Here is a 113224-nt window from a genome sequence, read left to right as displayed (position 1 = left end):
CCCCCGCGCTGACGCCGGCGAAGGCATTGCCCTGGGAGCTCGGGCTCTGCTCGCGGAGCTGGAAGCCGGAGGCCTGGGCCTGGGGAGCGAAGGCGCCGGCGGCGATGAGGGTCAAGGCCGTGAGGGTGAGGCGTGAACGGTGGGTCATGGGCGCATGGCTCCTAATCCCGGGTGGGGGTGGGTGGCTGTTGGCAGCCGATTCCGAAGGTGGAAGATGGACCACAATACCAAATCGATGCAGACCTGCAATCACTCCCGAGAGCCTACCCTAAGGAAGGATTGCGACCTATAGGTCACCATCCATGAGCGGAATGAGACACCCCGACAGGCTCTTCCCCCCGGCCAGTTCCCGCACCAGCGCGGAGCCGATGACCGGCGTGGCGCCCATCGTCCGCACCGCCGCCATGCTGGCGGCATCAGCGAGCCCGAACCCCACGGCCAGGGGCCGGCTCGAGAGGTTCCGAAGGTGGCTGACCCGCTCGCGTACCGGAGCAAGGTCCGTGCCCTGCCCCGCGCCCGTGACACCCAGGCGGGCCACCACGTAGGCGAAGCGCTGCGCGAAGGGCGCGGCCGGTCCGGGATCCGGGCGCTCCGCCAGCACCTGCCGGGCCCGGTCCAGCGTGGTGGTGGGCGCCAGCAGCGGCACCATGGGATAGCCTGCGGCGCGCAGATCGGCCTCGAAGGCCGGCTCCTCTCCGAAGGGCAGGTCCACCACCAGCAGGGCTTTCACCGGTGTGGGGGCCAACAAGGTCTTCAGCCGTTCCGTGCCGATCTGGAGCAGCGGGTTCAGGTAGGTGAACAGGATGAGATCCGGGCTGTCCGTGAGGCCGGCCAAGGCCTCCAGCACACGAACCGGCGTGGCCCCGCGTCCGATGGCGCGATGCGCGGCCGCCTGGAGCACGGGGCCGTCGGCGATGGGATCGGAATGGGGCAGACCCAGTTCCAGGGCTTCGATGCCGAGGGATCTGGCCTCGGAGAGCTGGGCCGGGAGAACCTCGAGGTTGGGATCGCCTGCCATCAGGAACGGGAGGAGGGGGTTCATGTCAGATCTCCAGGCGCGACTGGTAGGTGGACAGGTCCTTGTCGCCGCGGCCACTGAGGCCCAGCAGGACCGTGGCGACGCCTTCAGCGGCGAGGGCGGGAAGCGCGGCCAGGGCATGGCTGCTCTCCAGGGCGGGCAGGATGCCCTCGCGTTCGCAGAGCAGGCGGGCGCCGGCGAGGGCCTCCTCGTCGGAGGCACGGCGCACCTCCACCCGCCCATCCCTCGCGAGGGCGGCCAGCTCGGGGCCCAGGGCCGGATAGTCCAGCCCGGCGCTGATGCTGGCGGTCTCGGCCGTGTGGCCGTGTTCGTCCTGGAGCAGCAGTGTCTTGCAGCCGTGAAGCACGCCCATGCGCCCGCCATCCAGACGGGCTGCGTGCTCGCCCAGGGCCCGGCCGTGGCCGCCGGCCTCCACCGCGAGGCGGCGCAGGCCATCCCCCAGGAAGGGCACCAGCAGGCCCAGGCCGTTGCTTCCGCCGCCGGCGCAGGCGATCACCGCCTCGGGGAGGGCCCCGGCCTGCTCCAGCGCCTGGGCCCGGGCTTCCTCCCCGATGACCGTCTGGAAGGTCCGCACCAGCGTGGGGAAGGGATGGGGTCCCAAGGCCGATCCCAGGATGTAGTGGGCCTGGTCGCACCGGCCCGCCCAGGCCCTGAGGGCCTCGTTCACGGCCTCCTTGAGGGTGCCCTGCCCCGCCTCCACAGGCACGACCTTCGTGCCGAAGAGCCGCATGCGGGCCACATTCGGGGCTTGGCGGGCCATGTCGGTGACGCCCATGTACACCGTGCAGGCCAGGCCCAGCCGCGCGCAGGCCGCGGCCGTGGCCACACCGTGCTGGCCCGCGCCGGTCTCCGCGATGATCTCCGCCTTGCCCATGCGCCGGGCCAGCAGGGCCTGGGCCAGGGCGTTGTTGATCTTGTGGGCGCCGGTGTGGGTGAGGTCCTCCCGCTTGAGGTAGAGGGCCTTGAATCCCAGCTCCGCAGCGAGACGGGGAGCGGCCGTGAGCGGCGTAGGACGGCCCACGAAGTGGCGCAGCTCGGCCTTCAGCTCCGCCTGGAACGCCGGGTCGGCGAGGGCCGAACGGAAGGCCGCCTCCAGGTCCAGCAGAGGCTGCATGAGCGTCTCCGGGGCGTAGCAGCCCCCGAGGGACTCGGCGCCGAAGCGCGTGGGAAGCGTGAATGCATCAGCCATGGGTTCCCTTTCCTGCCCGTGATTCCTGCCTCACAGCCGCCACGAAGGCGGCCACTTTCGCTGGATCCTTCCGTCCGGGTCCGATTTCGAGCCGGCTTGCCGCGTCGAAGCCCCGCAGCCCGAGGCGGGCACTGGGCGGAAGCGCGGCGGCCCGGTCCGCCAGGTTGAGGCCATCCATCCCCCCCGCCAGCAGGTAGGGACCCGGCGGTGGGAAGGCCATGGCATGGCTCTGTCCCGAGCCTCCCACCATACCCGTCTGGACGGCGCTGGGCTCCCACAGGTAGAGATCCGCGGTGATCGGAGCCTGACCCGCCTCATCGGCCCAGGGCAGCAGGACGACGAGACCGGCCTCGCGCAGCAGGGCGACGCCCCGCTCCCGCTCCGACACCGGCAGGTAGGGCTGGACCCTCCGGAAACCGCGGCGGCGGGCCATCTCGAGCACGGACTCCGCATGATCCGCGACCATCACGAGGACGGCCCGCTCCAGAAACGGCCGGGCCACGGACAGGTCCGCACAATGGCGAAGGCTGGGTGGGTGGCACACGAAGCCCAGCAGATCCGCGCCCTCCCCCGCGGCGAAGGCCGCATCCTCGGCCCGGACGAGCCCGCAGACCTTGGCCAGCAGGCTCATCGGGCCTCCTGGCGCAGGTCCGCGAAGACGCGGTCCAGGAACCCCTTGGGATCCGGGCTGCGCATGAGCGCCTCGCCGATGAGCACGGCGTCGAAGCCGGCCCGCAGGGAGGCCTGGGCATCCTCAGGCGTGGCAAGACCCGATTCACGGACCAGCACCGCTTCAGGGAAGGCCATCCGAAGGGGGGCGGCGGTGGGCTCGCCCAGGGTGAAGGTGGAGAGATCCCGGGCGTTGATGCCCACCATGCGGGCCCCGGCCTCCTGGGCAAAGGGCACCTCCGTGAGGTCGTGGAGCTCCACGAGGGGCTCCAGCCCACGTCGGCGAGCGGCTTCCAGGAAGGCGGCCGTGTGACCCTTCAGCACCCGGACGATAAGCAGCACCGCCTCCGCGCCGCAGGCTTCGGCCTCCGCGAGCTGGGCTTCGGAGATGACAAAGCCCTTGTAAAGCCGAGGCAGGCCGAAGGCCTCCGCGGCAGCCAGGTGGGCGGCCGCCCCGCGGAAGTAGGTCGGTTCCGCCAGGATGGAATAGGCTGTCGCGCCGCCTTCCCGGTAGGCCTGGAGCTGGGCCTGGAGCGGCGTGCCGGCGGCGAAGGGGCCGAGGGAGGGTGAAGCCTGCTTGTACTCGGCGATGACGGCGCCGCCCCGGGCCGCGGCGTCCCGGCGCAGGGCCGATTCGAAGGGTCCAGGACCGTCCAGGGTGGCGCGGAGGGCAGCCACCACGGGCCCGGCCGAGGCCAGGCGAGCCAGTTCCGACAGCAGCACCCGCTGGAGGTGCGAGCTCTTCGGCAGGCCGGTGCCGCGCACCAGGGAAGCTGGTTCCGGCAGGGCGCTCACGGGTTCACCCCGGCCGCGGGAAAGGGCGGGACGAAGCCGCTGTCGAGGGCACTTCGCATCTCGCGGAAGCTGGCATCCACGCCCTCAAGAGAACCGCCGCGGTGCAGGGCCAGCCCCAGGGCCGCCTGGAGGGCCACGGCGTCCGCCACGGCGGGCCGGAAGTCTGGGTGCCGAGCTCCAGCGAAGATCCCCCGGGCCACGGTCAGGGCTTCGGCCCGGTCCGCCACGCGCAGGGCGTGCCGGACCGGCTGGACGATGCCCAGCTCCCGCGGCACCAGCACATGGGGCGCCTGCACCCGGCCGTCGGCGACCGCCAGGATCGTCGTGGGGCCTTCGATGGAGGCTTCGTCGAGGCCCTTCCCTTCCGCGTCCTTGCCGTGGATCACGAAGGCCCGCCGTAGCGTCGGCCGCCGGGCCAGGGCGCCGGCCATGGGCGCCAGAAGGTCCTCCCGGGCCACACCCAGCAGCTGCAATGGCGGGTTCGCCGGATTGATGAGCGGGCCCAGCAGATTGAAGATCGTGGGGATGCCCAGGCGACGGCGGATCTCCCGCAGGCGGCCCATGAGCGGGTGGTAGGCTGGGGCGAAGAGGAAGGCGAATCGGTGGGTCTGCAGGTCCTGGGAAAGGTCGGCGCTGGCGCGGGCCAGGTCGTATCCCAGGGCCTCCATCAGGTCGGCGCTGCCGCAGACACCGGTGGCGGCACGGTTCCCGTGCTTCACCACGGGTACGCCGAGGGCCGGGAGGAACAGTGCCGTGAGGGTGCTGAGGTTGGCGGTGGAGGCCCCATCGCCGCCCGTGCCCACCACGTCGATGGCGCTGTCGGGTACCGGAGGGAAGGGCACCGCCACCTCGGCAAGGGCCTCCGCGAACGCCGCGAGCTCGTGGGCTTCGGGCACCCGCTGGGCCAGCAGGGCCAGGCAGGCTCCCACCAGCAGGGCGTCCGTGTCCTGGTCGATGAAGATGCGCATGAGCTCCGAGGCTGTCGTTTCAGGCAAGGGGCGGATGGGATTGTGGGTGGTGAGAAGGGTCATCGGGATTCCTTAGGGGGCGTTAGGGGAAAGCCAGCGCGGTTCTGGGTTTCCCCTTAGGGCCCCTTATGTCGCCCAGCCGATCGGAACGAATCGATGGCCTGCGAAGGCGACGTCGCCATTCGGAGGAAGTTGGCGAGCATGGCCGGACCGTCCGGCGTGAGGATGCTCTCGGGATGGAACTGCACACCCCAGCGGGGCAGCTCCCGGTGGGCCATGGCCATGATCTCCCCGCCGGGGCTGCGGCCCGTGACGCGCCAGCAACCGGGAAGCGTGGCGGAGTCGGCGATCAGGCTGTGGTACCGGCCCACGGGGAGGCCATGGGGCAGACCCTGGAAGAGGCCCGTCCCGTCATGTTCCAGGGGCGTGGCCTCGCCGTGGAGGGGTTCCTGGGCGCGGATGACCTTCCCCCCGCTGGCCGCCGCCAGGGCCTGGTGGCCCAGGCAAACGCCGAGCATGGGAATGTCCCAATCCGAGCCCGCCAGGGCCATGTGGGCCGGGCTTTCGGTGGGGTGGCCGGGCCCCGGCGACAGCACCACGGCCTCGGGCCGGAGGGCCCTGGCCTCGCCGAGGGTGATGGCGTCGTGGCGGACGACCTTCACCGGGGCGCCCAGCGTCTCGAAGGCCTGCACCAGGTTGTAGGTGAAGGAATCCAGGGCATCAATGAGGAGGATCATCGGGAGGCTCCGGGCAGCTGGACGCCGAGGGCCTGGGCGATGGCGCCCAGCTTGTGCAGGGTCTCGAAGTATTCGGATTCGGGCTTGGAGGCCCGCACCACGCCGGCGCCGGCCTGGATGTGGGCGACGCCGTCCGCATAGACTGCCGTTCGCAGGATGAGGGCCGTGTCCAGGGCGCCATCCGTCCCCAGGCGCAACAGCACGCCGCCGTAGGGCCCGCGCATCTCCCCTTCCAGTTCCGCGATGCGCTGGCAGGCGCGCAGCTTGGGGGCGCCGCTCACGGTGCCTGCCGGGAAGGCCGCCGCCAGTACGTCCAGGGCATCCACGCCCTCCCGGAGCTTGGCCTTCACAGTGGTGGTGAGGTGCAGCACGTGGCTGGTGCGCTGGAGGGCGAGGGGCTTCTCCACCCGGACACCACCGGGAACAGCCACGCGGCCCAGGTCGTTGCGGGCCAGATCCACCAGCATCTGGTGCTCGGCCAGTTCCTTGGGGTCGCGCTTCAGGGCCTCGAACCGCGCCGCATCCTCCTCCGCGCTCTCGCCGCGGGGCACGGTGCCGGCGATGGGGAGGGTCTCGGCCTCGCCGTCCTGCACCCGCACCAGCATCTCCGGCGAAGCGCCCACCAGGGAGAAGTCCCCCCACTCCAGCAGGAAGCCATAAGGGCTCGGATTCAGTCGGCGGAGACGGCGGTAGGCTTCCAGGGGCTGCGGCGGATTCTCGATGCGGAATCGCTGGCTCGGTACGAGCTGGTAGACGTCGCCGTCCAGGATCCGCTCCTGGGCGGCGCGGACCATGCCTTCGTAGGTCTCACGGGCCACCTGGGCGGCGGCCCGCGGAGCCGGCGCGGAGGAACCCGGATCGCGGACGCCCGCCAGGAGCTGCTCCCGGAGGTCGCGGAGGCGGCGGAACCCGGCCTCCGGGTCCGCGTCCAGCGTCTGGAGTTCCGCCACCTGGTGCAGGTGGTCGAAGACGAGGGCCGTGTCGAAGCGGCGCACCCAGAGACCCGGAAGGCCGAGGCTGTCCCGGGCGGGCTGGGGCAGTGACCATTCCATGGCCCCCACGGCCTCGAAGCCGAGGTAGCCCGCGCAGCCCACGCCGATGGGAAGGGGCACCTTGAACGCTGGCAGCTCCGCGGCGGGATCATGGAGGGCGCCGGCGGGCGGCGGCCCCGCCAGGGCCCGCAGAGATTCGATCCAGCCCCGGGCCGGGGGGGGCAGGCGGCATTCGGCGGAACCCTCCAACAGCACGAAGCTGTGGCGCCCCACCCGCTCGCCCTGATCGCAGGATTCCAGCAGCAGGCTGGCGCCCGCCGGGCGCAGGGCCAGGTAGGCGGCGAGGGGCGTAAGCAGATCCGCAGGAAGCGAGTGTCGGATCAGGTGCATGGGAAGGCCTTGAGAAAACCACGGACCGGCTTTGCCGGGTGGGGTGTGGGGGCCCGGGGGTGTGCGCGAAGCGCGGAACCACCGGAGAACATCAAAGAAAAAGCCCGACCGGATGGTCGGGCTCGGAAGGTCCGGGTTGGCGTGGGCCGCTAGGCCTCGCACAGGGAGCCGTCCGAGCCCGCACGCCACCACCAGGCCCCGTGAAGGGAGCCCTGGCGAAGGGACAGGGAGGACAGCGTCATGGAACCGATGTAACCCCATCCACGCGGGCCCTGTCAAGTGTGGTTTGATGAAGGATTGATTGCGGACGGCCATGACCGAGGATCGCCCCACCACCATCCACACCGAGGATTCGCTTGCGCCCAGGGATCCCTGGCGCTTCCTCCGCCCCGCCCTGCGCGGCGGCTTCAGCAGCTGGGGCTGGGGCCTCATGATCGGGTGGCTGCTGGTGCTCCTGGGACCCGTACTGGGCTGGGCCGGCCACCTGCGCCGGGCCGCGGGCTGGAGCGCCCTGCCCAGCCACTGGGGTGAGCGCATCAGCGCCCGGGACGTCTGGGAGCTGTGGGAGAACGGCGGGCTTCAGCATCGCCTGGCGAATTCCCCGACGGTGCACCTCTTCGGCCTGGGCCTCTTGATCGTCCTGTGGTGCGGCTGGCGCATGCAGGCGGAGCGGGCGGGCTTGAAGGCCCGGCTGGGCTCCTGGCTGCTGGGCGCCCTGGACACGGTCCTCATCGGATTTCTTCCGATAGGGCTCCTCGCCTGGCTCGGGGACATCGTCCTGACCTGGCTCGGAGGCCTCGGAATCGACGGTCTGGGCTGGACCGCCTTCTTCGGCCGGCCCCTGCTCTGGATGGCGGCGGTGGCGGCCCTGAACCTCCAGTGGTGGTTCTGCCGCCTAGGGCGCGCGGCCGGCCCGACCCGCGGCTACCGCGCCCACCTGAGCGACTGTTTCGTTCGGTTGTGGACGCACCCTGTCCAGTGGAGCCTTCTCTCCCTTGGCGGCGCGGCCCTGAGGTCGCTGCTGCCCTTTCTGGTGCTGGTCCTGGCTTGGCGGATGGGAGGCGGGACCCCATTCCGCGTCGGCCTGTTCCTCGCCCTGCAGCTGGCTGTCACCCTGCTCAACGGCTGGCTGATGGGCTGGCTGTTGCGCGCCACCGCCCTGTTCTGGGCCCATGATGCCGCCGTTCGCACCGCCCGCGCCGCCCTGAAGGACCTGTCCCGTGAAGCCATCGCCAGCTAGCGCCCTGGTCGCCCTCCTGCTTGCCGCTCCCCTGGCGGCCCAATCGCCGGGCGCCAAGGCCGAAGTCATCCCCGTCACCGAAGCAATTCCGGATGACCCCGAAATCCAGAAAGTCATCGCGCCTCTGGCGGAGGAAATCCGGGCCAGCTTCGGCCAGCCGCTGGTGCAGGCGCCCCAGGGCGTGTTCCGCGGGAGGCGGGGCGAGGAGAACCTGCTGGGCTACTGGGTCTCCGACGTCATGCGCCAGGCGGCCCAGCCCCTGGTCGGCGCCCCGGTGCGCTTCGCCATCACCAATGCGGGCGGGCTGCGGGCCAACCTGCGCCCGGGACAGCTGAAGGTGGGTGACATCTTCGAGCTGATGCCCTTCGAAAACGAGCTGATCGTCATTGAGCTCACCGGCGCCGAGGTCATCCAGGTGGTGAAGGAGGGACTGCTCCGCCGCGGCGGCGAGCCCTGCTCCGGCGTGAAGGTGAAGGTCGAGGGCACGCCCCAACAGGCGACACTCATCGTCACCTGGGAAGACGGAACTCCCATCGACCCCGCCACCGTGGTGAAGGTCGCGACCACGGACTACCTCTACGGAGGCGGCGACTCCATCCCCACCCTGAAGAAGGGGCGGAAGCCGTTCACCACGGGCGTCACCCTGCGGCAGATGCTCCTGGACCAGTGCGCCGCCCTGGGCAAGGCGGGGAAGGACCTGCTGCCGCCCGCGCCAGGGCGCTACATCGTGCCAGTGCCGATCCTGGAAGCCATCCGCGACAAGACATTCAAGCTCTAGGAATGCCCATGGACCGCCGCCATTTCCTCGCCTCCCTCGGTGCCGCCGCCGTGGCTTCCCAGGTGCCTCTGAAGGCCGCGGAGGCCCCGGCCGCGGGCCGCATCACCCTGCTGCACACCAACGACACCCACTCGCGCATCGAGCCTTTCGGCCCTGGCAACGGGGCCATCAGCGGCAAGGGCGGCATGGCCCGGCGGGCCACCCTCGTGAAGCAGCTCCGGAGCCAGCTGGGACCCGTGCTGCTGCTGGATGCCGGCGACACCTTCCAGGGGACGCCCTACTTCAACCGCTACAAGGGCCGGCTCGACTACCAGCTCATGCGGATGATCGGGTACGACGCCACCACCCTGGGCAACCACGACTTCGACAACGGCGTGGAGATGCTGGTGGAGGCCATGGCGTCCATGGAAAAGCTTCAGCACCGAAACCCGCCCTTCGCCTTCCTGAACTGCAACTTCGATTGCCAGGGCGCGCCGGAACTGGCCAGGCGGATCCGCCCGTACATGGTCCGGGAGTTCCCGGGCATGAAGGTGGGCATCACGGGCGTGGGCGTGGCCTTCGCGGGCCTCGTGGCCCCGAAGAACCACGAAGGCATCATCTGGAAGGACCCCTTCGAGAGCCTGAAACCCGTGGTGAAGCGGCTCCGGGAGGTCGAGAAAGTGGACCTGGTGGTCGTCCTCTCCCACCTGGGCTACGACGTGAAGGACGCCGCCCACGATGACCTGCGGATGCCCGGCCGAGTGGCGGGCATCGATGCCATCATCGGCGGCCACAGCCACACCTTCCTGGACGCGCCGGTGAAGGTGAAGCAGGCCCAGGGGGAAACCCTCGTGTTCCAGGTCGGATTCGGGGGCGTGAACCTCGGCCGCATGGACTTCACCCTGGCGCGCGGCGAGGTCAGGGCAGCCTCCGGAGCTGCCATGCCGGTGGTGGGCTGAGGGGCTTGCCCAGGACCGGAGTGACGGAAGTCCCAAATCCCCGTCCCCACAGGGAAACCCGCTTGATGGCGGGCTTTCGCCGTGGGAGCCTGCCTTGAATGCCCTGTGCCGGAACAGCGGGGGTCCAGGCCCCGGCGCTGCCGTAAACGCCCATAAGGAGAGCCCATGACCACGCAGAAGATCATCTGGACGGAGATCGACGAGGCGCCCGCGCTGGCGACCTATTCCCTGCTGCCGATCATCCAGGCTTTCACCAAGGGCACCGGGATCTCCGTCGAGACCTCTGACATCTCCCTGGCGGGCCGAATCCTCGCCAACTTCCCCGAGAACCTGACCCCGGCCCAGCGCGTCCCCGACAACCTCGCCGCCCTCGGCGCCCTGGCCCTGAAGCCCGAAGCCAACATCATCAAGCTCCCCAACATCAGCGCCTCCATCCCGCAGCTCAAGGCCGCCATCAAGGAGCTCCAGTCCCAGGGCTTCAACGTGCCGGACTACCCGGAGCAGCCCACCGAGGAAGTGGAGAAGGCCATCCAGGCCCGCTATGCCAAGGTGCTGGGCAGCGCCGTGAACCCCGTGCTCCGCGAGGGCAACTCCGACCGCCGGGCTCCGCTGTCCGTGAAGAACTACGCGAAGAAGCACCCGCACAAGATGGCCGCCTGGGCCCCGGATTCCAAGGCCCGCGTGGCCCACATGACCGCCGGCGACTTCTTCGGTAGCGAGACCTCCACCACCCTCGGCAAGGCCACGACCGCCCGCATCGAGTTTGTGGGCGCGGATGGCGCCGTCAAGGTCCTCAAGGACAAGCTGCCCCTCCAGGCCGGCGAGGTTCTCGACGCGTCAGTGATGAGCGTCAAGGCCCTCCGCGCCTTCTACGCCGAGCAGATCGACGCGGCCAAGCGCGACGGCCTCCTGCTCTCCCTGCACCTCAAGGCCACCATGATGAAGATCTCTGATCCCGTCATGTTCGGCCACGCCGTATCCGTCTTCTACCAGCCGGTCTTCGAGAAGCACAACGCCACCCTGCGCGAGCTCGGAGTGAACACTGCCAACGGTCTGGGTGATGTCTACGCCAAGATCCAGGCCCTGCCGGAGGCCCGCCGCGCGGAGATCGAGGCGGACATCCAGGCGGTCTACGCCACCCACCCGGCCCTGGCCATGGTGGACTCAGACAAGGGCATCACGAACCTGCACGTGCCCAACGACGTCATCGTGGACGCCTCCATGCCCGTGGTGGTGCGGGATGCCGGCAAGATGTGGGGCGCCGACGGCAAGCTCCATGACACCCTGGCCATGATCCCGGACCGCTGCTACGCCACGATGTACAAGACCATCATCGAGGATTGCCAGAAGCACGGCGCCTTCGATCCCGCCACCATCGGCAGCGTGCCCAACGTGGGCCTCATGGCGCAGAAGGCCGAGGAGTACGGCTCCCACGACAAGACCTTCTTCGCCCCGGCCGCCGGGACCATCCGCATCGTGGACGAGTCCGGCGCCACCCTGCTCTCCCAGAAGGTGGAGGAGGGCGACATCTTCCGCGGCTGCCAGGCCAAGGACGCTCCCATCCAGGACTGGGTCAAGCTGGCCGTCACCCGCGCCCGCCTCACGGGCGCCCCCGCCATCTTCTGGCTGGACAAGGCCCGCGCCCACGACGCGCAGATGATCACCAAGGTGGAGACCTACCTCAAGAACCACGACACGAAGGGCCTGGACATCCGCATCCTGTCCCCGGTGGAGGCCATGAAGGTGTCCTGCGAGCGCATCCGCAAGGGCCTTGACACCATCTCCGTCACCGGCAATGTGCTGCGTGATTACCTCACGGACCTGTTCCCCATCATCGAGCTGGGCACCAGCGCCAAGATGCTCTCCATCGTGCCCCTGCTGGGCGGCGGCGGCCTCTTCGAGACTGGCGCGGGCGGTTCCGCGCCCAAGCACGTGCAGCAGTTCCAGAAGGAGGGCTACCTCCGCTGGGATTCCCTGGGCGAGTTCTCGGCCTTCTGCGCCTCCCTGGAGCACGTGGCCAACGCCTTCCAGAACGCCAAGGCCGGCGTGCTGGCGGAGACACTGGATGTGGCCATCGCCAAGTTCCTCGACAACGACAAGTCCCCCGCCCGCAAGGTGGGCCAGATCGACAACCGCGGCAGCCACTTCTACCTGGCCCTCTACTGGGCGCAGGCCCTGGCTGCCCAGACCAAGGACGCGGAGCTCCAGGTCCGCTTCGCCAAGGTGGCCCAGCAGCTCGCCGGCAGCGAAGCCAAGATCAACGAGGAACTGATCGCGGCCCAGGGCAAGCCCGTGGACATGGGCGGCTACTACCACCCGGACCACGCCAAGACCGGCGCCGCCATGCGTCCCAGCGCCACGCTGAACGCCATCATCGACGCCATGGCCTGATCCAGGCCGGAACTATCGAATGCACCTCGCGGGTGCCGGGATGCACGGTGTCCCGGCACCCGGTGGCTTTTCAACCAAAACTCAGGTGTGGGGCGAACCTGACCGTCAAGCGGGGTATGACGTGTTCGCCCATCCCTGATCTAGCCCAGCACCCTCCCTATCGAAGGCTCGCCATGCCTGGTTTCGCGCCTGGCGTCGCGTGTGGAGCGGCCACCGGCGCTCCAGATGGATCCGCCGCCGCCTGAACTCGACTGGCTCTGAGGCTGGCAGGGCATGCATGGCCCATTCCTGCGGCCGCCCCGGAAGAAATTTGCCGGGCATTGATCCTCCTGGGCAATTACCGCACTCAGTAGAAATTTCCCATGAATATTCACGATTTATTTATGCAACCCTAACGGAAATGCCTCGGGTCTGAGGTGAGGGAGCCATGGGGCATCCTCGCTCACGTCCGCCCCTCCAAACACCTCCAGGAGCCACTTATGCACACGCTCTCCCGTATCTTCGCGGGCGCCCTTCTTCTGGCCGCGCCGGTCGCCTTCGCACAGTCCGCTACCGCCACGGCGTCCAGCGTCCCCGCCTCGGCCCGCATCTATGTGCCCATCACCGTGAGCCTCACCAATGGTGGCCTGAACTTCGGCGACATCTTCGCGAGCACAGCGGGCGGCGACGTGACGCTGGACCCCCAGAACAACACCCGCACGACCACCGATCCGGCCCTTGGCACCACCGGCTCTGTCAGCGCGGCGACCTTCAAGGTGACCGGGAAGCGCAACGCCACCTACGCCATCACCCTCCCGGCCGACGGCAGCGTGACGCTGACCGGCGCTGGCGCCGCCATGCCCGTGAGCAGGTTCACCGCCTCGGTCGAGAACGCCGCCGCCACCGGCACGGCCACGGGCCTGCTCCCCAATGCGGCGAATGCCTCGCAGACCTTCGCGGTGGGCGGCACTCTGACCCTGGGCGCCAACCAGACCGATGGCGACTACGCCGGCACCTTCAATGTCACGGTCGCCTATAACTGAGGCCCGCTGATCCGCTGGTCCACCCAGGGCGTACCCGCGCCCTGGGTTTTCTCCGTACTCGAGGTCCCATGCTTCGTCTCTGTTCCCGGGCCATCTCCGGCCTCCTCCTCGGCCTGCTCTCGCTCGGCCTTTCGGCCCAGGCGCCGCCGCCTCCCGCCGAAGGAGGCATCGGCGACCTCCTGGTGGCCCCGACCCGGGTGGTGTTCGAGGAGCGCAAGCGGAGCGCCGAGCTGAACCTCTCGAACATCGGGCAGACCCGAGCCACCTTCCGGATCTCCCTGGTGCGCATGGAGATGGACGAGACGGGCGGCATCAAGGAGCTGCCGTTCGACCCGGGCACCGAGAACCTCCGGTCGCTGTTCCGCTTCTCCCCCCGGCAGGTGACGCTGGATCCCCGGGAATCCCAGACCGTGCGGATCCAGGTGCGCAAGCCGGCCCAGCTGCCCGAGGGAGAATACCGCCTGCACATGACCTTCCGCGCGGTGCCTCCAGAAGCGCCCGCGCCCCAGGCCGCGGCGGAGGTGCCCAAAGGAATCGCCATCAAGCTCACGCCCGTCTATGGAATCGCGATCCCCCTCATCGTGCGGCATGGCAAGACATCCGCCAGCGTCTCCATCACCGCGCCCACTTTTGACCCCAAGAGCGGCGTGTTGCGCTTCCGCTTGAATCGCGACGGCAACCAGTCGGTCTACGGCGACCTCAAGGCCACGCTTCTCCCGGCCACCGGAGCCCCGGAAGTCCTGGCAGAGGCCTCGGGCCTGGCCGTCTACACCCCGAATTCCGGCCGGACCGTGGCCCTGCCCATCCGCGGCCGGTCCATCCCCCCCGGCAGCCGGATCCGCATCACCTACTCCCAGCCCATTCTGGATGGCGGCCGTCTGTTCGCGGAAACCGTCATGACGACTCCCTGAATGGGCCGCTTCGCCGTCCGCAAGGCCCTCCTGGGCCCGGCCCTCGTGGGGGTGGCGGCGATGCTGCATGCCGGAGGCTTGGCTCCCGCAGAGGCCACCGCCCTGCCAGGGATGCTTGTGAACCGCTCCGAGGAGGAGGTCTTCCTTTTCGCCCTGCGCCTCGACCAGGCGACGGTCAGCAGCACCTTCCCGGGATTCCCCGTGAAGGACGGCGTGCTGGTGCCTCTGGGGGAGCTGTGCCGCCTGCTGGACCTGGCCATCGAGGTCGACCCCAACCGCGGACGGGCCACGGGCTTCTTCATCGACGAGAAGCGCCGCTTCAATCTCGACGTCGCGGCAGGAACGGTGATGGTGGCGGGCCGCGTCCTTCCGCTCGACCGGTCCTTGATGGAACTCCACTCCGATGACATTTACCTGGACACGCGCCTCCTCGCCACCTGGCTGCCCCTGGATTTCCAGGTTGTCCTCCGCAGCTCGTCCATCACCGTGTCGCCAAGGGAGCCACTCCCCATTCAGGAGCGCTGGAAGCGGGAGCGCATGGTCGGCCGGCTCCGTCCCTCGGAAGGCCCGAAGGTCTTCCCGCGAGCACCAGATCCCTATCGCATCCTCGAAGTGCCCATGGTGGACGAGACCCTGCGCCTGACCGTCCAGACATCGCCCGACGCGGATCGCCACGTCCGGGCCCAGAGCACCACGTTCGCCGCGGGGGACTTCCTCGGGCTGTCTTCGAACCTCTACGCGATTCTCGATACCGAGAACGGCCTCTCGGAGTTCCGGATGGCCATGGGCCGCCGCGATCCCCATGCGGGCCTGCTCGGCCCGCTCAGGGCGACGGAGTTCGCCTTCGGGGAGGTGCTCGATCCGGGCCTGAACCTGCTCACCCTGCCCATGGCCGGCACGGGAGCCCTGCTCACCAATTACCCGCTCCAGCGGGAGAACGCCTTCGACCGCCATTCCTTCCAGGGGAACCTGTCGCCAGGCTGGCAGGTGGAGCTCTACCGAAACCAGGCGCTCCTGGGCTTCCAGGCCTCCCGCCCTGATGGCCGCTATGAATTCCTGAACGTGCCGCTCTACTTCGGTTGGAACGATTTCCGCCTGGTGTTCTATGGCCCCCAGGGCCAGCGCCGCGAAGAGGTGGTGCGCTTCGATGTGAGCGAGAACCAGACCCCGGTAGGCGAGTTCCAGTACCGGCTGGTGGGCGTGGATCCCCGCCAGGCTGGAAAGCGGGGCCAGGTCGAAGGACGCTACGGGATCTCCCGGCAGTTCACGGCCGGGTTCTCCCTGTCCAGCCTGGACCTGGACGGGCGCCATCACGCCTACCGTGGGATCGATCTATCGGGATTCTGGAAGCCGCTTTCAGCGACCTTCAGCGCCGTCAGCGACCAGCTTGGAGGCAGCGTCGCCCAGCTGGGCCTCCGAAGCCGCCTGGGCTCCACCAGCCTCACGGTCAAGCATGCGGAGCTCCAGGATGGATTCTCCAGCGAAGTGTTCCGGCCCATCTACGGACCGATCCGGAGCCGCAGCGGCCTGGAGACATCCTCCCTGCTGCCCAGCCTGGAGCGCAGCCTCGTCACGCTGGACCTCGGTGCCTCCCGGGACCGGCTCGTGGCGGGCGGCAGCATCGATCGCCTCTACAACCGTGTCTCCACCTCCTTCCAGGGGTACTTCCTCTCCAACGAGATCTCCCTCACCCGGGGCCTGGACACAGCAATGCCCTTCCCCGCCATCACCATCGGAGACTTTCTCGCCAGTAAGTTCTTCCGGACCTTCTCGCTGCGGGCGCAGGCGAACTATCAATTGAGCGGCGGCGCCCGGCGCCTGAACGCCCTGTCCACCTTCCTGGAAACGCCCGTCTTCATCCCCTTCAACCTCCGGGCCGGGCTCACGCACTCGGTGGCCTCCCACGACACCCTGGTGCAGCTTGGGGCCTACAAGACCCAGGGCGCCTATGCCCTCAGCGTGGAATTGGGCTACTCCACCCGCAGCCGCCTGTCCCTGGACCTCACCTTCCGCGTGGGCCTGGCCAGGGAGCCCCGGAACGGCCGGATCCATACGCAGGCGCAGAGCATCGCCGGGCATGGCGCTGTCTCCGCCCGCGCCTTCCTGGATGCCAACGGGAACGGCGTGATGGATGGCGACGAGAAGCCCCTCCAGGGCGTCGGCTTCCTGGCCAACGGCGCCTCGCAGCCAGGCACCACGGATGCGAAGGGCGTGGCCTTCCTCACCAATCTCTCCGGCGATCTCGACGCCAACCTGTCCGCCAACTCCACCACCCTCGAGGACCCGTTCATGCGGCCCCAGGGCCCGGGCCTTCGCGTCACCCCGCGCCAGGGTCACGTGGCACAGCTCGAAGTTCCCGTGGTGCTGTTCGGCGAGATCACGGGAACGGCCTACCTGAAGCGTGATGGCGCCTCCGGGGAGCTTCCCGGCCTGCTCCTGGAGCTCGCCGACAACCAGGGCAAACCCATCAAGACCACCCGGACAGCCTTCGACGGTTTCTACACCCTGTCCGATCTTCCGCCCGGCACCTACCAGCTCCGGGCGCCTGACGCCGAGATCCAGCGACTCGGGCTCTCGAAACTGCCGCCCATCCCCGTGATCGTGACCTCCGAGGGCACGGTCGTGGATGGCCTCGATCTCCTGTTCACCCCAGACCGCTCCAACACGCCCCTTCCGGGGCAGGACGGCCGGAAAGAAGATCAACCATGAGCTTCTCCGCCCTCTCAGCGCTCTCCCGACGGTTCTTCCTGGCGGCCCTGGCACTCGCGGCACTCCCCGCCCACAGCCAGGCCTGGGTGCCGGTCATCAACAAGTACTCGGACATCTCGCTGGGCGATGTCATCCCCAGCGTTTTCGGGGGGACGGTGGTGCTCGCCTCGCCATCCGGAGCCCGGAGCGCCTCGGGCGGCGCCGCCCTGGGGTCCTCCGCTGGCGTCAGCCTGGGCAGCTTCACCTTGTCCGGCAAGGTGGGCGACAGCTGGTTCGCCTCGGCGGGCAGCCCCGTTCCCTTCCCCCTCGTGGGACCAGGCGGCGCGACAGTGGTCGTCACGGCCGTGGATTGCCAACCCGCCACCAGCGGCACCTTCCCTTCCACGGGCACCACCGGCTACTACTACCTGGGCGCCACGGTCTCAGTCGGTTCGAGCGCCACCACGCCGGCGGGAACGTACACCGGCAGCTACACCCTGAATGTGATGGACCCCTTCAAGGGAGCCATCACTTCCATGGCCTTCTCGGTGCAGATCCAGGTCGCGCCGGTCATCAGCCTCACGGAGCTCACAGGGCTGCGGTTCGGGGCGGTCTTCACCAGCCCGGCCCCAGGAACGGTGGTGCTCAGTCCCGCCGGCACGCTCAGCACGACGGGCGGCGTGGGCCTGGGGTCGCAGCTGCCGGTCGGACCCGCCACCTTCTCCGTGACCGGTGCCGCCAACGCCACCTACGCCATCACCCTTCCGGGCAGCGTCGTCCTCAGCTCTCCGGATGGGACCCTCACGGTGACGGCCTTCACGAGTTCTCCGGGACCGACGGGCCGCCTGGACCTCGCCGGGCGGCAGACACTGAGCGTGGGCGGCACGCTGAACGTTCCCGCCAATCAGCCCGACGGCGACTACGCCGGAACCTTCAGCGTGACCGTAGCCTACAACTGATCTAGAGCGATCCGGCCTGGATGGGCGCCCCGAAGGCGTCCCGGATCATCAGGACGCCCCCCGCATGACGAATCTCACGGGCGAGGAACCGCTGCCGGCCGTCGACCACACTCCTGGACGCGAGGATCTCGAGAGGGGTTCCCGCTTGGAATAGCCCTGAGGTGTTCCACGCACCGGTGTCCACCCGCAGGACTCCAGCCGCCATCCGGATCCGGATCGACCGGCCCTCCCAGCCTTCGACCGCACCCTGGATGGTCACTTCCGTCGAAAGGTCATAATCCGCCGCTTCACGGGGGCGGATCCGGACGGTGCAGGTGGCGCTGCTCGTGCTCTGGGCCATGACCACGGCTTCCGAGCCACCGGCCAGGACCAGGAGGAGCCCCAGGCGGCAGGTCGATCGGAAGGTTCCAAGGCGGCCCATCGGGCACTCCTCGCAGGTGGTCAACCCTCTTTTCGACCCTGGGGAAGGCCGCGATAACACCCCTGATTAAAAAAGAATGGGTCAATCGGGGCCGGCAGCCCGGGACCAATCTCTGCTTAAGTGTTGTTATTAAGCCTATTAATATATATTTGAGGCCACGACAGGCTATCCCCGCCTTCCGTTGCCGACCCGGCCATCAGGTGGCCCGAAGGCAGTACCGGAGGAAGGATTCAGGCGACCAGCGGCCGTTTCTGTTCGCGGTCACGCAGGGTCAGAACAGCCCCACCACGCGGCCTGTCTCCGGATCGATGTCCACATCGTAGAAGCCGGGCCTCGTGGGGAGGCCTGGCATGGTGGCCATCTTGCCCAGCAACGGATACAGGAACCCGGCCCCGGCGCTGAGGCGGACATCCCTCACCGGGATGCGGAAGCCCGTGGGGACCCCCTTCAAGGCCGGGTCGTGGCTCAGGCTCAGGTGCGTCTTGGCCATGCAGATGGGCAGGCGGTCGTAGCCGAGCCGCGTGTAGGCCTCGATCTTCGCCTCAGCCTCCGACGCATAGTCCACGCCGTCGGCGCCGTAGATCTCCGTGGCGATGGTTTCGATCTTCTGCTTGATGGGCTCGTCCACGCCGTAGAGGAAACGGAACTCCGAGGGCCGCTCGCAGACGCGCATGACCGCCCGCCCCAGATCCAGAGCCCCTTCCCCGCCGAGGGCCCAGTTCCGGCAGACCACTGCGTCTTCCGCGCCGCTCTCCAGCGAGGCCCGGCGCACCAGGTCCAGCTCCGCGGGGCTGTCCGTGGCGAAACTGTTCACCGCCACCACCACCGGCACACCGAACTTCCGGGCGATGCGGATGTGGTGCAGCAGGTTCGGCAGGCCCTGGCGGAGCAGATCGAGATTCTCATCCACGTAGACCGGATCCAGCGGTTTCCCCGCCACCACCTTGGGTCCGCCGCCATGCATCTTCAGGGCGCGCACGGTGGCCACCAGCACCACGGCATCCGGCTTCAGACCCGAGACCCGGCACTTGATGTCGAAGAATTTCTCCATGCCCATGTCGGCGCCGAAACCCGACTCGGTGACCACGTAGTCCGCCAGCTTGAGGGCGATCTGGTCGGCAAGGATGGAGCTGTTGCCGTGGGCGATGTTGGCGAAGGGGCCCGCGTGCACGAACACGGGCGTGCCCTCCAGCGTCTGCATGAGGTTCGGCTTCAGCGCATCCTTCATGAGCACGGTCATGGCGCCGGCCACGCCCAGATCCTCGGCGGTCACCGCGCGCCCCTGGCGATCAAGGCCCACCACCATGCTTCCCAGCCTGCGCCGCATGTCCTGGAGGCCCGTGGTGAGGGCCAGGACGGCCATGATCTCGCTGGCCACGGAGATGTCGAAGCCCGTCTCGCGGGCGAAGCCCTGCTCCTCCTCGCCCCGCCCCACGGTGACGCCCCGCAGGAACCGGTCGCTGGTGTCCAGGATGCGGCGCCAGGTGATGGCGGCGGGATCCAGATCCAGCCGGCAGATGCGGCGGCGCTCCTCTGGCGTGAAATCGTCGGGATTTCCTTTGGTGATGCCCAGCCTCGCGCACCGCAACTGGAGCGACCGCGGGAACTTTCTTCCGGATTTCCCTTTCGGGAAAATCCGCTCGAACAGCTGCTCGTCCGAAGCGCTGCTCTCATGCAGGATGCGGGCGTCGATGGCCGCGGCGCACAGGTTGTGGGCAGCGGTGATGGCGTGGATGTCGCCGGTGAGATGGAGGTTGAAGTCCTCCATGGGAATCACCTGGCTGTAGCCGCCACCGGCGGCTCCGCCCTTGATGCCGAAGGTGGGACCCTGGCTGGGCTGGCGGATGCAGGTCACCACGCGCTGGCCCAAGAGCGCCCCCAGGGCCTGGCTGAGTCCCACCGTGACCGTGGTCTTGCCTTCCCCCAACGGGGTCGGGGTGATGGCGGTGACGTCGATGTACTTGCCGTCCGGACGGCCCTGCAGACGGTCCAGCACCTCCAGCCGCACCTTGGCCTTGGTGGGGCCGTAGAGCTCCAGCTCGTCTGCCTCTAGGCCCAGCTCCGCGGCCACCTGGCTGATGGGCTTGAGAGTCGCGGCCTGGGCAATGTCCAGATCCGAGGGCACAGGGGTTCTGCGCTGCAGGACCGTGGGCGTGAAGGGCCGCGTGACGGTGGTCATGCCGTCTCCTCGAAAAGATCCACCCCAACTATAAGTAAAAAACGACTGAATGGTCGCAATTGATCCGCCTGTGTTGATTCACGTCACAGCCACCCGCATGCTGGATCCATGCGTCGTCTGACCGGGGTCGCCACCCACCGCTTCAGGGAGAAGGCTTCGGTCTTCCTCACCGAGCTGCACCCCGCATTGGATGCTGAAGACCGGGCCATCGTGCTGGCCTCGCTTCGCAAGCGGGACTTCGACGCCACGCACCACTGCAGCGCCTGGCGGGAAGGCGTCCCGGTCGCGGCTTTCGGCGCCGATGATGACGGCGAGCCCTCCGGCACGGCCGGGAAACCCATGCTGGTGGTGCTGGAGGGCGCCGAGGCCACCGACCTCATCGCGGTCTGCATCCGATGGTACGGGGGAACCAAGCTCGGCACTGGCGGTCTGGTGAGGGCCTATACGGAGGGTGTCCAGGGCGCCCTGGCCGAAGCCGCAGCCCAGGGCCTCTGGGAGGAGGTCCGGATCCTCCGCGAAGGGGAGATCCTTGTCCCCGCGGCTCAGGCCCATCTGCCGTTCGCCTTGCTGGGAGGCTTTCCCGCCGCTGCCGTGACCGGGCAGACCTTCGAGGGAGACGCAGCCATCATCCGCTTCGAGTGCCCGCCTGACCTCTGTCCGGCCCTCGACCATGCATGGCGGGAGCGCAGCCGGGGCGGGACGATCACCTGGGCTTGACCACTCGCCGATCTCCACCCGCCGTTCGCCGATCCCGGCCCCGTTTCCTGTCAAGACGCCCGTAGCTTGGTCATGCGGAAGGAGGCGCCCCATGATCCAGCTGGGATGGTTCATCGACAGCCCCTGGTGGTGGCTGGCCCTGTGGCTGCCCACGGTCGCCTTCAGCTTCTCCGCGGGTTCTGGCCGAAAGGAGCGCCACCCATGAACGTCCAGGAACGCCCCCCCGTCTTTTCCGTCAAGTTGGTCCTCGGTCTGGTGGTCATCGTGGCCGGCCTGATTCTCCTGGTGGACAGTCTCCATTGGTACGACGCCTGGCACCTGCTGGCCTGGTGGCCGCTGGCGGTGGCCGCCGTGGGCCTCGCCCGTCTGGTCCAGGACGGCCCCCTCAGCCTCCGCGGCCACATCTGGCTGGGCTTCGCCGTCGCGGGCTTTATCTCACAGTTCGGCCCCTGGGGGCTCCTGGATCGCTGGTGGCCGGTTTTCCTGGTGTGGGGCGGCCTCATCGTCACGCTCCGCGCCCTGTTTCCCCAGTGGAGCCCGCCGCCCCGCAGCAGGCGCCGTCGGCCATCGCCATCCGAGCCTGATTCCTGTGATCCTGATTCCGGATCCACGCAGGTGAACCCATGAACGCCGCCGACGACACCCGGACTCCGAGTCCGTTCAGCCCCAAGCTGGTGCTGGGCGTCGCCATCATCGTGGCGGGCCTCGTCCTCACCCTGGACAACCTGGGCCTGATCCAGGCCCACACGCTCTTCAAGCTGTGGCCGCTGGTGCTGGTGGCCATGGGCATCGCCAAGATCCGCCAGGACCGGCAGGGCAGCAGCACGGGTGGATGGTTCCTCGTCCTGGGCGGTGCCTTCCTGCTGCTCTTCACCTTCGGCCACGGCCACTTGGCGGATGCGCTTGGCCCCATGCTGGTGGTGGCCCTCGGCATCCTCATCGTCACCAAGGCCCTCAAGCAGAGCCGGGGCATCCCACCCGAGCTGGCCCGCTCCGACGACTTCCTCCAGGGCACGGCCATCTTCGGCGGCTTCAAGCGGCGCGTGGTCACCCAGGCCTTCAAGGGTGGCGAGCTGACAGCCATCTTCGGTGGCTATGAGGTGGATCTCCGCCAGGCTGCCATCGAGAACGGCCAGGCCCGCATCGACGTCTTCGTGCTCTTCGGCGGGGGGGAGATCCGTGTGCCGGACGGCTGGGAGGTGGTCCATCGCGCCACAGCCATCGCCGGCGCCCTCAACGACGGCACTCATCACGGGCCCGCCCCCGTGGAAGGCCGCCCCCGGCTGGTGATCACGGGGTTGATTCTCTTCGGCGGCACCGAGGTCAAGAGCTGATGCATCCCCTCCTGGCCAACCGGGCGCGTCTGGGGGCCTACCTCCTGGGGTGGGCCCCCATCGCCCTGCTGCTGATGGGGATCGCCCGCACCCAGAACTGGAGCTGGGCGGAAGGCGCCGCCCTGGCCCTGCCCCTCTGTCTGATCGCGGCCTTCCTCTTCCTGTCCGCCTGGTTTCTCTGCCGGGCGCTCCCGCTCGGCCAGCGGGTGGAGACGCTGGGCTCCCACGGAGCAGCCTGGGGCCTGGCAGCCGTGCTCATGGGCAGCATCTGGGCGGGGCTGGCCTGGCTGCTGGCCCGGATCCTGGCCTGGATCCCCGGCCTTGGCGCCCTGCCCCGCCACGTGGACATCGCCCTGCCTGTGCTCACGGGCGTGGGCATCCTGCTCTACCTGGCCTCCGTGGCCCTCAGCTACCTCATGCTGGCCCAGGAGCGCGCCCTGGAAGCTGAACGGAAGGGTGCCGAGCTCCAGATCCTGGCCCAGGAGTCGGAGCTGAAGGCCTTGCGGGCCCAGCTCAATCCCCACTTCCTGTTCAACAGCCTGAATTCACTGTCGGCGTTGACCGCCGTGGATCCCGCCCGGGCGCGGGAGATGTGCGTGCTGCTTTCGGATTTCCTCCGCCGCAGCCTGGGCCTGGGCGAGCGCCGCCAGGTCGTCCTGCGGGAGGAGCTCGAGTTGGCGCGGGCCTACCTGGCCATTGAGCAGATCCGTTTCGGCAACCGCCTGAAGCTCGACTGGCGCATCGATCCCGCCGCGGAACCGGCCCTCCTGCCCACCCTGCTGCTGCAGCCGCTGGTGGAGAACGCCATCAAGCACGGCATCGCGGCCCTGCCGGAGGGCGGCACCCTGGCCGTGGCTGCGGAGGTGGTGGAAGGACACGTCCTGCTGAAGGTGGATAACCCGCTGGATGCCGACGCTCCGGTCCCCCAGGGTCTGGGGCTCGGGCTGCGCCAGGTCCGCCAACGCCTGCTGGGCCGCTTCGGGAACCGGGCCCGTTTCGAAGCCACGGCCCAGGACGGCCTCCACCGCGTCACGCTGGTCTTCCCTTTGGAGATGGAGCCATGAAAGCCCTGATCATCGACGACGAGGATCTCGCGCGTTCCGTCGTGCGCGAGCACCTGGCCGCCCACCCCGATGTGGAGGTGGTGGGTGAATGCGCCAACGGCTTCGAGGCCCTGAAGGCCGCCGCCGAGCACCACCCGGACCTCGTCTTCCTGGACATCCAGATGCCCAAGCTGGACGGCTTCGAGGTGCTGGAACTCCTGGAGGCGGAAGGGAAGCGCCCCGCCGTGGTCTTCGTCACCGCCTACGATCAGCACGCCATGCGCGCCTTCGAATCCCATGCGGTGGACTACCTGCTGAAGCCCTTCTCAAAGGAGCGCTTCGACGCGGCCCTGGCCAAAGCCCGGGTTCTGCAGGCGACCCAGCCTGCGGCTCCGGCCCCGTCCGCGACGGATCTCGCCTCGGCGGCGCGCCAGGGAAGGCCCCTGGAGCGCATCGTGGTGAAGGACGGCCCGAAGGTGACGGTGGTCCACCTGGACCGCCTGGACTGGATCCAGGCCCAGGACGACTACGTGCTCCTCCGCACCGAGGGCCGGAGCCTGCTCAAGCAGCAGACCCTGGCCAGCCTCGAATCCCAGCTCGATCCGAATCGCTTCATCCGCATCCACCGCAGCTACATCCTGAACCTCGACCGCCTCGTGCGGATCGAGCAGGACAGCAAGGAGCACCGGGACGCCATCCTCCGCGACGGCACCACCCTCCCCATCAGCCGCGCCGGCTACCAGCGGCTGCGAACCCTGTGGGAAGGAGCCTGAAAGCGACAGGCCCTCACACCGCTCCGTGCAGGCGGCAGGGATGGTGATGGCAATGCCCGCAGCGCCCCTCGCAGGGCAGCCCCGGCGCCAGATCCTCCTCACGGTCGATCACGCCCTTCACGCTGGGCTTGGGAGCGGGCAAAGGCACAATGCACTTGGCCACGCGGATGGTCGCCGCAGCCGCCTTCCCGGGCCTGGGGGCCGGGGACTTCTTGCGGGAAGGGGCGGCGGGAGTCATGGAAGGCTCAAGCTTCAGGGCGCTTGAAGCTCTTCGCGACCTTCTGCATGAGCAGAGGGTCACCCTCGATCTGGATCTTGCCGGTCATGAAAGCCTCCTGGGCGTTCAGCGTTCCGGTGCTCATGGCAATGAAGTCGTCGGCCTTGGCTTTCAGGAGCGTATCACAGGGTTTCATCAGCCGGGGGAACACCATGCAGGCCCCATTCCGGATGAAAAGCGTGTAGCCCAGGTCATCAATCTGATAACCCACGGCCGCTTCAAGATCTCCGGCTTTTTCGGCGTTGAAACGCTCAGGCATGGATTCCAGGAGCGCCTCCGCCGGGTTCACGGCCGCCTCGAAGTGGGCCGTGTAGGACGCCACCTGGCTCACGTCCCCCTTCACCGTGATGGCGCCGCCCAGAAGGGCCGCCACCAGGTTCAGCTTGCCGACGTTGAGGGCCGCGAAGTCCGCGTCGGAGATGCCCAGGGCCGCGCCGCCCTCCACCTCTCCCGGCCGCACGGAGAGCCCTTCCGGGCTGAAGTCCAGGCGGTAGGGCACGCCGTCCACCTTCACTTCCATGGTGCCGGTGGCGCCGCCCTTGTAGCGCTTGCGGAGCGTGGCCAGGGCCTTGCCGCCGGGCGTGTCCGGGAAGGTGATCTCCGGCTCCTGCGACCAGGCCTTCCAGGCCTTGCGAAGGATGGCCATGTCACCGGAGAACCGGAGCTGGCCGCCCAGCAGGGCCGGCCCGGGGTCCGAGATGCCGCAGACCAGGGCGCGCACGGCCGCGTCGTCGCCGGCCACTTCGGCGCCATCACCCCAGGTGTCGCCGCCCACGGTCACCTTCATCCCGGCCCCGGCCAGCGCGAGCCGCGCGGGCACCAGGTCCTTCAGGGGCTTCACCGGACCGCTCTCCTTCTGGGGCTTCTTGAAGAACTTCGGGAATTTCTGGAGCAGGCCCAGGTCGCCGGTACCCTTGAGCTTGCCGGTCATGAAGGCTTGCATGGGATCGAGCTTGCCTTCGTTCAGCGCGATCCAGTCCTCGGCGCCGATCACCACCACGGAGGTGGCATCCGGCTTCGCCTCGCGGGCCAGGGAGAACACACCGTTGTCGATGCGGCAGGTGTAGTCGCCACCGCCCTCGCCCGTCACCTGGTAGTAGACGGAGACTGTGAGTCCCTGTGCCTTCTCAGGCAGGAAGAGTTCAGGCATGAGCGTAAAGATGCCATCCACCGTCAAAGCCATTTGATCACCTCGGAATGTGGGATCGAGCATGGCCGGGGGCTTGAACTTCATGCAACGGTTACCAGAGGTCAAGCTCCGCCATGCCTTTATCCCGATGCAAAAGGGGCCGGATGGCCCCCTTTGCGTCCTGGCGAAAAACCTCACCTCAGACGGAATGGCATGGTGAGCTTGAAGCGGGCAGCGACGGGCCTGCCCTTCACCCTGGCGGGTTCGAATTCCCAGGTCCTGGCATAGCCCACGGCGCAGGCATGCAGCTCGGGCGGCCCCGAGATGGCTTTGGCGCCCTGCACCTTGCCCTGGGCATCGATGGTAACGACCACCACGACGGTGCCCTGAATGCGCTGGGCCTTGGCTTCGGGCGGATAGGCAGGCGCATCGGGCTGATGCTTGACCTTGATCCTCTTCCAGTCCATCTCCACGGGATCCGAGGCCGCGAGTGCGGACTTCGGGGCGTTGGTGGCGGACAGCGTGGTGAGGCCGAGGACCGCCGCCAGCAGGAGGGCGGGGATGAGCGCGGCCATGGGTGAGGCCGCGGGGTGGGTGGGATGGGGGCGCAGCAGACGCTGGATTCGGAGCATGAGATGACCTCCACTGGCCGCGGGGGCCAGATCGGGAATCAGGTTCGATCGGGATCGGAGTTCCTCCAGCCCGACGAGGGCGGAGGCGTAGAGGATCGGATCGCCGCAGGCGCGCACGGCCGCATCATCGCAACAGTGCTCGCGCTCCTGGCGGATGCGCCGGGAGAGCCACCAGACGGCGGGGTGGTAGAACAGCACAGCCTCCGCGAGGGTCTGGGCCAGGTTCGCGAGAAAGTCCCCGCGGCGGACGTGGGCCAGTTCGTGGGCCAGCAAGGCATCCAGCGCCTCTGGAGGGAGGGACAGGAAGGCCGCGGCGGGGACCAGCACCACGGGTTTCAGCCAGCCCAGCACCACGAGCGAATCCACCCGGTCGGACAACCCGAGGCGGACTGGGACCCGCACGCGCGCGCTGACCCTCAGAGCCTCGAATCGCCTCGGCCATCCGGCGGGCGGCGGCTGGAGGCTGCTAAGGCAGGGCCCGTAGAGCCAAGCCATGGCATGCCCCATCCGCACGAGCCGGAGGCTGAATCCCAGGACCCATGCCAGGAACAGCCAGGGAATCCAGGGAGCGAGCGTGGCATGCAGCCGGGCCATCCATCCTCCGAGGCCGCCTCCCTCGCCCATGGGGGCGATCAAGACAGGATCGGCGGTGGACAGAGGGTCGCCACCGGCCGAGATCCACACCAGGGTTCCCGCGAAGGCGAGGACCAGCAGGCCGAGGGTGACGAACGCGATGGCGTACCGGAGTTCAGCGGAACGGCGCCGCGCCAGCCGGAGCGCCACCGCCGCCAGCAGGGCCAGCAGCGCGCCGTGCCATAGGCTGTGGAGCAAGGCCCAGCCCACGGCCTGTAGCCAAGGGAAGGAGGATAGGTCGATCATCGGACCCTCCCTTTGGCGTCATTCAACAGCTTGCGGATGTCCTCCAGCTCCTCGGCCGAGGCGGGCTCGGCTTCGAGGGCCTGGAGGACGAGTTCCCGGCGGCTGCCCGCGAAGGCCTTCTGCAGAAGCTCCTTCAACAAGCAGCGCTGGGTTTCAGCTTCCCCCTGGAGGGCCTGGTAGGTGTGGGAACGCGCGCGTTCGTCCCGGGCCACCAGGCCCTTCTCCACCATGATCTGCATGAGCTTCAGCACGGTGGTGTAGCCCATGTCCCGGTCCTTCGAGAGCTCGGTGTGCACGTCCCGAACCGTCGAGGTTCCCCGCGACCACAGGACCCTGAGGATGGCGAGCTCGCCATCGGAAGGGCGGATGGGCGTGGTGGACATGGGGCCTCCAGGAGATCTGGAGACAACATACGAATCGATTCGTAAGATGTCAACGAATCGATTCGTACTATTTTGGGGAGGTTCTACCGGAGAGTCGGCACCAGGAGCTTCACGCCCTTCCGGGTGGTTTCGATGTCGAGGGGCAATGCCTTCCCCGGAACCGAGTCCTCATTCCACTGCAGCAGGTATCTGGTTCCGAACATCTGAATGCCCTGCCCGAAGCGGGCTTCCACCCCATTGCCCAGGGGGAAGGCATAGCCCCCCGTGGCTGGTGCGACGGACCCCACGTGCCCCATGACATTCTGGCCCGCGCCCGCGACGGAATAGACCGTCACCCCAGTGGCCGCTGCCTTGGCCTTCAGCGACGCCTGCAGGAGGGTCATGTCCCTCGTGGCGAGGGTCGCGGATTCCGCGGGTCCGCCTGCGTCTCCCCGCTCGCGTCGGAAGGACTGGGTCATGGCCCGCTTCACCATGGGGTGGGTCATGTCATCCATCTCGCAGCGCGAGAATACGACCAGATGCTTTTGGCCCGGCACCGCCGCCACAAGGTCGAGGATCGACTCGAGGGCCTTGGATTCCCTGCCGATGGTCGCCAGCATGCCGGTCACGAAGGACGGGTTGTTGAGGTTGAGCCGATCGAGGACGTTGACCCCACGCTGGTCCGTCGTTCCGCGGGCCCATCCCGGCGCTCCGCCCCGGAACCGGGCCAGCACCGCGTTCAGGGTATCCTGGCCGGCATCACCATCCGACACGTCCGCGAAGTCCGTCTTGAACCCCGCCCCCTGGAGGGTTTCCTTCGGGGTACCGATCAGACTTTCAGGCAGGAGGTCCGGAACCTTGGCCATCGCCTCGGCCCAGCTGGCCCGGTTGACCGAGAAGCCCGGCATGAGGGATTCCAGCGAGTCCTTGCCCCGGGCTACGATCAGGACGCGGTCACCGAGCGGGACCTTCGTCAGGAAATCCGCCGCAGCCAGGAAGGCCGTGGTCCGGTGCCCCGTATCCCGGATGGGCTCGAACACGAGGATCCAGGACTGGGGAGCCTCCGCTGTCTGGGCCGGTGTTTTCAGCTGAACGATGGGCCTGGCCTTGCCATCCACCCGCACCTTGAAATCCTCGGCCTTGAGATCGGCCACCACGCCCCCACGCTCGTCGAGAGCCAGCACCCAGGCCTGCGTCCTGGCCGGGACAGGCTGACCTGCGACCAGAGCCGCCCCTAGGGTCAATCCGAGGTACCAACGGTGGAACATTTGAGGCTCCTGATTTGGGGATGAATGGATCTTCATTAGATCACGGCGGTGCAGGCCGCAATCAAACTGGAGATGCGTCCCATCCCCAAGAATCTTTTGGTCGTGATGGCGGCACAGACCACAATCGTTCCATGCGGATCGCGGCCGTGGACGTTGGGTCGAACTCCATCCATCTGGTGGTGGTGGAGGCGGACCCCATGGGCGGGCAGCAGATCCTGGCCCGGGAGAAGGCCATGGTGCGGCTGGCCCGGGGCGAAGCGACCTCCGGCGAGATCGGGGCCGAGGCCTTCCAGGCGGGCCTCGACGCCCTGGCCCAGATGGCAAGAATCATCCGCGGCTTCGAGTGCGAGACCGTCATGGCTTGCGGCACGGCGGCCCTGCGGGACGCGAAGAACGCCCAGGCCTTCCTCATGGAGGCGGAGAAGCTGGGCATCTCCATCCAGGTGATCTCCGGCGAGGAGGAGGCCCGGCTCATCCACCAGGCGGTCTCCCATGCCATCCCCTTCCCCCTGGAGCCCGTGGCCCTGGTGGACATCGGCGGAGGCAGCACGGAGCTGACCTGGGTGCAGGCGGGGCGCGTGGCGGCCAGCATCTCCCTGCCCTGGGGCCTCCAGCGGCTGGCGGATGCCGCCCGGACCTCGGACCCTCCGTCCGCCCACGACCTCAAGCAGCTCCGGAAGATGATCCGCCGCATCCTGAAGAAGGCCCGCAAGGACCTGCCCACCGAGCTGCCCGAGCCCACGCTCCTTCTCGGCACCTCCGGCACGCTGGAGGACCTCGCCCGGGGCTCGGACGACGGCCTGGGCTTCACGGCGGAGCAGCTCCGCGCCTACGCCCTGAAGCTCTGGCGGGCGGACGCGCAGCAGCGCATCGACCGCCTGGGCGTGGATCCCAAGCGGGCCGAGGTGCTGCACGTGGGCGCCATCTGGGCCCTGTCCCTGATGGAGTGGCTGGGCACGCCGCCCCTGCGCCACCTCGCGGTGGGCCTGCGGGAGGGCATGATCTGGGAGGCCCTCCAGCATGGCGGCGCGGCCATCCCTCCCCTGTCGGACCGCCGCCGGGCTTCCATCGAACAGCTGGCGGCGCGGCTGGACCCCGATCCCGGCCACAGCCGCCAGGTGGCCCGGCTGGCGGACCAGCTCTTCCTGGCACTCCAACCGCAATTCGAGCTGGGCGACACCGAACGCCAGTGGCTCGCCTTCGCGGCGCGCCTCCACGACATCGGCTTCTCCCTCTCCGAGAAGAACCACCACAAGCACGGCGAATACCTGGTGCGGAACGCCACCCTTCCCGGCTTCTGGCCCGAAGAGATCGACCTCATGGCCCAGGTGGTGCGCTTCCACCGGGGCAAGCCGCCCCACCATGCCAAGCACGAGGCCTTCCGCGCCCTGCCGCCCTGGCGCCGCCAGGTCGTGCGCAAGCTGGCGGCCCTCCTACGAGGGGCCGACGCCCTTGACCGCCGCCGCCGGCAGGCAGTGCGGGATCTTTCCGTGGTCATCGACGACGAGTCGCTGAAGGTGCGGTTGGACGCCATCGGTGACGCGGATCCCGAGATGGAGGCCTTCCGGGAGAAATCCGCTCTCCTGGCCACCTTGCTGGACCGCAGGATCGAAGTCACCGTAGGCTGATTCCTCCATGACCCTCGACGAGCTGATCAACGACTGGAACGGACCGCTGGCGGGAGGCCGCGTTCCGGTCCTGCTGGACGAGACCCTGCGCGACGGGCTCCAGAGCCCCTCGGTGCGGGATCCCGACATCGCCGCCAAGCGCGACCTCATCCATCGCCTGGCCCGCCTGGGCGTGGACGCGGTGGACCTGGGCATGCCCGGCGCCGGCCCCAAGGCCCTGGCGGCGGTGCGGGCCCTCATGGTGGAGATCCGCGACCACCGCCTTCCCCTCCGCCCGCAGGTGGCGGTACGGACCATGGAAGCGGACCTGGCCCAGGTCGCCGAGATCCAGCAGCGCGTCGGCACCGCGCTGGAGGCCGGTGCCTTCCTGGGCTCCAGCCCCATCCGCATGGACGTGGAAGGTTGGGACCTGGCCTTCCTTGTGGACATGGCACGGAAGGCCGCCGCTTTCTGCCGCCGCCATGAGGTGCCCCTGATGATGGTGACGGAGGACAGCACCCGGGCTCGGCCGGACGTCCTGAAGGCCATCTACGGGGCCGCTCTGGAAGAAGGCGCCCAGTCCATCTGCCTGTCGGACACCTGCGGCCATGCCACGCCCGATGGCGCCCGGCGCCTGGTGCGCTTCATCAAGGACGAAGTCGTCAAGGACCGCTCCGTGCGCATCGACTGGCACGGCCATAACGACCGGGGCCTGGGCGTCGCCAACGCCATCGCCGCATTCGAGGCCGGTTCGGACCGCCTGCACGGCACGATCCTGGGCATCGGCGAACGCTGCGGCAACGTGGCCCTGGACCAGCTCATGATCAACCTCCACCTCATGGGCTTCCCCAAGGGGGACCTCTCGGACCTGCCAGCCCTGGCGGAGCGCGTGGCGGAGCTGTGCGACGTGGAGATCCCGGCCAACTATCCCGTGCTGGGCCGCGATGCCTTCCGCACGGGCACGGGCGTGCACGCGGCGGCCATCGTGAAGGCACTCCACCGTGGCGACGTGGAGCTGGCGGACACGGTCTATTCCGGCGTCCCTGCCGCCCTGGTGGGCCGCCGCCAGGAGATCGAGATCGGCCCCATGGCCGGCCACAGCAACGTGGTCTACTGGCTGGAGCTCAACGGCTACGACCCCAGCCCCGACCGGGTGGAGCGCATCCTCCAGGCCGCCAAGAACAGCCCGCGGATCCTCAGTGAAGGGGAGATCCGGGCGGTGCTGTAGAAGCCCTCCTTCCGACGATGAGCCGGGCCCGGGGCTGGGTCGTGAGGTAGGCCCAAAGCCACTCGAAGAAGACGAACACGCGGCTGCGGAAATCCACGAGCAGCATGAGGTGGATGAAGAGCCAGGCCAGCCACGCCGGGTAGCCCGTGAAGCTCAGGCCGCCCACACGGGCGACGGCGCGGCCGCGGCCCAGGGTCGCCATGCTGCCCTTGTCCCGGTAGCGGAAGGGCCGCCGGGGCTGGCCCGCCAGGGTGGCCAGCAGGTTGGCTGCGGCCCATTCCCCTTGCTGGATGGCCACGGGCGCCACGCCGGGCAGCGGGCCCCCGGTGCCGTGGGTGAAGGCCGCCAGGTCGCCCACCGCGAAGACCTCGGGATGGCCCGGGAGGCTCAAGTCCGGCTCCACGATCACCCGCCCGAGACGATCCACGGGAACACCGAGGCCCGCGCCCAGGGGCACCGCCGACACGCCCGCGGCCCACAGTACGGTCCGCGTGGGGATGCGCTCCCCGCCCAGCTGGACGGCCCGCTCATCGATGCCCGTTATGGGCTGGCCCAGGCGCACCTCCACGCCGATGCGCTCCAGGCTCTCCACGGCCTTCTCGGACAGCCCGGAACCCAGATTGGCCAGGATGGCCGGTCCCGCCTCCACCAGGATGACCCGGGCGCGATCCGTGCGGATGCGCCGGAACTCCCGCGGCAGGGTCAGCCGGGCCATCTCCTTCAGCGTGCCGGCCAGCTCCACGCCCGTGGGGCCGCCCCCGACGACGACGAAGGTCAGCCACTCGCGGCGGAGATCCGGGTCCTCCTCCTGCTCCGCCTGCTCGAAGCTGAGCAGGAAGCGCCGGCGGATCTCCAGGGCGTCCTCCAGGGTCTTGAGACCAGGGGCCAGGCTCGCCCAGGCATCCCGTCCGAAGTACGAGCTGCGGGACCCCGCCGCGAGGATGAGGAAGTCATAGGACAGGCCCCTCCCGTCCGCCAGGAGGACCCGGCGGGCGTACAGGTCCACGGAAACGACCTCCCCGAGCACCACCTCGGCGTTGTCCTGCTCGCGGAGGATGTGGCGGATGGGGGCGGCGATGTCCGCCGGCGAGAGGGTGGCCGAGGCCACCTGGTAGAGGAGGGGCTGGAACAGGTGGTGGTTCTGGCGGTCCACCAGCACGACGTGCACCGGGGCTTCAGCGAGGGCCCGGGCGGCCCGCAGCCCCCCGAACCCACCGCCGACGATGAGGACCGTGGGCCGGTCGAATCCCTGATCCGCCACCGGCCTTCAATCCCGCATGTGCGTCACGAGGACGTAGGAGGACTCGATTCCCGTGAGGGCGTGGGGCTGGTCCTTGTCGAAGACCACCCGGTCGCCAGGGGCCATGGGAATCCAGGTATCGCCCTTGAGCACCTCGATCCGCCCGGTCAGAAGTTGGGCGGTGGCGACGTAGGGGGCCTTGTGGGGGGCGATCTTCACCCCGCCGGGCAGGGCCACGAGCACGACTTTGACGCCGTGCTCCACGTCGATGAGCGGCAGGGTGGCCCGCTGCGATTCGGGCATGGGCAGGGCTTCCTGGAGGTCCGTGATGGGCATGGGGATCCTTTCGCCGCGGCCAGTTCAGGCCGCATCTTTCGGTTCGGGAGAGAACACCAGCCGCAGGGTGGCGTAGGCGATGGGCAACGCGCCCGCGAGCAGGAAGACCGTGTCGGCCACGATGCGGATCCATTCCAACGTGTGGAAGGCACCGCCCATGAGGTAGTCCAGGCGGCGGGCGTGCCAGTAGCCATGGGAGAGCACATCCCAGAGCTGGATGACGCCGCCGGGGAACAGGTCCAGGAGCAGCATCAGGCCCAGTCCGACGTTGAGCCCCCAGAAGCCGAAGCGGATCGCCGGTTCCACGCGCTCCCAGGCCCGGTCGCCTTTCAGCTCCCGCAGGCAGAACACGAGCACGGCCAGGGCCAGCATCCCGAAGACGCCGAACATGGCGGCGTGGCCGTGGTTGGCCGTGAGGGTGGTGCCGATCTCGAAGTAGGACACGATGGGCAGGTTGATGAGGAAGCCGAAGACGCCCGCACCCACGAAGTTCCATACGCCCACGGCGATGAGGAACTTGATGGCCCAGCGCTGTCGCGCCGCCAGGGGCTTGCCGCAGTCCTCACAGTTCTTGTCCTGCAGGCGGATGAAGTCCCAGGCATCGAGCGTCAGCAGCGTGAGCGGCACCACTTCCAGGGCCGAGAAGCTGGCCGCCAGGCCCATGTTCAGGGTCCCCTGCCCCGTGAAGTACCAGTGGTGGCCAATGCCCATGATGCCGCCGGCCAGGTAGAGGATGGCGTCGAGGTACACCAGTCGGGTGGCGGACTTCGCCGTGACGAGGCCCAGCTGGTAGAACATCACCGCCACCAGCACCGTGGCGAAGAGCTCGAAGAAGCCTTCCACCCAGAGGTGGATGATCCAGAAGCGCCAGTTGTCGATGACGGCGAAGTTGGTGCGGGGCCCGTAGAACAGGGCTGGAACATAGAAGAGCGGGATGGCGATGGCCGCGTAGAGGAAGAGGGTGGGCAGCTCCCCCTGCTCGCCGCCCTTCATGGCCGGGCGCAGCGCCCGGAACATGAGGAAGAGCCAGAAGATGAGCCCCACGGCCAGCAGCAGCTGCCAGAAGCGGCCCAGGTCGAGGTATTCGCTTCCCTGATGGCCGAGCCAGAACCACAGGCCGCCCAGGTAGCCGTTGATCCCCGCGAACTCGCCGAACAAGCTGCCGAAGACCACGAGGGCCAGGGCGCCCAGAAGCAGGAGGGCGCCGGCCTTCTGGCCTTTGGGCTCGGCCCCTCCCACGAGCGGCGCCAGGAAGAGGCCGCCGCCCACCCAGGCCGTGGCGATCCAGAAGATGGCCAGCTGCAGGTGCCAGGTCCGCGCCAGGTTGTAGGGCAGGATGCGAGCCAGGTCGAAGCCGTAGAAGCCCCCCGGTTCGACGCGGTAGTGCGCCAGAACCCCTCCCAGGGCCGCCTGGCCCAGGAACAGCAGGGCCACCACGGCGAAGAAGAGGCCCACGGCCTTCTGGCTGGGCGTGAGGGTCCAGGCGTGGAGCCGGCCCTCCTTCGCGTGCTTCCAGCCCGCCTCGCCGCCCCAGCCCAGGTAATCGAACTTCCCGAAGATGAAGAGAATGAGGCCCAGGCCGCCCAGCAGGGCGATGAGGCTCATGGCGCTCCACAGGTAGGTCGAGGCCGTGGGCGTGTTGCCCACCAGCGGCTCGTAGGGCCAGTTGTTGGTGTAGGAGTAGTCCTTACCGGGACGCGGCGCCACCGTGGCCCAGGTGGCCCAGGCGAAGTAGGCCGTCAGGTTCCGCAGCTCCCCCTCGTCCTGAATGAACTTCGCAGGCAGGCCCACCGCAGGCTTGTCACCGGAGAAGTAGGCCTTCCATTCGGCCGTCTGGGTCCGATATGCCGTGGTCTCGGCCTCGGTGAAGCGGAGGGTGTCGCTGCCCGGGTCGTAGCGGTTCTGCTTGGTCTGGGAGGCCAGCAGACCACTGACTTCCAGGGCCTGGGCCGGGTCCAGGTCCCTGAAGGCCTTGCCGTACCTGGCCTGGGCGAGAACGTCCCGCCCGATCTCCGCCTGCCGATGCAGATACTCAGCCGTGTAGTCAGGGCCCAGGTAGGCGCCGTGGCCCCAGAGGGTGCCGTGCTCCATGAGGCCGTATTTCAGGAAGACCTCCTGGCCGTCCTTGATGTCCTCGCCCGTGAAGAGGACATGGCCCGCTCCGTCCACGACGCGCGCTGGAATCGGGGGCGCGCCGGCGTAGGTCTTGGCCGTGACCCAGATCAGTAGGCTGAAGCCGAAGATCATCACGAGGATGACGGCCTGGCGCCAGCGGGGGGAGAGGGGTGTGGAATCCTGGTGGGAACCGCTCATGGCGCGCATCTCCTTGGTGGATTCGGAAAAACCCATCAAACAGTGCGCTTGAACGACACAATGCTCAAGAAGAATTCGGACACGGGGGTTCGAAACCAGGCGCCTGCCTTCTTTCCAGGCTTTTTCACCTGATGGACCGCCCTACCCCAGCCCCGTGACCTCGCCCGCGCTGAGGCGCCGGATGCCCTCCGCCGTAGCCACCTTCAGACGGCCGTCCGACTCCCAGCCCAGGCACGTGCCCTGCCCGTCCTCCCAACGGATGGGGATGCCGGCTTCGGGCCAGCGGAAAGGTGGTTGAGAGTCCTGCGCTAAATCCATCCATGATTTGGCGATATTAACTGCCAATTCATGGACTGGCCGAAGCTCCAGACCCAGGTCGCGCAGGCAGGCGGGGGGGAAGGCCCGACCGGGAATCTCTGGAGCGGCGGTCAGGTTCACACCCAGGCCAAGAATCAGCCGGCCGCCGATCTGCTCGCCAAGGATGCCACCCACCTTCACCAGACGACCCGCTTTCCAGGCCACGAGATCGTTGGGCCACTTCAGGCCCAGGAGACTGCCCTCGGGATCCAGCACCTGCGCAGCAGCGGCCATCGCACGCTGGAGCACCAGGCCCGGCGCCACCCCCGCGGAGGCGGGCAGCGCCACCGACAGCCAGAGCCCGGCTCCCGCGGGGCTTTCCCAGCGGTTGCCCTGGCGACCCCGGCCTTCAGTCTGAAGGTCCGCCAGCACCGCGCAAAAACCCAGATGCGGGTGCCGCCGCAGAAAGGCCTGGGTGGAATCCACCGAGGCCAGGCGGATCAGGGGCAGGTCCACGCTACTTCCGGCTGCCCTGGTTGCGGAGCCAGAGGATGCGCAGGCCGTCCAGGGTGAGGTCAGGCGCCTCCAGGCGGATGTGCCGGGTATGGGGCCCGATCACCTTCGCCAGCCCGCCCGTGGACACCACCTTGGCCTCCGGGCACTCGGCCAGCAGGCGGTCCAGGATGCCATCCACCATGCCCACGTAGCCGTAGAAGATGCCGGCCTGCATGGCCTGGACGGTGTTGCGGCCCACCAGCCGATCGGGCTCGGCCACCTCCACCCTGGGCAGGCGGCTGGCCCGCTGGAAGAGCGCGTCGGCGCTGATCTTCAGGCCCGGGCAGATGAGGCCGCCCAGGTACTCCCGCTTGGCGTTCACCACATCGAAGGTGGTGGCCGTGCCGAAGTCCACGACGATGACCGGCGCCCCATAGGCCTCGATGGCCGCCACCGCGTTCACCAGCCGGTCGGCGCCCAGTTCCGCGGGGTTGTCGATGAGGACCTTCACGCCGGTCTTCACCCCCGGCTCCACGTAGAAAGCGTCCACCCCGAAGTAGACCGAGGACAGGCTCATGAGGATGGGGTGCAGGGGCGGCACCACGCAGGAGATGGCCACATGCTTGATCTGGCGGGCCTCGATGCCCTGGTGGCGCATGAGGGCCAGGGCCGAGACGCCGTACTCGTCCACGGTGCGCTCACGGCTGGTGGCCAGGCGCCAGGAGCAGACCAGCGGGGAGTCGGGTCCCTTTGACAGATCGTAGATCCCCAGCACCACGTTGGTGTTACCCACATCGACGGCCAACAGAAGACTCATGCGCGCTCCGAACCATCTAGGATCGCCGGAGCCGCCCGCCCCCGCCAGCCCCTTGTGATGCCAATCCTCCGCGCCTCCATTACCCTGGGGGGTCTGCCCGGAGTCCACCATGCCCCGCACCCTGATCGAGCCGTTCCGCATCAAGTCCGTGGAACCCATCCGCATGACCTCGCCCCAGGAGCGGCTGGAGCTCCTGGAGGCCGCCAAGCTGAACGTGTTCAAGCTGCGGGCCGAGGACGTGCTGCTGGATTGGCTGACGGATTCCGGGACCGGCGCCATGAGCTCCGCCCAGTGGGGGGCCATCATGGTGGGCGATGAGAGCTACGCCGGTGCCCGCAGCTTCTTCCGGCTCGAGGCCGTGCTCCAAGACATCACGGGCATGACCCACTTCGTCCCCACCCATCAGGGACGTGCCGCGGAGAAGGTGCTCTTCACGGCCGTGTGCAAGAAGGGCGACCTGGTGCCCAACAACTGCCACTTCGACACCACCCGGGCCAACCTCGAGTACAACGGCGTCGAGGCGGTGGATCTGGTGATCCCCGAGGGCCTCCAGCCGAGCCGCATCCACCCCTTCAAGGGCAACATCGACCTGGAGCGCGTGGAGGAGGCGCTGAAGAAGGACGGCCACCGCATCCCCTTCGGCATGATCACCGTCACCAACAACACCGGCGGCGGCCAGCCGGTGTCCATGGCGAACCTACGGGCCTACGCCGCCCTCCTGAAGAAGTACGGCAAGCCCCTCATCATGGACGTCTGCCGGTTCGCCGAGAACGCCATGTTCATCAAGCTCCGTGAGGACGGCTACCAGAACACCCCCATCAAGGCCATCTGCCAGGAGATGTTCAGCTACGCCGACGGCTGCACCATGAGCGCCAAGAAGGACGGCATGGTGAACATCGGCGGCTTCATCATGCTGCGCAGCGACGAGTGGCTGGATCCCGTGCGGAACATGCTCATCCTCACGGAGGGCTTCCCCACCTACGGCGGCCTGGCCGGCCGCGACCTGGAGGCCCTGGCCGTGGGCCTGGAGGAGGGCATGGAGGAGTCCTACCTGCGCTACCGCCTGCGCACGGCGGAATACCTGGGCGAGAAGCTGGAGGCGGCCGGCGTGGGCTTCGTGAAGCCCACGGGCGGCCATGCCGTCTACATCGACGCCAAGACCGTGCTGCCGGACATGCCCGTGCAGCACTACCCGGCCTGGGCCCTCTGCAATGCCCTCTACCTGGAAGGCGGCATCCGCGGCGTGGAGATCGGCTCCGTCATGTTCGGCAAACACCTGGACGACGGCACCGAGACCTACCACAGCATGGAGCTGGTCCGCCTGGCCTTCCCGCGCCGCATGTACACCCAGAGCCACTTCGACTTCGCCGCGGAGGTCATCGCCGAGGTCAAGGCCAAGGCCAAGGAGATCCGGGGCGTGAAGATCGTCAAGCAGAGCAAGTACCTGCGGCACTTCACGGCGGAGATGGCCTGGGCCTAGGATTCCAGGAGTCTTCCGCGCAGTCGCGGGGATTCTTCGCTAGCATGGGCGGAACTCACCCATTCTGGAGCGCCCGTGACCTCTGAGGTGGAAGCCCTCTTCACCCGCCAGCGCGCCGCCCGCTGGCGGGTGGCGGCCACGTCCGCCGACCAGCGGAAGGCGAAGCTCAAGGCCTTGCTGGATGCCCTCATGGCCCACCGGGCCGAGGCCCAGGCGGCCCTGGCGGCGGACTTCCGAAAAGCGCCGGAGGAGGTGGACCTCACGGAGCTCTACCCCGTCATCTCCGAGATTCGGGATGCTCTGCGCCATCTGCCGCGCTGGATGAAGCCCCACCGGGTGCCCACCCCCATCGGCCTCCTCGGCAGTGTGGGCTGCATCGTCCACGAACCACGGGGCGTGGTCCTCATCATCAGCCCCTGGAACTACCCCATCTACCTGACGCTCGGGCCCCTGGTATCCGCCCTCGCGGCGGGCAACTGCGCCGTACTCAAGCCTTCGGAATTCACCCCTCACACCAATGCCTTCCTCCGGAAGCTGCTGGCTGGTCTCTTCCCGGAGGAGGAAGTGGCCCTGGTGGAGGGCGAGGCCGAGGCGGCCCAGGCCCTCCTGGCCCTGCCCTTCGACCACATCTTCTTCACAGGCAGCCCCGCCGTTGGGAAATCGGTCATGAAGGCGGCCGCCGAGCACCTGGCCTCCGTGACCCTGGAACTGGGCGGCAAGTCCCCCGTGCTGGTGGACGCGGACGCCAACCTGCGCGAAGCCGCCCGCAAGGTCGCCTGGGGCAAGGGACTCAATGCGGGTCAGACCTGCGTGGCGCCGGACTACGTGCTGGTCCACGCACGGGTGCATGACGCCTTCGTGAACGAGCTGAAGGGCGCCTTCGAGGCCTTCTACGGCGCCACGCCCGAAGCCCGCAGGGCCAGCCCGGATCTGGCCCGGATCATCAACGACCGGCATTTCACGAGGATTCATGCCCTTCTGAGCGGGGCCGAAGCCCAGGTCGCCTTCGGCGGCGAGACGGACGCCGCCACGCGCTACATCGGCCCGACGGTGCTCACGGACGTTCCCCCCACCGCGCCCATCATGCAAGAGGAGATCTTCGGGCCCCTGCTGCCCGTGCTGAAGGTGGAGGACATGGATGAGGCCGTGGCCTTCGTGAACGCCCGGCCCAAGCCCCTGGCCCTCTATGTGTTCAGCGGCAGTGGCCGGACTGCCAGGGCCCTCGTGGCACGCACCACGGCCGGGGGCGGTTGCATCAACGACGCGGTGCTGCACTTCGTCCACACGGGCCTCCCCACGGGCGGCGTGAACACCTCGGGCTTCGGCAAGGCCCACGGCCGCCACGGCTTCGAGGCCTTCTCCAACGCCCGGGGCATCCTGCGCCAGCCCACCCGCCTCTCGGCCATCCAGCTCATGTACCCGCCCTACACCGGTTTCGTACGGCGTATGATCGACTTGACGCTGAAGCACTTCTGACCTGACTCGGGCGCCATTCTTTCCGCGAGGCCCTCGAGGGCCTCTTGAGACGTTTCATGCAACTAAGCCACCTCCTCCAGTCGCGGGCCAAGCGCAGGAACCTCAGGGTCCTGGCGCACGGCCGCCGGATCGTCTTCCTCATGCTCCCCCTGGGCGCCTTCACCGGGTGGGTGATGGGCCTGGCCGCAGCCGCCTACCTCGCCCTCTTCGATTGGTTCAGGGAGAGCCTGACCCGGAACCATCTCGTTCTCCTGCTTCCCTTGATCGGCCTGCCCCTCGCCACCACGATCCTGGCCCTGGGCGGGGTCGGCGAGGTGACCTTGGCCGAAGACATCGAGATCTCCCACAAGGACCCCTACCGGGCCTTCCCTTTCCGGACCTCGTTCATCAAGGTGCTGGCCTGCTTCGCCACCATCTTCCTCGGGGGAAGCGCGGGCCTGGAAGGGCCGGGAAAGTGGTTCGGCGCCGCCATCGGGCTCCAGTGCCACCGGCTGGTCCGATCCCTGTCCCGCCGGCTCCAGTTCTTCCGCAGGCTCCTGATGGACGCGCACACCATGGTGGCATGCGGCGCGGCGGGAGCCCTGGCCTCAGTCTTCCGGGCGCCGCTGAGCGCGGCCCTGTTCGCGGCCGAGCATGATGGCACCCTCCGTTCGCTCAACCTGGTGCCCACCCTGGTGGCCTCCGCCGCCGGCTACCTGGTCTTCGCCGCGATGATGGGGCACCAGCCCCTGCTCACCCTCACCCGGCCCTACACCCTGGCCTGGCACGAGATCTGGATGGCCCTTCCGCTTGGCTTGGCCTGCGGCCTGGGCTCCAGTTTCTTCAGCGCCGCCCAGGCCACCTTCCGCCGGCGGCTCGCCTGGATCCCCCTTCCCCTGCGGGGACTGGCGGGTGGGGTGGGACTGGTGGTGCTCATGCTGCCGGGGCACCTCCTGCTGCCCGGCATTCCCGTGGCGCGGGGCGGAGGCGTGGAGCTTGTGAACCACCTCCTGGCGACCCCGCCCGACCTGCGCATGGCCCTCATCTTCCTGGGCGTGAAGATCCTGGCCACCGCCCTGACGCTCGGGTCAGGCGGCATCGGGGGCACCTGGCTGCCGGCCGTGGCCATGGGTGCCTGTCTCGGCTCTGCCTTCGACGCCTGGTTCCTGCCGGGCTATCCCGGGCTGCTCACGATGCTCGGAGCCACGGCCTTCGCAGGGGCCTTCAACGAGACGATGCTGGTCCCAGTCGTGTTCCTGGCGGAGACCACGGCCCAGGCCGCCCTGGTGGTGCCTGCCCTCGTGGCCACCGCCGTGGCCTTCCTGGTGGCCCGTGAATGGGACTGAAGTCGTCACCCCTTCATAGCCGCGGTGCCCGTTCCACTAGTGCCGTCCCACGAACTCGTCCATGCTGCGGTTCACGCCGAAGAAGCCGAGCACGGCGTCGAAGAGGAAGGGCGGGAGCACGCGAATGACCGGCACGGTCATCACGAAGCGGGGCATGATCAGACGCGAGCGGTTCCCTTCAATGGCGCCGAGGATGCGCCGCACCACGTAGTCGGGCCTGAGGATGGGAAGCAGCCATGCGAAACGGGTCTTCACGCCTTCGAACATGCCGGTGTCGATGAAGAAGGGGCACACCACCGTCGTGCGCACAGGACTCCCCAGGCGCCTCAGTTCCATGCGCAGGGATTCGTCAAAACCCACGGCGGCGAACTTCGAGGCGGAGTAGTCCACCAGGCGCGAGGTCCCCGCCAGTCCGGCGGCGGAGGCCACCGTGACGATGTGCCCTTTCCCCGCCGCCATCATGTCCGGCAGGAAGGCCCGCACAGTCCAGAAGTTCGCCAGGACGTTCACCTGGAAGGTACGCTCGATGGCCTCGTCGCTGCACTCCAGGAGCGTCTTCCCGGACACGATGCCCGCGTTGTTGATGAGGATGTCCACCCCGCCGCGGTGCTGGCGGACCTCCGCGCAGGCGGCCTGGACGGCCGCGCGTTCGGAGAGGTCCACCACGTAACCCTTGGCCTCCCAGCCCTTGGCCAGGATCGCCTCGCAGAGCGCATCCAGGCCCTTGGCATCCCGGTCCAGCAGGCTCACGCGGGCGCCGCGAGCGGCCACTCCCAGGGCCATGAGCCGGCCCAGGCCGCTGGCCGCACCGGTGATGAGGACGTGGGCGCCGCGAAACTGAGTCATCGAAAGCCTCGGGATGGGTGGCCCCATCCTATCAGCCGGGATCAGAGAATGAAGGTTCCCTCCAGGACCTTCACGGCTCGGCCGCCGATGGCCACCCGGTCGCCCCGAAGCTCGCAGATCAGTTCCCCGCCCCGCGGTGAGACCTGCAAGGCCCGCAGCCTTGAGCGTCCCAATCGCCTGGCCCAGAAGGGGACCAGCGTGCTATGGGCGCTCCCGGTGACAGGATCCTCAGGAACGCCAACCCGTGGCCCGAAGAACCGCGAAACGAAATCCGCCGCGTCGCCGGGGGCCGTGGCCACCACCGCGAAGTCGTCCATGCGCGCCACCGCCGCCATGTCGGGGCTCAGGTTCTTCACGGCGGCTTCATCCTCGAGAACGGCCACCAGATCTCGCGCCTTCCAGACTTCCCCCACGGCTGCGCCGAGGGCTTCCTCCAGACCCGGCGGCGGCGCCACGGCCACCGGCGGGCGGCTGGGAAAGTCCAGCACCAGCAGATCTCCTTGGCGATCCACCGCCAAGGGGCCGCTGCGGGATTGGAAGGTGATCTGGACCAGGTCTGGATTCTGCTCGAACAGCACGTGGGCTGAGGCCAGGGTGGCATGACCGCAGAGATCCACCTCGCAGGCGGGTGTGAACCAGCGGATGCGCCAGCCCTCCGGTTCCCGCACCACGAAAGCGGTCTCCGCCAGGTTGTTCTCTGCGGCGATGGCCTGCAGGATCGCCTCGGGAAGCCAACCGTCCAGCAGCATCACTGCCGCTGGGTTTCCCGCGAAGGCGTGGTCTGTGAAGGCATCGATCTGGTAGATGGGAAGCCGCATGCCATCTGGATACCACGGATCCGCAGGATCAGCGCTGGGCTTCCTCCAGGGCGGTCTGCGCGCCTTCCCAGTCGCTCATGGCATAGGCCAGGTCCGCTTCCAGCGTCTTCTGGGCATCCAGCTTGGCACTGAAGGCCTGCCAGTCGGCGGGGTCCATGGCGGCCATCTCTTTCTGGAGGCCCGCCAGCTTCACTTCCAGCTCCGCCACCCTGGCCTCGGCCTCGGTCACGTGCTTCTCGAAGCGCTTGATGGCCCGCTGCTTGTCCTTGTCGATGGGTTTGGGAGTCTGAGCCTGCGGCTTGACCGGGCTCTGCGGGTTCGTACCCGAGCCAGGCTTCGCCTGAGGCGAAGCCGGTTTTCGGGCAGGCTCGGGGTCGGGACTTCCGCTCCCTCCGCCGGACGCGCCGCGCCCCGTGCGCCGCTCCCGCTCGCCCTTCGGGGTCTCGGAGTCGGAGCCTCCGTCCGCACTCAGATCCAGGTCCACCCAGGCCTGGTGCTCTTCATAGCCGCCTTCGCGGAACTCGGCCCGCCCTTCGTGGATGCGCAGCAGCGAATCGGCCACGCGGCCCAGCAGGTAGCGGTCATGGGTCACCACGATGGCCGCGCCGGTGAAGCTCAGGATGGTGTCCTCCATGGCCTCCATGCTGGGGATGTCCATGTGGTTGGTGGGCTCGTCCAGCAGCAGCAGGTTCACGCCCTGGCGGATGAGCGTGGCGATGCTGAGCCGGGCACGCTCGCCGCCGGAGAGGGCCGTCACGGGCTTGTCCACGTCATCGCCGCGGAACTGGAACTTGGCCAGGAAGCCGAGCACATCCTGCTTCAGGGCCTGGGGGTTCACGGCGTGGATCTGCTGGAACACGGTGTTGCGCGGGTCCAGGTTCTTGTGGTGCTGGTCGAAGTAGCCCAGCTTCACCTGGCTGCCCAGGCGGGCCCGGCCGGTGATGAAGGGGATCTCCTCAGAGATGGCCTTCAGCAGCGTGGACTTGCCGGTGCCGTTGAGGCCCACGATGCCCATCTTCTGGCCACGCTTGATCTGGAGCTGCTCCAGCGGCGCGTAGAGGGCCTTGCCGTTCCAGCCCACGCTGGCGTTCTCCAGCACCAGGGCCACGTCGCCGCTGCGCTGGGTCTCGGGGAAGCTGAACTTCACCTTCCGCCGGTCCCGCAGGGGTTTCTGGATGCGTTCCAGCTTGGCGAGGTGGGTGCGGCGGCCCCGGGCCTGCTTGGTGTTCTGGCCCGCGATGTTGCGGCGGATGTACTCTTCCTGGTTCTTGATGTAGGCCTGCTGCTGCTCATAGTGGCGCTCCAGCAGCTCGAGCTCCTGCTCCTTCTTCTCCATGAACTCGGAGTAGTTGCCGTCGTAGGACCGGGAACGGCCCAGTTCCAGCTCCAGGATCTCGGTGGCGATCTTGTCCAGGAAGTAGCGATCGTGGCTGATGACGGCCACCGTGGCGTCCGTGTCCTGGATGAACGACTCAAGCCAGCGCAGGCTGGGCAGGTCCAGGTGGTTCGTGGGCTCGTCCAACAGCAGCAGGTCCTGCCCCTGGAGGATGGCCTTGGCAAGCATGACGCGGCTCTTCTGCCCGCCGGACAGCGTCTCCACGGGACGCTCAAAGTCCGCGGAACCGAAGCCCAGTGCCTGGAGGATGCTCTCGGCGCGGGCGCGGATGGTGAAGCCGTCGAGGTGTTCGAAGGCTTCCGTCACCTTCTGGTAGCGGGCCATCACCTCATCGAGGTCGGAACCCGCTTCGCCCATGCGGTGCTCCAGCTCGCGCATCTCGTGCTGCAGCTTCTCCACGTCGCCAAAGGCCGCCAGCGCCTCCTCCAGCACGCTGCCCCGGGTCTCCGGGACCAGGTCCTGGGCGTAGTGGCCCATGCGGATGCCGCGCTCCTTCGTGGGTTTCACCACCGTGCCGCTGTCGGCTTCCAGCTGGCCCAGCAGGAGCTTGAAGACAGTGCTCTTGCCCGCGCCGTTGCGGCCGATGACGCCCCAGCACTCGCCCTCCTGGATGGCCCAGGTCACATCCTTCAGCACCTCCTGGGGGCCGAAGCGGAGATCGACATGGTTGAGGGAAGCGAGCATGGGGTTTCAGCTTTCGGCTATCAGCCACAGCTATCGGTGGAAGGGTCGCTGACAGCTGATAGCAGAAGGCTGACAGCAAGAAGGCCACCTTTCGGTGGCCTTCGTTTGGTGGAGCCAATCGGGATCGAACCGACGACCTCTTGCATGCCATGCAAGCGCTCTCCCAGCTGAGCTATGGCCCCAATGGGGAAGACCCAGTATCACACTCCTTTGCGGCTTCCGCAAGCACAGATCATCGGGGTGACAGGCGGAGCTTCTGGCCCGTCTTGACACGGTCGCCCTTCATCCGGTTCCAGGCCTTGAGATCCTTGGGATCCAGACCGTACTTCCGGCCGATGGCAGCGAGCGTCTCGCCGCGATGGACGACGTGGATGCGGGGCGTGGCTTCCGTCTTTCCAGAGGCGCCGACCCCCTTGGCGCCAGGCAGCAGCACGCTGTCCCCGGGGTGCAGAGCCTTCACGGCTTCCGGGTTGAGTCGCATGAGCTCGCCCAGTGAGATCTTCCGGGCCCGGGCGATCTTGGCGAGGGTGTCGCCTGGCTTGGCTCGGTAGGTGGTACCGGTGGATGTCGGCTCGGGGGGTGTGGCGTCGGTCCGATCGGCCTTGGCTACGGATCCGGGCTCGCCCGCGGATGCCGGAGGAGGAGCCTCGGGCCGAGCGGGAACTTGAGCAACTGCGGAGGCGGTGCCGCGGCCTCCTTCGACGGCCGGAGCCAGAGCGCCATCCGGAGGAGGGGCGGATACCAGGGGAACGACCGGGAGGGGATCCAGGGGCCGATCGCCCAGCAGCTTCACGCGTTCGATCCTGGGCGCGAGGTCCCGCGCATCCGGAAGCAGGCTGGGCGCCGGAGGAATCAGCAAGCGTTTCCCAGGCTTGAACTGCCGGGCGGTGATGTCATTGGCATCGAGCAGGTCATCGGGTGTCAGCCTGAACCGTTTTGCGACCTTCACGAGGGTATCGCCCCGCCGGACCGTGTAGTGCTGGAAATTCAGCCGCCGCCCGGCCGGCATGCGGGCAAGCTGCCGAATGGACTCCAGCGCCTTGCCCGGGGGCACGCGGAGGGTGTAGCTGCCTGGAGGCGTGGAGCCCCTCAGCAGCTCAGGGTTCAGGGCCTTCAGGGTGGAGGCGTCCGTCCCGGCGCACCTGGCCAGCACCGCGAGACTGGTCTGGTTGGGGACGGGAACCGTCTCGTAGACATACGGCGCAAGCGGAGCGATGTTGAGGCCGTACCGGGCTGGGTTTCGCCCCACCAGGATCGCCGCGCAGAGCTCCGGCACGTAGTTCTTGGTCTCGGTGCGCAGCCAGCGGGAGCGGGCCAGGTCCCAGAAGTTTCGCGTGCCCACGTTCTGGATGGCGCGCTCCAGGGTCAGGGGGCCGGCGTTGTAGCCGGAGGCCGCCAGATACCAATCCCCGGAAATCTCGTAGAGGCGCTTCAGGTATCGGGCCGCGGCCCGGGCGGACTTGACCGGATCGCGCCGTTCTTCGATCCAGGCATTGGCGGTCAGCCCGTAGATCCGCCCGGTGGAGCGGATGAACTGCCACATGCCCACGGCCTTGGCCCGGCTCTTGGCTTCGTTGCGGAAGCCCGATTCGATGACCGCGAGGTAGGCCAGGTCCGAAGGAACGCCCTCCTCGGCGAAGACTTGCCGGATCATGGGCATGTACACCGAGGCGCGACCCAGGGCGTTCTCCATGAAGCCGCGCTTGGTGGTGGTGAAGACGCTCACCCAGGTGAGCACTTTGTCGTTCAGGTCGATGGGGAAGTCATAGGTCGCCCCCTGTTCGGCCGCGCGCACCTTCTCCAGCTCACTCTTGAGCTCCTCGCCGCTGATGGAGATCACCTCCTCGGCGGCCTTGAGCCCGGGTTCTGCCTCTCCCGGCGCCTCGGGCTCTTCAGCACCCAACTGGTCCTGCACTTCCTTCAGGCGCTGGATCAGCTCCAGCACCTCCGGCCTGCGGAGCAGCTCGGGAGACCAATCGGCCATGAGGACGTCGGCCTCATCCGAGCGGGTTCCGGCCGTGTCTTCATCGTCCGCCTCCAGAGCCTTCTCGGCGGCCTCGACCAGGGAGCGCAACCGCGCGATCCGCGTCGCATCGGATTCGGGCGCCCGGGCGGGAGCGACCACCACCTGGGGCACTCCCGGAGGCTGGGCGGACGGCAACGGTCCCGGGACCGGCACCGTCCCCCAGAGCAGGGCTGTCAGAAGCGGAAACGGCATGAGCCTAGTGGCTTTCCGCGCTCACCAGGGCTTCGTAGGCGGCGGCATCCAGCAGGTCGGCGGACAGGGCGCCGGCCAGCTTGATCTTGACCATCCAGCCCTTGCCGTAGGGATCCTCGTTCACGGCTTCCGGATGGTCGGCCAGGGCCGCGTTCACTTCGACGACTTCGCCAGCGGAGGGCATGTTCAGCTCGGACACCGTCTTCACGGACTCCACCGTGCCGAACTCCTCGCCAGCTCCGAAGGAGGCGCCGGCCTCCGGCAGGTCCACGAACACCACGTCGCCCAAGGCGTCCTGCGCGTAATGGGTGATACCCACCAGCGCGGTGCCGTCGCCCGCGGGCTTCACCCACTCGTGGTCCTTGGTGTACTTCAGATCGGCAGGGAACATGAATCCTCCAGGTTGGTCTATGGGAACTGATAGCTGAGAGCTGATGGCCGAGTGCTACTTCTGGCGCTTGTAGAACGGCGTGGGGATGATCTCCGCATCCACCGCCCTGCTGCGGATCTCGATCTGGATCCGCCCGCCGACCTTGGCCAGCTCGGTGGGGACGTAGGCCAGACCCAGGTTGAAGCCGCAAGTGGGCGAGGGCGCGGCGCTGGTGACGAAGCCGATCTGCTTGCCAGCCTGAACCACGGGCATGTGGTCGCGGGCAATGTCGCGCTTCTCCAGGGTCTTGAAGCCCACCAGCTTCCTGGGCGCGGGAGCCGCCTTCGCCGCCAGCAGGGCCTCGCGGCCGATGAACCCGCCCTTGTCCATCTTCACGATCCAGCCGAGCCCCGCCTCCAGGGCGTGGATGCTGTCATCGATTTCATGCCCGTAGAGGGCCATCTTGCACTCGAGGCGCAGGGTATTCCTGCAACCCAGACCCGCGGGAACGAGTCCAGCAGGCTTTCCGGCCGCCAGCACGGCATTCCAGAGCTTCTCCGTGTCCTCGGCGGCACAGTAGAGCTCGAAGCCGTCCTCGCCGGTATAGCCCGTGCGGCTGATGAGACACTTGATCCCCGCCACCTCGCCATGGGTGAAGAAGTAGTAGCCGATGGGCTCGAGCTGGGTCTTCGTGAGGGGCTGGAGGATGCCCACCGCCAGCGGGCCCTGGAGGGCGATCTGGCCCGTGGCCGGGCTCTCGTTCACCACCGTGCAGTCGAACGCCGCGGCGTGCTTCTGGACCCAGGCGAAGTCCTTGTCGATGTTGCCGGCGTTCACCACAAGGAGGAATTCCTGCTCGCCCTCGCGGTAGACCAGCAGGTCGTCCACGAAGGTGCCGTTCTCATAGAGGAAGGCGGTGTAGTGCACCTGGCCCAAGGCCAGCTTGGAGACGGCGTTCGGGGTGAGGTGCTCCACCAGGGCCAGGGCTCCGGGGCCCTTCACGCGGAACTCCCCCATGTGGCTCACGTCGAAGAGGCCCGCCTTGGTCCTGACCGCTTCATGTTCCGCGATGATTCCCGTCGGATACTGCACGGGCATGTCCCATCCGCCGAAGTCCACCATCTTGGCGTTCAGGGCGCGGTGGGCGGCGTTCAGAGGCGTCTTCATCAGCTCGGACACAGATACGGACATGGGGAACTCCGGTTGGGAAGCCCCAGTCTATCGCCGGGGAACCCAGGGCAGAAGGCCCGGTAATTCCCATCCCAGCCTCCACAGACCGCTCTCCTCCTGCCTTGTGATCAGGCGCACAGCCAGCGGCAGGACCAGCACGCCGGTATCCGCCGCGCGATCAAGTTCCTCGGCATAGGTTGCATCGATCTCGCGGGCCGCGTCGAACCGGTCCACGTCCGTGCGGTGCACGAACAGGGCGATGGCGGCGCGGTGACCTTGGTGGACCATGGCCTGGAGTTCACGCAGGTGCTTGGTTCCACGTTCGGTCACAGCGTCGGGGAAGAGGGCCCAGGGGCCGTCCTTCAAGGTGGCGTTCTTCACCTCGATGAAGACCTGGCGGCCTTCTCCATCCTCGGCCAGCACATCGATGCGGCTGTTCTCAGCGCCGTATCTCACCTCCGTGCGCACCCCCTGCAATCCAGGCAGCCCAGGCAGCGCATCCCGCCGGGCGGCCTCGGCCACCACCCGGTTCGGCATGCCGGTCTCCACGCCCACCCAGCCGCCGGCCCGCTCCACCGCCAGCCAGGTGAACTTCAACTTGCGATTGGGGTTTGAGGAGGGTTCCAGCAGCACCCGATCCCCGGCCTCCCAGCATGTCTTCATGGAACCCGTGTTGGTGGTATGGACGGTGACAATGGAACCATCCCCCAGCCTCACGTCCGCCAGGAACCGCTTGTAGCGCGTGATCAGCGTTCCCGGCACCAGCCCGGCCTTCTCGACCAGGATCATGGCCACTGGGCCAGGATGCGTTCCACGGCTTCCGACAGGTCCGCGGCCACTAGGTCTGCCATGGACCCATCCACCTCGACCCCATAGCCCGTGCGGACCAGGGCCACCCGACACCCCGCGCGGCGGCCGGCCTCCAGGTCGATGGCCTTGTCTCCGACCATCCAGGACCCGGCCAGATCGAGATCATGCTCTTCCGCCGCTTTCAGCAGCATGCCCGGGTTCGGCTTGCGGTCCGGGTGGTCCGCCACGGCATACTCACCCTGCCCCTTCTCGTGGTGGGGGGCGGCGTACACCGCGTCGATCCAGGCGTTCTCCAGGGCAAGCAGCGTCCCCATGCGGCTCATGACGGCGGCGAAATCCTGCCATCCGTACTTCCCCCGCCCGATCCCGCTCTGGTTCGTGACCACCACCACCGGGATGCCCTTGGCATTGAGACGGGCCACGGCCGCTGCAGAGCCCGGAATCATCGCCAGGCGGTCCGGTTCGCTGAGGTAATCCACCTCCTCGTTGAGGGTGCCGTCACGATCCAGGAACACTGCTGCCTTCACGGAGCCTCCTCCCGGTTCAAACAGGGACTGGAGCAGGATGCCAGAGATGGCACACTGTTGGGCCGCTCCGAGGTTCCCACCATGATCGACAAGCGCATCAGTACCGCCCTGGAAGCCGTGAAGGACATCCCCGACGGGGCCCACCTCGCCGTAGGCGGCTTCGGCCTCTGCGGCATCCCAGAGCATCTCATCGCCGCCCTGGCCCAGACCGGCGTCAAGCGCCTGACCTGCTATTCCAACAATGCCGGCGTGGATGATTTCGGCCTGGGCATCCTCCTCCAGAACCGCCAGATCCACAAGATGGTCAGCAGCTATGTGGGCGAGAACGCCGAATTCGCCCGCCAGTTCCTCAGCGGCGAGCTGGAGGTGGAGCTGGTGCCCCAGGGCACCCTGGCGGAGCGCATGCGGGCCGGCGGCGCCGGCATTCCGGCCTTCTTCACGCCCACGGGCGCCGGCACGAAGGTGGCGGAGGGGAAGGAAACCCGGCAGTTCCATGGGCGCGAATGCGTGCTGGAACAGGGCATCTTCGCCGATTTCGCCCTGGTGAAAGCCTGGAAGGCGGACCGCCTGGGCAACCTCGTCTACCGGAAGACCGCCCGCAACTTCAACCCGATGGCCGCCACCTGCGGCAAGGTCTGCATCGCGGAGGTGGAGGAGATCGTCGAGGTGGGTGAGCTGGATCCCGATGCCATCCACACCCCCGGCATCTTCGTCCACCGGCTCGTGCTGGGAACAGCCTACGAGAAGCGGATCGAGAAGGTGGTGACGCGCGTCAGTCCATCCGGAGGCTGAGCCGGACGATGGTTCCATGAGGGGCGGCCATGAGCTCGACGGCACCCCCGTAGGCGGTCATGAGCTGGGCACAGGACGGCAAGCCAGCCCCGGGGCGTCGCCCCGGCTCCGGGGCCGGAGCCTCGGGCCGCAGCCCTGACAAGGGTTCGAACGCCCGCTCCAGGAGTTCCGGAGCGATGGGACCACCGTCGTCCTCCAATTCAAGGCGGAAGTGCCGTTTTCCTCCCCAGGAGCGCAGCTGGATCCGTCTCGTGGCGCCTCCCAGCGCATGGGCCACGAGGTGCCCCAGCACGTCCGAGAAATCGGTGGAAACCCCGAAGATCAGGTCCCTGGGGGCCTGGAGGTTGAGGTCCATCGGGAATTCCGGAGGGAGCGTCCCGTCCACGTGCAAAATCTCCAGTTCCTGATGGATCAGGTCGTGCAGGTGGATCCACTCCGGGGCGCTGGCTTCGACCTGACCCGTCCGGCGGAGCAGGACCCGGACCAGGTCGTCCACCTGGGCGATGGCGCGGCGGATCGATTCCATGGAACGCTGGCAGGCCTCCCGCTCGTCGGGAGGCGGGATGTCGGCCCGCTCCATGTGGACGGACAAGACGTGGCTCTCCTCCTTCAGGGTCCGAACCGGCATCTGGAGGCGCTGGGCCATCTGGAGGAAGAGGGCGCCGAGGGCGGTCTTCCGATCCTGGGCCACCAAGGCGCGCTGGGCGTTCTTGAGCTCCGCATAGGTGGACTCGAGCCCCTCGTAGCTGGTGCTGAGGGCCCGACTGGTCTCGTCCAGGTGGCTGATGAGTTCGGCGTTCTCCACCGTGACCTGGAGGCTGCCGGCATAGAGGGCGGCCAGCTCCATCTCGAAGGCCTGGAAAGCCGCGCCGGAGCGATCCGCCGCGAGGAACCCCCAGAGCCGGTCCTCGCCGGAGCGGCTGCGAAGGGGCAGCAGCAGCGCCTGGGCCCTCGGGTCCCACAACCCCAGATCGATCCCCTGCTCCCAGGCCGCTGTCTGGCGGAGCTCCGTGTTCATGAGGACCAGGCCGGCCGGAAGCGCCTCGACTCCGGTGGCCAGAGGCTGCTCCCTCGGCAGCACGGGCGTCTCCACCATCCCACCGGAACCCCAGGTCCAGCCTTGGAAATAGGCCCCGCTCGAGTGGAGATGGTAGGTGGTCAGGTGCTCAAGGCTCAGTTCTTCCCGCATCTGCCCCAAGATCCTCGAGCGGATCTCGCCCACGTCCCTGAGGGGAATGGTCTCCCTGCCGAGGGCCAGCAGCCTGGAGAGGTGGTGGCTGCGCTTCTCCAGCACGGCCTGCACTTCCAAGAGCTTCCGGTTGCCCTCCTGCGCCTCCCGAAGCTGGGCCTCCAGATGCTCGACCACCTGGTGGGTGAACTGCCGGAGGGCCGCGCCTTCCCGCCCCTGCTCGAGGCGATCACGCTGTCCGCCGAGGTAGGCCTCGACCTGACCCACGAACAGGAACGGATCGATGGGCTTGGAGATGAATCCATCGCAGCCGGTCACCAGCGCGGTCTCCCGGTCGCTGCGCATGGTCTTGGCCGTGAGGGCGACAATCAGGACGCCGTTCATGGACGGGTTCTGGCGCAGCTTGGTGGCCACCTCGAACCCTGAAAGGCCGGGAAGGTTGATGTCCAGCAGGATCAGGGCCGGCTTGAGCTGCACGGCCATCTCGTACCCCTTCAGGCCGTCGTCCGCCCAGTGCGGCTCGAACCCCGCCTGGGAAAGCAGACGGTGGACCAGCCGCCAGTTCATGGCGTTGTCTTCGATGCAGAGGATCTTTCGGGGGTCGCCGCTCATGCCGCCACCCCGGAAACCAGGGGCAGCTCCACCTCGAAGACGCTGCCCTCGCCCTTGCGGCTGGAGGCCCGGATGCGGCCGTTCATGAGGTCCATGAACCGCTGGCTGATGGCCAGCCCGAGGCCCGTGCCGCCGAAGCGCCGCGAGATGCTCCCATCCACCTGCTGGAACGGCTTGAACAGGCGGCCCAGGTCCTCTTCCGTCATGCCGATGCCTGTGTCCTCGATGCGGACGAGGAACCGGCCTCCAACGGCCTCCGCCGTGATCCGCACGGATCCGCTTTCCGTGAACTTGATTGCGTTGCCCACGAGATTCGTGAAGACCTGCCGGAGGCGGTCCCGGTCCCCCATGACGCGGAAGGAGCCCTCAGGGCGCTGATACTCCAGGATGATGGGGCGATCCTGGACCAGGCCTGCCGCCATGGCTTTCACTTCGTCCAGCAATGCCACGGGATCCACCTCCTCGAGGTCCAGGGCCATCTTGCCTGCTTCGATCTTGGAGAGGTCGAGAATCGAGTCGATCAGACCCAGAAGGGACCGCCCGTTCTGGTAGATGATCTGAAGATCCTCTTTTACCTCCTCCCCCAGCCTTCCGCCGGGATCCTGCATGAGCATGCCCGAGAATCCGATGATGGAGTTCAGGGGGGTCCGCAGTTCGTGGCTCACGTTCGCCAGGAATTCGTCCTTCAGGCGGTCCACCTCCTTCAGCTTCTGGTAGCTGGTGAGCAGGCTGTCATTGAGATCCCGCAGCTCCCGGGTCTTCTCCTGGACCTTCTCCTCCAGGGTGCTGGCCCAGGCCTTGAGCTCCATCCGGCTCTGCTCCAGCCCGCGGGTGCGCTCCTGGACGAGCTGCTCGAGGTTGGCGCGGATCTCCTCCAGTTCCCAGATGGTTTCCATGAGCTGGCGGGTGCGCTCCTGGACGCGGTATTCCAGCAGGCGGTTCTGGCGCTCGATCTCGTCCCGGGAAACGCGCAGCTTGTCGGTCATCACCTCGAAGGATTGGCTCAGGTCCTGGATCTCGTCTCGCGTGGAGACCTTCACGGAGACCGTCTCCAGGTGGCCCTGGGCCACTTTCTGGGCGGCCTCGGTCAACTGGATCACCGGCCGGAGGTAGCGGTTCGACAGGAAGATCGCCGCTCCAATGCCCACCACCAGGGTCACCAGACCCACGGCCAGACTCGCGCGGATGTTCTCCCGGACGGCCCGCTGGATCCCCTCGGTGGTGAAACCGAGCACGAGGGTGCCCACCTGGTCGGCCCGCGGCTCCTCGTAGAAGACCGGCGCCACGGCCACTAGCATGTTGCTTTCCCGGCGGGTGTACGTGTGGGAGATCCCATCCCGCAGCACCTGGCCCGTGGCCCACTCGGGGGTGGTCGGCGTGCTGTCCAGGGCTTCCCCGTCGTAGCCGTAGACAGCGCTGAACCGGAAGGAGGGGATGTTCTGGACGCCCTGGAGCACCTTGGCGATGTCCCGGGTGTTCCCCTTGCTCACCGCCGGGCCCAGGGCATAGCTGGCCGTCTCGGCCACCTGGCGGGCGCTCAGTTCAGCCTGGGCGCGGATCTGCTGTTCCACCCACCGCGGGTAGTAGAGCAGGTTGAAGGCGATGAACGAGAGGACCAGGATGCTGATGACAGCGCTCAGCTTGGTCTTGATGGACAGGCGGTACATGCAGGGGCCCGGGGAAGCGGCTTCCAGCCTAACAGTAGCGCTACAACTTGAAGAGGTTCACCTCTCGGTTGAGCATGTGGACCTGGACCCCCAGCTGTTCCACGGCTCCGCTGGAGTCCTCGATGGCCCGTTCGCTCTCCAGGGCCTTACCCAGTACCCGGTTCATGGTCTCCTTCAGGGACAGCACGTGGTTCTCCTGGCGAGCCAGGATCTCGTGGAGGCTGCTGGCCAGGGTCCTGACCTGCTCCGTGGCCTTCGCGATTTCATCGCTCCCCGCGCTCTGCTCCCGGGTCGAGTCCCGCACCACGCTGGTCGCCTGCTGGACGTTCATGGCCAGGGACAGGATGTGGTTGCTGGTCTGCTGCTGCTCGTCCATGACCGAGCGGATCGTCTCCACCTGGTGGTGGATGTTCCGGTTGGCCTCGTGGATCATGCTCGCCTGGCCGCCCTGCTGGAGGGTCTCGCTGAGGATGCTCTCCACGACCCGGTCCATGCCTCCGACGGATTCGAGGATGGCCCGGAGGGCCTCTTCGCTCTGGACCACGGATTCCGCCCCGTCCCGGACGGCGTCGATCCCCAGTTCCACCTGCTGGTAGGCCTTCCGGATCTCCGCCTGCAGGGTGCCGATGATCTGCTGGATCTCCTGGGTGGAACGTCCGGTCTGCTCGGCGAGTTCCTTGATCTCGTCGGCCACCACGGAGAACCCCTTGGCCTGTCCCTCCCCTGCCACGCCGCTCTGGGACGCGATGATGGCTGCGTTCAGGGCCAGCAGGTTGGTCTGCTGGGCGTGGCTTCCGATGTAGTCCAGGATCTTCGCGATGTCCGTTCCCTGCTGCAGCAGGGTGCGCGTGGTGCTCTGGAAGTCCTGGACGACCCGGTCGATCACCTGGATCTTGTCCCGGTTCCTCGCCACCAGCTCCATGCCCCGGGCCACGGTGTGGATCACATTCTTGGCGTAGCGCCGGGCGATCTTCACGTTGTCGTCGATGGCAGAGGCGCTCTGCTCCAGGTTCTCCGCGAACTCGCGTGTGTGCTCGGCGTGGCCGGCGAGGTGGTCGACGTTCTTGCCCACGTTCTTGATGGAGATGTCGAAGTCGCGGATGGCGGAGGTGATCCCCTCGACCACGAGCAGCAGCTCATCCATGCTCCGGTTGATCTGCTGCACGCTGGCGGCCATCTGGACGATGGTCGAGTTGGTGTTCTCGGAGGCTAGGCTCAGCTCCATGGAGCTGGCGCTGATGCTGATGGAGGTGTCCGTCAGCTCGTTGATCTCCTCATGGAACGACTCGATGAGCTCGCGCTGGCCATGGCTGGACTGGCGGACCCCGTCCGCGGACTCCCGGATCGCGCTGGAAGCCCTCGCCAGGTCGCGACTGGCCGAACGGATCTGGACCACCATGCCCCGCAGGCTCCCCACCATGCGGCCAAAGCCTTCGGCCAGGGTGGCCACCTCGTCATCGCTGTAGACGGCCTCGAGGGTATCGATGCGCCCCTCCCCCACCCGCTTGGCGTTGCGGCTGAGCAGCAGCAGCGGCTGCTGAACATCCCGGAGGATCAGCTGGATGAAGTAGATCAGGAAGATCCCGGCCAGGAGCAGGATGGCCAGGCTGGGCCGGAACGCCTTCCAGATAGCGTCCGCGTATTCGGCCTCGGGGATCACCGCCCGGAGCTTCGAACCGTCCGGGAGGGGCTGGATCACGACGATGTCTCCGCCTCCTCCCGGTTGGAGGCGGGAACCGAGCAGGTTCCCACCCTTGCTCGCAGGGAGCTGGAGCGAAATGCCGCCGCCGGTACCCAGCCTCAGCGTGCCCATGAAGGCATCCAGGTCTTCCGGTGTGGTGTTCATCTCCTGCACGAAGGCCACGGAATCCTCGAGGTTGGCCAACTCGTTCCTGGCATAGCTCGTGACTTTGGTTCGGATGGAGGACTGGAGCGTGAGCCCCGACACCAGGAGGGAGAGCATGAGCACGCCCCCGGTCATGGCCAGGATGCCGAAGCCGAACTTCGCCCGCAGGCTGGTGGCGAAACGCGCATCCGATGCAGTGAACCCGGGCTGCCCGGCCATGAGCCGGTAGATCTTCATCAGGTTCTGCTTGGTCAGGAAGTACTGGCTGATGGCAGCCAGCGCCACCACAACCAGGGAAATGGCCGCCATGACCGAGCTCACCAGGATGCTCTGGCCCAGGCGCAGCTTCACCCATATGTAGGTCCCGGCGCTCAGGCAGGCCCCAAGGTAGAGGAAGAGCAGCGAAGAAGTCTGGGGGAACCGGGTCAGGGAGCGGTAGAGGTCCGCCCTGAGAATTCCCCCCGCCAGGAGGCCGTCCAGGCGGTGGATCTGAAGCATCGAGGCCCCCACCGCCAGCGCCAGCAGGCCCGCCATGGAAGCCAGCCCCGGGAGGGTCAGCCGGAATTCCGGAGGCGCCGTGAGCACGAACAGCAGGAACCCCACCAGAAAGGCCGAAAGCCAGACCAGCCCCGTGCTCCGCTTCAGTCGGGTGAGCACCATGGCCAGGACGGACGCATCCACCTTGGCGGGAACCTCAGCCTTGAAATCAAGCTGGGGTCCAGAAATGGAATCGGGCTGCACCATACTCGCGTGTTTCGGCCAGAGCCCAGCCGTCCTGTAATTCCAGCCGGATGCCCCGCTCCGTCTCGAACACGAGGACACCTCCCTCCGCCATCCAGGGCCTCAGCCGGGCCGCCATCCGGCCCCAGAGAGCCTCAGCCTGGTCGTAGGGAGGATCCAGGAACACCACCGCCTGGTCGCAGAAGGCATCCCCGGGCAGTCGGCGGAAATCCACGCGCATCGTCTTGATTTCGGTCGCGTTGGCATTCTTCAGCAGGCAGGACCACCCGGGTTCGGTGGCCTCCACGCACGTGACTGGCCCGTACCCCCGGGAATACGCCTCGAGCCCCACCGCGCCGGTACCCGCGCACAGGTCGAGGAAAGGGCCCGAAGGCCATCGCTGGAGAATGGAGAAAAGCGCCTCGCGGGCCCGGTCGGAGGTCGGCCTGACCCGGAGATCGCCGGCCGGGGGGGCCGTCAGGCGCCGCCCTTTCAGGCTTCCGGCGATGATCCGCATGGTGCCGGAAGCTCAGTAGGCCCAGCGCAGGAGCGTGGAGCCCCATGTGAAGCCCGCGCCGAAGGCGGACAGAACCACCAGGTCGCCCTTGGCCATGCGCTTCGCCTCCACGGCCTGATGAAGGGCGGTGGGGATGGTGGCCGTGGTGGTGTTGGCGTAGCGGTCGATGTTCACCATCATGCGGGAAGGGTCGAGCTCGAGCCGCTTGGCGGCGGCATCCATGATGCGGATGTTGGCCTGATGGGGCACGAACAGCTTCAAATCGCTGCCGCGGAAGCCGTTGCGGTCAAGGAGCAGCTTGCTGTTGTCGGCCATCTCGCGCACGGCGTTCTTGAACACTTCGCTGCCGGCCTGGTGGATGTAGTGCTCCTTGGCCGCCACCGTCTCCGCGGTGGCGGGCTTCAGCGAACCACCCGCAGGCATGAACAGGAAGCAGCCGCCGGAACCGTCCACCTTGTGCTCGAAGTCGAGGATGCCGAGGCCATCGTCCACCCGCTCCACGATCACGGCGCCGGCACCATCCCCGAACAGAACGGCGGTGGCGCGGTCTTCCTTGTTGATGATGGTGGACATGATGTCCACGCCCACCACGGCCACCCGGCGCACGCCGCCGGCGGCCACCAGACTGGAAGCCGTGGTCAGGGCATAGAGGAATCCCGAGCAGGCGGCATTCAGGTCGAACCCGAAGGCGTTGGTGGCGCCCACCATGTCCTGAATGCGGCAGGCCGTGGCCGGGAACAGGGTGTCGGGGGTCACGGTGGTGACCAGGATCAGGTCCAGCTCCGAAGCCTTGATGCCACGGCTGTCCAGCGCCATCTGAAGGGCCGGGGCGCCCAGCTGGGAGGCGCCGGTGCCGGGTTCAACCCAGCGACGCTCGCGGATGCCGGTGCGGGTGCGGATCCACTCGTCGTTGGTCTCCATGATCTTGGAGAGATCGTCGTTGGTGACCACGTTTGGGGGAAAACATTGCCCAGTTGCGGTGATTCCGACGGGGGCGGCAAGGCGACGGTTCAAGGGAGCCTCCGGGCACGAAACCCCCATCATCGCATGGACGCCCCAGGCAGTCAGCGGGCCTTGCGGAGGCGGTGCAGGAGCGCCAGGAGCCGATCGGGATCCAGCACCGGCAGCTCCTGGTCCTCCAGCCGACACAGTCCGGCCAGGATGGGCCTCCAGGCATCCTCGGCGGGGGAGTCGTTCAGGCCCCCCTCCGGGGCCTCCACGGTGCCCGCCACCCCCTCCAGGGGCAGACCCAGCCGGGGCCGGAGAACCGCCAGCACCGTGGGGGGTGCCGCGTGGTCCGGGTCTCCTCCGACCACGCCCCAATCCAACACCGGGAGGAATTCCCCGTGATGGAGCACCACGCCCTGAATGCCCGGGGGACCGCTGGGAATGGGCGCCACCGGGGCGCCCGGGACCACCTCCCGGAGTTCGGACAAGGGCAGGAGGAAAGCCCGCCCGGCGGCCCTGGCGTGGAGGAGGAGGCGTGAATCAGACATCGGCCACCCGCTTCATGAGGGAATCCATGGCCAGGCCCATGACCGCCTCCGGATCCAGCACCCAGAGGACACCGTCCTCCTGGAGGCTCCCACCCATGATTCCCGGGGTATGGGCCAGTTCGGGCAGGCTCCGGAGCAGGAGCTCGACGCGGCCGGCGACCTCGTCCACCCCCAACGCGAGGTCCAGCCCTGCCTCGGCGGCCGCACCCTGCTGGCGAAGCACCACGAAGAACTGCTGGCCGGCCGGCTCGGGCAATCCCAGGCAGGCCTGGAGCGATTCCATGGGCAGGTCCCGGCCCAGGACCTCGATGCGCCCGCCCCCATGAACGGGAGCGAGGCTCGACTGGACCCGGAGCACATGGTTCAGCGGCACCCCAAAGGTCTGCTGGCCACAGCGGACCTTCAGACAGGCGATCACGGCCCTGGACAGGGGCAGGCTCAGCCGGACCAGGCTGCCCAGGCGGGGTTCGCTGGAGATCTGGATGTCGCCGCCCATCCCTTCCACCTCGGCCCGCACGACGTCCATGCCCACACCCCGGCCGGAGATCTGCGAGGCCCGCTCCTTGGTGGAGAAACCTGGCTCCAGGGCCAGCCGATGGAGGTCTTCGGCAGAGTGGACCTGACCCTCCTTGAGCAGCCCCATGGCGATGCCGCGCGCCTCGATGCGCGCCAGGTCGAAGCCGCGCCCGTCGTCCCGGAGGTCGAAACGGAGATTCTGGCCCCGCTGGGAGGCCGAGATCCTCAGGGAACCGGTTTCGGCCTTGCCCTGGGCCACCCGTTCCGCGGGGCTTTCGAGCCCGTGGTCGAGGGCGTTCCTCACGAGATGCAGGAACGGCTCGGCGAGCCGCCCGAGCAGGCTGCGCTCAAGCTCCAGATCCCCACCCTGGAAGGAGAGCCGGACCGGCTTGCCCATGTCCCGGCTGAGGGCTTTCACCATGGGCTCGATCCTCTGGAACAGGCTCTCGACCTTCACCATGCGCATCTGCAGAAGGGCCTTCTGGACCTCCAGCAGGCCAGCCTCGATCTCCCCCATCATGGCCATGGGCCGGGCCAGGCCGGGATCCTGGACCTCTCGGAGGGCCAGGCTCGCCGAGTCCCGCACTTGCGCGACGGCCATGAGCCTGGCCTCCAGGGCATCTACCCGCTGGGCCGGCAACCTCAGCACCTCGGCATCCTGGGGGAAGGCCGCCGGGAGGTTGGAGGCCGCCTGCGCCGGTTCCGGCGAAACCAGGGGACCGGGATCCGCCTTCAAGCTGGCCGGCACCCGGTCCGGATCCGCCAGCGCCATGACTTCCAGGTTCTCTTCCGGAAGGGTGCCAAGACCCTCGGCCTCCAGGGCCGGCGTGGCCACCAGCAGCAGGAAAAACAGGCCGTCGCGATCGTCGTGCATCTCGAGCGGCAGCGTGGAAATCAGCTCGCCCTGGGCGCCTGCCGCCTCGCTGATGCTCCTGAGGCGTTCATCGAAGGTCGCCAGGTCGAGCCGCACGCTGACACCTTGGATGGGCATGCCCGCCAGGAGCACCGCCGTGACCCGCGTCCGTTCGTACTCAGACAGGGCCTTCAGGAGGTCAGGTGGGAGATCCAGGAGCCCGGTGAGGTCCAGGACCGCGCCTTCGGACGGCCTGGCCAGCGCTTCCAGCTCGCCGAGCTGGCGCCGGATGGCGTGAAGGTAGTCCTCAGGCTCCGGCCGCCCCCGCCGGAGCTCGGCCAATCCGGACTCCAGGGCCTGGATGCCAGCCTCGAGCGTTTCGATCAGCGAATCCGTGGACCGGAGCCGCCCCTGGCGCATCAGGTCGAAGATGTCCTCCATGCGGTGGGCAGCCTGGCTGAACCGGGGGAAGCCAAGCATCCCCGCCATGCCCTTCAGCGTATGGGTGGTGCGGAACAGGGCGTTGACGGAGGCTTGCACCACGTGCGGCGGCTGGGGCGACTTCAGCGAGGCCAGCCTCTGCCGGGCCTGCACGAACAGGTCTTCGCATTCAGCCCAGACATCGTCAAAGGAGGGATCCATGGAACTCCCGATGAAGTGGCATCGGCAGGAGCGTCCGGGGACTGGAGTCCGGGGGGGTCAGCCCTCAGGCCTCATCCCGTCTAAACTGCTCCCATGCGCACCCTCGCCGTCCTCCCCTCCCGATTCCAGGCCTCCCGCTTCCCGGGCAAGCCCCTGGCCCTCATCGCCGGGAAACCCATGATCCAGTGGGTCTTCGAGGCGGCCAAGCGGGCCCAGGGCGTGGACCGGGTGGTGGTGGCCACGGACGATGGCCGCATCGCCGACACCGTGAAGGGCTTCGGCGGCGAAGCCGTGATGACGGACCCCGCCCTGCCCTCCGGCACGGACCGCACGGCGGCGGCCCTCGCGGCCCTGGGGGAATCCTTCGACTGCGTGCTGAACATCCAGGGCGATGAACCGGCCATGCACCCCGACACGGTGGCTGCCGTGGTGGGCCTCATGCGCGACCAGCCGGACCTGCCAATGGGCACGGCCGCCTGCCCCTTCGCGCATGCCGACGAGCTCTTCAATCCCAACGCCGTGAAGGTGGTGGTGGACGACCACCGGCGGGCCCTCTACTTCAGCCGCAGCCCCATCCCCTACCTGCGCAACTCCTCGGTCTTCGAACCGGATTTCCGGCCATGGATGAAGCCGGAGCAGCTGGCCCACTTCAAGCGTCATCTGGGGCTCTACGCCTATCGGCCGGATACCCTCAAAGCCTTCACCCGGCTGGCGCCTCACCCCCTGGAGCAGCTGGAGATGCTGGAACAGCTCCGCGCCCTGGCCGCGGGTATCCCCATCGGTGTGGCGGACACCCCCTTCCTGAGCCTGGGCGTGGACGTGCCCGCGGACGTGCCTGCCGCCGAAGCCCTGCTGCGGGAGCGGGGGCTGGCCCGCTAGGCGCCGCCAGTCCAGGCGCTCTAGGCGCCAGCCGATCCAGGCGCGCTAGACTCGAAGGACGGCTGAAGCCTGTTCCTTGCCAGGAGAATCTTGTGAGCCACCACAAAGTCGTCGTCATCGGCACCGGCCCCGCGGGCTATACCGCGGCCCTGTATGCCTCCCGGGCCAACCTGGCGCCCCTGGTGTTCGAAGGCGCCCAGCCCGGCGGCCAGCTCACCATCACCACGGAAGTGGAGAACTTCCCCGGCTTCCGCCAGGGCGTCGCCGGCCCGGCCCTCATGGACGAGATGCGCGAGCAGGTGCTCCGCTTCGGCACCGTCATCAAGTCCGAGACCGTCCTCAAGGCTGACCTCCAGGCCCGCCCCTTCAAGCTCACCACTGACAAGGGCGAGTACACCGCGGACGCCGTGATCATCGCCACGGGTGCCTCGGCCAAGTGGCTGGGCATCAGCAAGGATGAGCAGCTCTCCCGCACGGGCGGCGGCGTGAGCGCCTGCGCCACCTGCGACGGCTTCTTCTTCCGCGGCAAGGAGATCGCCGTGGTGGGCGGCGGCGACACCGCCATCGAGGAGGCCACCTTCCTCACGAAGTTCGCCACCAAGGTCCACCTCATCCACCGCCGGGACAAACTCCGCGCCTCCAAGGCCATGCAGGATCGGGCCCTCAAGAACGAGAAGATCCAGCCCGTCTGGAACAAGGTGGTGCTCGACGTGCTGACCGCCACCCACGAGACGCCCATGGGCGAAAAGGTGGAGAAGATCCGCGCTCTCAAGCTCAAGGACACCGTGGACGGCTCCGAGTCCGAGCTGCCTGTCGAGGGGCTCTTCGTGGCCATCGGCCACCAGCCCAACACGGGCCTGTTCAAGGGCCAGCTTCCCATGGACGAGACCGGCTACCTCCAGGTGGAGAAGGGCTCCACGCGCACGGCCATTTCCGGCGTCTTCGCCTGCGGCGACGTGCAGGACCATGTGTACCGGCAGGCCATCACCGCCGCGGGCAGCGGCTGCATGGCCGCCATCGACGCCGAGCGCTGGCTGGTCGATCAGGGCCTTGCCGAGTGATGGCCGCCTGGTGAATGAGCAGCACCTCGAACCCCTGAAGCCGCATCCGGAGGGCCGGGCCCTCCGGGCGGAGGTGGATTTGGGCCGGATCGCGCGCAATCTGGGCCGCGTCCGCACCCTTGTGGGCGGACGGCAGATCTGGGGCGTGGTGAAAGCCAACGCCTACGGGCACGGGGCCGTGCCCGTGGGCCGGGCCCTGGAGTCCGCCGGAGCCTACGGGCTCGCCGTCTCCAGCCTCGAAGAAGGCCTCGAGCTGCGGCGGGGAGGCATCACCTGTCCGATCCTCGTCCTGGGAGGCCTCCGCCCCGAGGCCCTGCCGGCCGCCAGCGCGGAGAACCTCACCATCGCGGTGGTGGGGCCGGAGCATCTGGAGGACTATGCCCGCCTCCTGCCCCAGCACCCCGTGCGGCTCCACTTGAAGCTGGACACAGGCATGGGACGCTTCGGCCTCCTGCCCTCGGAACTGGGGGACTGCCTTCCGGCCCTGCGCCGCCTCTCCCCATGGATCGAAGGCGCCATGGGCCACTTCGCCACGGCGGACGATCCGGATCCTGGTTTCGCCCACCGTCAGCGGCGGGTCTTCGATGCCTGCATGGCGCAGCTGGCGGACGGAGGCGTCCATCCGGCCCAGCGCCACCATGGGAACAGCGACGCCTGCCTGCGGGGCCTGCTGGACCAGGACACCCACGTGCGACCCGGCTTGGCCTTGTACGGCCTGGCCATGGTCGCCGAAGGCCGTGCGCTCGGCCTGGAGCCGGCCCTGGAGCTGGTGGCCGAGGTGGCCCGGGTGAAGGCCATGCCCGCGGGCACGACGGTGGGCTATGGCCGCACCTTCGTCGCGCCCCATCCCTTGCAGATCGCCACCTTGGCCTGCGGCTATGCGGACGGCTACCGACGCGACCTGGGGAACCGGGCCGTCGTCGGCTTCCGTGGCCAGACCTTTCCCGTGGTGGGCCGGATTTCTATGGACTACCTCACGGTGGCCCTGCCTTTGGACGTGCCCGTGGCGCCGGGGGAGCCGATGACCCTGTACAGCGGGGACCCCGCGGCGGCGCACAGCCTCGAGCGTCTGGCCCAGCTCCTCGGCACCATCCCCTACGAACTGAGCTGCGCGCTCCACCGCAGGATCACCCGCCGTTTCCTTCCGTAGGAATGGCTCTCAACGCCTGAAGCTGAAGAGGTCCCCCAGCCCGCGGAGGGTGAGGGTCAGGTCGATGCGATCCTCCCGCCCGCCGGACACGAGGTTGGTGTTCAGGGCCACGTGGGTGTACTTCAGCACGTAGGCCACGCAGGGCTCCACGTAGGCCAGAGCCACCTGGCTGGAGGCGAAGGCGCTCATGTGGAAGTCGTAGTTGGCGCTGAATTCCAGGCGGAGCCGGTCGTCCCAGAAACGCTGGACGCCGCCCGCCTGCAGCCCCTTCTGGCGCACCAGGAACCGGTTGATGCCCGTGGAGAAGTAGGCCAGGTTGAACCGGCTTCCGTCCTTGACCTTGAAGTCCATGCTCAGAGCATTGTCCGAGCCGCCGGCGCCCAGGTCCGAGGAACGGCGGAGGCTGATCCGCAAGCGCTCGTCGGGTTCCACGTCCAGGTCCGTGTCCACGCTGGACCAGCCCTTCTTGTAGCGGCCGTCGCTGAGGATGATGGGCGACGCATGGTAGCGGGTGGCGATGCGGAGTCGCGCCAGATCCGCGAACCCGGTGCCAGGCCCCGGGCGGCCGAAGATGTGCTGCTTGAGGCCCACTTCGAAGCTCCGTTCGCCCGAAGCGCTTTCATTCACGCCCGGGAAAGCGTCCACCGAGTCGAACCGGGGCAGCCTGCCCGCCTCGCCGTACAGGCTCGTCTGCGTCCAGCCGAAATAGGGCTCGGCGACATGCTTGAGTTCGCCCTTGTATCCGAGGAGCGAGACATCCTTGAAGGTCCGCCCCACCTGCGGTCCTGACAGCCGCAGATGTCCCGAGCCCAGGAACCGCGTCGCCGCCGCACCATCCACCTGGAAGGGGCTGGTGGCGGGGTTCACCACGGTGTCGGTGGCCCCGCCCTCCGGATCGAACACGGAAGAGCCCAGGCTGGCGCTGTAGTGGGTCGCGCGGCCCATGGCCTCGAAGTCCGCGCGGAAGGGTCCCCACTGCCCCAGGCGGCCGTGGATGCGGGCATTCGCATCCTGGCGGTCCCAGGCGTAGGTATCCGCGGGGGCCGTGGCGCTGCCTTCGATGCGGTAGGCGAACCGGCCCACCCGGACGCCGCCATCGAGGTACAGGGGGCCGACCAGGGAGACGGGAAAGAAGCGGAATTCCGCCTGGGGCAGCGTCTGCCGGCGGAGAGAGGCCGGAAAATCCGGACTGTAGAAGGGATCCCCCTGGTCCTTCGTGTAGAAGAAGCTGCGCTGCTCAGCGGCCGAGAGGTTGAGGTTTCCGAAGGTGTAGGTGCGCCCCAGGTAGATCGCCGAGTCGAAGCTGGTGGCGCCGAGGTAGCCGATGCCCTTCCCGAAATCCGCATCGACGAGATTGTCCGAAGCCTGGTTGACGTCCGCCGTGAGCTGCCAGCCATCCTCACGCTGCCACACCTCCTTCAGCGAGTAGCGGTAGCGGCGCTCGTCGAGGCTCTTCTGGTGGATGGTCTGGCCGGAGAAGCTGCCCTGGTGGGTCAGGTCCGGCCGCCAGCGTGCTTCCCCACCCCAGAGGACGCCCTCCTTGGTGAAGTACTCCGGCGACAAGGTGGCATCCACCGAGTCGCCCATGACCTGGTAATAGGAAAGCCCCAGGGTGGTGCCGAAGGCGCTGGACATCCCGATCTTCGGGGGGAGCAGGCCCGAGGTCCGCTCCGCCTGTGCCGGATACAGGGCATAGGGCACGTAGTAGATCGGGACGGCACCCAGGAGCACCCGGGCGTTCCACATGCTGGCGAAGCCATCCAGGTCGACCTTCAGGGAGGAGAGGCGGGCCTTCCAGCCGGGCTTCTCCTCCGGGCAAGGGCTCAGTTCCACGGCATCGAAGGCCCAGGTGCGCAGCGTGGTGAAGGCCACGTGGCTGGAGCGCAGGGTCCAGCTCGGAGGCAGGTCCATCTGCAGCGCCCAGGCTTGGCCGGATCGCCGCTCCCAGTCCATCTCCAGGCGCTCCCCCCGGAGCCGCAGGCCCGGTCCCTCCAGTCGGATGTGTCCCTCCGCCACCAGGCGGCCGTCCGGGATGTGGTACCGGATGCGGTCCGCCAGCAGCAGCAACCCCTCGGACTGGATGGCACCCTGCTCCAGCGTCCAGACATCGGCCTCCTCGAAGACCCCTTCCCCTCGGTAATCGAAGGGCACCCTGGCCAGACCCGGCCCCCGGTCCACGCGGAAGGGGCGGAGGGGCAGCAACTCAGCGGGCGTGGGCGCGTCCAGCGGAAGGGGCTGCGGAAGATCAGGCAGGCCCTGGGCCGCCAGCAGGGCCTGCACGGCACCCAGCATCAGGCCTCGGGTCCTCCCGGGGATGGCCATGGGCGATCAGTGATGGTGCGGCAGCAGCCGCGAGCTGACGAGGAAGATGCCCACCCCGGCCAGGAGCGCCACCGTGCTGCGGAAGCCGGAGACTTTCTGCACTTCCGGCAGGAGGTCGGAGCTGGACACGTAGAGCGCCAATCCAGCCGTGAGCCCCAGCACCGGCCCCGTGGGAAGGCCCAGCATGGACTGCCCCGCCGCTCCCACCAGGGCCGCCAGGGCCAGGGTCGCCGCGGCCAGGATGGCGCCCCGGTTCCCGAAGCCCCGCACCAGGAAGATCGACGCGATGGTGCCGCCCTCGGGAATGCGGTGGAAGAGGATGCCCAGCACCACCAGGGGACCGAGGTTGCTGTGGGTGGCCAGGGCCGCGGCGATGGCCACACCATCCATGAGGCTGTGCAGGGAGAGCCCCACCAGGGCGAGGACGCCGCTCAGGGGCGTCCCATCCTTGTGGGTCTCCTCTCCGTAATGGAAGTGGAGCGTGATGCCGTGCTCCATGATGTGGACCAGCAGGTAGCCGGCCAGAACCCAGAAGGCATTGCCCTCGCCGCCCTTGGCCTCCATGCATTCCGGGATGATGCGGACCACGGTGACGGAGAGCAGGTAGCCCGCCGCCACGCCCGAGAGCAGGCGCATGAACTGCGCCCGTCCCTGGAGGAACCGCACCACGCCCCAGCCGCCCAGAAGGGTGGCCAGGGACGCGAGAGGGGCCAGCCAGTAGATCGACATGGACGACTACTCGGCCTTGGGTTTCTTGGCGCGCGTGGCTTTGGCCTTGGCGGCGACGGGAGCTTCCTCAGCCTTGGCGGGAGCCTCCTCGGCCTTGACCCCAGCCTTGGCCGCAGCCTTGGGGGGGGTCTTGGCAGCGGTCTTGGCCGGTGCCTTGGCCTTCGGCCCGGCCTTCTTCTTGGCCGGAGCTTCCGCCACGGGTTCAGCGGCCTGGATCGCCTCGGGGGCAGGCGTCACCGTCGTCACGGGTTCCGGCAGGGCGGTCACCTTGGCCCGGGGCGTGCGCTTGGGCTTGGCCGGGGCCGCCTCGGGCTCGTGGGCCGCAGGCGCGGCGCCACCAATCTTCGGCCTCGGGCTGGGAGTCAGGAGGCTGGCCACGAGGTCCGCCGTGGCTTTCGGCGGCTCGGGCTGGGCCTCAAACGAAGGCTCCGGGCGGGAGGTCGGCTCGATGGAATCAGCGGCCAGAACCCCCGCCGCCTCGCCATTCCGCTCGGCGCCGCCCTTCCGGCGACGGCGGCGACGCTTGCGCTTGGCACCCTCACCCTTGGAGTCGCCCGTTTCGGCGTCAGTCCCCTCTTCGTCTTCATCGTCCTCGGGCTTGGCGCTCTCGAAGAGGGCGCGCAACCGCTCCCGCTCATCCAGGGCCGCCCGCTGAAGGTCCCGCCGGTCGTACTTGAAGGCTTCCTTCTTGGGCTCCTTGGCGGGCTCGCCCGGAGTGCCCAGGGCCTTCTCGAAGGAGATCGGGCTGTCGCCGCCCAGGACCACGGTCTCGTCCTCTGGAGCGCCCTTTTCACGGTGCGGTTTGGGCGCGGCTTTCTCGACGGGGGTTTCTTCCGCCCGCTCGATCTCGGCAGCCATCTCGCCGTAGGACATGGACCAATCCGCCTGGATGAGGATCCTGGCGTCGCTCTGCTCCTCCATCTGGGCCAGGTCCCGGCGCTTCTGGTTCTGAACCGCCGCGGCGATGGCCGGGGCCAGCTTCACGCGGATCTCGCCGATGCCGCCCTTGGCCAGGATGCCCTGCAGGCGACGCACCACGGACAGCACCAGGGCTTCCAGGGTCTTCACCTTGCCGGTGCCGGCGCAGGTGGGGCAGGCCTCGTGGTTCACATGCTGGAGGCTGGGCCGGATGCGCTGGCGGGTCATGACGAGCACGCCGAAGCGGTTGATCTTCCCCACCTCCATGCGGGCCTTGTCGGCCTTGAGGCAGTCCACCAGGCGGTCCTGCACGGCGCGGATGTGGGAATCGCGTTTCATGTCGATGAAATCGATGGCGACCAGGCCGGCCAGGTCGCGCAGGCGCAGCTGCCGAGCCACCTCCTCGGCGGCTTCCATGTTGGTCTTGAACGCCATGTCCTCCACGCCGTCGCCGGAGGTCTTGCCGCTGTTCACGTCGATGGCCACCATGGCTTCGGTCTGATCCAGGGCCAGGGCGCCGCCGCTGGGCAGGGGCACCTTGCGGCCGTAGATGCGGTCGATCTGCTCTTCCAGCTGGAAGCGAGAGAAGAGTGGCTTCTTGCCCGTGTAGTGCTTCAGCACGTCCAGGTGCTGGGGCATGGTGCGCTTGAAGAAGGACTGGGCCGCATGGAACGTGTCCAGATCGTCGATCTGGACTTCCTCCACATCGGCGCTGAAGGTGTCGCGCAGGGTGCGGGTGACGACGTCATCCTCCTGCCAGACCAGGCCAGGGCCGTGGCGGTGCTTGTAGCGGTTCAGCACTTCCTTGTAGGTGTCCAGCAGGTACTCCAGATCGCGCTGGAAGTCCTCCTTCGTGACGCCCAGGCTGGCGGTGCGGACGATCACGCCGATGTCCTCAGGGATCTCGAGGGTGTCAACCAGCTGCTTGAAGTGCCGGCGTTCCTCCGTGCCCTCGATCTTGCGGCTGATGCCGTTGACGGGGTTCCCGGGCGTGATCACCAGGTACCGGCCGGCGAGGCTGATCTGGCCGGTCATCATGGCGCCCTTGGTGCCCAGCTCCTCGCGGACGGCCTGGACGAGGATCTCCTGGTCCCGCTGGAGAATCTCCTGGATCCGCCCCCGGCGGCCCTCGCTCAGGTCCCGGGGCAGCTCCCCGAGGGGCAGGAAGCCGTTCTTCTGGCCGCCGAAGTGCACGAACGCGGCCTGGAGGCTGGTGTCCACCCGGACGACCTTGGCCTTGTAGAGGTTGCCTTTGATCTTCTCGTTGTGGAGGAACTCGACGTCGTAGTCGAACAGCACGCCGTCGATCAGGCTGGCCACCCGGATCTCTTCCGGATCGGTGGCGTTGATCATCATGATTTTCTTGGGGTTCAAGGATTCTCCTGTGGGTTCCCAGGCTACGGCTGGCGCATGGCAAGCGCGGCGGCCTTCCTTGGGGCTGGATATCGGGATGGGAGGTCGGGAAACCGAAGGGGGCCCTGCCCTGGCTTCGGCCACCCGGAATGGAAAAAAGGGATGGTCGTGATCCCCGGGGGCAAAGGGCGTGGCCTCGATCTGCCCGCTGGATCTTCAATCATTAAATCCACTTATTCCCTCGGGGGCAAGCCTGGAACCCCCGGGGGGAGGCCAAGGGCGGCCCGGCGGAAGTTACAGGGATGTCACACCCATGATCACAGGCCTTTACCCATGCCCCTCAGAGTCGAGGTCATTGAAGGAGGCAACGATGAAGATCCGATTCATGGCCCGGGCCATCCTGGCTGGCCTGCTGGTGACCGGGGCCGCCCAGGCCCAGACCGTGACCGTCATGGGTTCCACCGCCCTGGGCCCGATCGTCAAGAAAGCGGCCGAGGACTACATGAAGTCCCATCCCGGTGTCCAGATCGCTGTGAGCGGCGGCGGCTCCATGACCGGCCTGAACCAGGTGACCAGCGGCGGCTGCCAGATCGGCATCTCCGACGTGTTCGCCACTCCCGACCAGGAGAAGGCCGGCATCAAGAACCACAACATCGTGGTCCAGCCCTTCACCCTGGTGGCCCACCCGGGCGTCGGCGTGAAGAACCTTTCCGCCCAGCAGGCCGAGCAGATCTTCACCGGCAAGATCGGCAACTGGCAGGAAGTCGGCGGGCAGAACCGGAAGATCGTCCGAGTGATCCGCCCCGAGTCCTCCGGCACCCGAGCCGTCCAGAAGAAGACCATCCTGCACGACCAGGAGTTCGCCAAGGACGTGCTGATCCAGGACTCCACCGGCGCCGTCGTCACGGCCGTGGCCACCACGCCTGGGGCGATCTCCTTCGTGGAGCTGGAGCACCTCGAGAAGAACAAGAACCGGATCGCCGGCATCGCCTACAACGGCGTGGCCTGCTCCAACGAGGCCGTGAAATCCGGCAAGTATCCCGTCTTCTCCTTCGGCCACGCCTACACGAACCCCGCCAAGCTGGGTGATCCCAAGGTGAAGCAGGCCGTGGAGGACTTCCTGGCCTACATCCTGAGCCCCTCGTTCCAGCAGAACGTGATCAAGGCCGGCTACCTGCCGGTGGATTACGTGAAGTCCCTCAAGACCAAGCTTTGAGATCCATCGGGACCACCCTTGCCCACCCGGCGGCCCTGCCGCCGGGTGGTTTGCGGAAAGGCGAGCCCATGCCCCAGGCACCTGAAGTCTCCATCGCGGCCGCCTCCGAAGGCGGCTATCCCATGCTTGAGGATGGGCTCAGCCCGGCCGGTGCCGTCGCACCCGCCTTCAAGCACAGCCGGCTCCAGCGGCTGGCGGACCGCTGGGCCCACCTCGGCTTCCTGGTCTGCAGCCTCCTGGTGGTGGGCCTCATCGGAGGCATCCTCTACTTCCTGGCCACCCGCGGGCTGGCCGCCTTTCTGCCCATGGCCGGCAACACCGGGAGGACCCTGAGCTTCTCCGAGGTCTTCCTGTCCGCGGACTGGGCCCCCTCCTCGGATCGCTTCGGCATCCTGCCCTTCATCGCGGGCTCCCTGGGCGTCACCGGGCTGGCCCTTCTCATCGCCGCCCCGGCCGGCGTCCTCACGGGCGTGTTCATCGCCAAGATGGCCCCGGCCTGGATGCGCAACCTCATGCGCCAGGTCATGGATCTGCTCGTGGGCATCCCGTCGGTGGTCTACGGCATCTTCGGGCTCACTGTGGTGCTGCCCCTGGTGAGCCGCACCTGGCTCGAGGAGGCCCCGGCCTCGGGCTTCGCCGTGTCCGCCCTGATCCTGGCGGTCATGATCGTGCCCACCATCGTCAGCCTGTCCACGGACGCCTTCGAGTCCCTGCCCGCCGCCCTGGACGAAGGCGCCCAGGCCTTGGGCTCCAGCCGCTGGCAGGCCATCTGGCGCGTCCTCATCCCCGCGGCCCGCCCCCGCCTGCTCACCGCCATGGTGCTGGGTCTGGGCCGGGCCATCGGCGAGGCCATGGCCGTGCAGATGGTCATCGGCAACAACCCCCAGTGGGTGGCCCTCATGCGGGAATCCACGGACCGGGCTCCGTTCCTCCGCGCCCTCTTCACGCCGGCGGCGACCCTCACCACCGAGCTGGTGCAGGAGCTCCCCAACACGGCGGCCGGCTCCACCTGGAACAACGTCCTCTTCGCCATGGGTCTGCTGCTCTACCTGCTGACCATGGTCCTGATCCTGGCCACTCGTCGCCTGGGCCGCGGGAAGGAGGCCTGATGAACGCCGCCATCCCCGTCTTCCGCCGCTCCCGGACCTCCAAGGTCGTGGACCGCCTCATGCGCGGTGTCCTCTGGGCCATCGCGCTGACGTTCGTAGCCGTGCTGATCCTCTTCGTGGGGGCCATCCTCAAGCAGGGCTGGCCGGTCCTGAACCTGGGCTTCCTCACGAAGATGCCTGAGACCCTCGACGCCGGTGGCGGCATCAAGCCGCAGATCTTCAACTCGATCTACCTGGTGGTGCTCTCCCTGGGCATTTCCCTGCCCGTGGGCCTGGGCGCCGGCATCTACATGGCGGCTTATGCGGGCCAGGGCCGGGCCCTGCGCTTCCTCCGGCTCTGCATCGAGACCCTCGCGGCCACCCCCTCCATCGTGCTGGCCCTCTTCGGCATGATCGTCTTCGTGCAGGCCATGGGCTGGAGCTTCTCCATCCGCTCCGGCGCCCTCACGCTGGCCCTCCTGAACATCCCCGTCATCACCCGCGTCACCGAGGTGAGCCTCCTGGCCGTGCCTCGGGAGCTGAAGGAAGCCAGCTACGGCCTGGGAGCCACCAAGCTCCAGACCATCCTCAAGGTGGCCCTGCCCTACGCCGCCACCGGCATCCTCACGGGCCTGGTGCTCACGGCGGGCCGGGCCTTCGGCGAGAGCGCCATCCTGGTCTTCACCGCGGGCACCAACGCCAGCGCCCAGTTCCCGGACTTCCGCCTCACGGTGCCCGGTGAGACCCTCTCCGTGCACCTCTGGTACGTCACCTCGGACGGCACCCTGCCCGACGCCCGGGAAATCGCGGCGGGCACCGCGGCCGTGATGATCCTGGTCCTCCTCACCCTGAACCTGCTGGTCCGCCTGGTGGACCGCGCCATCCGACGGCGGACACGCTGATGCTCACCCCCACCCTCCCGGAAACCAAGCCCATCAAGCTGTCCGTCCGCGACATGGCCTTCAGCTATGGCCCGAAGAAGATCCTGGATGGCCTCTCCATGGACATCCATGCCGAGCGTGTGACGGCCATCATCGGCCCGAGCGGGTGCGGCAAGAGCACTTTCCTCAAGTGCTTCAACCGCATCCACGAGGTCGCTGCAGACGTCGATGTCGGGGGCGACATCCAGATCGACGGGGTGGACATCTACCGGGGCGGCATCGACGTGGTGGACCTCCGGCGCCGCGTGGGCATGGTCTTCCAGAAGCCGAACCCCTTCCCCAAGTCCATCTACGAGAACGTCGCGTTCGGACCACGCCTCTTCGGAGTCAAGGATCGTGCGACCCTGGACGGCATCGTGGAGGACGCGCTGCGCAAGGCCGCTCTCTGGGATGAGGTGAAGGACCGGCTCAAGGACAGCGCCAGCGGCATGAGCGGCGGCCAGCAGCAGCGGCTCTGCATCGCCAGGGCCCTGGCGGTGAATCCTGAAGTGCTCCTGATGGACGAGCCCTGCTCGGCGCTGGACCCCATCGCCACCTCGAAGATCGAGGACCTCATTGGCGAACTGAAAGAGAGCCTCACCATCGTCATCGTCACCCACAACATGCAGCAGGCCGCCCGGGTCAGCGACTACACGGCGTTCTTCTGGCTGGGCAAGCTGGTGGAGATGGACCTGACGGAGCGCATCTTCACCACGCCGAGGGTTCAAATGACGGAAGACTACATCACGGGGAGGTTCGGCTGATGCGGCAGTTCGACACGGAACTGAAGGAACTCCGGGAAGGCATCATGGCCATGGCCGGGGTGGCGGAGGAGATGCTCGAGCTCACCATCCAGGCCTTGGCGGAGCCGTCCCAGGCCAAGGCCGACCAGGTGAACCACCTGGACCGCCGCATGGACGAGTGGGAGCTGAAGCTTGATCAGCAGTGCATCGATCTCCTGGCCCTCCGGAACCCCGCGGCCTCGGACCTGCGCCGCATCGCCTCGAGCCTGAAGATCATCCCCGAGCTGGAGCGCATCGGCGATCACTGCTGCAACATCGCCCGCCGCGTGGGCATGGTCCATCCGCCCATCCTGGCCGGGAATGATCTGGAGCGCCTGGGCACGGAGACCCGGAGCATGGTCCGTCGGGCCGTGGACGCATTCGTGAGCAACGACGCCGCTCTGGCCCATGCCGTCATCCTGAGCGACGACAGTGTGGACGCCCTCTACGGAAAGCTCTATCGCGACTTGCTGCGCAGCATGCTGGCGGATCCCCTCTGCATCGAACGGGCCAGCCACCTGATCCTCGTCATCAAGAACTGGGAGCGCATCGCGGACCAGGCCACCAACATCGCGGAGGAAGTGCTCTTCATCCTCGAGGGCCGCAGCGCCAAGCACACCTATCTCCGCGGCGATTCCGTAGAATAGGGGGGAAGGATCCCATGCCCCACATCCTCCTCCTGGAAGACGACACCGAGATCCGTCTCGGCCTGGAACAGCATCTGCGCCGCGAAGGCTTCAGCCTGACCAGTGTGGGCACCGGCCGGGAGGCCCTCCAGGCGCTCGGCGCCTCCGGATCCCGCCTGGACGCGGCCCTCCTCGACCTGAGCCTGCCCGACATGGACGGGCTCGATGTGCTCCGGGCCATTCGGGCCCACCACGCGCACCGGAGCCTTCCCGTCCTCCTCGTGACGGCGCGGAGCGAGGAGATCGACCGGGTCCTCGGCCTGGAGCTGGGTGCGGACGACTACATTTCCAAGCCCTTCTCCACCCGGGAACTGGCGGCCAGGCTCCGGGCCATCCTCCGCCGGTCCACACCAGCGGAACCGTCCGAACGCCCCCGCCAGCTCACCTTCGGCCCCATCACGGTGGATCTGGACATGCACACCACAAGGGTGGACGGCCAGCTCGTAGACCTTACGCGCCGCGAGTTCGAGCTCCTGGTGTACTTCCTCGGCAATCCCCGCCGGGTCCTCACTCGCGAGAAGATCCTGCAGCAGGTCTGGGGCCTGGAATACCTCGGCGAGAGCCGCACCATCGACGCCCACGTCCGCCGGGTTCGGGCCAAGATCGGCCCCGTGGCGGCGGAGCAGATCGAAACGGTGGTGGGGGTCGGCTACCGCCTGGGCGGGCCCAGCGAGGCTTGAGGGCACCTGGAAAGATGTGACGGCGGCCCAGCCGGGATCCGGCCCGGTACGCTAGGCCCGGTCGCGCTCTCCGGGCTGGGGCGGCAGGATCACCCGGAAGGTGGCCCCTTCCCCCGGTCGGCTCTCGAGGGCCACCTCGCCGCCCATCAGGCGACAGAGGTGCTTCACGATGGCCAGCCCCAGGCCCGTCCCGGGCTTGGCCTTCGCGGCCTGGGCCCGGTAGAACCGCTCAAAGATGCGCCCCTGCTCCGCCTCCGGAACGCCCGGTCCCTCGTCGCTCACCTCCCAGACCTGCCCCTGGGCCGAGAGGCGGACGCCGAGCCGCACACGGCTTCCAGGCGGGCTGAACTTGATGGCGTTCGAAAGAAGGTTCTCTAGCACCTGGCTCAGGCGGAGGGGGTCTGCCATGAGGGTGGCCCCATCCGGGGCCTCGACGTCCACCTCCAGCTGGACAGAGGCTTCCGCCAGCCGGGCCTGCTGATCCTTCACCACCGTGGCGATGAAGGCGGCGAGGTCAAGCCGGACCGGCTCCAGATGCATGGCCCCGCTTTCGATGCGGCTCAGTTCCGACAGATCCCCCAGCAGCATGGCCAGCCGATCCACAGACCGGAGGATGGAACGCGTCCCACCTAGTGCAGCCTCGGGCAGGTCCTCCTCCTGCAGGTTTTCCGCCGCGATCCGGATGGCCGTCACCGGCGTCTTCAGCTCGTGGCTGACGTTGGAGATGAACTTCTGCCGGGTGGTCTCCAGGGCCTCCTGGCTGGTCACGTCGTCGACGGTCAGCAGCACGCCGGAGATGCTGCCCACCGGCGCGAAGGGGATGGCCCGCACCCGGAGCGTGCGGCCCGCCCGCGCCAGCCGCCATTCAGAAGGGACGCCCTGGTAGGCCCGCTGCACCGCAGGAGGGCTGTCGGGATCCCGGAATACCTCGGCCACGGCCATCCCCTTGTCCAGGGGCGCCCCCAAGCCCAGGTGCCGCTGGGCCGCCGGGTTGAACTGCTCCAGGCCGCCCGTGGGTCCGAAGAGCAGCACGCCCTCCTCGAGCCGGGCCATGATGCCTGGGAGCAGGCGATCTTCGCGGGCCGCGCGCTCCCGCAGGTCCAGATTCTCCTGCTCCAGCGCCGACCATGCCTGGGGAAGATCCTCGATGGCGCTGGGTCGCGACCCGCCCAGGAGGCGCCCCAGGGGTTCCGCCACCAGGCGCACCTGCCAGCGGGCCATCAGGATGACCACCAGGACCACCGTGGCCACGAGTCCCAGGATCCAGGGCACGGACACCCCTTTCTGGACCGTCATGCCCAGTCCCAGGCCCAGGAACAGCACGGCGCCCAGGCAAACGAGGGCGCGCTCCAGGAAAGCCCTCACGCCGGGCCCCGCCTCGCGATGTGAGCTGCGTTCCGCCATGCCTTCTGACCATACACTGTCTACGAGGTCACAACCCACCGGCCAGCGGCCAATTTACGCTCCGTTTACACTCCCGGAACCGGTACAGTGGAGGGCGGATCTGTGGGAGTGGTCATGTCCTTGAATGCCGTGATGCGCTGGCTCAAGCCTCGGGAGATGGTTTTCTTCGATCTCCTGGAATCCGCTTCTAGCAACGTCTACCAGGCAGCGCAACTCTTCGACCGTGAGATCCGCAGCGGCGACCCGGACCGGTTCGCGGAGCTGCGCCGGCAGATGAAGGACCTGGAGCATGCCGGCGACGACATCACCCACGAGATCATCGACCGCCTGAACCACACCTTCGTCACGCCCATCGACCGGGAGGACATCCTGGCCCTGGCGCATTCCATCGATGACGTGATCGACCGCATCCATTCGGTCTGCGAGCGCCTGATCCTCTACCGCATCAGCCACGTGATGCCCGCCGTCACGGAGATCAGCTCCATCATCGTGGAGGGTGCCGGCGAGATCCTCCACCTCACCCGGTCCTTGCGCAACATGTCCAACCAGAAGGAGATCGGGGACCGCATCCGCCGGGTCCACGCTCTGGAGAACAGGGCCGATTCCATCTACCACGCGGGCCTGGCACAGATCTTCCAGGATCCCAAGGATCCCATCGAGCTCGTGAAGTGGAAGGAAATGCTCGAAAAGATCGAGGACGCCACCGACAAGATCGAGCTGGTGGCCAAGGTCATCGGCTCCACCGTGATGAAGAACGCCTGAGGCTTCGATGATCGAAGCGTTCCTCATCCCGTCCCTGGCGGCCCTGATTCTTCTGTCCTGGGGCATCGACTACATCAACGGATTCCACGACACGGCCAACTCCATCGCTACCGTGGTGAGCACCGGCGTGCTTCCCGCCAAGTACGCCCTGATCATGTCAGCGACCTTGAACTTCGCGGGGGCCCTGGCCGGGACCTCCGTGGCCACAACCATCGCCAAGGGCATCGCCGACAGCCAGCACGTGGTCCCGGCGGTCATCGCCGCGGCTCTCATGGCCGCCATCACGTGGGATCTGCTCACCTGGTGGTTCGGCATCCCGTCCAGCACGAGCCATACCCTGCTTGGCAGCCTGGCCGGGGCCGTCGTGGCCCACGCGGGATTCGGGGCCCTCCACACCCAGAAGCTCGAGGAGATCGGCGCTTTCATCATCATCTCCCCAGCGATGGGATTCATCGTGGGCATGCTGCTCATCCTGGTCATCCTGTGGATCGTGCGCCATTTCTCTGGCCACAAAGTGAATATCGTCTTCCGCAAAATGCAGCTGGTGAGCGCCGCGGCGATGTCTTTCACCCACGGCCAGAATGATGCCCAGAAGGCCATGGGCGTCATCTGCCTCGCGCTCATCGCCTACAAGTTCCACCTCCCGGTGGACGCCAAGGCCAAAGTGATCATCCCCCTCTGGGTGAAGATCGGCAGCGCCAGCTTTATGGCCCTGGGCACCGCCTCCGGTGGCTGGAAGATCATCAAGACCATGGGCTCGAAGATCGTGAAGCTGCGCCCCATCCACGGCTTCGCCGCCGAAACCGCGGCTGCGGCTGTGCTTTTCACCACGGCCCACTTCGGCATTCCAGTCAGCACCACCCACAGCATCACGGGCGCCATCATGGGCGTCGGCACCTCCATGAACGCCAGCGCGGTTCGCTGGGGCGTGGCTGGCAACATCGTCGTGGCCTGGGTGCTCACCATCCCCATCAGCGCCCTGCTCGCAGCGGGCTTCCTCAAGCTGGTGGTGCCGTTCTTCTGATCCGCAGGAATGTCGCGGCAAAATCGCCGCGCCTTCGCAGGCCCGTCATGACTGCCTCCGATCCTGGTGCAAACACCAGGGAGGCCCGCCATGACCATCGCGACCCTCAGTCCTCATCCTGAAGGCGCCCGCTACACCGTCCGGCCACTCGGCAGCGCCGACTTCGCCCACCTCCAGCGCCTCGAGTCCGAGATCTGGGCCGGGGACGGGGCAGGCCAGCTGTGCCCCCACTACCTGCGCCTCTGCACCGAGCTCTACGGCGATTGGTGCTTCCTGGCCATGGATGGCGACCGGCCCGTGGGCTACGTCCTCAATTTCGTGAAGGGAACGACGGTCTACTGCGCCACGCTGGCCGTGCATCCCGACTTCCAGAAGGGCCGGGTGAACTACCTGCTCATCCGTGCCATGGTGGCCAAGCTGCTCCAGGAGAACGTGGAGGAGTGCCGGTTCCTGGTGGAGCCTGGCAACGATGACGCCCGCAGCGTGCACCACGCCCTGGGCGCCCGCGTGGTGGCGGAAGTCCGCGATTACTACGGCCCCGGCGACACCCGGCTCTGGTCCGCCATCACCCGGGATGACCTGGAGCGCGTGCGGGCCCGCTACACCCGCCTGAAGCTGGTGAGCTAGTGAGCTGGGCCGGCGTCCTCTGGCCGACCTTCGCCCTGCTGCCCCGGCTGGCGGCCGGGGCGGAGCCGCAGCCCGGCCTGCATCGCTGGGCGCGTCGGCTCCTCCCGGCCTTGGGCGTGGACCTCGAAGTGGCGGGATATCCCAGGAGAGACATCCCCCTCTGGGTGGCCAACCACCTCAGCTGGGTGGATCCCGTGGCCCTCATGAGCCTCCGCCCCATGGGCACCATCGCCAAGGGCGAGGTCACCGGTTACCCCGTCATCGGCCACTGGGCGCGAAAATCCGGCATCCACTTCGTGGATCGCGACGACGCCACCAGCCGGGCGGCGGCTCTGGCACGCTTCGCCGCCTCGCTGCGGGAAGGCCGGGACATGCTGCTCTTCCCGGAGGGCACCACGACCCGAGGCGAACGTCTGGCGCCGTTCTACGAGGGCGGCCTTCGGGCGGCATTTGAACTGGGCCTGCCGGCCCAGCCCTTCCGCCTCAGCAGCCCGGCTCCCCACTACCCGTGGACCGGCGAGGAGACCCTGCTGCCGCACCTCCGTACCCTCTTCACCACGCGCACGCCCCTCACCGTGGTGGCGGAGCCACCCCTTCATCCGGCCGGGTTCAAGGACCCGGATCAGTGGATCGACGCCTTCCGCACCGCCCTCGAACCCCGGAGCTGCCATGTCCACTGATGTCCTCATGCAGGGCCTCCGCACGGGGCTCACGCCCTTCCTGGGCCTGCCCCTCGTCCTCGACCCGCGGCCGGCCACAGGTGTGGTGCTGGGAGTTCCCTGCGACGCCGGCGTGATCAACCGGCCGGGCGCCCGCCTCGGGCCCTGGGCCCTGCGGGCGGCCTCCATGGGCCTCGGGACCCATCCCATGCCCGACCATCTCCGCGAGGGCCGGCCAGTTCTGGGCCCCGGCGCCGCCCACGGGTGGCTGGATGGCGGCAACATCCCCACCCTGCCCTTCTCTCTGGCCGAAGCCATCGAGACGGTCCAGGCCACCGTGGGCGCCTGGGCCATGACCGGCTGCCGCACACTGATGCTCGGCGGCGATCACAGCCTCACGCTCGGAGCCCTGCGGGCCCTGGCCCTCCAGCACGGTCCCCTGGGCCTCCTGCACCTGGATGCCCACCCGGACGCTGGCGAGGGCGCGGCCTGGGGCACGGATCTCCATCACGGCACCTGGGTTCGGCAGGCCCTCGAGGAAGGTCTGCTCGATCCAGGACGGGTGGTGCAGGGAGGCCTGCGCGCGCCCCGGTTCGACGACGGCGAGCTGGGCTATCTCCAGGCCGCCGGGGTGCGGATGTGGACGCCCGCGGACCTGCGGGACCCACGCCTAGCCTCGCGCCTGGCTGCCGATATCGCCGCCGTGGGCCGGGGCCCCGCCTACCTGAGCCTGGACCTGGACGTCCTTGATCCTGTCCTCGTGCCCGCGGTGGCGGAGCCGGTCCCTGGCGGCCTCAGCTTCGATGAGATCGTGCGTCTCATCCAGGCCAGCCGCCTGTGGAGCAATCCCTGGGTGGGTGCGGACCTCATGGAACTGGCTCCCATGCTGGATGGCGCCGACACCAGCGCCAGGATCGGCGCCCACCTCGCCCTCCACCTCCTTGCCTGAGGTCCCCATGAGCGCCCTCGACGCCTTCCGCACCTGTCATGGCGAACCCGGCTGGGATGACATCGTCATCGGCCACGACTTCGGGCTCCTCGAGGCCGCCGAGATCCAGGCCTGGGTGGCGGGTGAAGACCCGGCGGCCAGGCGGCTGCGCCTGCTGTGGGGCGAGGCCCTCCGGACCTTCGAGGCCCACCTCTGGGCGGCCTGCGCCGAGGCCGTGGGCAGGACGCCGCGACCGGGGAGCACGGGCTGGTCCCGCGCCCAGGATCGCTGGCGGGAGGCCCTCCTGCGCGAAGCCCTGGCGGGAGAATGCACCGCCGCGCAGCTGGCGGCCAAGGTGGAACGCATCTACGAACAGGTGGGCTGCCCCGAGGACATGCTGCTCATGCTGCGCCCGTCCCAGCCCTGGTCCGGCACTCCCGCTACGGTAGATCCCCAAGCAGTGCAACATTTCCTAAATAAGACTAGTCCCTCCTCATCCAATCGGACGAAGCCTGGATGCTAAGGTTGTGGCACCCTGTGGGCTCCCCGGAGTCCCGATGCCCCTGTCCGACCCCAGGCTGGACCAACTCCTGACCGGCGGCGCACCGAACCTGGAGCAGCTGCTGCGGTGGCTGCTGGAAGCTTCACCGGTGAGCTCGGTGGACGGGGAGCCCCGGCGCACGACGCGGCTGCGGCGGCTCCACGGGGGCCTGGTCTTCCGGGGGCTCACGCGCCAGCTTTCCGACGCATGGAATCACGCATCGGCCATCCGCCTCCTCGCCGAGACCGGCCTGCCGGACCGTACCACCCTGATGGGCGAGGGCTTCCTGCGGATGGTGGACCGGGTCATCCCCCGTCTCGATCCCGAGGGCGACCTCTACGCGCTGCTCGACCGCCTGGACTTGGATGAGGAGGATGCCGCCTGGGTGGAAGGCCTGCCGGCCGATCTCAAAATCCTGTGGGCTCCGCTGCTGACGCCCCCGCCGGACATCTGGGCCCATGCGGCCCGCCTGCTGGCCCACCGGGCAGCCGCCGTGGGGCTCTCCCGCGACCTCCTGGCCCTGGACCCCGAGGGCAGCGACGCCGATTCACCCTTCTTCCGCCTCACGAGAGTGGTCCACGATGCCGGGGAGCACCCCGGCGATCCCGCCGCCCGGGCCGCCTGGGAGGCCTGCTGGACGGCCTGCGTCGCCACCCTGGTCGAGGCCCACGCCCGACTCGACGAGCGTGGCGTCTCCACGGACCTGGTGTTCCGGCTAGAACTGCTGGAGGCCCAGCTGACGCGGATCGGCCAGATCCTCGATTTCGCGGCGGGCCGAGGGGATGGCGCGGCTTTCGCGGCCGAACTGGTGCGGGGCAGCGCCGCGCAGCATGGGCTGTTGTCCCTCCTGCGCACCACCGTCAAGCGCCTGGCCCGCAAGGTCGTGGAGCACACGGGCGAGACTGGTGAGCACTACATCGCCCGGGACCGGTCCGAGTGGTGGGCCATGGGTCGGTCGGCGGCGGGTGGCGGCCTTCTCACGGCGGGCACGGCTCTGTTCAAGGTCGGCCTTTCCGCCCTGGCCATGGCGCCCCTGCTCTCCGGCCTCACCCTGACCGCCAACTACGCGGTGAGCTTCTGCGCCATGCAGCTCCTGGGTTTCAGCCTGGCGTCGAAGCAGCCGGCCATGACGGCCTCGGCCCTGGCACGGGCCCTGGAGATCGATGATGGCCAGACGAGGGAGATCGAGCTGGTGGCGTCCATCACCCGCACCCAGGTCGTCGCCACCCTGGGCAACGTGTTGATCACCATGCCTGTGGCGGTGGGGCTCGTGGCGGCGTGGGTCTGGCTGACGAGCCACTCGCCCCTGAACCAGGAATCAGCCCTCCACAGCCTGCGGGGCACCCACCCCTTCCACGGCTGGACCCTGGTCTTCGCGGCCCTCACGGGCGTGCTGCTCTGGCTCTCCAGCCTCGCGGCCGGGTGGACCGCCAACTGGAGCGCCTACCGCTGCCTGCCCGAGGCCCTGGCCCAGAATCACCGCATCCGCTCCTGGCTGGGGCCTGAGAAGGCCGACGCCCTGGGCCGCTTCATCCAGAAGCACCTGGCGGGTTTCGCGGGCTACACGGCGCTCGGTGCTCTGCTGGTCTTCGTGCCCATGGCCTTCGCCTTCGCCGGGATCCATGTCGAGGTCCGTCACGTCACGCTGCAGGCGGCCTCGCTGGCCCTGGGCTCCGCCACGTTGTGGTTCCATGGATCCCTGGCCTGGACGGATGTCCTCTGGAGCCTGCTGGGCATCGGCCTCATCGGGGTGATGAACTTCGCCGTGTCCTTCGCCCTCGCGCTGTGGACGGCCTTGCGCGCCCGCGATCTCAGCGGCCGGGCGAGCCGTCGCCTCTGGTGGGACATCCTCAGGGCCTTCAACCGGAATCCGGGACGATTTCTCCTCCCGCCGCGCCGGGATGCTACCCTCGACAGCCGCCTCCCCGGAGATTCCCATGCGTAGCGTCCTTCTCCCCATCCTGCTGCTCGCTTCCACCGCCCTCCCCTCCGCCGCCCAGGACAAGCCCGCCCCCGTGCGACTGACGCCCTTGCGCGTGAGTCCCGCATGCACCGTGTCCCAGGACATCGGCATCAGCCGGATCGAGGTGGCCTTCGCCCGCCCCGCCGTGAAGGGCCGGCAGATCTGGGGTGGCCTGGTTCCCTACGGCCAGGTGTGGCGGGCCGGCGCCAACAGCGCCACCACGATCACCCTCAGCCACGCGGCGCAGGTGGCCGGGAAGGCCGTCCCTGCAGGCACCTACGGGTTCTTCGCCATCCCCGGCGCGAAGGCCTGGACGCTCATCCTCAACAAGAAGGCCAAGCAGTGGGGCGCCTACGACTACAAGGCCGAGGAGGACCTCCTGCGCTGGGAGGCTACCCCCCAGGCCGGCCCCTTCCTCGAGTACCTGGACTACCGGGTGATTCCCACGGGTACCGGCAGCGCCACGGTGGAGCTTGGCTGGGAGAACCTCCGCGTGAGCTTCCCCGTGGTGTTCGACACCAAGGCCATCTACTGGGCCCACCTGGAGGACACGCTGAAGAAGGCGCCGGACACGGACTGGGTACCCTGGTACCAGGCCGCGGCCTACTGCCAGGCCCAGGGCATCGAGCCCCAGAAGGCCCAGGCCTGGATCGAGAAGAGCCTCAAGGCCGGCGACAGCTTCTGGAACCACGAGACGGCCGCCCGGATCTACAAAGACGCCAAGCGCATGCCCGACGCCCTCGCCCAGCTCCAGAAGGCCATCGACCTCTCGAAGGGCAAGGCCCCGAAGGAATACACCGAGAACCTGGAGAAGGAACTGGCGGTCTGGAAGGGCGGGAACTAGGGTTCAGACCCCCTTCTTGTCCGCCCCCCAGATGACTTTGTGCAGCTGCATCTGGACCCGTACGGGAAGGCCGTCGGCGACAACCTGCTCGGCGAGCCAGGCGGGGTCGAGGCTGCCCCAGACGGGGCTGAAGAGCACCTCCAGGCGATCCCACACCTTGCGCTCGGCGCACCAGGCCCGGGCCCATTCGTAGTCTGCCTGATCGCAGAGCACGAACTTCAGCTCGTCCTGCTCCGCCACCATGTGGTCGAGATTCGTTTCCAGCCAGCGGTGAACCTCCCCGCTGCCTGGGGTCTTGCGATCCACGATCTTGATGACCTCCCGGGGCACCGGCGCCAGATCGTGGCTGCCAGCCGTCTCCAGCGCCACCTCGTAACCCAGGTCCAGCAGGGCCCGCAGCAGGTCGGGGGCGTGGGGATGGGCCATCGGCTCTCCACCCGTGAGCTCCACGAACGGGGCGCTGGGGCCCTTCCGCGGGGGGCCGAGGCGCTGCCGGGTCTCGGTGAGGAGCTCTTCCAGACTTCGCATGGTCCCGTCGTAGAAGGCGTACTCCGTGTCGCAGTACGAGCAGCGCAGGGGGCAGCCCGTGAGGCGGATGAACAGGCAGGGGCGTCCGATGCGGGCGCCTTCCCCCTGGATGCTGTGGAACACCTCGTTGACCTTGAACTTCATGACCACCCGACCTGCATCATTGTCCTCCGTTCCCGCCCTGCGGGCGGTTACGGGGCGCCCATGACTACCCCCGGATCGGACGCGCCACTGGCGCGTCCTCCCGCTCACGCTTCGCGCTCGCGGACGGGGCCCCGTCCTTCCCCCTGGATGCTGTGGAACACCTCGTTGACCTTGAACTTCATCGATCCACCCAGCGCCGCCCCCCGTCCAGGGTGAGGATGTCTCCCGTGAGGAAGGGGCTGTCGGCGGCGTAGCGCACCGCTCGGGCGAGATCCGCAGGGTCGCCCAGGCGCTTCAGCAAGGTGCGGTCCGCCAGGAACGCCTCATCGCTGCCTTCCGCGGGCAGGATCGCTCCCAGGGCGTGGCCCACCACGCGCACCTTGGGCGCCAGGAGCTGGGCGAGCCCGGGCACCAGGGCCGCGAGCCCGGCCTTGGCGGCGCTGTAGGGCAGGCGCTTCAGCCAGGGGTGGTGGATGGACGTGTCCAGGAGGACCTGGATGCAGGCGCCCTCGCAAAGGTGTGGGGCCAGGGCCTGGGCGCAGAGGAAAGGGAAGCTGAGGTTCATGCGCCAGGTGGCGTCGAGCCGCTGGGATGTCCAGGTTCCAATCGGCTGCTCAGGGAAGGTCCCGGCCAGCAGCACGGCACCTGAAATCAGTCCGCCAGCCGCCTTCACGGACTGGAGATCTGCCATCATTCTGGAGCTCACCTCCGGGTTCTCGGCATTCCATACAAGCGTCTGGATCGCCGCCCTCTTCGAAAGGTCCTCCACCCACGTTTCCCCATCCCAGGGTTCCGAACTGGTCAGCACCAGATCATGGTCCCCGGCCAGATTCTCCGCCAGGGCCCGCCCCAGGCGCCGCCGTCCTCCCACCAGCACCCAGCAGGGCCTGCCGTTTCGCGAGATCCGCTCCATCGGGGCATTCTTCCACAAAGGTCCCATGAACCCCTACCTCAAACGCATCCGCTGGCGCCTGCTGTGGATCAGCTTCGCCTGCCTCGTGCTCGCTCTGGGGTCGTTCGGCCTGAACCAGTGGGTGTACGCCCCCTCGGACGACCAGTGTTCCTGGGTGGTGGAGAACGGCAAGATCGTCATCCGCGAGATCCTCCCGGACGGGGTGGCGGAGGAGGCCGGACTGCTCGAGGGCGATGAGCTCCTGAAGATCCAGGGGCGCGCCTTCGAGCCCACGCTGGAGGGGACCCTCAAGGCGCAGCGGTTCATCAACGCCAAATCCCAGGGCACCATCCTGATCTACACCGTGAAGCGACAGGGACGGGCGATCCTGCTTCCCATCCGGCTGGTGAAGCCCCTGGATCTGGAGCAGGTGGCCCTGCTGCTGAACGGCATCCTGGCCTGGGCCATCTCCCTCCTGGTGGTTCTGTCCGCACCCGAAAGAAAGACAGCCCGCCACTTCTTCTACCTGGCGGCCACGGCCCTGCTGATGTCGGGCGCCACCGTGGGGCTTAACGCGCCGGAGGCCCTGCGCATCGCCGTGGGCATCATGGCGTCCATCACGGCGGCCGTGCTCCCCCCACTTTGGGTCCACTTCTTCCTGCGCTTCCCGCATCCCTTCCACCTGCGCAAGAACCGGCGATTCCTCCAGGCTCTCTACGGAACCTTCGCTCTGGTGGCTCTGGTGCAGTTCCTCGTGCGCCTCTGGGTGGTTCTCAGCGATGGCAAGCTCCACACGCCCGCTGGCACGCCTCCGGAAGGGCTCCTCAAATCCCTCCTGGCTGGCTTCGGCTACCTGCCCATCCCCCTCTACCTCTTGGCAGCGCTGGCGGGCCTGGCCTTCTTTCTCGTCGGTACCTTCCGGACCCATGAGCGGCTGCGCCGGGCCTTGCTGCCTTCCCTTATCGTGGCGGCGGCGCTCTGCCTGGATCTCCTGGCCTGGACCGTGCTCCGGGCGCGGTATGGCAACAGCCTCCTCTTCCGTCGCCAGGTCTTCATTTTCATGCTGCCGGTGCCGCTGTTGCCGCTGAGCTTCGCCTTCGCCATCTTCCGGCACGGCCTCTTCGAAGTGCGGAAGGTGCTGCTGCGGTGGGTGAGCTACATGGCCATCCTGGCGCTCACGGTGGCGCTGTACCTGGGCGGGCTCGCATGGGCCTTCTCCCATCTCTCCTCCATCCCGCCGGGTTGGGCCGGCGCCCTCATCGGCCTTCTGGCCCTGCCCCTGGGCTGGGCCCTGCGCCGCCTGCTGAAAGGCATCCGCCGCCGCTTCCGGCGGGACTTCGCCAGCACCCGCGAGATCGCCCTCAGCGCCGTGCGCGAGCCTCGGAAACGCTTCAGCGAGGAAGCCCTGCTGAAGTCCCTGCGGAAGGCCCTCGACGAGGCCTTCCGGCCCCAGTTCCTCGAGGTGCTGCCCATCGAGTCGCGGCAGATCCTCCTGCCGGCCGCCGAGTCCATGGATCGGGAGGATCGGCGCAGACACTTCCCGCCTCAGCCCCTCCGGATCCCGCCTGGGCTCCTGCGCCTGGCCCGGGAGAACCGCGAGCTGGTGCTGGGACTGGGAAGCGAGGAGGCCGACTGGATCCGCGAGCAGGGCGAGGGCCTCCGGGCCCATGTGGATGCCCTGGAAGCTCAGCTTCTGCTGCTGATCCTGGCTGGAGACCACCCGCACAGCGCCGTGCTGCTGGGTGGCAAGTACTCGGAGCTGAACTATGGCCGCGAGGATCGCGAGCTGCTGCGCGAGGCGGCCCTGACGGCCGGCCAAGTGCTTGAGACGGCCGTGATGCACCAGCGCCTGTTGGCCCAGGAGCGCCTGAGCCAGGAGCTGGAGACCGCCAGGCGGATCCAAGAGGGCCTCATCACCTCCCAGGTGCCGCCCATCCCTGGGTTCCAGGTGGCCCTCCGCCTGGAACCTGCGCTGGAGACCGGTGGAGACCTACTGTTCGTGAAGCGGAGACCCAGCGGCAGGTGGCTGGCGGCGGTGGGCGATGTCTGCGGCAAGGGTCTCGCGGCGGCCCTGTACATGGCCCAGGCGACCGCCCTGCTCGAACAGGCGGCCCAGCGGGAGGACCAGGGGCTGGAGGAGATGCTCCGCGCCATGGACCACACCCTCCGCCAGCTGCTGGGCCAGAGGGGCTTCCTCACCCTCGTGCTGCTGGAGTGGGACCAGCAGGGGAACTACCGGCTGGCCCGGGCCGGCCATCCGGGCGCCCTCCTGCTCCAGGGGGTCGTGGAGGACTGTTCGACCGAAATGACGCCCCAGGGCCGTGGCCTCGGCCTCCGCCCGGCGGCGCCGGGGAACTGGGAAGTGGTCGAAGGCGTCCTTCCCCCCAAGGGCTGGGTGGTGCTCTACAGCGACGGCCTGTCCGAGGCGATGAACCGGGAAGGCGAGCTCTACGGCGTGGCCCGCCTCTGCGGCCAGCTCCGCCGCCTTTGGGGCACGGGCAGCCCCCGGGCGGCCTGCGAGGCCATCTTCCGGGATGTAGCGTCATTCGATACTCAGAACCGGGACGACCGGACTCTGTTTATCCTGGGAAGGGAGCATTCATGACCCGCCGCCCACTCCAATGGACCATCCCCACCCTCCTGGTGCTCCAGCTGCTCATGCTCTGGCTGCAGGGCGCCCAGCTCCACCGCCAGAACCAGGTGATGCAGGGCCTGCGGGAGGACATCCAGGCCCTCACCGAATCCCTGGATTCTAGCCAGGGCCCGGTTTCCGACAGCGACGAGGGCGATGTGGTGCCGGCCAGCACCGGACCCAAGGTCCAGCCCCAGAGGCATGTCGCGGTGCTGGGCATCCAGGAGGAACAGGAGGCTGTGGCCAAGGAGCTCCAGGCCTCCCGTGAATCCGGCCAGAAGGCCGTGAAGGACGCCCGCGAGGCGCAGTCCAAGATCTCCATCGAAGAGAACGCCAGGAAGGCCGAGGAGGCCAGAAAGGTCCAGGCCGCCACCAGCTCGTGGATGAACTGGGCCTGGGGCGCCATGGGCCTGGTCGCAGCGGCCCTCGTGGCCCGCGCGGTGATTCGCCGGAGGGGCTGATGTCCCTGCTCGAATACCTCCGCCTGGATCCGGAGTGCCGGAACCTGGCCGAAGGGGCCATCCACGCCGTGGCGCCGGCCCTGGAAGACCCCGATCCCGCCTCGGTGGTGATGCAGCTCAACGAATGGGCCTTCACCCTCGCAGGGCGCATGCCCCTGCCCTGGGACACCGGCCGGGCGCTGGAGGCCCTCAACCACCTGCTCTTCGAGGAGCTCGGATTCGACGGGGATCGCGAGACCTACGACGATCCCCTGAACGCCCTGCTCCCCGCCGTGGTGGCCCGGCACAAGGGCCTGCCCATCTCCCTATCCATCCTGTGGATCGATCTGGCCCGGCGCATGGGCTTCGATGCCGTGGGCGTGGGCCTGCCGGGCCACTTCATTGCCGCCCTGCGCTCGCCGTCCGGTCTGCTGTGCTTCGATCCCTTCAACCGCGGGCGCGCCGTGGGCGAAGAGGGAGGCGCTGCCCTTGTGAAGGCCGCCAGCGCCGGACGGATCGCCTTCCACCGCGACATGCTGAGGCCCGCCACAGACCGCCAGATCCTCATCCGCCTCGTGCGCAACCTCCACCTGCGGTTCATGCACGTCGAGGACTGGGAGGAGGCCCTGTGGACGGCCACCCACCTGATCCTGCTGGATCCCGGCGATGCCCGGTCCCACAAGGAACGCGCCTTCGTGCACCTCCAGAGGGACGAACCCGCCCCCGCCCTGGCCGACCTCCGCGAGGCCCTGCGCCTCAGCCCGGACCCCGATCCCGAGATCCGGGCCTGGCTGCAGCAGCTGGAGTCCTCCAGCTAGATCGCCCTCAGGCAGCCGGATCGGTCCGTTTCCGGACGGCGACGGCCACGTCCGCGCCTCGGTGGAGGAAAACGATCTGCACCCGGACCGAACCAGCTGGAAAGTGGAAGGTGAACTGAAACGTCCTGGAAGCATCCTCTCTCTCACAGAATTCGCGGAAGATGCCCTGGAATTCCCGGACCGAGGTGCAGGGGGCGATCTCGGTGAAGACATGGCGGCCGATCACCGCGCTGGGCTCGCGGCCTGCGAGCGCGCCTTCCGCGGGGTTATAGGCGAGGACGGTCCCGTCCTTGGCCAGGATGATCACCCCGAACGGCAAGTCGTCCAAGGCCTCCTCGGACAGATCCGGAATGCGAAGCAGCTCCCGGTAGCAGGCGCGGCAGATGCCATGGGAATGGTCGACCTCGCTCTGTCCGACCACGGCTCCGCACCACGCACACAGCACATCACCCATCGCAACCCCGGCTCATGGAACGTGGATCAGAGCGGCCTGCAGGGCGGCCCGCGCCGCGCCACCGGCCACTCGCGACCGATGGCACGGGTCAGCGGGCCGCATCCACCATCTGGATCAAGGCCGTCTCCACTTCACGGGCGATGGGAAGCAGCGCGGGATCCTTCGACAGGCCCTCGAGCAGATCCGAAGGGGGAATGAGGCCGATCCGGGTGCGCCCCTGATCCGTGTAGACGGAGATGCGGCAGGGCAGCGCCATGTTCAAGCGCAGATCGAGTCCAAGGACCTTGGATGCCTGGCCCGGGTTGCACACCTCGAAGACCCGGCAGGCCTCCGTGAATGGAAAGCCCTTGCTGCGCAGGGTGTTCCCCAGGTCGTGGACGTGGAGCACACCGAAGCCGCCGGCCTGCACCGCAACCTCCAGGTCGGCCGAGGCCTGCTCGAAGGGTTTATCGGATTCGACGATGTAGTACATCTCCGCCTCCTGTCGATCACGTGCACGCCATCATACAGAATGCGGGGGCCGACCGGCCCCCGCATTTAAACCTGAAAGCTGACACCTGACAGCTACTTCTGCTGTGCCTCCACGACGGTGAGCGCCGTGAGGTGGATGATGTCGTTCAGGTCACTGTGGCGCTGGAGCACATGCACAGGAGCGGCCATGCCGCAGGTGATGGGGCCGATGACCTCGGCGCCCGCCAGCCGCTGCACCAGCTTGTAGCCGATGTTGCCGCTGGTGAGGTCGGGGAAGATCAGCACGTTCGGGCCGCCCGGGAGGTCCACCCAGGGGTAGCTCTCGGCCAGGATGCCATCCCCGAGGGCCGTGTCCGCCTGCATCTCGCCATCGCACTTGAGGTCGGGCCGCTGGACCTTCACGATCTCCACGGCCTTCTGGACCTTGCGGACCAGGGGATGGTCCACGCTGCCGAAGTCGGAGAAGGACAGCATGGCCACCTTGGGCTCCATGTTGAACCGATCCTTGGCCAGGTCGGCGGTGAGCAGGGCGATCTCGGCCAGTTCCTCGCTGCTGGGCTCGATGTTCATGGTGGTGTCGGAGAAGAAGAGCACCCGGTTCTTCAGCACCATGGTGTAGACGCCGCAGACGCGCTTGACGCCCTTGCGGGTGCCGATCACCTCCAGACAGGGCCGGATGGTGTCGGGGTAGTACATCGTCAGGCCCGCGATGAGGCCGTCGGCCTTGCCCAGGCGGCACATCAGGGCGCCGAAGTAGATCGGCTCGAGCACCTTCCGGCTGGCCTCGTCGCGGGTGACGCCCCGGCGCTTCCGCAGCTCCAGGTAGGCGTCCTCCGCGTCCTTCCGCCAGGAGACGGTGGCGGGATCCTGGATCTCGACGCCTTCGATGGAGATGCCGTGATCGGCGGCCACGGCCTTCACCTTGGCGGGATCGCCCAGCAGGATGGGCACGCAGATGCCTTCGTCCACCATCTGGGACACGGCCTGCAGGATCAGCGGGTGGGTGCTCTCGGGGAAGACCACGCGCTTGGGATTGGTCTTGGCCCGGTGGACCACGCTGCGGATCACGTCCTTGCTGCGGCCCTGGAGGCCTTCGAGGCGCTCCTTGTAGGCCTGCATGTCGGGGATGGGCTGCTTGGCGACGCCGGTCTCCATGGCGGCCTTGGCCACGGCCGGAGCCACCCACAGCAGCACGCGGGGATCGAAGGGCTTGGGGATGATGTACTCGGGACCGAAGGTGAACTTCTGGCCCGAGTAGGCCTTCACCACGGCATCCGGCACCTCTTCCTTGGCCAGGGCGGCCAGGGCCTTGGCGGCGGCCAGCTTCATCTCCTCGTTGATCTCCGAGGCGCGGACATCAAGGGCGCCGCGGAAGATGAAGGGGAAGCCCAGGACGTTGTTCACCTGGTTCGGGTAGTCGCTGCGGCCCGTGGCCAGGATGATGTCGTCGCGGGTGGCCTTGGCCGTGGGGTAGTCGATCTCGGGATCGGGGTTGGCCAGGGCGAAGACGATGGGGTTCTTGGCCATGCTCAGGAGCATCTCGGGCGTCAGCGCGCCCTTGCTCGAGCAGCCCACGAAGACATCGGCGTCCTTGATCGTGTCGGAGAGCGTGCGCCAGTCGCTGGGCTTGGCGAACTTGTCCTTGTACTTGTTCATGCCCTCCTTGCGGCCGGTGTAGACCAGCCCCTTGGTGTCGCAGAGCCACAGGTTCTCGAGCTTGACGCCGGCGCGGATCATCATGTTGGCGCAGGCGATGGCGGAGGCCCCGGCGCCGCTGAACACCACCTTCATGTCGCCCAGCTTCTTCTTCACGATCTCGGACGCGTTCATCAGCGCTGCCGTGCTGATGATGGCGGTGCCGTGCTGGTCGTCGTGGAAGACGGGGATCTTCATCTCCTTCTTCAGGCGGGTCTCGATCTCGAAGCACTCCGGGGCCTTGATGTCCTCGAGGTTCACGCCGCCGAAGGTGGGCTCCAGAGCCTTGACGACCTGGCAGAACTTGTCGATGTCCTTCTCGTCCACTTCGATGTCGAACACATCGATGTCGGCGAAGCGCTTGAACAGGACGCCCTTGCCCTCCATCACCGGCTTGCCGGCCACGGCGCCGATGTCGCCCAGGCCCAGCACGGCGGTGCCGTTGGAGATCACGGCCACCAGGTTGCCCTTGGCGGTGTAGGTGTAGGCGAGCTCGTTGTCCTTCTCGATCTCCAGGCAGGGTTCCGCCACGCCCGGGGAGTAGGCCAGCGACAGGTCCCGTGCGGTGGAGCAGGGCTTTGTGGCAATGACTTCGATCTTCCCCTTCCGTCCCTGCGAATGGTAGTCGAGGGCTTCCTGCTTACGTTTCATGGCCACACTCCTTGAATTGAGTGCCCTCATTTTGGGCTGAATGCCACCAAGCTTACACCTCGTGTTGCGCGATCCTGCCTGCAAGGTCATCAATCCACGCCTTTGTTGCACGGATCACAAGAGATGCTTTCGCGATGCGCCGCGCCGGAGTACGATCCGACGATCCCCACCCGGAGCTCCCATGCGCGTGCTGCCCTTCATCCTGCCCTGCCTGCTGGTTCTTCCCATGACCGCCCAGAAGGCCAAGGCCCCGGCCAAAACCGCCTTGCCCGCCAAGGAAGACAAGGTGGACTGGGACGGGGAGTGGACCCTCTCGGCTTCACAAAGTGACAAGGTCGAAGAGCGCATCGACGAGCACGTCAAGGACCTGAACTTCGCCATGAAGATCTTCTGGAAGAAGAAGCTGCAGGGCGCTTGCCGGGAGTTCAACAAGCTCGACATCCTGGCCGGCGAGACCTTTTCCGTGACCATGGGGAGGGAGCGCCCCATCGATACCCCGGCCGACGGCACCGAGAGCGACTGGAAGCGAAGCGACGAGAAGGTGTTCAAGGCCACCCTCACCAAGGACGGTCCCACCATGGTCCAGACCATCGCCGGCGACGGCTACACGCTGAAGTACGTCTACTCCATGCGGAAGGACGGCAACTCGCTGGCCCTCCAGGTGACCTACACCCACCCCAAGCTGGACAATCCCTTCAGCTACAAGCTGGTCTTCAAGCGGAACGACTGAGCCCGCTCGGGCACACTAGGCGGATGCGCAAGCTCGCCCCGCCGCCCCTGCCCTGCCGGCCCCCCTGGTGGGCTCCATCAGGCCACCTGCAGACCATCCTCGGCAACTACCTGCCCGGAGAGCCCTCACGCCATCCCTCCGAGCCCTTCCGCATCCTGCTGCCCGATGGCGATCAGCTCACCGGCCGCCACTACCCTGGCGAGACAGACGCGCTGGTGATGGTCTTCCATGGCCTGGGAGGCGATGACCAGGCCCACTACGTGCGCCGCACGGTCGCCCTCGCGCGCAAGCTGGGCCACCACGTCTGGACCGTGAACCACCGCGGCTGCGGCGAGGGCCGGGGCCTGGCGAAGCATCCCTACCACAGCGGTTCCCGCGACGACCTGGGCGCAGCCTTCACCGCCGCGCGGGAGCGGCATCCGGGTCTCCGCCAGCTGGCCATCGGCTACTCCCTCTCCGCGAACGCCCTCCTGCTGAACCTGGGCGACGGCCTGCCCAGACCAGCGGCCCGACCCGATTGTGCGATCGCCGTGAACCCACCGGTCGATCTGGGCGCCTGCGCCCTGGCCATCCACACGGGGCTCAGCCGCCTCTATGAGCTGCGTTTCATCAAGCGCTGCCGCAAGGCCATCCGCCAGCGGGTGGAGGACGGACTCATCCCGGACATCTACCGGACCGGTCCCTTCATGAGCCTGCGCGAGTTCGACGATGCCTACACCACGAAGGCCGCAGGCTTCGAAGGCGCCGACGACTACTACGCCCGGTGTTCCGCACGGCACCACCTGTCCAAGATCACCGTGCCGACGGTGGTCCTCATGGCCAAGGATGATCCCTTCATCCCCTGGGAACACGCGGCCGGGGCCAACCCCTCGCCTGCCGTCCATCTCCACCTGGAGGCGCATGGCGGCCACATGGGCTACCTCAGCCGTGACCTTCCTGGCCACCGCTGGCTGCCCTACGCGGTGGAGCACTACGCCAAGGAATTGCTGCACGCCTGAAGGCCTCCCTCCACATCAGTGGGAGCCCACCGCCACCAGCGCCTTCTCGGATTCCGTACCCTGCATCCAGAGGAGGGACATCCCTTGGGGGGAGACCGCGATCCTGGGTGAGGAGCAGGCTCCTTCCCGGCATTCGGCCATCACCTTCGGCTTGGACCAGGCCCCCAGGCGAGTGAGGAGCACGACCTGGTCCCCATCCTTCCCATGCTGCACCACCAGGGCGCCTGCCCGCCCGTCGCTGTCCAGGCCGATGGCATAGTCATGGCTCCGGCCTCGGCTGCGGTCGAGACATGCCGCGCCTGACTCCCAATCACCATTCTGGAAGGCCCTGGCCAGCAAGTGCGAGCCTTCCCCGCTCTCGCGCTGGCACCAGGCGGCCAGGGCCTCCCCGGACCCGTTCATGACCAGCCGTGGCAGCGATATCTCCTGGGCCCTCGCCAACGTGGTGGGCTCCCGCCACTCTCCCGCCACGACATCGAAGAAGCTGGCTTCCAGAATGCTCCGCTGGCCGTAGGGCGCGTGAACCCAGAGCGCCACGGCATTCCCATGATCGTCCATGGCCACCTGGTGGTGGCGGGAGGCGTGCGTCACCACGGGCACCGGACGGTCAGACCAGATCCGATCCTTGGGCCAGTGATGACTGGCCAGCAGTCCGTCGAAAAGGCTGTCCCGAGCCTCCCAGACCACCATGGCGTGCTCGCGGTGATTGACCGCGAGCTGTGGCGAGGCCGCGGGATCCGAGGCCAGTCCGAGGATCGTGGGCCCGTTCTCCCAGGCCTCACCCCGCGTGTCGAAGGACTGGACCATCACTTCGATCCTTCCCACCTTCTCGTGAAGCCAGACCACCAGCGCGTTGCCCCTTCGGTCCACGGCGACCTGGAGCTTGCGGACCCAGCCAGGCGTCCGGAACACCACATGCTCCTGGTTCTCACTGGATCCGAGAGTCTTCCCGAGGATCTGTCGTTCCTCCCCGAGGTCGGCCAGCCAGACGGCCAGCCCCCGGCCCTCCTGATTGATCGCCAGGCGCGGCGTGGTTCCCGCGCCGAAGGGAGTGCGCCTGAGCGCCGGCGCCGAGACGGCCCCCACGGGCAGGGTCCACAAGGTCCCGTGATTCTCCCAGAGGGCGATCCCCTGAGCCCGGTGATCCACGGCCAACCGGGCCTCGCCCAGATCCCCGCGGTCAAGGTGAGCTGGCCTCGACCATGTGCTGGCGGACGAGGCTTCCGGAGTGGAACGGAATCCCCGAGTCAGGCGCTTGAGGAGGTCCAGGGACATGGTGCGCTTCCGTGCAGGTCGGAAAGGGGCTGGTGGGCTCAGCCCACCTCACCACGCACCGGCGGCCATGTCAACAGAGACCCATGTCACGATGAGCCTACTTGGCATTTATCGATGCATCCCGATTCCATACCCTCCCTGCCGCAAGGCCTCCACAAGGCCTGAAAGCAGACCAGCCACCGCCCGGATCTGCGGGTCAGTGGTGCCCAGCCCCAGGCTGAAGCGCACGGTGCCTCGCGCGTGGGCCTCGGGCACTCGCATGGCACGCAGCACATGGCTGGGCTCCCGCATGCCCGTGCTGCAGGCGCTGCCGGTGGACACGCAGATGCCGTGTTCCGCCAGCTTCAACTGCAGCGCTTCGCCCTCAAGACCCGCGAAACCCACCAAGCTCGTGTTGGGCAGGCGGTCCGTGCCCGCGCCGTGGATGCGAACCTCCGGGATCTCCGCGAGGATACGGGCCTCCAGGGCATCCCGCAAGTCGCGAACCCGGTCCATTTCCGGCAGTCGCGCCAGGGCCCGTTCCGCGGCCTTGCCCAGACCCACGATGCCGGGAACGTTCTCCGTGCCCCCGCGGCGGCCCCGCTCCTGGGAGCCGCCCAACATGAGCGGCTTCAGGCGCACGCCCCGGCGGATCATGAGCAGGCCGGTGCCCTTGGGCCCATGGAACTTGTGGCCGCTGAGGCACAGGAGATCCGCGCCCCAGGCCGTGGCATCCACCGGGATCTTGCCCATGGCCTGGGTGGCGTCCACCAGGAAGAGGGCGCCCTTTGCCTTCGCGACCTTACCCGCTTCGGCCACCGGAAACAGCACGCCGGATTCGTTGTTGGCGGCCATGACGGCCACCAGGGCCGTATCCGGGCGCACGGCGGCTTCCAGGGCGGCCAGGTCGAGTCGGCCCTCCCCGTCCACGCCCACGTCCGTGGCTTCGCCGCCCTGGACCCTCCACCAGGCCACCAGGGCCCGCACGGCGGGGTGCTCCACGGCGGTCGCGACCAGGTGGCGCTTCGTCGGGAAGGCCTCCCACACGCCTCGGAACGCGTGGTTCAGGCTCTCCGTACCGCCACTGGTGAAGACGATCTCCGCAGGCGAGCAGCCCACCAAGGCTGCCGTCTGATCCCGAGCGGCCACCACGGCGCCATCCGACAGGTGCCCGAGGGCATAGGCCGCGCTGGCATTGCCAAAGCGCTCTGTGAACCAGGGCCGCATGGCCTCGAAGGCCTCGGGGTCGAGGGCGGTGGTGGCGTTGTGATCGAGGTAGATCAGGTCCATGGGCCCTATTGTTTCATCCCAGCGCGCTCGTGGAGAAAGGCCAGGGCCAGGGACCAGGGCGGCCGGCCCGGGGTCAGGGGCAGGCCGTTGTGGGTGGCCCGGGGGACCTCCCAGATCCGGACGGGCCCCGGGCACCCCTGGGCCAGGCGCCGCCCCTGTTCCGCACCCACCACCTCGTCCTGCCCGGCGATCACCACGGCCACGGGTCCGCGGTAGCCGCGGATGGCCCCCAGGCTGTCCCAGCGATCCCGCAGGATCAGCTTCATGGGCAGGTACGGATAGTGACGGGCGGCCACCTCGGTCATCCGGGCGAAGGGCGCGGCCAGGAGGAGCCCCGCCACCAGCTTGGGCTCGGCGGCGGCCACCTGCGCCGCCACACCGGACCCGAGGCTCTCGCCCAGCAGGATCACCGGCGCGCCGGATTCCACCTTCAGCTGCCGCACCGCCGCCCGGGCATCGGCCACCAGGGAGGCCTCCGACCGCTCGCCCTCCCGGGGACCGTAGCCCGGATACTCCAGCAGCACCCCCTCGAAGCCCGCGGCCTCGAGCATGGGAAGGTAGTCCTCGCGACCCAGGGCATCGCCCGCATTGCCGTGCAGGACGAGGATCCGGGGCCCGCCCGACCTCGCGGCCCGTCGCCAGCCGAGCACGGCACCCTTTCCGTCACGCCAGGGCACCAGGCGCGCCTCCAGGGCCCGTGGGACGGCCTCCGGCTCAGGCTCGCGATCCGGGAAGTACATCATCCGACGCTGGGCCAGGAAGGCCAGGAGGCAGAGCCCCGCATAGAGCCCGACGCCCCAGGCCAGCAGTTTGAGGAGGCCCGCCGCCCGCATGGGATCAGTCCTCGCGCAGCCGGGCCAGGGCCTCGGCCCGTGCCGCCAGACCCGGCGCCTTGCCCTGGAAGGTCTTCCCCGAACCGCCCCCCTTGGCGCCCAGGAGCGCCGCCACAGCCTTCCCGAGGGCAGGCACGTCCAGCGCGCAGGCCTCGCCCGCGCTCAGCAGGAAGAGGCCCTGCCCGCCGGTTTCCGAGGTGAGGAACACAGCCTTCGTCGGGGCCGCCGAGAGCGCCTGCTTCGCCAGCTTCTGGAGGAAGGCCATGTCGCGCCCTTCGAGGTGGGCCTCCACCAGCGCCTCCGGCCGGGCGGCCAGGGCTGTGGCCTGGACCTCGGCCAGCTCATCCTCGAGCTTGCGCACGCGGCGCTCGGCGGCTTGGAGCTGGTCCAGCTTGGTCTGGAGGGCGGGCGCCAGGTCCTCGTCCGGCGCGCCCAGCAGAGCCCGCAGGGCCGCATTGCGCTTTTCATGCGCGTCCAGGCGCAGCCTGGCGCGCCTTCCGGCTCCATAGAAGAGCCGCGTACCTCCTCGGATGGGTTCGGTTCCCAGCAGCTTGAGGACCTCGATCTCGCCCGTGTGGCGCAGGTGCGTGCCGCCGCAAGTGTTCAGGTCCACCTCCGCGATCTGCACCAGGCGGATGTCCCCCGTGTGCCCCTCCGGCAGGCCCCGGGAGCGCACAGCTTCCAGCTTGTAGGTCTCCGGACTCACCCGCCGCGCCGAGATCTCGCGGCAGGCCCGTATCTCCGCGGCCACAGCTTCTTCCAATACCTCCAGGTCGCGCAGGGACATGGAGGCCGCAGTCACCTCGATGTCGCAGACCGCTGCCCCCAGGTGGAAGGCCGTGGTGCCCCAGCCGAAGCGGTCCTGGGCCACGGCCGTGAGCAGGTGCTGGCCGGTGTGCTGCTGCATGTGATCGAAACGACGGGTCCAGTCCAGTTCCACCAAGGCGGGACCTTCCGCCAAAGGCGAAGCCAGGTAGTGGCGGATTTCGCCATCCCGCTTCTGGACGTCCAGGACCGCCACGCCGCCCAGCGTTCCCCGGTCCGCGGGCTGACCACCCCCCTCCGGATACAGGATGGTGTCCTCCAGGATCGCGAAGGGACGGCCCTGCTCCTCCCCCGTTCGGAGCACGCGGGTCTCCAGGATGGTGGCGTAGGGATCGCGTTCGTAGGCGAGGATCGTATCCATGGGACCAGCCTACCTCGGAGTGATCCCCCGGTCTTTTCCCTTCACCTCGCGTGGCCGGACCAGGACCGGCAGCAGCGCCAGTGGCAGAAACAGAAGGAAGATGCGCCCGGGCGGTACCATCCAGAAGGGGGCTCTGGCGAACCAGGCGGCCGCTTCCCGCGTGTTGGCCTGGGGTCCGAAGGCTGTCCCGCCCAGGGCATAGCCAGGTGAGGCGGCCAAGCCTCCCTTCGCCGCCTGAAGACCGAGCGCAAGCCCGCCCATGGCCCACACTCCGATCGAGCAACCGCCCAGTGCGAGTCCACCGATGGCGCAACCACCGATGGCCAGGCCACCCAGGGCGAGCCCACCGAATGAGACCGTGCCGAAGGCCAAGCCACCGATGGCCAGGAAGGGGCTGAGAGCGAGATCCCCGATGGCGACCCAGGCGCAGGCCGGCCCCTTCAAGTGAGGACTCGCACCGACCTCCGCCACCGCGAATTCGAAGACAGGCAGCCCGAGAAATACAGTCTTGGAAGTGATCCTCATGACCAGACTCTCCGGGGATGGTCCCATCCTACGCGCAGACAGGACGCGCTAGGCTGGAAGGACTGTGAGCCACACCACCCCGCTCCCCGAACGCATGCGACCTTCGACACTGGACGAGGTGGTGGGCCAGGCCCACCTGCTGGGCCCCAAGGGCGCGCTGCGGCGGCTCACGGCGGGGGGTCGCCTGCCCTCCATGGTCATGTGGGGGCCGCCAGGCACGGGCAAGACCACCCTGGCCCGCATCCTGGCGGAGGCCACGGGGCATGGCTTCATGGAGTTCTCGGGCGTGAGCGGCAGCGCTGCGGAATTGAAGAAGTTCCTCCAGGACAGCCGCGAGATGCCCCTGTTCCGCACGGTGCCGCCCGTGGTGTTCCTGGACGAGATTCACCGCTTCAACCGGGCCCAGCAGGACATCCTCCTGCCCTTCCTGGAGCGGGGCGAGGCCATCCTCATCGGCGCCACCACGGAGAACCCGGCCTTCTACCTGAACCCGGCGCTCCGCAGCCGCTGCCAGCTCATTGCCCTCAAGGCCTTGGAACCGGCCCACATCCAGCAGGTGCTCAAGCGGGCCTGGGCCAAGGAAGAGCCTGGCAAACCGGAGCCCGCCGAGGTCTTCGAGTGGCTCTCCCACTGGGCCGGCGGCGACCTGCGCTCGGCGCTCTCCGGACTGGAAACCTGGATGGAGATGCCGGATCCCGACCTGGAATCCCTCCAGGGGGCCCTGGGTGGCCGCATGATGTTCGACCGCGCCGACGGCCACTACGACCTGGCCAGCGCCTTCCAGAAGAGCCTGCGGGGCTCGGACGCGGACGCGGCCCTCTACTACCTGAGCCGGATGATCCGGGGCGGCGAGGATCCCCGCTTCATCGCCCGGCGCCTCATGGTCTGCGCCGCCGAGGACGTGGGCAACGCCGACCCCCAGGCCTTCATCCTCTGCGAGGCCGCCAGCCGCGCCGTGGAGCAGATCGGCTGGCCCGAGGCCCGCATTCCTCTGGCGCAGGCGGTCATCTACACCGCCAACGCCCCCAAGAGCAACGCCACGGTGCTGGCCATCGACACGGCCCTGGCCGCCGACGACGCGCCCATCCCCGAGGCCATCCGGGACGCCCACACCGCCACCGCCCGGAAGGCCGGCCGGGGCGCGGGGTACCACTACTCCCACGATGACTACGACCGGGAGCAGGCTTTCCTGCCCGACAAGCTCCGCGGCCATTCTTTTTACGAACCGAAGCGCCCCCAGGAGCGCAGCTGGCGCGACCGCCAGGAGCCCGATGCAGCGGCCCTCTCGGCCCTCTGGGAGACCTGGGTGGAGGCCCATCCCGAAGGCGGCGAGCTGCCCCTGGACGCCTGGAGTGTTGAGTTGGCCTGCAGCCGCGAAGCCCTGGCGCGGTCCATCCACAGATTGGCCCAGGGCAGGTTCACCCTGGGCCGGAAGCTGGAAGCGAAGCCCATCTGATCAGTCGAGGTGTCCCAGGCGCCCCTCCTGGTAGTCCCGGATGGCCTGTTCGATCTCATCGTGGGTGTTCATCACGAAGGGACCGTAGTGGGCGATGGGTTCCCGGAGAGGTTCCCCCGTCAGCAGCATGAGGCTGGCGGACGTCACGACTTCCAGGGCCAGCGTATCCCCCTCACCCAGCAGTGCCACCGTGTCGGCGGGCACGTCTGTGCCTTCCACACGGACCGTTCCGCTCAGAGGCACCACGGCGGCGATCCAGCCCTCCGGGATCGCCTGCTGGAAGCGGGTGCCGGCTTCCAGCTCCAGGTGGGCATAGGCAATCCGCGCCGGAGTCTGCGCGGGACCCGTCACGCCGGCCCAGGTGCCCGCCAGCACGCGAAGCCGACCGCCGGGCAGCGGCTGCCAGGGCATGGCCTCTGGCTGGAGGTCCGTGTAGCCGGGTGCGGACCCCTTGACCGCCTTGGGCAGGTTGATCCAGAGCTGCACACCTTCGATGGGGCCGCCGGTCTCGAGGTGTTCGGGCACCGGCATCTCCTCGTGGACGATGCCCGAGCCCGCATTCATGAGTTGGGCGCCACCGGGCCGCAGCAGACCGGATCCGCCCGTGCTGTCCCGGTGCCGGAAGGCCCCCTGGATGAGGTAGGTGAGGGTCTGGAAGCCCTTGTGGGGGTGGGGCGGGAAGCCCGCATCCGTGCCCGGAGGCAGCACCATGGGACCGAAGTGATCCATGAGCAGGAAGGGATCCATGGCGCGGAAGGCGTCGGCCCCCCGGTGTCCCTGACCGGGCACCAGACGGGTCAAGGGAACACGATTGCCGTCCTCCGTGGGGAGGCCGGGCACGAGCGTGGCGACAGGTTTGATGGTCATGGCGATACCTCAGGCGAGATCGAAGAACAGGACTTCGGCGGGCGATCCGGCCGTCACGGTGAGGGAGGGTTCCCCTTCGATGCGCGCCGCGTCTCCGGCGTTCATGGCCGCGCCGTTGAGCGTCACGGTTCCCTTGGCCACATGGAGGAAGCCGGCGCGCCCGGCTGGCACCGTGGCCTGGACCTCGCGGTCGGGATTGAGACGCGCCGCGAAGACCTTCACATCCTGGAAGAGCTTCACGGACCCCTCCGCCCCGTCCGGGCTGGCGATGAGCCGGAGGCGGTTTTCCAGCTCAGGGCCGGGGAAGGCCACCTGGTCGTAGCGGGGGGCAAGCCCTTGGCGCTCGGGTACGATCCAGATCTGGAGGAAGTGCACCGGGTCTGTGGCCGAAGCGTTGAACTCGCTGTGGCGGATGCCGGTGCCGGCACTCATGACCTGGGCTTCGCCCGGCCGGATGACGCCATGCGTCCCCAGGCTGTCGCGGTGCTCCAGGGCGCCTGAGAGCACCCAGGTGAGGATCTCCATGTCCCGGTGGCCATGGGTGCCGAACCCCTTGCCGGGCTGGACGCGGTCTTCGTTCAGCACGCGCAGGGCGTGGAACTGGGTGTGCTCGGGATCGAAGTATTCCCCGAAGGAGAAGGTGTGGCGGGTGTCGAGCCATCCGAAATCGAAGTGGCCCCTGGCTCCAGCAGGTCGCAGCGTGATCATGGCGCCTCCTGGATCTATTTTACGTGTTTAAACTCGTATTTCAATCCCCTCCTGAAAAAAAACGGCACCGATGGATGACCTGGACGTATCTTTGGGGCATCCGACGGAGGCCGCCGTGATCACGCGGGTGCTGGTGGGTGTGGACTTCTCCGAAGCCTCGAAGCAGGCGCTGGAGCGTGCCGGGAACTGGGCATCCCGCTGCGGCGTGCCCCTGGTGGCCATGCATGTGCTCCAGCCTCCCGCCCCCATGCTGCCCGAAGCCCAGATCGCCCTTCCCGACCCCGCCTGGCTGAAGAACATGGAAGACCATGCCCGGGAGCAGCTTGAATCCTGGGTCAAGCCGTTCGGCGGCACCGAGGTCATCGTGAAGTGGGGCGGGCCCGCGGAGGAGCTGGTGTCCGCGGCGGACCCGACGACCCTGCTGGTGGTGGCCCAGGTGGGCCATTCCACCCTGGAGCGGCTGCTGTTCGGCAGCACCGCGGCCCGGGTGGTGAGGCTCGCGCCCTGCGACGTGCTGGTGGTGCGCACCGAGAAGGCGCGGTAGCTCAGAGCGACGCCACCAGCGCCTCGAAGGCCGGGGCCTGGCGGCGGAGAATGGCCTCCGCCGCGCGTCGCAGGCCTTCGAGATGCTCGGGGCTGGCGTCATCCATCTCGCTGAGACCTGCGTCGAGGTCCGTCTGGAAGCGGAGGTAGCGCGGCCTGCCGTCCGCACCGGCAGGAAGGAGCTGGCGCAGCTGGTAGTCCACGGTGTCCGCCACGCCATCGAAGATGACATCCAGGATGGGCCTGGCCCAGCCCGCCACGCCCCAGCCCTTCGCCTCCTCGTAGCGGTAGGGCGTGGCGTGGATGCCCGTGCCCAGGGACACCAGCAGGATATCCTCGGCGCTCCCGCCCAGTCCCTGCCGGGCCTCCGCGTAGGCGCACATGGCCGGGTTGTTCGCGAAGACGCCACCGTCCACCAGCACGTCGCGATCCCCAGGCCAGGACACCAGCAGGGGCTCGAAGTAGGTGGGCGCAGCGCTGGTGCCGCGGGCCGCCACGCGCATGGGCACGTCGTAACGGGCGTTCGCACGGGCCCGCCGGCGGCGGTAGAAGAAGGCGTCCCGTTTCTCGAGGTCGTAGGCCGTCACCAGCACCTCCACCAGGGCGTCCTTGAGGCGGGCCTCGCCGAAGTACTGCGCCAGGACGCCCTCCAGGCCATCTGACGGGTACTTCGCCGCCCGCAGGCCCATGGGATTCGTGAGGCGCCGCCAGAGGCTCTCGTCGAAGATCCGGGCCCCCTCCTCCAGGTAGAGGCCGGCCAGGTCCTGGGCCGAGTACCGGGGACGCCCGCCCTGACCCGGCACCGCGAGCCCCAGGGCCAAGATGCCCCCTGTGCTGGTGCCGGCGATGAGGTCGAAACAATCGGAGATGGACCGCCGGGTCCGCCGCTCCAGCTCCGCCAGCACCAGTGCGGGGATGAGGCCGCGGATACCACCGCCGTCGATGGAGAGGATGCGGAAGGGTTTGGGCATCCGGCATTTTATGCGCAGAAAAACGGGCCGTGCGGCCCGTTTTTCTGCGCCGGAAACCGCGATCAGCGGTAAGCGGGAATCCCAGTCACTTCCTGGCCGATGACGAGGGTGTGCATATCGTGCGTGCCCTCGTAGGTGTAGACGCTTTCGAGATTGGCCATGTGGCGCATGACCGGATACTCGTCGAGGATGCCGTTGGCGCCGAGGATGGTGCGGGCTTTGCGGCAGATCTCGAGGGCGACGTTCACGTTGTTCATCTTGGCCATGGAGACCTGGGCAGGCGTGAACGTCTTGGCGTCCTTCAGGCGGCCCAGCTGGTGCACGAGCAGCTGGCCCTTGGTCAGCTCAGTGACCATCCAGGCCAGCTTCTCCTGCTGGAGCTGGAAGCTGGCGATGGGCTTGTCGAACTGGATGCGGGTCTTCGCATAGTCCAAGGCGCACTGGTAGCAGGCATCCGCGGCGCCGAGCGCGCCCCAGGCAATGCCGTAGCGGGCCTGGGTGAGGCAACCCAGGGGGCCCTTGAGGCCCTTCACGTTGGGGAGCAGCGACTTGGCCTCGTCCACGATGACGTCCTCCAGCACCAGCTCGGAGGTGGTGGAGGCGCGCAGGCTCCACTTGCCCTTCATCTCGGGGGCGCTGAAGCCGGGGGTGCCCTTCTCCACCAGGAAGCCGCGGATGCCGTCTTCGGTCTGGGCCCACACCACGGCCACGTCGGCCACAGTGCCGTTGGTGATCCACATCTTGGTGCCATTGATGCGCCACTTGCCGCCGGGCTCACGGACGGCCTTCGTAAGCATGCCGCCGGGGTTGGAGCCGAAGTCGGGCTCGGTGAGGCCGAAGCAGCCGATCTTCTCGCCAGTGGCCAGCTTGGGCAGCCAGTACCGCTTCTGCTCCTCGCTGCCATAGGCGTAGATGGGCCACATGACGAGGCTGCCCTGCACGGAGGCGAAGGAGCGTAGGCCGGAATCGCCCCGCTCCAGTTCGTACATGAGGATGCCGTAGGCCACGTTGGAGACGCCCATGCAGCCGTACTCCTCGGGCAGCGCAGGGCCGAAGAAGCCCAGCTCGCCCATCTTGGGGATGAGGTGCTTGGGGAAGGTCTGATCCTGGGCATGCTTCTCGATGATGGGCAGCACCTCGGCGTTGACGAACTTCCGCGCGGTCTCGCGGATCATTCGTTCTTCCTCAGTGAGCAGGCCCTCAAAGCCCATGTAGTCGGTGATGTGGGTGAACGTGGCGTAGGCGCCGGCCATGGAAACCTCCTGGATTGCCCTGAAGCCTCGGGCGGGGAGTGGGAAAACGACGCTGCAGCAGCGCGTCGGGGCCAGTCTAGCGCCCCCCAGAACCCCAGACAGCAGAGCAGCCGCTCCCACGCCCCAGCTCCCCGTCGCGGCAGGAATCGCTTTGACGGAGTGTCAATATTCCCAGGACAGTCACTCCCCTTCGAGCATCCGCGGGCCTGTGGCGTGGGGCGTCTCGTGGCAGTGGCGGCAGCGGGCCTCGTAGGCCTCGGCTGCGCCCACCAGCACCTGGCCGCCGGTCTGCACCATGCGCTGGGTGCGGCCGGCCAGGGCCCCGCACACCATGCAGATGGCCTGGAGCTTGGTGACGTACTCGGCCTTGGCCAGCAGGATGGGCATGATGCCGAAGGGCTCGCCGTTGGAGTCCTGGTCGAGGCCGCCGGCAATGACGCGCACGCCCCGGTCGGCCAGATCCTCAATGATGGGGATGAGGCCCTCGTCCATGAACTGCACCTCATCCAGGGCCACGACTTCGGCTTCCGGATCCAGGTGGCGCGCCAGCTCCACGCTGTCCTTCACCGGGATGGCGTCGTGCTTGCGCTGGCTGTGGCTGGCGATGGCGGAGACATCGTAGCGGTCATCCAGGGCCGGCTTGAAGACCTGGACCTTCTGCCGGGCGATGATGGCCCGCTTGATGCGCCGGATCAGCTCCTCGGACTTGCCCGAGAACATGGGGCCGCAGATCACCTCCAGGCAGCCCTGGCGCTGGTGCACGAACATCGGAAATCCTTATCGCTTGTCCCGCGGGGCGGGGTCGGGAGCCTTGGCCGGGGCCATGGGGTCGGGGAGGCTGGTCAAGTCGGGAACGGGATTCTTCCCGTCCACGGAGCTCCCCAGCAGCTTCGCCAGCGCCGATCCGCCACCCTTGGGAGCGGCCATGCGGAGCGCCCATTCATGCCGGAGGCGCGTGGCCCCTTCCGGCACGACCCGGACATCCACCGGCTGGAGGCTGGCCAGCCCCAGGTTCACGGAGCCGCGCTGGTTCGGCACGTACATCGCCAGCGGAACGGCGAATCCCAGCACGACCAGGGGCCACAAGAGCGGGCTGGGCTCCCAGGCCTCGGGCGCCAGGTCGGGGTGGCCTTCCACCCAGGGGCGGATCACCTTGACCGCGACGTCTCCTGACTTGGTCTCCAGCAGGCCCGCCTCCAGGAGATCCGCGATGGCCTTGCAGGTATCCAGCTCCTCGTAGCGGCTGATCTGCGTGATCTCCCGGGCGCTCTGGGGATGGTCGAAATAGGAGAGGACCATCTCCTGCTCATGGGTGAGCCCCGAGGATCCGTGCACCTGCCCCTTCCCATCCAGCACCGACGAGACTTCGCGGTCGATGTCGAGGTGGAGGGCCTGGGCCCTGGGCGATTTCCCGAGAGGCGTGTCGAGCCCCGGCAGGCGGCGCTCCACTTCGGGCCACTCATCCTGGATGCGGGCGGCCTCCATCAGCACCGTGTCCACGGGGATCGGCACGAAGTGCTCCCGATCCAGGTCCGTCGGCAGGAAGGAGTCGAAGCGGTAGTCCCCCTCCACCCAGCGGAAGGTACGGTGGAGGATGGCGGTGGCCTGGTTGAAGAGCGCGTCCTGCAGATCCGTGGGGGTGACCTTGCCGCTCTCGAGGAGCAGGGTCCCCATGCGCTTGAGGGTCTGCCGCTGGACCTGGACCATGCCCAGGAGCTCCTCGCCGGTGAGCCGCCCCAGGCGAACGAGCATGGTGCCCAGGCGGTCCTCCATGCGGACCTGGTTCGAGTCGCAGCCGACGATCTCGCCGTTCTCGAAGAAGACTTTGACGAACTCCTGCCCCTGAGACAGCACCAGGGTGCCGTTCTTCCCCTGGATCTTGATCATGTTGAACAGGGAGAAGAGGTCGAAGTCCCGGAGGGATCCTTCCAGCGCCATTTCAGGCCCTCCTCAGGAACAGTTTCAGCCAGGAGCGGAGGTAGAACACGGCGACCAGGACCGCTCCGAGGGCCATCCACGTGGAGGTGGGATCGGGGATGGCCTCTCCCGGGTACCGAACCGACCGTCCGGTGGCGAGGACCATGCCCGCGGCGAGGCACAGGGGGATGAACTCCATCAGGGCCTCCCGCGTCTCCCCCAGGAAGGCCAGATCGCAACCCGGCAGCAGGACGATCAGGGTCTTGTGGATCCACCGCGTGTTCCGCTGGTGCTCCGCCACCTCATCGAGCTTCTTGCGCCGACTCTCCGTGTGGAGACCGTCCCGCAGGACGAAGAGGTGGTGGCACTTCGAGCAGACGTCGGGATCGGGGCTGTCCGTGGTGTGGTAGGGCTCCCCGCAACGGATGCACTGCCCCGGATGGGCCAGGCGGACGCTCCTCCGGACCCGCAGGAGGAAGGCGGAGATGCCCAGGAGAGGCAGCAGGAAGGCTGCCAGGAAGGCCGGCTCGGAGAGCGGCAACCGGCCCGCCTTGCTGTGAGTCCCGGCGGCTTCTGCGAGCGCCTCGGACCGGGCGGCCGTGTCGGGCATGGGGATGGGGTAGGCGCGCACATCCTTCCGGGCGTCATTCAGGGCGATGAGACTTGCATAGGCCTCGGGATCCGCCGCCTTGGCCTCGTCCTGCTTGGAGGCTCCCAGCGTGGTATCGAGCCGGTTGAAGGCGAGGACGCTCTGGTTCAGGAGGATCTCCATCCGGGTTCCAGCGCGCAGCGCCTCCTGGAAGGTCTTCTCGGCGCCTGCGGTATCCCCCAACTGGTACCGGGCGACGCCGAGGTTGTTCAGTACCTCCGCCTGGTCCGGATGGCGGCCCACCAGGTCCTGGAAGGTCCCTTCGGCTTCCTTCCATTGCTGGTTCTGGAGCTGTTCCCACCCAGTGAGGAATGCCTGATCGGTGGGGGGCAGCAGCTTCAAGGCCTCCGCCGGGATGGGCTGTACATGAGGCTGCAGCTGAAGGGTCTCGATGCTGGGCGCCGGATCGCGGGCCGCGAGAGGTTCCATGACGGCGAGGACGGGATGGACCATCTGGAACAGCATGATGAAGACGGTGACCTTCACCTCGATGGGCAGCAGGAAGGGGGCCAGCAGGAAGAGCCAGACCAGGGCGGCCACCAGTGGATCCAGGCCCAGGAGCACCGGCCCCGCAAGGATGATCGCCCCGATCAGGGCGGCCAGGGTCGGACCGATCCCTTTGTGCTGGAGCGGTTCCTCCCAGATGTGCCGGAGCACGTGGCGATAGCGCAATCCCATGGTGAGGGCCCAGCCCCAAAGCAGCAGCGTGGCGCTCAGCCGGAGGATCCCCAGGTGCTGCAGCAGCCAGAGCCATCGGTGGGCAGGCTGCTCGAGGCGCTGGCGGGTGAGGCGGAGGAGATCCGGGAAGCTCCAGAGCCAGCCCCGAGGTCCCTGCTGGCGCATCAGCGCGATCCTGGTCCCGAGCAGGGTCGGGTGGTCTGGCGCCCACCGCTCCACGGCCTGGAGCGCCTCCAACCCGAGCTCGGGCCGACCGGCCAGGCCTTTCTGGCGGGCCCAGAAGGCCGCGGCTTCCACCAGGGGAGTGACATCCATCGTGGAATAGGTGCGGCGAAGCATCTCGACTTCGAGCTGGGCGGCCCTCACGGCTTCGGGATCCCCCTTCGACAGGGCCTCGAACAGATGGTTCGCGCGATGGCTGAGGGCGATGGCCGATTCGGTGGCCGTCGCCGCAGGCGCCACGGCTTGACCGGTGGTCGAGGGCGCAGGGGCTGCCGGCAGGACGCCAATCCCAGCGCAAGCCGCGAGAACCAGTGCGCGGAAGATTCGGGTGAATCCCATGGTCTTCCTTTCGAGGTTCATGACTTGGGATCCTCGGGGACGCCTGCCGCCGGCTTCAGGTCCATCAGTCGCATGCGCAGTCCGTACAGGAGGTCCTCGAGCTGGCGCGTTTCCGCATCGTTCCGGGAAGCCTCGGTCTTGTCCTTGAGCACGCCGAGCAGGTCCACGTAGAAGCGGGCCACCGCCGGGTTCGCGGGAGGAATCTCCTTCATCATCGGATGGGGCACACCAAGGGCCAGAAGTGCCTGCTCCGCCAGGAGATGCATCAGGGCGGTCAAGGACGCTTCCGGCACCGCAGGATTCATGTGCTACCTCAAACACTCTCAGGACTTGTCTGCCGGGAAGCCTACCACAGCCCTGCTTTTCCCGCACCTGACGCGAAATACCCCGGGATGGGCGTCAGGGGAGACCGGGAAAGCGCTTTTTTGACGAAAAGCACTCGGCACCGGAGCAGCCGTGTGGAACGATGGATGGGTTTGGAGGAACCCCATGCGACGCCTCATCTCAGCGCTCCTCATTCCGGCCGCCTGCCTGTCCCTGTACGCCGAGACCACCGGTCGCATCAGCGGCAAAGTGACGGCCAAGGACGGCAAGCCCATCGCCGGAGCCAAGATCATCCTGAAGCGCCTCGACCGCGCCTGGACCAAGGAACTGACGTCCGACAAGAAGGGCAGCTTCCTCCAGGTGGGCCTGGACCCGAAGGAGTTCGAGCTCACCGTCAAGTCTGAAGGCTATGTCGAGCACAAGGAGATGATCCGCATTCCCCTGGCCGATGTGCTGGTCAAGGACGTCACCTTGTACACGCCGACCGAATCCCGCACGATGGCCCCCGCTGCAGGCGGGACCCAGGCCGTTCCCGAGGATCCCGGAGCCGCCCTGGACGCCGAGGGCCGGGATGCGTTCAATGCCGCCATCCCCCTCTACAACGAAGGCAACTACGCCGAAGCCCTCCCCCATGTGGACAAGGCCTACAAGACCCTCACCGATGCCATGGCCCAGCTGAAGGACGAGGCGGCCAAGACCGAGCTGGCGCCCGAGCTCCTGAAGATCGAGCGCGTGCTGGGCATCTGCATGGCCCAGGCGGGCGAGAAGAAAGAAGCGGCCGAGCCTTACCTCCTGAAGGCCCTGGAGCGGAACCCGAAAGACGAGCGTGTGATCGCCGGCCTCATCGAGACCAGCAAGGCCAAGTCCGACAAGGCTGCCGAGCAGAAGTACACGGCCATGCTGGAAGCCATCCAGGGGCCCAACCCGGACGTGATCTACAACAAGGGCGTCGAGGCCTTCAACGCCGGCAAGACCAAGGAGGCGAAGGCCCACTTGCTGAAGGCCCTGGAAGTGGACCCCAAGTACGCCGAAGCCCACTACCTGCTGGCCATGGTCGAATTCGGCGAGAACAACCTGCGGGGAACCAAGCACAACCTGGAGAAGTACCTCGAACTCGCGCCCACCGGCAAGAACGCCGCCACGGCCCGGGAGATGCTGAAGGACCCCTCGCTGAAGAAGATCAAGTAGTCACCCGCGGCAAAAAAGAGGGGCCCCGGTCGGGGCCCCTCTTTTTGCCGTCGAGCCGAAATCAGACTAGCTCGAGACTGATGGGGCAGTGGTCGGAACCCATCACGTCGGCGTGGATGCGGGCGTCCTTCACGCGGTCGAGCAAGGTGCGGCTTGCGAGGAAGAGGTCAATCCTCCATCCCACATTCCGCTCCCGCGCACCGCCCCGGGCGGTCCACCAGGTATAGAGACCCGGCACCTCGGGATTCCGCTCCCGGAGGACGTCCGCCAGACCCGCCCCCAGATAGAGCTTGAAGTCCTCCCGCTCCTCGGGGGTGAAGCCCGGGTTCTTCACGTTGTCCTTCGGGCGGGCGAGGTCGATCTCCTCCGGGGCCACGTTCATGTCGCCGGTGAGGATGATCTGGTCTCCAGCCTGGTGGTGCTTCGCTACGATGGCGGCGAGGTCACGGGCGAACTGGCGCTTGAAGGGAAGGCGCACCAGACCTTGGGAGGCATTGGGGAAGTAGCCGCCGATGAAGACGAGCTGGTCCTTCCGCGAGACGATCATGCGGCCCTCGGCGTCGTAGCCGTCGATGCCCAGGCCCTTGGCGTGGGTGAATCCCAGCTCCTTCTTGGAAAGGGTCGCCGAACCCGCATAGCCCTTCTTGCTGGTGGCCGGGAACCAGCACACGTCATAGGCGCTCTCGATCTGGCGGCGCACGCCCAGGTCCGCCTCTTCCCACTCGCAGCGGATCTCCTGGAGGGAGAGGACATCCGGTTCCGTCTCCTCCAGCCAGTCCATGAATCCCTTCTTCAGAACCGACCGGAAGCCGTTCACGTTCCAGCTGTAGAAGCGCATGGATCCTCCCTCAGGGGACCAGTCTGGCATAGGCTTCCGGATCGAAACCAATGACTGTGCCCTTGGGATGCACCAGGATGGGCCGCTTGAGCAGGTTGTTGTCCTGGACCATGAGGGCGATGGCCTCGGCCTTGGACAGCTCCCGGTCCTTCAATCCGAGTTCCTTGTACTTCGGGCTCTTCGTGCCGAGCATGGGCGCCGGGTCCGCGGGCAGCAGGCCTTCAAGTTCCGCGGCCGCCAGGGGCCTCCTGAAATAGTCCCGGATCTCCACCTCGATGCCCAGCTCCGCCAGCTTCGCCCTGGCGTTCCGGCACGTGGTGCAGCTCGATTTCATCCAGAGGACCGGCTTCACAGAAACTCCAGTCTTCACAGTTCCCCCACGAAGCGGTCCAGCAGCCGGTCCGTCCGCCAGCGCAGCCAGCCCAGCAACAGGAAGCCGGTCCACCCCTTCAGGCGGCCCTCCAGGCGGAGGTGGGCGCCCTTGGGATCCGGGGACAGGACCAGAACTCCGGATTCCTGGCTACCCGCCAGGTTCCGGGACCAGCGGAGCACCAGGCACTCCCCTTCGGCCGCGGGCCCTTGCCAACCTTGGAGAGCACGGAGGCAGCGGAAGCCCGCGGGTCCGGGATCACGCAGCCTCCCGGCCACAAGGTCGAAGGGCGCGTCCGTGAGAAGCTCCGCCTCGAAGCTGAAGACGGGGTGCTTCACTTCACCAGGAATCCGGGGAGGGCGTCCGCGGGCGGCGCCACCAGGTAGGGCTTGCTGGCGCTGTCGCTGGCCGCCAGCAGCATCCCGTGGCTCTCGATGCCCATGAGCTTGCGGGGGGCCAGGTTCGCCACCACCACCACCAACCGGTTGAGCAGGTCGGCGGGCTCGTAGGCCTTGCCGATGCCGCCCACGATGGTGCGCTGCTCCAGGCCGATGTCCACCTTCATCTTGATGAGCTTGTCGCTCTTGGGCACGCGCTCGGCCTCGAGGATTTTCCCCACGCGGAGGTCCACCTTGAAGAAGGTGTCGGCGTCCACCGTCTCGCGGATCTCCGGCACGTCCAGGGTGGGCTTGGTTTCGACGGGGGCCGCGGAGGCCTCGAGGTCACTCATTTCCTTCTCCTTGTCGATGCGCTGGAACAGGGGCTTGGGCTCGCTGATGGGGCCGATGGCCGGGCCATCAAGCGCAAAACCGTGGAAGGTGCGCTGGCCCACCTGGTCCGCATGGCCCAGGGATTCCCAGAGGCTCTGGGCCATGCCGGGCATGACCGGCGCCACCAGCAGGGCCGTGGCGCGCAGGGCCCGGTAGAGGTTCGCCAGGACCGCGTCCACCTTGGGATCGTTGGCGGGATCCTTGGCCAGCTTCCAGGGCTCGGCCTTCACGATGTAGCCGTCCAGGGCGCGCAGGTAGGTCCACAGTGCGTCCAGGGCGCCGTGGAAGTTGTTCGCCCGCGCCTGCTCCAGATATTCAGGGAAGACCGTGAGAAGCTGCTGGGCCATGTCCCGGTCGAGATCGTCCATCACGGTGGGCATGGGCACCACGCCGCCTCGGTAGCGCTGGATCATGCTGAGGGTGCGCGAGGCCAGGTTGCCCAGGCCGTTGGCCAGGTCCGCGTTGAGGCGGTCCATGAAGCCCTCGAAGCTGAAGCCCCGGTCGTGGCCCACCTGCATGTCGCGCATGAAGTAGAAGCGCAGCGCGTCGTTGCCGAAGCGAAGCAAGGTGTCGGGCCGGACGACGTTGCCTTTGCTCTTGGACATCTTGTCCTCGCCCATGAGCCACCAGCCGTGGGCCAGGATGGTGGTGGGCTGGAACATGCCCGCGGCCATGAGGAAGGCGGGCCAGTACACGGCGTGGAAGCGGAGGATGTCCTTGCCCACCAGCTGAAGGTCCGGCGGCCAGGTGTTGGCCGGGCAGCCCGTGAGGTAGTTGAGCAGCGCGTCGAACCACACGTAGATGACATGCTTCTCGTCGCCGGGCACGGGGATGCCCCAGGTGATGCTGGTCCGGCTGATGGAGAGATCCTGCAGGCCGCCCTCCACGAAGCGCTTCACCTCGTTGAAGCGGAAGTCCGGCTGCACGAACTCTGGACGCTCCTCGTACAGCTTCAGCAGACGATCCTGGTAGGCGCTGAGGCGGAAGAAGTAGGTCTCCTCCTCCAGCTCCACCAGCTGGTGGGCGAGACC

General features: G+C 68.0%; 105 protein-coding genes and 1 tRNA gene (2 of these 106 running past the window's edge). 44 read left to right on the top strand and 62 right to left on the bottom strand.

The features are described from left to right. From MLJ35_RS05100 to MLJ35_RS05065, 8 genes are all read right to left on the bottom strand, one after another. Positions 1–148, bottom strand: the 5' end (the start) of a protein-coding gene (locus MLJ35_RS05100; protein WP_243383394.1) for an OmpP1/FadL family transporter. The gene continues 1352 nt to the left of window position 1, outside the view; only the first 148 of its 1500 coding nucleotides appear in the window; it begins with the start codon at positions 146–148; its stop codon lies off the left edge, out of view. A gap of 138 nt (positions 149–286) precedes the next feature. Continuing rightward, on the bottom strand, positions 287–1042 hold the full coding sequence (trpA, locus tag MLJ35_RS05095) for a tryptophan synthase subunit alpha (RefSeq protein WP_243383392.1): 756 nt from the start codon (positions 1040–1042) through the stop codon (positions 287–289). 1 nt (position 1043) lies between these two features. Further along, a complete protein-coding gene (gene trpB / locus MLJ35_RS05090) occupies positions 1044–2228 on the bottom strand; it encodes a tryptophan synthase subunit beta (RefSeq protein ID WP_243383385.1) in 1185 nt (394 codons plus the stop codon). Beyond that, positions 2221–2859: a beta/alpha barrel domain-containing protein gene (locus MLJ35_RS05085; protein WP_243383384.1), complete on the bottom strand. Its 639-nt coding sequence runs from the start codon at positions 2857–2859 to the stop codon at positions 2221–2223. The genes trpB and MLJ35_RS05085 overlap by 8 nt, the downstream gene beginning before the upstream one ends. Beyond that, positions 2856–3692, bottom strand: coding sequence for an indole-3-glycerol-phosphate synthase (locus MLJ35_RS05080; RefSeq protein ID WP_243383382.1), 837 nt, complete (start codon positions 3690–3692; stop codon positions 2856–2858). The genes MLJ35_RS05085 and MLJ35_RS05080 overlap by 4 nt, the downstream gene beginning before the upstream one ends. After that, on the bottom strand, positions 3689–4723 hold the full coding sequence (gene trpD, locus MLJ35_RS05075) for an anthranilate phosphoribosyltransferase (RefSeq protein WP_243383380.1): 1035 nt from the start codon (positions 4721–4723) through the stop codon (positions 3689–3691). Before trpD ends, MLJ35_RS05080 begins: the two co-directional genes overlap by 4 nt. 53 nt (positions 4724–4776) lie before the next feature. Further along, a complete protein-coding gene (locus tag MLJ35_RS05070; protein ID WP_243383373.1) occupies positions 4777–5397 on the bottom strand; it encodes an anthranilate synthase component II in 621 nt (206 codons plus the stop codon). Next, entirely contained in the window at positions 5394–6779 is a 1386-nt protein-coding gene (locus MLJ35_RS05065) for an anthranilate synthase component I family protein (protein ID WP_243383371.1), read from the bottom strand. Before MLJ35_RS05065 ends, MLJ35_RS05070 begins: the two co-directional genes overlap by 4 nt. A gap of 313 nt (positions 6780–7092) precedes the next feature. Here MLJ35_RS05065 and MLJ35_RS05060 point away from each other — a divergent pair, with 313 nt between their 5' ends. The 8 genes from MLJ35_RS05060 (at position 7093) to MLJ35_RS05025 (ending at position 17706) form a co-directional block, all read left to right on the top strand. Next, positions 7093–8019, top strand: coding sequence for a hypothetical protein (locus MLJ35_RS05060; protein WP_243383369.1), 927 nt, complete (start codon positions 7093–7095; stop codon positions 8017–8019). Next, positions 8000–8797: a 5'-nucleotidase C-terminal domain-containing protein gene (locus MLJ35_RS05055; protein ID WP_243383367.1), complete on the top strand. Its 798-nt coding sequence runs from the start codon at positions 8000–8002 to the stop codon at positions 8795–8797. Before MLJ35_RS05060 ends, MLJ35_RS05055 begins: the two co-directional genes overlap by 20 nt. Before the next feature lie 8 nt (positions 8798–8805). Next, positions 8806–9735, top strand: coding sequence for a bifunctional metallophosphatase/5'-nucleotidase (locus MLJ35_RS05050; protein WP_243383360.1), 930 nt, complete (start codon positions 8806–8808; stop codon positions 9733–9735). A 165-nt stretch (positions 9736–9900) separates the two neighbouring features. Beyond that, a complete protein-coding gene (locus MLJ35_RS05045; RefSeq protein WP_243383358.1) occupies positions 9901–12126 on the top strand; it encodes an NADP-dependent isocitrate dehydrogenase in 2226 nt (741 codons plus the stop codon). A gap of 479 nt (positions 12127–12605) precedes the next feature. Further along, positions 12606–13148: a DUF4402 domain-containing protein gene (locus MLJ35_RS05040; RefSeq protein ID WP_243383357.1), complete on the top strand. Its 543-nt coding sequence runs from the start codon at positions 12606–12608 to the stop codon at positions 13146–13148. A gap of 68 nt (positions 13149–13216) precedes the next feature. Then, positions 13217–14059 carry a fimbria/pilus periplasmic chaperone gene (locus MLJ35_RS05035; protein ID WP_243383355.1) on the top strand — a complete coding sequence of 281 codons (843 nt, stop codon included), beginning with the start codon at positions 13217–13219 and terminating at the stop codon, positions 14057–14059. Further along, on the top strand, positions 14060–16768 hold the full coding sequence (locus MLJ35_RS05030; RefSeq protein WP_243383350.1) for an MSCRAMM family protein: 2709 nt from the start codon (positions 14060–14062) through the stop codon (positions 16766–16768). Beyond that, the gene (locus MLJ35_RS05025; protein ID WP_243383345.1) at positions 16765–17706 is read left to right on the top strand and encodes a DUF4402 domain-containing protein; all 942 of its coding nucleotides are present in this window, start codon (positions 16765–16767) and stop codon (positions 17704–17706) included. The genes MLJ35_RS05030 and MLJ35_RS05025 overlap by 4 nt, the downstream gene beginning before the upstream one ends. Position 17707: 1 nt before the next feature. Here MLJ35_RS05025 and MLJ35_RS05020 read toward each other — a convergent pair whose 3' ends face one another. Continuing rightward, complete coding sequence (locus MLJ35_RS05020) at positions 17708–18127, bottom strand: hypothetical protein (RefSeq protein WP_243383343.1); 420 nt, start codon at positions 18125–18127, stop codon at positions 17708–17710. A gap of 271 nt (positions 18128–18398) precedes the next feature. Continuing rightward, positions 18399–20306 (bottom strand): formate--tetrahydrofolate ligase, encoded by a 1908-nt coding sequence (locus MLJ35_RS05015; RefSeq protein WP_243383338.1) that lies wholly within the window; start codon positions 20304–20306, stop codon positions 18399–18401. 108 nt (positions 20307–20414) lie between these two features. Between MLJ35_RS05015 and MLJ35_RS05010 the strand changes: the two genes are divergently transcribed. The 5 genes from MLJ35_RS05010 (at position 20415) to MLJ35_RS04990 (ending at position 24173) form a co-directional block, all read left to right on the top strand. Beyond that, positions 20415–21023, top strand: coding sequence for a YigZ family protein (locus MLJ35_RS05010; protein ID WP_243383336.1), 609 nt, complete (start codon positions 20415–20417; stop codon positions 21021–21023). 201 nt (positions 21024–21224) lie between these two features. Further along, a complete protein-coding gene (locus MLJ35_RS05005; protein WP_243383334.1) occupies positions 21225–21650 on the top strand; it encodes a hypothetical protein in 426 nt (141 codons plus the stop codon). Next, the gene (locus tag MLJ35_RS05000; RefSeq protein WP_243383332.1) at positions 21647–22357 is read left to right on the top strand and encodes a LiaF transmembrane domain-containing protein; all 711 of its coding nucleotides are present in this window, start codon (positions 21647–21649) and stop codon (positions 22355–22357) included. Before MLJ35_RS05005 ends, MLJ35_RS05000 begins: the two co-directional genes overlap by 4 nt. Next, positions 22357–23421, top strand: coding sequence for a sensor histidine kinase (locus MLJ35_RS04995; RefSeq protein WP_243383330.1), 1065 nt, complete (start codon positions 22357–22359; stop codon positions 23419–23421). The genes MLJ35_RS05000 and MLJ35_RS04995 overlap by 1 nt, the downstream gene beginning before the upstream one ends. Continuing rightward, a complete protein-coding gene (locus MLJ35_RS04990; RefSeq protein WP_243383320.1) occupies positions 23418–24173 on the top strand; it encodes a LytR/AlgR family response regulator transcription factor in 756 nt (251 codons plus the stop codon). The genes MLJ35_RS04995 and MLJ35_RS04990 overlap by 4 nt, the downstream gene beginning before the upstream one ends. Before the next feature lie 13 nt (positions 24174–24186). On the opposite strand, the gene MLJ35_RS04985 is transcribed toward MLJ35_RS04990, so the two are convergent. From MLJ35_RS04985 to MLJ35_RS04965, 5 genes are all read right to left on the bottom strand, one after another. Continuing rightward, positions 24187–24411: a hypothetical protein gene (locus MLJ35_RS04985; protein WP_243383318.1), complete on the bottom strand. Its 225-nt coding sequence runs from the start codon at positions 24409–24411 to the stop codon at positions 24187–24189. A gap of 7 nt (positions 24412–24418) precedes the next feature. Then, the gene (locus MLJ35_RS04980; RefSeq protein WP_243383311.1) at positions 24419–25600 is read right to left on the bottom strand and encodes an SCP2 sterol-binding domain-containing protein; all 1182 of its coding nucleotides are present in this window, start codon (positions 25598–25600) and stop codon (positions 24419–24421) included. 173 nt (positions 25601–25773) lie between these two features. Continuing rightward, a complete protein-coding gene (locus MLJ35_RS04975; protein WP_243383310.1) occupies positions 25774–27090 on the bottom strand; it encodes a M56 family metallopeptidase in 1317 nt (438 codons plus the stop codon). After that, positions 27087–27473 (bottom strand): BlaI/MecI/CopY family transcriptional regulator, encoded by a 387-nt coding sequence (locus MLJ35_RS04970; RefSeq protein WP_243383308.1) that lies wholly within the window; start codon positions 27471–27473, stop codon positions 27087–27089. Before MLJ35_RS04970 ends, MLJ35_RS04975 begins: the two co-directional genes overlap by 4 nt. 83 nt (positions 27474–27556) lie before the next feature. Further along, the gene (locus MLJ35_RS04965; RefSeq protein ID WP_243383307.1) at positions 27557–28720 is read right to left on the bottom strand and encodes a vWA domain-containing protein; all 1164 of its coding nucleotides are present in this window, start codon (positions 28718–28720) and stop codon (positions 27557–27559) included. 131 nt (positions 28721–28851) lie between these two features. Here MLJ35_RS04965 and MLJ35_RS04960 point away from each other — a divergent pair, with 131 nt between their 5' ends. Both MLJ35_RS04960 and MLJ35_RS04955 read left to right on the top strand, forming a co-directional pair. After that, positions 28852–30348 (top strand): Ppx/GppA phosphatase family protein, encoded by a 1497-nt coding sequence (locus tag MLJ35_RS04960; RefSeq protein WP_243321189.1) that lies wholly within the window; start codon positions 28852–28854, stop codon positions 30346–30348. A gap of 7 nt (positions 30349–30355) precedes the next feature. Further along, on the top strand, positions 30356–31555 hold the full coding sequence (locus MLJ35_RS04955; protein ID WP_243321187.1) for a LeuA family protein: 1200 nt from the start codon (positions 30356–30358) through the stop codon (positions 31553–31555). On the opposite strand, the gene MLJ35_RS04950 is transcribed toward MLJ35_RS04955, so the two are convergent. The 5 genes from MLJ35_RS04950 to MLJ35_RS04930 form a co-directional block, all read right to left on the bottom strand. Further along, on the bottom strand, positions 31524–32816 hold the full coding sequence (locus tag MLJ35_RS04950) for an NAD(P)/FAD-dependent oxidoreductase (RefSeq protein WP_243383301.1): 1293 nt from the start codon (positions 32814–32816) through the stop codon (positions 31524–31526). The two genes, MLJ35_RS04955 and MLJ35_RS04950, sit on opposite strands and share 32 nt — an antisense overlap. 6 nt (positions 32817–32822) lie before the next feature. Continuing rightward, a complete protein-coding gene (locus MLJ35_RS04945) occupies positions 32823–33131 on the bottom strand; it encodes a cupin domain-containing protein (RefSeq protein WP_243383296.1) in 309 nt (102 codons plus the stop codon). Positions 33132–33155: 24 nt separating this feature from the next. Beyond that, positions 33156–35444 (bottom strand): nitric-oxide reductase large subunit, encoded by a 2289-nt coding sequence (locus MLJ35_RS04940; protein ID WP_243383295.1) that lies wholly within the window; start codon positions 35442–35444, stop codon positions 33156–33158. A gap of 141 nt (positions 35445–35585) precedes the next feature. Beyond that, complete coding sequence (locus MLJ35_RS04935) at positions 35586–36257, bottom strand: biotin--[acetyl-CoA-carboxylase] ligase (RefSeq protein ID WP_243383293.1); 672 nt, start codon at positions 36255–36257, stop codon at positions 35586–35588. 1 nt (position 36258) lies between these two features. Continuing rightward, positions 36259–37053, bottom strand: coding sequence for a type III pantothenate kinase (locus MLJ35_RS04930; RefSeq protein ID WP_243383287.1), 795 nt, complete (start codon positions 37051–37053; stop codon positions 36259–36261). Positions 37054–37162: 109 nt separating this feature from the next. Between MLJ35_RS04930 and MLJ35_RS04925 the strand changes: the two genes are divergently transcribed. The 3 genes from MLJ35_RS04925 to MLJ35_RS04915 all read left to right on the top strand — a co-directional run bounded on the left by MLJ35_RS04925 (position 37163) and on the right by MLJ35_RS04915 (position 41334). Then, positions 37163–38533 (top strand): tryptophanase, encoded by a 1371-nt coding sequence (locus MLJ35_RS04925; RefSeq protein ID WP_243383286.1) that lies wholly within the window; start codon positions 37163–37165, stop codon positions 38531–38533. Between the two features lie 75 nt (positions 38534–38608). After that, positions 38609–40009 (top strand): aldehyde dehydrogenase family protein, encoded by a 1401-nt coding sequence (locus tag MLJ35_RS04920; protein WP_243383285.1) that lies wholly within the window; start codon positions 38609–38611, stop codon positions 40007–40009. 56 nt (positions 40010–40065) lie between these two features. After that, on the top strand, positions 40066–41334 hold the full coding sequence (locus tag MLJ35_RS04915; RefSeq protein ID WP_243321173.1) for a chloride channel protein: 1269 nt from the start codon (positions 40066–40068) through the stop codon (positions 41332–41334). A gap of 36 nt (positions 41335–41370) precedes the next feature. On the opposite strand, the gene MLJ35_RS04910 is transcribed toward MLJ35_RS04915, so the two are convergent. From MLJ35_RS04910 to MLJ35_RS04870, 9 genes are all read right to left on the bottom strand, one after another. Beyond that, a complete protein-coding gene (locus tag MLJ35_RS04910; RefSeq protein WP_243383284.1) occupies positions 41371–42180 on the bottom strand; it encodes an SDR family oxidoreductase in 810 nt (269 codons plus the stop codon). Between the two features lie 41 nt (positions 42181–42221). Next, positions 42222–42998: a PhzF family phenazine biosynthesis protein gene (locus MLJ35_RS04905; protein ID WP_243383283.1), complete on the bottom strand. Its 777-nt coding sequence runs from the start codon at positions 42996–42998 to the stop codon at positions 42222–42224. Positions 42999–43026: 28 nt separating this feature from the next. Next, a complete protein-coding gene (locus MLJ35_RS04900) occupies positions 43027–45078 on the bottom strand; it encodes an ABC-F family ATP-binding cassette domain-containing protein (protein ID WP_243383282.1) in 2052 nt (683 codons plus the stop codon). Positions 45079–45184: 106 nt separating this feature from the next. Continuing rightward, positions 45185–45260 (bottom strand) — tRNA-Ala (locus MLJ35_RS04895). 50 nt (positions 45261–45310) lie between these two features. Beyond that, positions 45311–47296, bottom strand: a complete 1986-nt coding sequence (locus tag MLJ35_RS04890) for a LysM peptidoglycan-binding domain-containing protein (RefSeq protein WP_243383281.1) — start codon at positions 47294–47296, stop codon at positions 45311–45313. Positions 47297–47300: 4 nt separating this feature from the next. Further along, on the bottom strand, positions 47301–47687 hold the full coding sequence (gcvH, locus tag MLJ35_RS04885; RefSeq protein ID WP_243383280.1) for a glycine cleavage system protein GcvH: 387 nt from the start codon (positions 47685–47687) through the stop codon (positions 47301–47303). Between the two features lie 54 nt (positions 47688–47741). Then, a complete protein-coding gene (gene gcvT, locus MLJ35_RS04880) occupies positions 47742–48845 on the bottom strand; it encodes a glycine cleavage system aminomethyltransferase GcvT (protein ID WP_420843022.1) in 1104 nt (367 codons plus the stop codon). Positions 48846–48884: 39 nt separating this feature from the next. Continuing rightward, complete coding sequence (gene sfsA, locus MLJ35_RS04875; RefSeq protein WP_243383278.1) at positions 48885–49625, bottom strand: DNA/RNA nuclease SfsA; 741 nt, start codon at positions 49623–49625, stop codon at positions 48885–48887. Then, complete coding sequence (locus MLJ35_RS04870) at positions 49622–50173, bottom strand: D-glycero-alpha-D-manno-heptose-1,7-bisphosphate 7-phosphatase (protein ID WP_243383277.1); 552 nt, start codon at positions 50171–50173, stop codon at positions 49622–49624. Before MLJ35_RS04870 ends, sfsA begins: the two co-directional genes overlap by 4 nt. Before the next feature lie 81 nt (positions 50174–50254). On the opposite strand from MLJ35_RS04870, the gene MLJ35_RS04865 reads away from it, so the two are divergent. After that, positions 50255–50965: a CoA transferase subunit A gene (locus tag MLJ35_RS04865; protein WP_243383276.1), complete on the top strand. Its 711-nt coding sequence runs from the start codon at positions 50255–50257 to the stop codon at positions 50963–50965. On the opposite strand, the gene MLJ35_RS04860 is transcribed toward MLJ35_RS04865, so the two are convergent. From MLJ35_RS04860 to MLJ35_RS04830, 7 genes are read right to left on the bottom strand one after another with little or no spacing between them, the layout of a single operon-like run. Beyond that, on the bottom strand, positions 50946–52766 hold the full coding sequence (locus MLJ35_RS04860) for a response regulator (protein ID WP_243383275.1): 1821 nt from the start codon (positions 52764–52766) through the stop codon (positions 50946–50948). The two genes, MLJ35_RS04865 and MLJ35_RS04860, sit on opposite strands and share 20 nt — an antisense overlap. Then, positions 52763–54433, bottom strand: a complete 1671-nt coding sequence (locus tag MLJ35_RS04855) for a sensor histidine kinase (RefSeq protein ID WP_243383274.1) — start codon at positions 54431–54433, stop codon at positions 52763–52765. Before MLJ35_RS04855 ends, MLJ35_RS04860 begins: the two co-directional genes overlap by 4 nt. Before the next feature lie 40 nt (positions 54434–54473). Beyond that, positions 54474–56960: a methyl-accepting chemotaxis protein gene (locus MLJ35_RS04850; protein WP_243383273.1), complete on the bottom strand. Its 2487-nt coding sequence runs from the start codon at positions 56958–56960 to the stop codon at positions 54474–54476. A 25-nt stretch (positions 56961–56985) separates the two neighbouring features. Beyond that, on the bottom strand, positions 56986–57516 hold the full coding sequence (locus tag MLJ35_RS04845; protein WP_243383272.1) for an RsmD family RNA methyltransferase: 531 nt from the start codon (positions 57514–57516) through the stop codon (positions 56986–56988). Positions 57517–57528: 12 nt separating this feature from the next. Then, a complete protein-coding gene (locus tag MLJ35_RS04840) occupies positions 57529–58530 on the bottom strand; it encodes a beta-ketoacyl-ACP synthase III (RefSeq protein ID WP_243383271.1) in 1002 nt (333 codons plus the stop codon). Positions 58531–58580: 50 nt separating this feature from the next. Next, a complete protein-coding gene (locus tag MLJ35_RS04835) occupies positions 58581–59012 on the bottom strand; it encodes a chemotaxis protein CheW (protein WP_243383270.1) in 432 nt (143 codons plus the stop codon). After that, positions 59005–61023, bottom strand: coding sequence for a chemotaxis protein CheA (locus MLJ35_RS04830; protein ID WP_243383269.1), 2019 nt, complete (start codon positions 61021–61023; stop codon positions 59005–59007). The genes MLJ35_RS04835 and MLJ35_RS04830 overlap by 8 nt, the downstream gene beginning before the upstream one ends. A gap of 93 nt (positions 61024–61116) precedes the next feature. On the opposite strand from MLJ35_RS04830, the gene kdsB reads away from it, so the two are divergent. The 3 genes from kdsB (at position 61117) to alr (ending at position 64113) form a co-directional block, all read left to right on the top strand. Further along, positions 61117–61902, top strand: coding sequence for a 3-deoxy-manno-octulosonate cytidylyltransferase (gene kdsB / locus MLJ35_RS04825; RefSeq protein ID WP_243383268.1), 786 nt, complete (start codon positions 61117–61119; stop codon positions 61900–61902). 92 nt (positions 61903–61994) lie between these two features. Beyond that, complete coding sequence (gene trxB / locus MLJ35_RS04820) at positions 61995–62963, top strand: thioredoxin-disulfide reductase (RefSeq protein ID WP_243383267.1); 969 nt, start codon at positions 61995–61997, stop codon at positions 62961–62963. After that, positions 62953–64113, top strand: coding sequence for an alanine racemase (gene alr / locus MLJ35_RS04815; RefSeq protein WP_243383266.1), 1161 nt, complete (start codon positions 62953–62955; stop codon positions 64111–64113). Before trxB ends, alr begins: the two co-directional genes overlap by 11 nt. A 9-nt stretch (positions 64114–64122) precedes the next feature. On the opposite strand, the gene MLJ35_RS04810 is transcribed toward alr, so the two are convergent. From MLJ35_RS04810 to MLJ35_RS04800, 3 genes are read right to left on the bottom strand one after another with little or no spacing between them, the layout of a single operon-like run. Then, positions 64123–66405, bottom strand: a complete 2283-nt coding sequence (locus MLJ35_RS04810; RefSeq protein WP_243383265.1) for an LPS-assembly protein LptD — start codon at positions 66403–66405, stop codon at positions 64123–64125. A gap of 36 nt (positions 66406–66441) precedes the next feature. Beyond that, a complete protein-coding gene (locus MLJ35_RS04805) occupies positions 66442–67164 on the bottom strand; it encodes a ZIP family metal transporter (protein WP_243293735.1) in 723 nt (240 codons plus the stop codon). A gap of 6 nt (positions 67165–67170) precedes the next feature. After that, a complete protein-coding gene (locus MLJ35_RS04800) occupies positions 67171–69456 on the bottom strand; it encodes an Rne/Rng family ribonuclease (protein WP_243383264.1) in 2286 nt (761 codons plus the stop codon). A 349-nt stretch (positions 69457–69805) separates the two neighbouring features. On the opposite strand from MLJ35_RS04800, the gene MLJ35_RS04795 reads away from it, so the two are divergent. The 6 genes from MLJ35_RS04795 to MLJ35_RS04770 all read left to right on the top strand — a co-directional run bounded on the left by MLJ35_RS04795 (position 69806) and on the right by MLJ35_RS04770 (position 74807). After that, complete coding sequence (locus tag MLJ35_RS04795) at positions 69806–70651, top strand: phosphate ABC transporter substrate-binding protein (RefSeq protein ID WP_243383263.1); 846 nt, start codon at positions 69806–69808, stop codon at positions 70649–70651. A 68-nt stretch (positions 70652–70719) separates the two neighbouring features. After that, positions 70720–71760 (top strand): phosphate ABC transporter permease subunit PstC, encoded by a 1041-nt coding sequence (gene pstC, locus MLJ35_RS04790; protein WP_243383262.1) that lies wholly within the window; start codon positions 70720–70722, stop codon positions 71758–71760. After that, positions 71760–72641 (top strand): phosphate ABC transporter permease PstA, encoded by an 882-nt coding sequence (pstA, locus tag MLJ35_RS04785; protein ID WP_243383261.1) that lies wholly within the window; start codon positions 71760–71762, stop codon positions 72639–72641. The genes pstC and pstA overlap by 1 nt, the downstream gene beginning before the upstream one ends. Then, entirely contained in the window at positions 72641–73423 is a 783-nt protein-coding gene (gene pstB / locus MLJ35_RS04780) for a phosphate ABC transporter ATP-binding protein PstB (protein ID WP_275976381.1), read from the top strand. The genes pstA and pstB overlap by 1 nt, the downstream gene beginning before the upstream one ends. Continuing rightward, positions 73423–74088 carry a phosphate signaling complex protein PhoU gene (gene phoU, locus MLJ35_RS04775; RefSeq protein ID WP_243293740.1) on the top strand — a complete coding sequence of 222 codons (666 nt, stop codon included), beginning with the start codon at positions 73423–73425 and terminating at the stop codon, positions 74086–74088. The genes pstB and phoU overlap by 1 nt, the downstream gene beginning before the upstream one ends. A 14-nt stretch (positions 74089–74102) precedes the next feature. Next, positions 74103–74807 carry a response regulator transcription factor gene (locus MLJ35_RS04770; protein WP_243383260.1) on the top strand — a complete coding sequence of 235 codons (705 nt, stop codon included), beginning with the start codon at positions 74103–74105 and terminating at the stop codon, positions 74805–74807. Between the two features lie 51 nt (positions 74808–74858). Here the strand turns inward: MLJ35_RS04770 and MLJ35_RS04765 are convergent, their stop codons facing one another. Continuing rightward, positions 74859–76211, bottom strand: a complete 1353-nt coding sequence (locus tag MLJ35_RS04765) for a sensor histidine kinase (protein WP_243383259.1) — start codon at positions 76209–76211, stop codon at positions 74859–74861. 114 nt (positions 76212–76325) lie between these two features. On the opposite strand from MLJ35_RS04765, the gene MLJ35_RS04760 reads away from it, so the two are divergent. The 8 genes from MLJ35_RS04760 (at position 76326) to MLJ35_RS04725 (ending at position 83559) form a co-directional block, all read left to right on the top strand. Continuing rightward, positions 76326–76973 carry a DUF47 domain-containing protein gene (locus MLJ35_RS04760; RefSeq protein ID WP_243383258.1) on the top strand — a complete coding sequence of 216 codons (648 nt, stop codon included), beginning with the start codon at positions 76326–76328 and terminating at the stop codon, positions 76971–76973. Between the two features lie 7 nt (positions 76974–76980). Next, complete coding sequence (locus MLJ35_RS04755) at positions 76981–77997, top strand: inorganic phosphate transporter (protein WP_243383257.1); 1017 nt, start codon at positions 76981–76983, stop codon at positions 77995–77997. 90 nt (positions 77998–78087) lie between these two features. Beyond that, positions 78088–78624, top strand: a complete 537-nt coding sequence (locus MLJ35_RS04750; RefSeq protein ID WP_243383256.1) for a GNAT family N-acetyltransferase — start codon at positions 78088–78090, stop codon at positions 78622–78624. Then, entirely contained in the window at positions 78624–79304 is a 681-nt protein-coding gene (locus MLJ35_RS04745; protein ID WP_243383255.1) for a lysophospholipid acyltransferase family protein, read from the top strand. The genes MLJ35_RS04750 and MLJ35_RS04745 overlap by 1 nt, the downstream gene beginning before the upstream one ends. Next, a complete protein-coding gene (locus MLJ35_RS04740; protein ID WP_243383254.1) occupies positions 79294–80232 on the top strand; it encodes an arginase family protein in 939 nt (312 codons plus the stop codon). The genes MLJ35_RS04745 and MLJ35_RS04740 overlap by 11 nt, the downstream gene beginning before the upstream one ends. 7 nt (positions 80233–80239) lie before the next feature. Next, on the top strand, positions 80240–80734 hold the full coding sequence (locus MLJ35_RS04735) for a hypothetical protein (RefSeq protein ID WP_243383253.1): 495 nt from the start codon (positions 80240–80242) through the stop codon (positions 80732–80734). 34 nt (positions 80735–80768) lie between these two features. Next, complete coding sequence (locus tag MLJ35_RS04730) at positions 80769–82697, top strand: site-specific recombinase (RefSeq protein ID WP_243383252.1); 1929 nt, start codon at positions 80769–80771, stop codon at positions 82695–82697. Beyond that, positions 82690–83559, top strand: a complete 870-nt coding sequence (locus tag MLJ35_RS04725; RefSeq protein WP_243383251.1) for a DUF2911 domain-containing protein — start codon at positions 82690–82692, stop codon at positions 83557–83559. The genes MLJ35_RS04730 and MLJ35_RS04725 overlap by 8 nt, the downstream gene beginning before the upstream one ends. A 3-nt stretch (positions 83560–83562) precedes the next feature. On the opposite strand, the gene MLJ35_RS04720 is transcribed toward MLJ35_RS04725, so the two are convergent. Both MLJ35_RS04720 and MLJ35_RS04715 read right to left on the bottom strand, forming a co-directional pair. Next, positions 83563–84231 (bottom strand): radical SAM protein, encoded by a 669-nt coding sequence (locus MLJ35_RS04720; RefSeq protein WP_243383250.1) that lies wholly within the window; start codon positions 84229–84231, stop codon positions 83563–83565. Positions 84232–84409: 178 nt separating this feature from the next. Continuing rightward, entirely contained in the window at positions 84410–85144 is a 735-nt protein-coding gene (locus MLJ35_RS04715) for an SDR family oxidoreductase (RefSeq protein WP_243383249.1), read from the bottom strand. A gap of 25 nt (positions 85145–85169) precedes the next feature. Here MLJ35_RS04715 and MLJ35_RS04710 point away from each other — a divergent pair, with 25 nt between their 5' ends. The 3 genes from MLJ35_RS04710 to MLJ35_RS04700 are packed head-to-tail and all read left to right on the top strand — an operon-like array spanning position 85170 to position 89013. Continuing rightward, positions 85170–87728: a SpoIIE family protein phosphatase gene (locus tag MLJ35_RS04710; protein WP_243383248.1), complete on the top strand. Its 2559-nt coding sequence runs from the start codon at positions 85170–85172 to the stop codon at positions 87726–87728. Next, on the top strand, positions 87725–88216 hold the full coding sequence (locus tag MLJ35_RS04705) for a hypothetical protein (protein WP_243383247.1): 492 nt from the start codon (positions 87725–87727) through the stop codon (positions 88214–88216). Before MLJ35_RS04710 ends, MLJ35_RS04705 begins: the two co-directional genes overlap by 4 nt. Next, positions 88216–89013 (top strand): SirB1 family protein, encoded by a 798-nt coding sequence (locus MLJ35_RS04700; protein WP_243383246.1) that lies wholly within the window; start codon positions 88216–88218, stop codon positions 89011–89013. The genes MLJ35_RS04705 and MLJ35_RS04700 overlap by 1 nt, the downstream gene beginning before the upstream one ends. Before the next feature lie 7 nt (positions 89014–89020). On the opposite strand, the gene MLJ35_RS04695 is transcribed toward MLJ35_RS04700, so the two are convergent. From MLJ35_RS04695 to MLJ35_RS04685, 3 genes are all read right to left on the bottom strand, one after another. Further along, complete coding sequence (locus MLJ35_RS04695) at positions 89021–89467, bottom strand: PAS domain-containing protein (protein WP_243383245.1); 447 nt, start codon at positions 89465–89467, stop codon at positions 89021–89023. 88 nt (positions 89468–89555) lie between these two features. Next, positions 89556–89939, bottom strand: a complete 384-nt coding sequence (locus tag MLJ35_RS04690; RefSeq protein WP_243383244.1) for a DUF302 domain-containing protein — start codon at positions 89937–89939, stop codon at positions 89556–89558. A gap of 92 nt (positions 89940–90031) precedes the next feature. Next, positions 90032–92284, bottom strand: a complete 2253-nt coding sequence (locus MLJ35_RS04685) for an NADP-dependent malic enzyme (RefSeq protein WP_243383243.1) — start codon at positions 92282–92284, stop codon at positions 90032–90034. Positions 92285–92465: 181 nt separating this feature from the next. Here MLJ35_RS04685 and MLJ35_RS04680 point away from each other — a divergent pair, with 181 nt between their 5' ends. Together MLJ35_RS04680 and MLJ35_RS04675 are read left to right on the top strand one after the other, a co-directional pair. Next, positions 92466–93014: a hypothetical protein gene (locus MLJ35_RS04680; protein WP_243383242.1), complete on the top strand. Its 549-nt coding sequence runs from the start codon at positions 92466–92468 to the stop codon at positions 93012–93014. 23 nt (positions 93015–93037) lie between these two features. Then, entirely contained in the window at positions 93038–94012 is a 975-nt protein-coding gene (locus MLJ35_RS04675; protein ID WP_243383241.1) for a YheT family hydrolase, read from the top strand. A gap of 15 nt (positions 94013–94027) precedes the next feature. Here the strand turns inward: MLJ35_RS04675 and MLJ35_RS04670 are convergent, their stop codons facing one another. From MLJ35_RS04670 to MLJ35_RS04650, 5 genes are all read right to left on the bottom strand, one after another. Then, positions 94028–95287, bottom strand: a complete 1260-nt coding sequence (locus MLJ35_RS04670; protein WP_243383240.1) for a hypothetical protein — start codon at positions 95285–95287, stop codon at positions 94028–94030. Positions 95288–95395: 108 nt separating this feature from the next. Next, positions 95396–96556, bottom strand: coding sequence for a cysteine desulfurase family protein (locus MLJ35_RS04665; RefSeq protein ID WP_243383239.1), 1161 nt, complete (start codon positions 96554–96556; stop codon positions 95396–95398). Positions 96557–96561: 5 nt separating this feature from the next. Next, positions 96562–97389: an alpha/beta hydrolase gene (locus tag MLJ35_RS15845; RefSeq protein WP_243321088.1), complete on the bottom strand. Its 828-nt coding sequence runs from the start codon at positions 97387–97389 to the stop codon at positions 96562–96564. A gap of 4 nt (positions 97390–97393) precedes the next feature. Beyond that, positions 97394–98575: an alanyl-tRNA editing protein gene (locus tag MLJ35_RS04655; protein ID WP_243383238.1), complete on the bottom strand. Its 1182-nt coding sequence runs from the start codon at positions 98573–98575 to the stop codon at positions 97394–97396. 9 nt (positions 98576–98584) lie between these two features. Continuing rightward, positions 98585–99100 carry a hypothetical protein gene (locus MLJ35_RS04650; protein WP_243383237.1) on the bottom strand — a complete coding sequence of 172 codons (516 nt, stop codon included), beginning with the start codon at positions 99098–99100 and terminating at the stop codon, positions 98585–98587. 94 nt (positions 99101–99194) lie between these two features. Between MLJ35_RS04650 and MLJ35_RS04645 the strand changes: the two genes are divergently transcribed. Beyond that, positions 99195–100556, top strand: coding sequence for a replication-associated recombination protein A (locus tag MLJ35_RS04645; protein ID WP_243383236.1), 1362 nt, complete (start codon positions 99195–99197; stop codon positions 100554–100556). Here the strand turns inward: MLJ35_RS04645 and MLJ35_RS04640 are convergent, their stop codons facing one another. Then, positions 100557–101423, bottom strand: a complete 867-nt coding sequence (locus MLJ35_RS04640; protein ID WP_243383235.1) for a pirin family protein — start codon at positions 101421–101423, stop codon at positions 100557–100559. Positions 101424–101432: 9 nt separating this feature from the next. Then, on the bottom strand, positions 101433–102131 hold the full coding sequence (locus MLJ35_RS04635) for a pirin family protein (RefSeq protein WP_243383234.1): 699 nt from the start codon (positions 102129–102131) through the stop codon (positions 101433–101435). Between the two features lie 115 nt (positions 102132–102246). Here MLJ35_RS04635 and MLJ35_RS04630 point away from each other — a divergent pair, with 115 nt between their 5' ends. Beyond that, a complete protein-coding gene (locus MLJ35_RS04630; protein ID WP_243321076.1) occupies positions 102247–102675 on the top strand; it encodes a universal stress protein in 429 nt (142 codons plus the stop codon). Between the two features lies 1 nt (position 102676). Here MLJ35_RS04630 and MLJ35_RS04625 read toward each other — a convergent pair whose 3' ends face one another. From MLJ35_RS04625 to MLJ35_RS04600, 6 genes are all read right to left on the bottom strand, one after another. After that, entirely contained in the window at positions 102677–103645 is a 969-nt protein-coding gene (locus tag MLJ35_RS04625; protein ID WP_243383233.1) for a patatin-like phospholipase family protein, read from the bottom strand. A 62-nt stretch (positions 103646–103707) separates the two neighbouring features. Continuing rightward, entirely contained in the window at positions 103708–104898 is a 1191-nt protein-coding gene (locus tag MLJ35_RS04620; RefSeq protein WP_243321072.1) for an acyl-CoA dehydrogenase family protein, read from the bottom strand. A gap of 180 nt (positions 104899–105078) precedes the next feature. Next, entirely contained in the window at positions 105079–105666 is a 588-nt protein-coding gene (locus tag MLJ35_RS04615) for a thymidine kinase (RefSeq protein WP_243286098.1), read from the bottom strand. Between the two features lie 9 nt (positions 105667–105675). After that, the gene (locus MLJ35_RS04610) at positions 105676–106836 is read right to left on the bottom strand and encodes a DUF4388 domain-containing protein (RefSeq protein ID WP_243383232.1); all 1161 of its coding nucleotides are present in this window, start codon (positions 106834–106836) and stop codon (positions 105676–105678) included. Between the two features lies 1 nt (position 106837). Beyond that, positions 106838–108604 carry a tetratricopeptide repeat protein gene (locus MLJ35_RS16100; RefSeq protein WP_243383231.1) on the bottom strand — a complete coding sequence of 589 codons (1767 nt, stop codon included), beginning with the start codon at positions 108602–108604 and terminating at the stop codon, positions 106838–106840. Positions 108605–108720: 116 nt separating this feature from the next. After that, positions 108721–108981 carry a DUF1844 domain-containing protein gene (locus tag MLJ35_RS04600; protein ID WP_243383230.1) on the bottom strand — a complete coding sequence of 87 codons (261 nt, stop codon included), beginning with the start codon at positions 108979–108981 and terminating at the stop codon, positions 108721–108723. Between the two features lie 211 nt (positions 108982–109192). Here MLJ35_RS04600 and MLJ35_RS04595 point away from each other — a divergent pair, with 211 nt between their 5' ends. Next, positions 109193–110215, top strand: coding sequence for a carboxypeptidase-like regulatory domain-containing protein (locus tag MLJ35_RS04595; RefSeq protein WP_243383229.1), 1023 nt, complete (start codon positions 109193–109195; stop codon positions 110213–110215). Positions 110216–110276: 61 nt separating this feature from the next. Here the strand turns inward: MLJ35_RS04595 and MLJ35_RS04590 are convergent, their stop codons facing one another. The 4 genes in view from MLJ35_RS04590 to metG are tightly spaced (at most 14 nt apart) and all read right to left on the bottom strand, a layout consistent with a single transcriptional unit that may run on beyond the window. Further along, positions 110277–111053: an exodeoxyribonuclease III gene (locus tag MLJ35_RS04590; protein WP_243383228.1), complete on the bottom strand. Its 777-nt coding sequence runs from the start codon at positions 111051–111053 to the stop codon at positions 110277–110279. A 10-nt stretch (positions 111054–111063) separates the two neighbouring features. After that, positions 111064–111405 (bottom strand): arsenate reductase family protein, encoded by a 342-nt coding sequence (locus tag MLJ35_RS04585; protein ID WP_243383227.1) that lies wholly within the window; start codon positions 111403–111405, stop codon positions 111064–111066. Positions 111406–111419: 14 nt separating this feature from the next. Further along, positions 111420–111761, bottom strand: a complete 342-nt coding sequence (locus MLJ35_RS04580) for a hypothetical protein (protein ID WP_243383226.1) — start codon at positions 111759–111761, stop codon at positions 111420–111422. Next, on the bottom strand, positions 111758–113224 hold the 3' portion of the coding sequence (gene metG, locus MLJ35_RS04575) for a methionine--tRNA ligase (RefSeq protein ID WP_243383225.1). The gene runs 435 nt beyond the window's last position; the window shows 1467 of its 1902 coding nt (coding positions 436–1902); its start codon lies beyond the right edge, outside the window; the stop codon is at positions 111758–111760. Before metG ends, MLJ35_RS04580 begins: the two co-directional genes overlap by 4 nt.

The organism is Geothrix alkalitolerans (assembly GCF_022808885.1).
In the GTDB taxonomy this organism is placed as follows: domain Bacteria; phylum Acidobacteriota; class Holophagae; order Holophagales; family Holophagaceae; genus Geothrix; species Geothrix alkalitolerans.
Note: the sequence above shows the minus strand (reverse complement) of the source record. Positions and strands in the feature narration are given on the sequence as shown.

Coding starts and splice junctions, on each gene's coding strand:
- trpA (WP_243383392.1), bottom strand. CDS start 1,042: ATGAACCCCCTCCTCCCGTTCCTGATGGCAGGCGATCCCAACCTCGAG.
- trpB (WP_243383385.1), bottom strand. CDS start 2,228: ATGGCTGATGCATTCACGCTTCCCACGCGCTTCGGCGCCGAGTCCCTC.
- MLJ35_RS05085 (WP_243383384.1), bottom strand. CDS start 2,859: ATGAGCCTGCTGGCCAAGGTCTGCGGGCTCGTCCGGGCCGAGGATGCG.
- trpD (WP_243383380.1), bottom strand. CDS start 4,723: ATGACCCTTCTCACCACCCACAATCCCATCCGCCCCTTGCCTGAAACG.
- MLJ35_RS05070 (WP_243383373.1), bottom strand. CDS start 5,397: ATGATCCTCCTCATTGATGCCCTGGATTCCTTCACCTACAACCTGGTG.
- MLJ35_RS05065 (WP_243383371.1), bottom strand. CDS start 6,779: ATGCACCTGATCCGACACTCGCTTCCTGCGGATCTGCTTACGCCCCTC.
- MLJ35_RS05060 (WP_243383369.1), top strand. CDS start 7,093: ATGACCGAGGATCGCCCCACCACCATCCACACCGAGGATTCGCTTGCG.
- MLJ35_RS05050 (WP_243383360.1), top strand. CDS start 8,806: ATGGACCGCCGCCATTTCCTCGCCTCCCTCGGTGCCGCCGCCGTGGCT.
- MLJ35_RS05045 (WP_243383358.1), top strand. CDS start 9,901: ATGACCACGCAGAAGATCATCTGGACGGAGATCGACGAGGCGCCCGCG.
- MLJ35_RS05040 (WP_243383357.1), top strand. CDS start 12,606: ATGCACACGCTCTCCCGTATCTTCGCGGGCGCCCTTCTTCTGGCCGCG.
- MLJ35_RS05035 (WP_243383355.1), top strand. CDS start 13,217: ATGCTTCGTCTCTGTTCCCGGGCCATCTCCGGCCTCCTCCTCGGCCTG.
- MLJ35_RS05030 (WP_243383350.1), top strand. CDS start 14,060: ATGGGCCGCTTCGCCGTCCGCAAGGCCCTCCTGGGCCCGGCCCTCGTG.
- MLJ35_RS05025 (WP_243383345.1), top strand. CDS start 16,765: ATGAGCTTCTCCGCCCTCTCAGCGCTCTCCCGACGGTTCTTCCTGGCG.
- MLJ35_RS05020 (WP_243383343.1), bottom strand. CDS start 18,127: ATGGGCCGCCTTGGAACCTTCCGATCGACCTGCCGCCTGGGGCTCCTC.
- MLJ35_RS05015 (WP_243383338.1), bottom strand. CDS start 20,306: ATGACCACCGTCACGCGGCCCTTCACGCCCACGGTCCTGCAGCGCAGA.
- MLJ35_RS05010 (WP_243383336.1), top strand. CDS start 20,415: ATGCGTCGTCTGACCGGGGTCGCCACCCACCGCTTCAGGGAGAAGGCT.
- MLJ35_RS05005 (WP_243383334.1), top strand. CDS start 21,225: ATGAACGTCCAGGAACGCCCCCCCGTCTTTTCCGTCAAGTTGGTCCTC.
- MLJ35_RS05000 (WP_243383332.1), top strand. CDS start 21,647: ATGAACGCCGCCGACGACACCCGGACTCCGAGTCCGTTCAGCCCCAAG.
- MLJ35_RS04995 (WP_243383330.1), top strand. CDS start 22,357: ATGCATCCCCTCCTGGCCAACCGGGCGCGTCTGGGGGCCTACCTCCTG.
- MLJ35_RS04990 (WP_243383320.1), top strand. CDS start 23,418: ATGAAAGCCCTGATCATCGACGACGAGGATCTCGCGCGTTCCGTCGTG.
- MLJ35_RS04985 (WP_243383318.1), bottom strand. CDS start 24,411: ATGACTCCCGCCGCCCCTTCCCGCAAGAAGTCCCCGGCCCCCAGGCCC.
- MLJ35_RS04980 (WP_243383311.1), bottom strand. CDS start 25,600: ATGCCTGAACTCTTCCTGCCTGAGAAGGCACAGGGACTCACAGTCTCC.
- MLJ35_RS04975 (WP_243383310.1), bottom strand. CDS start 27,090: ATGATCGACCTATCCTCCTTCCCTTGGCTACAGGCCGTGGGCTGGGCC.
- MLJ35_RS04970 (WP_243383308.1), bottom strand. CDS start 27,473: ATGTCCACCACGCCCATCCGCCCTTCCGATGGCGAGCTCGCCATCCTC.
- MLJ35_RS04965 (WP_243383307.1), bottom strand. CDS start 28,720: ATGTTCCACCGTTGGTACCTCGGATTGACCCTAGGGGCGGCTCTGGTC.
- MLJ35_RS04960 (WP_243321189.1), top strand. CDS start 28,852: ATGCGGATCGCGGCCGTGGACGTTGGGTCGAACTCCATCCATCTGGTG.
- MLJ35_RS04955 (WP_243321187.1), top strand. CDS start 30,356: ATGACCCTCGACGAGCTGATCAACGACTGGAACGGACCGCTGGCGGGA.
- MLJ35_RS04945 (WP_243383296.1), bottom strand. CDS start 33,131: ATGCCCATCACGGACCTCCAGGAAGCCCTGCCCATGCCCGAATCGCAG.
- MLJ35_RS04940 (WP_243383295.1), bottom strand. CDS start 35,444: ATGAGCGGTTCCCACCAGGATTCCACACCCCTCTCCCCCCGCTGGCGC.
- MLJ35_RS04930 (WP_243383287.1), bottom strand. CDS start 37,053: ATGAGTCTTCTGTTGGCCGTCGATGTGGGTAACACCAACGTGGTGCTG.
- MLJ35_RS04925 (WP_243383286.1), top strand. CDS start 37,163: ATGCCCCGCACCCTGATCGAGCCGTTCCGCATCAAGTCCGTGGAACCC.
- MLJ35_RS04915 (WP_243321173.1), top strand. CDS start 40,066: ATGCAACTAAGCCACCTCCTCCAGTCGCGGGCCAAGCGCAGGAACCTC.
- MLJ35_RS04910 (WP_243383284.1), bottom strand. CDS start 42,180: ATGACTCAGTTTCGCGGCGCCCACGTCCTCATCACCGGTGCGGCCAGC.
- MLJ35_RS04905 (WP_243383283.1), bottom strand. CDS start 42,998: ATGCGGCTTCCCATCTACCAGATCGATGCCTTCACAGACCACGCCTTC.
- MLJ35_RS04900 (WP_243383282.1), bottom strand. CDS start 45,078: ATGCTCGCTTCCCTCAACCATGTCGATCTCCGCTTCGGCCCCCAGGAG.
- MLJ35_RS04890 (WP_243383281.1), bottom strand. CDS start 47,296: ATGCCGTTTCCGCTTCTGACAGCCCTGCTCTGGGGGACGGTGCCGGTC.
- gcvH (WP_243383280.1), bottom strand. CDS start 47,687: ATGTTCCCTGCCGATCTGAAGTACACCAAGGACCACGAGTGGGTGAAG.
- sfsA (WP_243383278.1), bottom strand. CDS start 49,625: ATGATCCTGGTCGAGAAGGCCGGGCTGGTGCCGGGAACGCTGATCACG.
- MLJ35_RS04865 (WP_243383276.1), top strand. CDS start 50,255: ATGATCGACAAGCGCATCAGTACCGCCCTGGAAGCCGTGAAGGACATC.
- MLJ35_RS04860 (WP_243383275.1), bottom strand. CDS start 52,766: ATGAGCGGCGACCCCCGAAAGATCCTCTGCATCGAAGACAACGCCATG.
- MLJ35_RS04855 (WP_243383274.1), bottom strand. CDS start 54,433: ATGTACCGCCTGTCCATCAAGACCAAGCTGAGCGCTGTCATCAGCATC.
- MLJ35_RS04845 (WP_243383272.1), bottom strand. CDS start 57,516: ATGCGGATCATCGCCGGAAGCCTGAAAGGGCGGCGCCTGACGGCCCCC.
- MLJ35_RS04835 (WP_243383270.1), bottom strand. CDS start 59,012: ATGTCTGATTCACGCCTCCTCCTCCACGCCAGGGCCGCCGGGCGGGCT.
- MLJ35_RS04830 (WP_243383269.1), bottom strand. CDS start 61,023: ATGGATCCCTCCTTTGACGATGTCTGGGCTGAATGCGAAGACCTGTTC.
- kdsB (WP_243383268.1), top strand. CDS start 61,117: ATGCGCACCCTCGCCGTCCTCCCCTCCCGATTCCAGGCCTCCCGCTTC.
- MLJ35_RS04810 (WP_243383265.1), bottom strand. CDS start 66,405: ATGCTGGGTGCCGTGCAGGCCCTGCTGGCGGCCCAGGGCCTGCCTGAT.
- MLJ35_RS04805 (WP_243293735.1), bottom strand. CDS start 67,164: ATGTCGATCTACTGGCTGGCCCCTCTCGCGTCCCTGGCCACCCTTCTG.
- MLJ35_RS04795 (WP_243383263.1), top strand. CDS start 69,806: ATGAAGATCCGATTCATGGCCCGGGCCATCCTGGCTGGCCTGCTGGTG.
- pstC (WP_243383262.1), top strand. CDS start 70,720: ATGCCCCAGGCACCTGAAGTCTCCATCGCGGCCGCCTCCGAAGGCGGC.
- pstA (WP_243383261.1), top strand. CDS start 71,760: ATGAACGCCGCCATCCCCGTCTTCCGCCGCTCCCGGACCTCCAAGGTC.
- pstB (WP_275976381.1), top strand. CDS start 72,641: ATGCTCACCCCCACCCTCCCGGAAACCAAGCCCATCAAGCTGTCCGTC.
- phoU (WP_243293740.1), top strand. CDS start 73,423: ATGCGGCAGTTCGACACGGAACTGAAGGAACTCCGGGAAGGCATCATG.
- MLJ35_RS04770 (WP_243383260.1), top strand. CDS start 74,103: ATGCCCCACATCCTCCTCCTGGAAGACGACACCGAGATCCGTCTCGGC.
- MLJ35_RS04765 (WP_243383259.1), bottom strand. CDS start 76,211: ATGGCGGAACGCAGCTCACATCGCGAGGCGGGGCCCGGCGTGAGGGCT.
- MLJ35_RS04760 (WP_243383258.1), top strand. CDS start 76,326: ATGTCCTTGAATGCCGTGATGCGCTGGCTCAAGCCTCGGGAGATGGTT.
- MLJ35_RS04755 (WP_243383257.1), top strand. CDS start 76,981: ATGATCGAAGCGTTCCTCATCCCGTCCCTGGCGGCCCTGATTCTTCTG.
- MLJ35_RS04750 (WP_243383256.1), top strand. CDS start 78,088: ATGACCATCGCGACCCTCAGTCCTCATCCTGAAGGCGCCCGCTACACC.
- MLJ35_RS04740 (WP_243383254.1), top strand. CDS start 79,294: ATGTCCACTGATGTCCTCATGCAGGGCCTCCGCACGGGGCTCACGCCC.
- MLJ35_RS04735 (WP_243383253.1), top strand. CDS start 80,240: ATGAGCGCCCTCGACGCCTTCCGCACCTGTCATGGCGAACCCGGCTGG.
- MLJ35_RS04730 (WP_243383252.1), top strand. CDS start 80,769: ATGCCCCTGTCCGACCCCAGGCTGGACCAACTCCTGACCGGCGGCGCA.
- MLJ35_RS04725 (WP_243383251.1), top strand. CDS start 82,690: ATGCGTAGCGTCCTTCTCCCCATCCTGCTGCTCGCTTCCACCGCCCTC.
- MLJ35_RS04720 (WP_243383250.1), bottom strand. CDS start 84,231: ATGAAGTTCAAGGTCAACGAGGTGTTCCACAGCATCCAGGGGGAAGGC.
- MLJ35_RS04715 (WP_243383249.1), bottom strand. CDS start 85,144: ATGGAGCGGATCTCGCGAAACGGCAGGCCCTGCTGGGTGCTGGTGGGA.
- MLJ35_RS04710 (WP_243383248.1), top strand. CDS start 85,170: ATGAACCCCTACCTCAAACGCATCCGCTGGCGCCTGCTGTGGATCAGC.
- MLJ35_RS04705 (WP_243383247.1), top strand. CDS start 87,725: ATGACCCGCCGCCCACTCCAATGGACCATCCCCACCCTCCTGGTGCTC.
- MLJ35_RS04700 (WP_243383246.1), top strand. CDS start 88,216: ATGTCCCTGCTCGAATACCTCCGCCTGGATCCGGAGTGCCGGAACCTG.
- MLJ35_RS04695 (WP_243383245.1), bottom strand. CDS start 89,467: ATGGGTGATGTGCTGTGTGCGTGGTGCGGAGCCGTGGTCGGACAGAGC.
- MLJ35_RS04690 (WP_243383244.1), bottom strand. CDS start 89,939: ATGTACTACATCGTCGAATCCGATAAACCCTTCGAGCAGGCCTCGGCC.
- MLJ35_RS04685 (WP_243383243.1), bottom strand. CDS start 92,284: ATGAAACGTAAGCAGGAAGCCCTCGACTACCATTCGCAGGGACGGAAG.
- MLJ35_RS04680 (WP_243383242.1), top strand. CDS start 92,466: ATGCGCGTGCTGCCCTTCATCCTGCCCTGCCTGCTGGTTCTTCCCATG.
- MLJ35_RS04675 (WP_243383241.1), top strand. CDS start 93,038: ATGCGCAAGCTCGCCCCGCCGCCCCTGCCCTGCCGGCCCCCCTGGTGG.
- MLJ35_RS04670 (WP_243383240.1), bottom strand. CDS start 95,287: ATGTCCCTGGACCTCCTCAAGCGCCTGACTCGGGGATTCCGTTCCACT.
- MLJ35_RS04665 (WP_243383239.1), bottom strand. CDS start 96,556: ATGGACCTGATCTACCTCGATCACAACGCCACCACCGCCCTCGACCCC.
- MLJ35_RS15845 (WP_243321088.1), bottom strand. CDS start 97,389: ATGCGGGCGGCGGGCCTCCTCAAACTGCTGGCCTGGGGCGTCGGGCTC.
- MLJ35_RS04655 (WP_243383238.1), bottom strand. CDS start 98,575: ATGGATACGATCCTCGCCTACGAACGCGATCCCTACGCCACCATCCTG.
- MLJ35_RS04650 (WP_243383237.1), bottom strand. CDS start 99,100: ATGAGGATCACTTCCAAGACTGTATTTCTCGGGCTGCCTGTCTTCGAA.
- MLJ35_RS04645 (WP_243383236.1), top strand. CDS start 99,195: ATGCGACCTTCGACACTGGACGAGGTGGTGGGCCAGGCCCACCTGCTG.
- MLJ35_RS04640 (WP_243383235.1), bottom strand. CDS start 101,423: ATGACCATCAAACCTGTCGCCACGCTCGTGCCCGGCCTCCCCACGGAG.
- MLJ35_RS04635 (WP_243383234.1), bottom strand. CDS start 102,131: ATGATCACGCTGCGACCTGCTGGAGCCAGGGGCCACTTCGATTTCGGA.
- MLJ35_RS04625 (WP_243383233.1), bottom strand. CDS start 103,645: ATGCCCAAACCCTTCCGCATCCTCTCCATCGACGGCGGTGGTATCCGC.
- MLJ35_RS04620 (WP_243321072.1), bottom strand. CDS start 104,898: ATGGCCGGCGCCTACGCCACGTTCACCCACATCACCGACTACATGGGC.
- MLJ35_RS04615 (WP_243286098.1), bottom strand. CDS start 105,666: ATGTTCGTGCACCAGCGCCAGGGCTGCCTGGAGGTGATCTGCGGCCCC.
- MLJ35_RS04610 (WP_243383232.1), bottom strand. CDS start 106,836: ATGGCGCTGGAAGGATCCCTCCGGGACTTCGACCTCTTCTCCCTGTTC.
- MLJ35_RS04595 (WP_243383229.1), top strand. CDS start 109,193: ATGCGACGCCTCATCTCAGCGCTCCTCATTCCGGCCGCCTGCCTGTCC.
- MLJ35_RS04590 (WP_243383228.1), bottom strand. CDS start 111,053: ATGCGCTTCTACAGCTGGAACGTGAACGGCTTCCGGTCGGTTCTGAAG.